At 34.6% G+C, this 115,343-nt stretch carries 110 protein-coding genes, 2 tRNA genes, 1 other RNA gene and 4 other annotated features (1 of these 117 running past the window's edge); of the genes, 12 read left to right on the forward strand and 101 right to left on the reverse strand.

Annotated elements, in window-relative coordinates:
* The first annotated feature begins 436 nt into the window (after positions 1-436).
* The gene (locus ACFQ18_RS02490; protein ID WP_047183778.1) at positions 437-574 is read left to right on the forward strand and encodes a YqzM family protein; all 138 of its coding nucleotides are present in this window, start codon (positions 437-439) and stop codon (positions 572-574) included.
* Between the two features lie 152 nt (positions 575-726).
* On the opposite strand, the gene ACFQ18_RS02495 is transcribed toward ACFQ18_RS02490, so the two are convergent.
* The 11 genes from ACFQ18_RS02495 to ACFQ18_RS02545 all read right to left on the reverse strand — a co-directional run bounded on the left by ACFQ18_RS02495 (position 727) and on the right by ACFQ18_RS02545 (position 9,477).
* Positions 727-3,009 (reverse strand): DNA internalization-related competence protein ComEC/Rec2, encoded by a 2,283-nt coding sequence (locus ACFQ18_RS02495; RefSeq protein ID WP_204797676.1) that lies wholly within the window; start codon positions 3,007-3,009, stop codon positions 727-729.
* A gap of 14 nt (positions 3,010-3,023) precedes the next feature.
* Positions 3,024-3,593, reverse strand: coding sequence for a ComE operon protein 2 (locus ACFQ18_RS02500; protein ID WP_060669192.1), 570 nt, complete (start codon positions 3,591-3,593; stop codon positions 3,024-3,026).
* Between the two features lie 113 nt (positions 3,594-3,706).
* Entirely contained in the window at positions 3,707-4,321 is a 615-nt protein-coding gene (locus ACFQ18_RS02505; protein WP_060669193.1) for a helix-hairpin-helix domain-containing protein, read from the reverse strand.
* Positions 4,322-4,443: 122 nt separating this feature from the next.
* A complete protein-coding gene (locus ACFQ18_RS02510) occupies positions 4,444-5,184 on the reverse strand; it encodes a class I SAM-dependent DNA methyltransferase (protein ID WP_204797677.1) in 741 nt (246 codons plus the stop codon).
* Positions 5,185-5,187: 3 nt separating this feature from the next.
* The gene (rsfS, locus tag ACFQ18_RS02515; protein ID WP_204797678.1) at positions 5,188-5,544 is read right to left on the reverse strand and encodes a ribosome silencing factor; all 357 of its coding nucleotides are present in this window, start codon (positions 5,542-5,544) and stop codon (positions 5,188-5,190) included.
* On the reverse strand, positions 5,534-6,121 hold the full coding sequence (yqeK, locus tag ACFQ18_RS02520) for a bis(5'-nucleosyl)-tetraphosphatase (symmetrical) YqeK (protein WP_204797679.1): 588 nt from the start codon (positions 6,119-6,121) through the stop codon (positions 5,534-5,536). The genes rsfS and yqeK overlap by 11 nt, the downstream gene beginning before the upstream one ends.
* Positions 6,108-6,677: a nicotinate-nucleotide adenylyltransferase gene (locus tag ACFQ18_RS02525; RefSeq protein ID WP_204797680.1), complete on the reverse strand. Its 570-nt coding sequence runs from the start codon at positions 6,675-6,677 to the stop codon at positions 6,108-6,110. The genes yqeK and ACFQ18_RS02525 overlap by 14 nt, the downstream gene beginning before the upstream one ends.
* Before the next feature lie 2 nt (positions 6,678-6,679).
* Positions 6,680-6,970 (reverse strand): ribosome assembly RNA-binding protein YhbY, encoded by a 291-nt coding sequence (yhbY, locus tag ACFQ18_RS02530; protein ID WP_060669195.1) that lies wholly within the window; start codon positions 6,968-6,970, stop codon positions 6,680-6,682.
* 1 nt (position 6,971) lies between these two features.
* Positions 6,972-7,823, reverse strand: coding sequence for a shikimate dehydrogenase (gene aroE / locus ACFQ18_RS02535; RefSeq protein WP_060669196.1), 852 nt, complete (start codon positions 7,821-7,823; stop codon positions 6,972-6,974).
* A 35-nt stretch (positions 7,824-7,858) separates the two neighbouring features.
* On the reverse strand, positions 7,859-8,959 hold the full coding sequence (yqeH, locus tag ACFQ18_RS02540) for a ribosome biogenesis GTPase YqeH (protein ID WP_204797681.1): 1,101 nt from the start codon (positions 8,957-8,959) through the stop codon (positions 7,859-7,861).
* A gap of 2 nt (positions 8,960-8,961) precedes the next feature.
* A complete protein-coding gene (locus ACFQ18_RS02545) occupies positions 8,962-9,477 on the reverse strand; it encodes a YqeG family HAD IIIA-type phosphatase (protein ID WP_047183767.1) in 516 nt (171 codons plus the stop codon).
* Between the two features lie 629 nt (positions 9,478-10,106).
* Between ACFQ18_RS02545 and sda the strand changes: the two genes are divergently transcribed.
* Positions 10,107-10,253, forward strand: a complete 147-nt coding sequence (sda, locus tag ACFQ18_RS02550) for a sporulation histidine kinase inhibitor Sda (RefSeq protein ID WP_047183766.1) — start codon at positions 10,107-10,109, stop codon at positions 10,251-10,253.
* A gap of 292 nt (positions 10,254-10,545) precedes the next feature.
* Positions 10,546-11,253, forward strand: coding sequence for an RNA polymerase sporulation sigma factor SigK (gene sigK / locus ACFQ18_RS02555; RefSeq protein WP_047183765.1), 708 nt, complete (start codon positions 10,546-10,548; stop codon positions 11,251-11,253).
* Positions 11,254-11,463: 210 nt separating this feature from the next.
* Here the strand turns inward: sigK and mtnN are convergent, their stop codons facing one another.
* The 17 genes from mtnN to cymR form a co-directional block, all read right to left on the reverse strand.
* A complete protein-coding gene (mtnN, locus tag ACFQ18_RS02560; protein WP_060667920.1) occupies positions 11,464-12,153 on the reverse strand; it encodes a 5'-methylthioadenosine/S-adenosylhomocysteine nucleosidase in 690 nt (229 codons plus the stop codon).
* A 28-nt stretch (positions 12,154-12,181) separates the two neighbouring features.
* Complete coding sequence (locus tag ACFQ18_RS02565) at positions 12,182-12,847, reverse strand: YrrS family protein (RefSeq protein ID WP_047183763.1); 666 nt, start codon at positions 12,845-12,847, stop codon at positions 12,182-12,184.
* A gap of 184 nt (positions 12,848-13,031) precedes the next feature.
* Positions 13,032-13,508, reverse strand: a complete 477-nt coding sequence (gene greA, locus ACFQ18_RS02570; RefSeq protein WP_047183762.1) for a transcription elongation factor GreA — start codon at positions 13,506-13,508, stop codon at positions 13,032-13,034.
* 121 nt (positions 13,509-13,629) lie between these two features.
* Complete coding sequence (gene udk, locus ACFQ18_RS02575; protein ID WP_047183761.1) at positions 13,630-14,271, reverse strand: uridine kinase; 642 nt, start codon at positions 14,269-14,271, stop codon at positions 13,630-13,632.
* A 14-nt stretch (positions 14,272-14,285) separates the two neighbouring features.
* Positions 14,286-14,927 carry an O-methyltransferase gene (locus tag ACFQ18_RS02580; RefSeq protein WP_204797682.1) on the reverse strand — a complete coding sequence of 214 codons (642 nt, stop codon included), beginning with the start codon at positions 14,925-14,927 and terminating at the stop codon, positions 14,286-14,288.
* Between the two features lie 133 nt (positions 14,928-15,060).
* Positions 15,061-16,170, reverse strand: coding sequence for an endolytic transglycosylase MltG (gene mltG / locus ACFQ18_RS02585; RefSeq protein ID WP_047183759.1), 1,110 nt, complete (start codon positions 16,168-16,170; stop codon positions 15,061-15,063).
* A gap of 125 nt (positions 16,171-16,295) precedes the next feature.
* Entirely contained in the window at positions 16,296-16,577 is a 282-nt protein-coding gene (locus tag ACFQ18_RS02590) for a DUF1292 domain-containing protein (protein ID WP_047183758.1), read from the reverse strand.
* A 9-nt stretch (positions 16,578-16,586) separates the two neighbouring features.
* Complete coding sequence (gene ruvX / locus ACFQ18_RS02595) at positions 16,587-17,000, reverse strand: Holliday junction resolvase RuvX (protein ID WP_047183757.1); 414 nt, start codon at positions 16,998-17,000, stop codon at positions 16,587-16,589.
* Complete coding sequence (locus ACFQ18_RS02600; protein ID WP_047183756.1) at positions 17,001-17,267, reverse strand: IreB family regulatory phosphoprotein; 267 nt, start codon at positions 17,265-17,267, stop codon at positions 17,001-17,003.
* An 85-nt stretch (positions 17,268-17,352) separates the two neighbouring features.
* A complete protein-coding gene (gene alaS, locus ACFQ18_RS02605; protein WP_204797683.1) occupies positions 17,353-19,992 on the reverse strand; it encodes an alanine--tRNA ligase in 2,640 nt (879 codons plus the stop codon).
* A gap of 279 nt (positions 19,993-20,271) precedes the next feature.
* Positions 20,272-20,481: a binding site (T-box leader), on the reverse strand.
* 183 nt (positions 20,482-20,664) lie between these two features.
* Positions 20,665-21,738 (reverse strand): AI-2E family transporter, encoded by a 1,074-nt coding sequence (locus ACFQ18_RS02610; RefSeq protein WP_047183754.1) that lies wholly within the window; start codon positions 21,736-21,738, stop codon positions 20,665-20,667.
* Between the two features lie 42 nt (positions 21,739-21,780).
* The gene (locus ACFQ18_RS02615) at positions 21,781-21,966 is read right to left on the reverse strand and encodes a hypothetical protein (RefSeq protein ID WP_047183906.1); all 186 of its coding nucleotides are present in this window, start codon (positions 21,964-21,966) and stop codon (positions 21,781-21,783) included.
* Positions 21,967-22,039: 73 nt separating this feature from the next.
* A complete protein-coding gene (recD2, locus tag ACFQ18_RS02620) occupies positions 22,040-24,364 on the reverse strand; it encodes an SF1B family DNA helicase RecD2 (protein ID WP_047183753.1) in 2,325 nt (774 codons plus the stop codon).
* Positions 24,365-24,376: 12 nt separating this feature from the next.
* Positions 24,377-25,048, reverse strand: a complete 672-nt coding sequence (locus tag ACFQ18_RS02625; protein ID WP_047183752.1) for a tetratricopeptide repeat protein — start codon at positions 25,046-25,048, stop codon at positions 24,377-24,379.
* 18 nt (positions 25,049-25,066) lie between these two features.
* Positions 25,067-26,179, reverse strand: coding sequence for a tRNA 2-thiouridine(34) synthase MnmA (mnmA, locus tag ACFQ18_RS02630; RefSeq protein ID WP_047183751.1), 1,113 nt, complete (start codon positions 26,177-26,179; stop codon positions 25,067-25,069).
* Positions 26,180-26,185: 6 nt separating this feature from the next.
* Positions 26,186-27,334: a cysteine desulfurase family protein gene (locus ACFQ18_RS02635; RefSeq protein WP_047183750.1), complete on the reverse strand. Its 1,149-nt coding sequence runs from the start codon at positions 27,332-27,334 to the stop codon at positions 26,186-26,188.
* Between the two features lie 48 nt (positions 27,335-27,382).
* Positions 27,383-27,802 carry a cysteine metabolism transcriptional regulator CymR gene (cymR, locus tag ACFQ18_RS02640; RefSeq protein WP_047183749.1) on the reverse strand — a complete coding sequence of 140 codons (420 nt, stop codon included), beginning with the start codon at positions 27,800-27,802 and terminating at the stop codon, positions 27,383-27,385.
* 420 nt (positions 27,803-28,222) lie between these two features.
* On the opposite strand from cymR, the gene ACFQ18_RS02645 reads away from it, so the two are divergent.
* Together ACFQ18_RS02645 and ACFQ18_RS02650 are read left to right on the forward strand one after the other, a co-directional pair.
* A complete protein-coding gene (locus tag ACFQ18_RS02645; RefSeq protein ID WP_204797684.1) occupies positions 28,223-29,500 on the forward strand; it encodes a replication-associated recombination protein A in 1,278 nt (425 codons plus the stop codon).
* A 255-nt stretch (positions 29,501-29,755) separates the two neighbouring features.
* Positions 29,756-30,433, forward strand: a complete 678-nt coding sequence (locus tag ACFQ18_RS02650; protein WP_047183747.1) for an RsfA family transcriptional regulator — start codon at positions 29,756-29,758, stop codon at positions 30,431-30,433.
* A gap of 251 nt (positions 30,434-30,684) precedes the next feature.
* Here the strand turns inward: ACFQ18_RS02650 and ssrS are convergent.
* The 4 genes from ssrS to ACFQ18_RS02670 form a co-directional block, all read right to left on the reverse strand.
* A non-coding RNA gene (ssrS, locus tag ACFQ18_RS02655) (6S RNA) lies at positions 30,685-30,868 on the reverse strand.
* Between the two features lie 110 nt (positions 30,869-30,978).
* Positions 30,979-32,739: an aspartate--tRNA ligase gene (gene aspS / locus ACFQ18_RS02660; RefSeq protein ID WP_145523471.1), complete on the reverse strand. Its 1,761-nt coding sequence runs from the start codon at positions 32,737-32,739 to the stop codon at positions 30,979-30,981.
* Complete coding sequence (hisS, locus tag ACFQ18_RS02665) at positions 32,736-34,022, reverse strand: histidine--tRNA ligase (protein ID WP_204797685.1); 1,287 nt, start codon at positions 34,020-34,022, stop codon at positions 32,736-32,738. Before hisS ends, aspS begins: the two co-directional genes overlap by 4 nt.
* A gap of 57 nt (positions 34,023-34,079) precedes the next feature.
* Positions 34,080-34,295, reverse strand: a binding site (T-box leader).
* 54 nt (positions 34,296-34,349) lie between these two features.
* Entirely contained in the window at positions 34,350-34,523 is a 174-nt protein-coding gene (locus ACFQ18_RS02670) for a hypothetical protein (protein ID WP_167507316.1), read from the reverse strand.
* Between the two features lie 199 nt (positions 34,524-34,722).
* Between ACFQ18_RS02670 and ACFQ18_RS02675 the strand changes: the two genes are divergently transcribed.
* Positions 34,723-35,775, forward strand: a complete 1,053-nt coding sequence (locus ACFQ18_RS02675) for an N-acetylmuramoyl-L-alanine amidase (protein ID WP_052771607.1) — start codon at positions 34,723-34,725, stop codon at positions 35,773-35,775.
* A gap of 40 nt (positions 35,776-35,815) precedes the next feature.
* Here ACFQ18_RS02675 and dtd read toward each other — a convergent pair whose 3' ends face one another.
* The 7 genes from dtd to ACFQ18_RS02710 all read right to left on the reverse strand — a co-directional run bounded on the left by dtd (position 35,816) and on the right by ACFQ18_RS02710 (position 45,016).
* Entirely contained in the window at positions 35,816-36,262 is a 447-nt protein-coding gene (dtd, locus tag ACFQ18_RS02680) for a D-aminoacyl-tRNA deacylase (protein WP_047183743.1), read from the reverse strand.
* A 24-nt stretch (positions 36,263-36,286) separates the two neighbouring features.
* Positions 36,287-38,488: a RelA/SpoT family protein gene (locus tag ACFQ18_RS02685; RefSeq protein ID WP_204797701.1), complete on the reverse strand. Its 2,202-nt coding sequence runs from the start codon at positions 38,486-38,488 to the stop codon at positions 36,287-36,289.
* Between the two features lie 473 nt (positions 38,489-38,961).
* Entirely contained in the window at positions 38,962-39,474 is a 513-nt protein-coding gene (locus tag ACFQ18_RS02690) for an adenine phosphoribosyltransferase (protein ID WP_047183741.1), read from the reverse strand.
* The gene (gene recJ, locus ACFQ18_RS02695) at positions 39,464-41,773 is read right to left on the reverse strand and encodes a single-stranded-DNA-specific exonuclease RecJ (protein ID WP_204797686.1); all 2,310 of its coding nucleotides are present in this window, start codon (positions 41,771-41,773) and stop codon (positions 39,464-39,466) included. Before recJ ends, ACFQ18_RS02690 begins: the two co-directional genes overlap by 11 nt.
* Positions 41,774-41,835: 62 nt before the next feature.
* On the reverse strand, positions 41,836-42,150 hold the full coding sequence (locus tag ACFQ18_RS02700; protein WP_047183739.1) for a LapA family protein: 315 nt from the start codon (positions 42,148-42,150) through the stop codon (positions 41,836-41,838).
* A 105-nt stretch (positions 42,151-42,255) separates the two neighbouring features.
* Positions 42,256-44,526 (reverse strand): protein translocase subunit SecDF, encoded by a 2,271-nt coding sequence (secDF, locus tag ACFQ18_RS02705; RefSeq protein ID WP_204797687.1) that lies wholly within the window; start codon positions 44,524-44,526, stop codon positions 42,256-42,258.
* 193 nt (positions 44,527-44,719) lie between these two features.
* Positions 44,720-45,016 (reverse strand): post-transcriptional regulator, encoded by a 297-nt coding sequence (locus ACFQ18_RS02710; RefSeq protein WP_047183737.1) that lies wholly within the window; start codon positions 45,014-45,016, stop codon positions 44,720-44,722.
* Between the two features lie 111 nt (positions 45,017-45,127).
* Here ACFQ18_RS02710 and spoVB point away from each other — a divergent pair, with 111 nt between their 5' ends.
* Together spoVB and ACFQ18_RS02720 are read left to right on the forward strand one after the other, a co-directional pair.
* Positions 45,128-46,678 (forward strand): stage V sporulation protein B, encoded by a 1,551-nt coding sequence (gene spoVB / locus ACFQ18_RS02715; protein ID WP_204797688.1) that lies wholly within the window; start codon positions 45,128-45,130, stop codon positions 46,676-46,678.
* Positions 46,679-47,010: 332 nt separating this feature from the next.
* Positions 47,011-47,391, forward strand: a complete 381-nt coding sequence (locus tag ACFQ18_RS02720; RefSeq protein WP_047183735.1) for a TIGR04086 family membrane protein — start codon at positions 47,011-47,013, stop codon at positions 47,389-47,391.
* 150 nt (positions 47,392-47,541) lie between these two features.
* Here the strand turns inward: ACFQ18_RS02720 and yajC are convergent, their stop codons facing one another.
* The 33 genes from yajC to hemA form a co-directional block, all read right to left on the reverse strand.
* Entirely contained in the window at positions 47,542-47,802 is a 261-nt protein-coding gene (gene yajC, locus ACFQ18_RS02725) for a preprotein translocase subunit YajC (protein ID WP_047183734.1), read from the reverse strand.
* 195 nt (positions 47,803-47,997) lie between these two features.
* A complete protein-coding gene (gene tgt / locus ACFQ18_RS02730) occupies positions 47,998-49,143 on the reverse strand; it encodes a tRNA guanosine(34) transglycosylase Tgt (protein WP_047183733.1) in 1,146 nt (381 codons plus the stop codon).
* 32 nt (positions 49,144-49,175) lie between these two features.
* On the reverse strand, positions 49,176-50,207 hold the full coding sequence (gene queA / locus ACFQ18_RS02735; RefSeq protein ID WP_204797689.1) for a tRNA preQ1(34) S-adenosylmethionine ribosyltransferase-isomerase QueA: 1,032 nt from the start codon (positions 50,205-50,207) through the stop codon (positions 49,176-49,178).
* Between the two features lie 38 nt (positions 50,208-50,245).
* Complete coding sequence (locus ACFQ18_RS02740; protein ID WP_167542279.1) at positions 50,246-50,437, reverse strand: DUF2905 domain-containing protein; 192 nt, start codon at positions 50,435-50,437, stop codon at positions 50,246-50,248.
* A gap of 2 nt (positions 50,438-50,439) precedes the next feature.
* Positions 50,440-51,444, reverse strand: a complete 1,005-nt coding sequence (ruvB, locus tag ACFQ18_RS02745) for a Holliday junction branch migration DNA helicase RuvB (protein WP_047183731.1) — start codon at positions 51,442-51,444, stop codon at positions 50,440-50,442.
* A gap of 23 nt (positions 51,445-51,467) precedes the next feature.
* On the reverse strand, positions 51,468-52,073 hold the full coding sequence (ruvA, locus tag ACFQ18_RS02750; RefSeq protein WP_047183730.1) for a Holliday junction branch migration protein RuvA: 606 nt from the start codon (positions 52,071-52,073) through the stop codon (positions 51,468-51,470).
* A 211-nt stretch (positions 52,074-52,284) separates the two neighbouring features.
* The gene (locus ACFQ18_RS02755; protein ID WP_047183729.1) at positions 52,285-53,016 is read right to left on the reverse strand and encodes a YebC/PmpR family DNA-binding transcriptional regulator; all 732 of its coding nucleotides are present in this window, start codon (positions 53,014-53,016) and stop codon (positions 52,285-52,287) included.
* Positions 53,017-53,133: 117 nt separating this feature from the next.
* Positions 53,134-53,655 (reverse strand): YhcN/YlaJ family sporulation lipoprotein, encoded by a 522-nt coding sequence (locus ACFQ18_RS02760; RefSeq protein WP_204797690.1) that lies wholly within the window; start codon positions 53,653-53,655, stop codon positions 53,134-53,136.
* Positions 53,656-53,722: 67 nt separating this feature from the next.
* A complete protein-coding gene (gene nadE, locus ACFQ18_RS02765; RefSeq protein ID WP_047183727.1) occupies positions 53,723-54,463 on the reverse strand; it encodes an NAD(+) synthase in 741 nt (246 codons plus the stop codon).
* Between the two features lie 262 nt (positions 54,464-54,725).
* On the reverse strand, positions 54,726-55,652 hold the full coding sequence (safA, locus tag ACFQ18_RS02770; protein WP_204797691.1) for a SafA/ExsA family spore coat assembly protein: 927 nt from the start codon (positions 55,650-55,652) through the stop codon (positions 54,726-54,728).
* A 245-nt stretch (positions 55,653-55,897) separates the two neighbouring features.
* The gene (gene pheA, locus ACFQ18_RS02775) at positions 55,898-56,752 is read right to left on the reverse strand and encodes a prephenate dehydratase (RefSeq protein WP_047183726.1); all 855 of its coding nucleotides are present in this window, start codon (positions 56,750-56,752) and stop codon (positions 55,898-55,900) included.
* Positions 56,753-56,801: 49 nt separating this feature from the next.
* A complete protein-coding gene (gene obgE / locus ACFQ18_RS02780) occupies positions 56,802-58,082 on the reverse strand; it encodes a GTPase ObgE (protein WP_047183725.1) in 1,281 nt (426 codons plus the stop codon).
* Between the two features lie 14 nt (positions 58,083-58,096).
* Entirely contained in the window at positions 58,097-58,621 is a 525-nt protein-coding gene (locus ACFQ18_RS02785) for a Spo0B domain-containing protein (RefSeq protein WP_060667947.1), read from the reverse strand.
* A gap of 211 nt (positions 58,622-58,832) precedes the next feature.
* Entirely contained in the window at positions 58,833-59,114 is a 282-nt protein-coding gene (rpmA, locus tag ACFQ18_RS02790; protein ID WP_047183723.1) for a 50S ribosomal protein L27, read from the reverse strand.
* On the reverse strand, positions 59,115-59,450 hold the full coding sequence (locus tag ACFQ18_RS02795) for a ribosomal-processing cysteine protease Prp (RefSeq protein ID WP_047183722.1): 336 nt from the start codon (positions 59,448-59,450) through the stop codon (positions 59,115-59,117).
* Positions 59,451-59,462: 12 nt separating this feature from the next.
* Positions 59,463-59,771: a 50S ribosomal protein L21 gene (gene rplU / locus ACFQ18_RS02800; protein WP_047183721.1), complete on the reverse strand. Its 309-nt coding sequence runs from the start codon at positions 59,769-59,771 to the stop codon at positions 59,463-59,465.
* A gap of 12 nt (positions 59,772-59,783) precedes the next feature.
* Positions 59,784-59,856, reverse strand: a sequence feature (ribosomal protein L21 leader region).
* An 89-nt stretch (positions 59,857-59,945) separates the two neighbouring features.
* A complete protein-coding gene (locus ACFQ18_RS02805; protein ID WP_204797692.1) occupies positions 59,946-60,806 on the reverse strand; it encodes a site-2 protease family protein in 861 nt (286 codons plus the stop codon).
* Entirely contained in the window at positions 60,793-61,560 is a 768-nt protein-coding gene (locus tag ACFQ18_RS02810; RefSeq protein WP_047183719.1) for a M23 family metallopeptidase, read from the reverse strand. Before ACFQ18_RS02810 ends, ACFQ18_RS02805 begins: the two co-directional genes overlap by 14 nt.
* A 108-nt stretch (positions 61,561-61,668) precedes the next feature.
* A complete protein-coding gene (gene minD / locus ACFQ18_RS02815) occupies positions 61,669-62,469 on the reverse strand; it encodes a septum site-determining protein MinD (RefSeq protein ID WP_047183718.1) in 801 nt (266 codons plus the stop codon).
* On the reverse strand, positions 62,462-63,148 hold the full coding sequence (minC, locus tag ACFQ18_RS02820) for a septum site-determining protein MinC (protein WP_047183717.1): 687 nt from the start codon (positions 63,146-63,148) through the stop codon (positions 62,462-62,464). Before minC ends, minD begins: the two co-directional genes overlap by 8 nt.
* 67 nt (positions 63,149-63,215) lie before the next feature.
* Positions 63,216-63,743 (reverse strand): rod shape-determining protein MreD, encoded by a 528-nt coding sequence (gene mreD, locus ACFQ18_RS02825; protein ID WP_047183716.1) that lies wholly within the window; start codon positions 63,741-63,743, stop codon positions 63,216-63,218.
* Positions 63,740-64,618, reverse strand: coding sequence for a rod shape-determining protein MreC (gene mreC, locus ACFQ18_RS02830; RefSeq protein WP_047183715.1), 879 nt, complete (start codon positions 64,616-64,618; stop codon positions 63,740-63,742). The genes mreD and mreC overlap by 4 nt, the downstream gene beginning before the upstream one ends.
* Before the next feature lie 12 nt (positions 64,619-64,630).
* The gene (locus ACFQ18_RS02835; RefSeq protein WP_047183714.1) at positions 64,631-65,671 is read right to left on the reverse strand and encodes a rod shape-determining protein; all 1,041 of its coding nucleotides are present in this window, start codon (positions 65,669-65,671) and stop codon (positions 64,631-64,633) included.
* 199 nt (positions 65,672-65,870) lie between these two features.
* Positions 65,871-66,560 carry a RadC family protein gene (radC, locus tag ACFQ18_RS02840; protein WP_047183713.1) on the reverse strand — a complete coding sequence of 230 codons (690 nt, stop codon included), beginning with the start codon at positions 66,558-66,560 and terminating at the stop codon, positions 65,871-65,873.
* 176 nt (positions 66,561-66,736) lie between these two features.
* Entirely contained in the window at positions 66,737-67,633 is an 897-nt protein-coding gene (locus tag ACFQ18_RS02845) for an SPOR domain-containing protein (protein ID WP_060667948.1), read from the reverse strand.
* A gap of 250 nt (positions 67,634-67,883) precedes the next feature.
* Positions 67,884-70,532, reverse strand: a complete 2,649-nt coding sequence (locus ACFQ18_RS02850) for a valine--tRNA ligase (RefSeq protein WP_047183711.1) — start codon at positions 70,530-70,532, stop codon at positions 67,884-67,886.
* Between the two features lie 86 nt (positions 70,533-70,618).
* Positions 70,619-70,850, reverse strand: a binding site (T-box leader).
* A 370-nt stretch (positions 70,851-71,220) separates the two neighbouring features.
* Entirely contained in the window at positions 71,221-72,231 is a 1,011-nt protein-coding gene (locus ACFQ18_RS02855) for a protein kinase family protein (protein ID WP_047183710.1), read from the reverse strand.
* A 113-nt stretch (positions 72,232-72,344) separates the two neighbouring features.
* Positions 72,345-73,868, reverse strand: coding sequence for a LysM peptidoglycan-binding domain-containing protein (locus ACFQ18_RS02860; protein WP_204797693.1), 1,524 nt, complete (start codon positions 73,866-73,868; stop codon positions 72,345-72,347).
* Positions 73,869-73,995: 127 nt separating this feature from the next.
* Positions 73,996-75,282 (reverse strand): glutamate-1-semialdehyde 2,1-aminomutase, encoded by a 1,287-nt coding sequence (gene hemL, locus ACFQ18_RS02865; protein WP_047183708.1) that lies wholly within the window; start codon positions 75,280-75,282, stop codon positions 73,996-73,998.
* A 15-nt stretch (positions 75,283-75,297) separates the two neighbouring features.
* The gene (gene hemB, locus ACFQ18_RS02870; RefSeq protein WP_047183707.1) at positions 75,298-76,272 is read right to left on the reverse strand and encodes a porphobilinogen synthase; all 975 of its coding nucleotides are present in this window, start codon (positions 76,270-76,272) and stop codon (positions 75,298-75,300) included.
* Positions 76,272-77,039, reverse strand: coding sequence for a uroporphyrinogen-III synthase (locus ACFQ18_RS02875; RefSeq protein WP_060667953.1), 768 nt, complete (start codon positions 77,037-77,039; stop codon positions 76,272-76,274). The genes hemB and ACFQ18_RS02875 overlap by 1 nt, the downstream gene beginning before the upstream one ends.
* Positions 77,036-77,965 (reverse strand): hydroxymethylbilane synthase, encoded by a 930-nt coding sequence (gene hemC / locus ACFQ18_RS02880; RefSeq protein WP_047183705.1) that lies wholly within the window; start codon positions 77,963-77,965, stop codon positions 77,036-77,038. Before hemC ends, ACFQ18_RS02875 begins: the two co-directional genes overlap by 4 nt.
* Positions 77,966-78,442: 477 nt before the next feature.
* Positions 78,443-79,819, reverse strand: coding sequence for a glutamyl-tRNA reductase (gene hemA, locus ACFQ18_RS02885; protein ID WP_047183704.1), 1,377 nt, complete (start codon positions 79,817-79,819; stop codon positions 78,443-78,445).
* 205 nt (positions 79,820-80,024) lie between these two features.
* Between hemA and ACFQ18_RS02890 the strand changes: the two genes are divergently transcribed.
* Positions 80,025-80,507, forward strand: coding sequence for a LiaI-LiaF-like domain-containing protein (locus ACFQ18_RS02890; protein ID WP_047183703.1), 483 nt, complete (start codon positions 80,025-80,027; stop codon positions 80,505-80,507).
* 40 nt (positions 80,508-80,547) lie between these two features.
* Here ACFQ18_RS02890 and yihA read toward each other — a convergent pair whose 3' ends face one another.
* The 12 genes from yihA to racE all read right to left on the reverse strand — a co-directional run bounded on the left by yihA (position 80,548) and on the right by racE (position 92,901).
* On the reverse strand, positions 80,548-81,132 hold the full coding sequence (gene yihA, locus ACFQ18_RS02895) for a ribosome biogenesis GTP-binding protein YihA/YsxC (protein ID WP_047183702.1): 585 nt from the start codon (positions 81,130-81,132) through the stop codon (positions 80,548-80,550).
* 1 nt (position 81,133) lies between these two features.
* A complete protein-coding gene (gene lon, locus ACFQ18_RS02900; RefSeq protein ID WP_047183701.1) occupies positions 81,134-83,449 on the reverse strand; it encodes an endopeptidase La in 2,316 nt (771 codons plus the stop codon).
* A 342-nt stretch (positions 83,450-83,791) separates the two neighbouring features.
* A complete protein-coding gene (gene clpX, locus ACFQ18_RS02905; RefSeq protein WP_060667958.1) occupies positions 83,792-85,069 on the reverse strand; it encodes an ATP-dependent protease ATP-binding subunit ClpX in 1,278 nt (425 codons plus the stop codon).
* A gap of 443 nt (positions 85,070-85,512) precedes the next feature.
* Positions 85,513-86,799 (reverse strand): trigger factor, encoded by a 1,287-nt coding sequence (gene tig / locus ACFQ18_RS02910; RefSeq protein WP_204797694.1) that lies wholly within the window; start codon positions 86,797-86,799, stop codon positions 85,513-85,515.
* A 143-nt stretch (positions 86,800-86,942) separates the two neighbouring features.
* Positions 86,943-87,926: a tetratricopeptide repeat protein gene (locus ACFQ18_RS02915; protein ID WP_047183698.1), complete on the reverse strand. Its 984-nt coding sequence runs from the start codon at positions 87,924-87,926 to the stop codon at positions 86,943-86,945.
* A gap of 121 nt (positions 87,927-88,047) precedes the next feature.
* Positions 88,048-88,121 (reverse strand) — tRNA-Arg (locus ACFQ18_RS02920).
* A 5-nt stretch (positions 88,122-88,126) separates the two neighbouring features.
* Positions 88,127-88,200: transfer RNA gene (locus tag ACFQ18_RS02925), tRNA-Gly, on the reverse strand.
* A gap of 311 nt (positions 88,201-88,511) precedes the next feature.
* Positions 88,512-89,021, reverse strand: a complete 510-nt coding sequence (locus ACFQ18_RS02930) for a metallophosphoesterase (protein ID WP_047183697.1) — start codon at positions 89,019-89,021, stop codon at positions 88,512-88,514.
* A 29-nt stretch (positions 89,022-89,050) separates the two neighbouring features.
* Positions 89,051-89,647, reverse strand: a complete 597-nt coding sequence (locus tag ACFQ18_RS02935; RefSeq protein WP_047183696.1) for an XTP/dITP diphosphatase — start codon at positions 89,645-89,647, stop codon at positions 89,051-89,053.
* An 11-nt stretch (positions 89,648-89,658) separates the two neighbouring features.
* Positions 89,659-90,408 carry a ribonuclease PH gene (gene rph / locus ACFQ18_RS02940; protein WP_047183695.1) on the reverse strand — a complete coding sequence of 250 codons (750 nt, stop codon included), beginning with the start codon at positions 90,406-90,408 and terminating at the stop codon, positions 89,659-89,661.
* Between the two features lie 345 nt (positions 90,409-90,753).
* Positions 90,754-91,860, reverse strand: coding sequence for a GerMN domain-containing protein (locus tag ACFQ18_RS02945; protein ID WP_047183694.1), 1,107 nt, complete (start codon positions 91,858-91,860; stop codon positions 90,754-90,756).
* Positions 91,861-92,076: 216 nt separating this feature from the next.
* Entirely contained in the window at positions 92,077-92,901 is an 825-nt protein-coding gene (racE, locus tag ACFQ18_RS02950) for a glutamate racemase (protein WP_047183693.1), read from the reverse strand.
* Between the two features lie 407 nt (positions 92,902-93,308).
* Here racE and ACFQ18_RS02955 point away from each other — a divergent pair, with 407 nt between their 5' ends.
* Positions 93,309-93,533, forward strand: coding sequence for a helix-turn-helix domain-containing protein (locus ACFQ18_RS02955; RefSeq protein WP_010651078.1), 225 nt, complete (start codon positions 93,309-93,311; stop codon positions 93,531-93,533).
* 148 nt (positions 93,534-93,681) lie between these two features.
* Here ACFQ18_RS02955 and sdhB read toward each other — a convergent pair whose 3' ends face one another.
* Genes sdhB through ACFQ18_RS02970 form a run of 3 tightly spaced genes read right to left on the reverse strand, consistent with a single transcriptional unit; the run spans position 93,682 to position 96,863 of the window.
* Positions 93,682-94,446, reverse strand: a complete 765-nt coding sequence (gene sdhB, locus ACFQ18_RS02960; RefSeq protein ID WP_047183692.1) for a succinate dehydrogenase iron-sulfur subunit — start codon at positions 94,444-94,446, stop codon at positions 93,682-93,684.
* A 17-nt stretch (positions 94,447-94,463) separates the two neighbouring features.
* Complete coding sequence (gene sdhA, locus ACFQ18_RS02965; RefSeq protein WP_047183691.1) at positions 94,464-96,215, reverse strand: succinate dehydrogenase flavoprotein subunit; 1,752 nt, start codon at positions 96,213-96,215, stop codon at positions 94,464-94,466.
* 27 nt (positions 96,216-96,242) lie between these two features.
* The gene (locus ACFQ18_RS02970) at positions 96,243-96,863 is read right to left on the reverse strand and encodes a succinate dehydrogenase cytochrome b558 subunit (protein WP_047183690.1); all 621 of its coding nucleotides are present in this window, start codon (positions 96,861-96,863) and stop codon (positions 96,243-96,245) included.
* A gap of 323 nt (positions 96,864-97,186) precedes the next feature.
* Here ACFQ18_RS02970 and ACFQ18_RS02975 point away from each other — a divergent pair, with 323 nt between their 5' ends.
* Positions 97,187-97,627: a DUF2507 domain-containing protein gene (locus ACFQ18_RS02975; protein WP_047183689.1), complete on the forward strand. Its 441-nt coding sequence runs from the start codon at positions 97,187-97,189 to the stop codon at positions 97,625-97,627.
* A 236-nt stretch (positions 97,628-97,863) separates the two neighbouring features.
* Here ACFQ18_RS02975 and uvrC read toward each other — a convergent pair whose 3' ends face one another.
* The 12 genes from uvrC to zapA all read right to left on the reverse strand — a co-directional run bounded on the left by uvrC (position 97,864) and on the right by zapA (position 111,272).
* Positions 97,864-99,654, reverse strand: a complete 1,791-nt coding sequence (gene uvrC, locus ACFQ18_RS02980; protein WP_204797695.1) for an excinuclease ABC subunit UvrC — start codon at positions 99,652-99,654, stop codon at positions 97,864-97,866.
* 187 nt (positions 99,655-99,841) lie between these two features.
* Positions 99,842-100,156 (reverse strand): thioredoxin, encoded by a 315-nt coding sequence (gene trxA / locus ACFQ18_RS02985; RefSeq protein ID WP_047183687.1) that lies wholly within the window; start codon positions 100,154-100,156, stop codon positions 99,842-99,844.
* Positions 100,157-100,294: 138 nt separating this feature from the next.
* On the reverse strand, positions 100,295-101,272 hold the full coding sequence (locus ACFQ18_RS02990) for an electron transfer flavoprotein subunit alpha/FixB family protein (protein ID WP_047183686.1): 978 nt from the start codon (positions 101,270-101,272) through the stop codon (positions 100,295-100,297).
* Positions 101,273-101,301: 29 nt separating this feature from the next.
* Complete coding sequence (locus ACFQ18_RS02995; RefSeq protein WP_047183685.1) at positions 101,302-102,075, reverse strand: electron transfer flavoprotein subunit beta/FixA family protein; 774 nt, start codon at positions 102,073-102,075, stop codon at positions 101,302-101,304.
* Positions 102,076-102,105: 30 nt separating this feature from the next.
* Positions 102,106-102,879, reverse strand: coding sequence for an enoyl-CoA hydratase (locus ACFQ18_RS03000; protein ID WP_047183684.1), 774 nt, complete (start codon positions 102,877-102,879; stop codon positions 102,106-102,108).
* A gap of 44 nt (positions 102,880-102,923) precedes the next feature.
* Positions 102,924-103,520: a TetR/AcrR family transcriptional regulator gene (locus ACFQ18_RS03005; protein ID WP_047183683.1), complete on the reverse strand. Its 597-nt coding sequence runs from the start codon at positions 103,518-103,520 to the stop codon at positions 102,924-102,926.
* A gap of 205 nt (positions 103,521-103,725) precedes the next feature.
* Complete coding sequence (locus ACFQ18_RS03010) at positions 103,726-105,408, reverse strand: long-chain-fatty-acid--CoA ligase (RefSeq protein WP_379565688.1); 1,683 nt, start codon at positions 105,406-105,408, stop codon at positions 103,726-103,728.
* Between the two features lie 168 nt (positions 105,409-105,576).
* Positions 105,577-105,984, reverse strand: a complete 408-nt coding sequence (locus tag ACFQ18_RS03015) for a DUF350 domain-containing protein (protein WP_047183681.1) — start codon at positions 105,982-105,984, stop codon at positions 105,577-105,579.
* A gap of 182 nt (positions 105,985-106,166) precedes the next feature.
* A complete protein-coding gene (locus ACFQ18_RS03020; protein WP_047183680.1) occupies positions 106,167-108,509 on the reverse strand; it encodes an endonuclease MutS2 in 2,343 nt (780 codons plus the stop codon).
* A gap of 21 nt (positions 108,510-108,530) precedes the next feature.
* Entirely contained in the window at positions 108,531-110,249 is a 1,719-nt protein-coding gene (gene polX, locus ACFQ18_RS03025; protein ID WP_047183679.1) for a DNA polymerase/3'-5' exonuclease PolX, read from the reverse strand.
* Positions 110,250-110,414: 165 nt separating this feature from the next.
* Positions 110,415-110,957, reverse strand: coding sequence for a CvpA family protein (locus ACFQ18_RS03030; protein WP_047183678.1), 543 nt, complete (start codon positions 110,955-110,957; stop codon positions 110,415-110,417).
* A 6-nt stretch (positions 110,958-110,963) separates the two neighbouring features.
* Complete coding sequence (zapA, locus tag ACFQ18_RS03035) at positions 110,964-111,272, reverse strand: cell division protein ZapA (RefSeq protein WP_244986880.1); 309 nt, start codon at positions 111,270-111,272, stop codon at positions 110,964-110,966.
* A gap of 116 nt (positions 111,273-111,388) precedes the next feature.
* Between zapA and rnhC the strand changes: the two genes are divergently transcribed.
* Entirely contained in the window at positions 111,389-112,324 is a 936-nt protein-coding gene (gene rnhC, locus ACFQ18_RS03040; protein WP_084823993.1) for a ribonuclease HIII, read from the forward strand.
* Positions 112,325-112,385: 61 nt separating this feature from the next.
* On the opposite strand, the gene ACFQ18_RS03045 is transcribed toward rnhC, so the two are convergent.
* Complete coding sequence (locus ACFQ18_RS03045; protein WP_047185351.1) at positions 112,386-113,177, reverse strand: LysM peptidoglycan-binding and 3D domain-containing protein; 792 nt, start codon at positions 113,175-113,177, stop codon at positions 112,386-112,388.
* 386 nt (positions 113,178-113,563) lie between these two features.
* A protein-coding gene (gene pheT, locus ACFQ18_RS03050) for a phenylalanine--tRNA ligase subunit beta (RefSeq protein WP_047185352.1) crosses the window boundary here: on the reverse strand, positions 113,564-115,343 show its 3' portion. Its footprint extends 647 nt past the window's final position; the window shows 1,780 of its 2,427 coding nt (coding positions 648-2,427); its start codon lies off the right edge, out of view — the gene reads right to left on this strand; its stop codon occupies positions 113,564-113,566.

Raw genomic sequence — 115,343 nt, forward strand, 5'->3', positions numbered from 1 at the left:
AAACTGTTTAGTCTTATTTGGAGAAAACCGTTTACTTTTATTTGTGGAAAACTGTTGAGTCTAGTTTAGCAGTTACAACTTTTTAAGTTTTTATTTGAATACTTATATGGTAAATTGTATATTAAGTAATATCAAGAAGTAAATGGAGGGAAATATTTTTTGACCATAATTATTAAGCAATTTCCCTCCAGAATCTATATCAACGTTTAACATATAGCTCTAGAAACTATATGTTAAACGATATTTGTTTAAAGATGATGCTCAATCACTTATAGCATATGTCTTCTCAAAAATTATATAGATGTAAAGTCTTTCTAATTTAAGTAATAAAGTAATAATTATGTTAAAATTGTTATATATGGAAAATTTTTATAATGATAAGTAGATTTTTTCAACTTATTATTTTATACTAATGATGGTAACAGGAGGGGTAAAAGTGAACGAATTTGAAAATAATCCACAATCAAAACATAGTAATGATGTTGTAGATTCCATCAAGGGATTTGTTGGCTCATTTGTTTTCTTCGTAGCCATTTTTGCAATTGGAGTTATTATTAGTGTAGTAGCAGGTTAATAAACGTATCGTTTGGAAAAGAGACTGAATAACAGTCTCTTTTTTCATGGTTTAGGAATTACAAAATTTGCTGCATATGGATAATTATTCAGAATAGGCCACGTCCGGCTCCAGCGCCTTTGTTCTTTTTTTAAAATCGGTGCTTAAAACCATTACTCGCTATTATAATATGGCAAAGTAGTTGAAAATGTTCCAGAATTTCCATTAAAGTGATATTGAACGGCACCATGCTCATCTGTTCGAAAAATAATGGTTTCATTATCCTTAATTCTTTGAATGATTTCATCGGATGGATGTCCATAACGGTTATTTTTCCCAACAGAAATTAAAGCGACCTTGGGATTAATTTGATCTAAAAATTCTGCGCCTGTTGATGTATTACTACCATGATGACCTACTTTTAACACATCTGCTTTTAAATTGGGATAATTTTTAATTAAATTTTTTTCCGTTTCTATCCCCATATCCCCGGTAAATAACCATGTTAAACCCCCAATTTCTGTAAACAATACGACAGAATTTTCATTCGGATCATTGGCATTTTTTAACGGTCCAAGGACATGGAACGGATGACCTTTTATATTCAGCACGTCTGAACCTTTGACCTTTACTATTTTCTTATCTTTCCATTGTTCCTCTTCTATTTCATAATAAGCATGCACATAAATTCGATCTACATCCATCTCCTCCACGATAAATGGCGCACTTCCGACATGGTCTAAATCTTCATGGGTTAAAATTAATGCATCTACTTTTTGAATGCCTTGTAAATATAAATATGGTTTAATAATTCGTTTATAGATATTTTCGCTAACTGTACCATCAGAGAAGGAAAATGTAGCTCCAGCATCTATCATGATGACACCTTTTCGATAAGGTAATTCAATTATATAAGCGTCACCTTGACCAATATCCAACATCGTCACCCTTCCCTCAGGAGATAAATAGGGTTTTGCTACAAGTAAAAATAACAACAAAGTGATTAATATTCCTATTTTAAATCCCTTTATTGATTCATTCCATTCAACTTCCATCATCATTATTAGAAAGAGAATAAAATATAAACAAGTTATACTTATAGAAAATGTACCAATTACCCATGGGGTATCGGCAATTTTATCAAACCAGAAAATAAATTGTAAAACAAATTGATGGATGAACGTAAAAGCTTGATCTAAAAATTTAACAATAGGGAAGGGTAATAATGTAAGGGGAAGTAAAATATACATAAATGGGATCACAAATAAAGAGAAATAAGGAATAATTATAACATTTAATATAATGGATAACGGTTGAAAAAAAGAAAAATAATTAAATTGTAAAGGTAAAATGATCATTTGTGCGACAAAACTTATTTTCAAAGCTTGCATGAAAGGGTTTTTATCGTCGGATAGCCATCTTCCGGAAAGTAAAATACTAAACGTAACTAAAAATGAAAATTGGAACCCAACATGATAAATTAATAAAGGATCCCATACAATCAATAGAATGAAAACGATTGCTAGTACGTCTGTGACACTATATTTTCCCTTTGTTTTAAGGAAAAGAATAAATATAATAGCCATGATACTAGCACGCCATATCGATGGTTCTCCACCTGCCAAAATAGCATATATAGGCATAAAAAAAATAACAAACCATTGAGCTTTTTCCTTCGTTATAATGGACAATTTAATTAATACGAAATACATGAAGGTAAGTAAGATTGACACATGTGTACCTGAAATAGCGATAATATGCGACAGGCCCCATTTACGAAACAATTGTACCGATTCATCATCTAAAGATGAATCATCTCCAAGAACTAGAGAGTTTAGCCACGAAGCACTAAACGGTGTCAATTCATTTTGAATATTAGCAAGGAGCTTGGAACGTACGGAATATAATTTATCGAGAAATTTAAATCCGTCACAATGAATATGATTCATGGAAGATAACGTTATTTGTACATCAATTCCCTGTTTCTTCAAGAAATCCCGGTAATCAAATTCTCCTGGGTTTCTCCCTTCATTCGGAATTTCTTTCTTTCCATTAATAACACAGGTTGCACCATATTTTAAAAAATGAGTAGAGAACTGTTCTTTTTCATTAGGAAAATAAATCACAACTATTCTCTCTCCTGTAATGGACTCTTTAAGAATAAATTCGACTTTCTTGTCGTTTTTGTCAATGGGACTTATTATCTCTCCATATATTGGGTTAGGGGTTATAGAAGTCTCTTCTTCGGAGGGTAATGTACTTGTTTGCGGGTAGTGAAGCAGAAAAAATACGAGGAAGGTTAAGGAAACAATCACATGAAGTTTCCTTAATCGCTTCAAATAATATAAAATTCCTATCCAGATCAAAAATACTATAATAAAAAGAAAATGATGATAATGAATAAATAATATAGCACATATTGCAGCAAATGCAACGATATGCCAGTAACCTTTCATCCGCTCACCCTATTCTATTTTTTCATAAACAGTCTTTGTGCTTGTTCTTTTATCAAGGTTATTTCTTGCTCGTCTCTATCGGTATTACTTTCCAACTTATGGATTAATTCATAAACAAATTCATTCTTTTTCTGAAAATTAGTGTCGACTAATAAATAGTCTAGTTCGACTTTTCTCGTCTTAACACCAGCTTCTTTAAATAACGTTATTGCATATTCATTATTATGATAATCTTCTGCATAGTAAACATTCTTAATCCCACTTTGTATAATTTGCTTACAACATTGCAAACAAGGAAAATGTGTTACATAAATATCTGCGTTATCCGTAGGTACTCCGAATTTAGCGCATTGTAACAGTGCATTAGCCTCGGCATGAACGGTTCTTACGCAATGGCCATCTACTACAAGACACCCTTCATCAATACAATGAACGCCTCCTGAAACACTTCCATTATAACCACCAGCTATAATACGTTTATCCCGTACAATGGTAGCACCTACCATTAGTCTTGTACATGTACTTCTTAATGAAAGAAGATGACTTTGAGCCATAAAATATTGATCCCAAGAAATTCTATCCATATATATCCCCTCTATCTGTAATGTTACATGATAAGTTTACATTTCGTTACGAAAGCCCGTCAATCATCATTTTGAAAACCACCCGCTAAAAAGGCTGTCGTTCAAAAAAATGATTACGGAATTTGAATATTATCTTTCATGTTTTCTAACGTTTTTTCACCGATACCAGAGATTTCAAGTAAATCCTCCACAGTTTGAAATAATCCAAACTCTTCCCGATGTTGAATGATTGCTTGTGCTTTAGAAGGTCCTATGCCAGGTAAACTCTCAATTTCATCTTGGGTGGCGTAGTTTATTCTAACTTTACCATCCATATTACCACTTATAGTTTCCGCAGCCTGCCCCGAATCCACAGTAAAATCTGGAAGTTCCGGTACCATTATAATCATTTCATCGTGCACCTTTTGTGCTAGATTAACTTGTGACTGATCCGCATCTTTAGTTAATCCACCAGCTTTTTCGATAACATCTTTCACTCTATTTTCTGCATTCATTTCATAAACTCCTGGTTGTTCAACAGCACCTTTTACGTCTACATATATTGTATCTTGCTGGGATGCTGCATCATTTAAAACTTCTTTCATCGGAACTTCACTATTTAACGTAGAAGCTGAAGTTATTAATTCTTCGTCTTTTGGTATACTTTCGTCTTTAGAGAAGAAAAAGATAAAAATAATGACAATGGAAATTAAAATAAAGAAGGAACTCTTTTTGAGAAGATCTAACAAGTGGAACCACATCCTATTTTTATTATTAGAGGATGAGAAAGGATAGAACGTGGGATATACATAACAATATTCGACACCGAATAGGAATTTCCTTTAAAAAAACACGAGATTAATTAAAAATCTCATGTTTTTTCTGCAACAAAGAAAATTCTTTCTGATTGGTCATGTAGATGTTCCGGTTCTAAAGAAAAATCCGCATAAACCTTGACGTTGGTAAATCCCACTTCTTTTAGTGTTTTTTTATAAAACGAAATGGGATATGTCCGCTCATGATGATACTCATCAAATCTTACATATTTACCATTATCTAAGACAAAAAAAGTTAAATCGTGAAACATTTCCCCGGTTTCCTCACCCTCGGAGCAAAACCAGATATAAGACATATCTTCTAATACGTCAGCAAAGGTTTGATTTTTATAATTTTGTTCCACTTGAAAAATAGAATGAACGTCAAATATAAACATACCACTTTGATTTAAACTGTTATATGTTCGCCTGAATACCTCTTTAATTTGAGCTTTATCGGTAATATAATTTATGACATCGCAATAACTTATAGCTAAGTCTATACCTTCTAGACCTTCCATTTCTGTAAGATCTTGATGTAACCAAGTGATAGAAACGTTTTTTTCGTTTGCTTTACTTGCCGCATACGTTAACATATCTTCTGAATAATCTAACCCAATTATTTCAAAACCTAGCTCTCTCAACCTAATTGAGATTTCTCCAGTTCCACAACCTAAATCAGCAATTCGTTTTATTTGACGATCTCCTAGAATACTTTGTGTAAAATGAACCCACTCATCATATGGTGCATCTGCCATAAATTTATCATATACATATGCCATTTGTTTATAAACCATAACTTATCCTTTAAGTTCAATCTCCAAAGGTAATTTTTCCGCATCGCCCCATAAACGTTCAAGATTATAGTAGTTTCGTTCCTCTTTGTGGAATACATGACAAACAATATCTCCTATATCTACTAAAATCCATCTAGCTTGTTCGAACCCTTCCATTCGTTTTACATCAATGCCCATTTCATCCATTTTATCTTTAATTTCTCGTGCGATTGATTGTACCTGTCTTTCATTATTTCCATGACAAATAACGAAATAGTCAGCAACAAGTGATACATCCTTCATGTCTAAAGCAATAATATCCTCTGCTCGTTTATCATCACATGCTACTGCAATCTTTTGTACAATTTCATTACTTTCCATATATTCCATTACCTCCGTTTGTACGTTTAGTTAAATCATTATATGCATAAAATGTATCAGGGTATATTGTTGCATTTTTTTTCATTAAAAAAGAAATGGTATTTTTAGATGCCATCCAGCAAGCTAGAGCTAGATCTTTTTTTGCGGTTTCACGAACATCGACAACCCCAGGAAAATCTCTACCAGGTTCTATATAATCAGCTAGAAAAATAATCATTTCCAACTTACTCATATTTGCCCTTCCAGTCGTATGTGAATAGATTGCTTGTTTAATTTCACCATCATCTATTCCATACTCTTGATCAATTAAAACGGATGCCACAGGACCATGCCATAGTTCATGATGGAAATTTAACAAATCTTTTGGCAAAGATGTCGTTTTAATAATCCTTTTCATTTCATCTAATGATCTGTACTTACAATAATCATGAAAAACAGCTGCTAATTCTGCTTTCTCTATAGATTCATCGTATAATTTTGCCAAATTTATTGCCGTATCTTTAACTCTAAGTGTATGTTCGAATCTTTTTTGAGTTAAATGAGGCTCTACTATCCGTATTGCTTCATCTATTTTCATACAATTTATACTCCCTAATATAACGATATACAGGATCTGGTAACATATATTTTACCGATCTCTCATTAAAAATTCTCTCTCTAATCATGGAAGATGAAATATCCACCATTGGTATATCTACTGTAATAATTGGATAAGAAGTTTCCAATTTATAACCAAATCTCTTCACACCAATAAAGCGAATTAATTCAATTAATTCATCTATCTTATACCAATTTGGTAAATATTCCACCATATCTGCACCAATGATAAAGCAAAATTCATGGTCAGAATACTTCATCTTTAATTCTTTTATAGTTTGAAGGGTATATGACTTCCCTTTTCTTTCCAGTTCTATTGTGTTTAATTTAAAATATTCATTGTCACGTATTGCCAGATCCAACATATTTAAACGATCTGATGCATCTATTTTTGATTCGTCTTTATGTGGTGGTGTATAAGTTGGAATAAACCAAATTTCTTCTAATTCCATTGCAATACGAACTTCTTCTGCAATCCATAAGTGACCTAAATGAGGTGGGTTAAACGTTCCACCTAAAATTCCAACTCGTTTCATATTTATGGTAACTCCAACTGTTTATTTTCCTTTGACTCTTTATATAAAACAATATTATTTCCAATGATTTGGACTAATTCGGAATCAGTTCCATCTACCAACTGTTCGGCAACTGTATTTTTGTCTTCCACGCAATTTTGTAAAATACTAACTTTTAATAGTTCTCTCTTTTCTAAAGCTTCACCAATTTGCGTTATCATGTTGTCATTAACCCCATCTTTTCCAACTTGAAAAATAGGCTTTAGATGGTGTGCTTCAGATCGTAAAAAACGTTTTTGTTTTCCTGTTAACATATTATCTTCCTTCCAAAACTTGTTGTAATTCTTCATCCATATTATTAATATCTACACTTAAACCTGTCCATATTTCAAATGCATATAAGGCTTGGTATAAAAGCATTGTATGGCCATAATGAATTCTTGCACCTAAATTTTCAGCTTCCTTAAGGAATTTCGTTTTAATTGGCTGATATACAATATCACTTACAATTACATCTTTCTTTATAGAGTTTAAATGAATAATAGTGTTTTCCGTAGTAGGTTTCATACCAACAGAAGTTGTTTGAATTATAATATCATATTTCAATAAATTATTTTCTGCCTCTTTAAGCGTTAATATGTCTGTATTCGTTAATTCACTTCTTAGCTCTGCGATTTCCCATGCTTTCTCTGTTGTTCGATTCGCTATATCGATATTAACATATCCTGCAAAATCTAAACCACAATATATGCCACGAGCTGCTCCGCCGGCTCCTAATATTAAAACATGTTTAGACTTTCTTTCCTTCGTCAATTCTGGATATTTTGTTTCTAAAGCACGAACATAACCGGTAGAATCTGTATTATAACCTATCCACTTTCCATCCTTATTTAAAACGGTATTAACCGCCCCAAGTGTCTTAGCATTCTTATCTAACGAATCTAAATACGGTATGATTTTTTGTTTATATGGAACAGTAACATTAAATCCATTTAATTCTTTATTATTTTTCATTTCCATTATTTTTTCTTCAAACGAATGTTGCGGATCTATTTCATTAATTTCATAAGTACCTTGTAAGTTAGCCTTGCTTAAAAAGCGTTCATGTATCCATGGTGATAATGAATGCTGTATTGGATAACCAATTAGTTGAAATTGTAAAGACATTGTTTCTCCTCCAGCCCCTCTATATCATTTAATATCTAAATTAAAGAATTTCGTTTAGTTACTGCTACTCCCTTTGGACTATGCGCTCGAACAGTCGCACCCTCTCCAGACAAACTCACCCAACCTAATCCTGGAAATACGATGTCTGTTTTTTCTCCAGCTACTTTAAACGTACTTTCCGTTAGCTCAGGCAAAATTTCTAGCGTTTTACTATTTGGTGGAGTTAATAAATCCCCTAAATGCTTGCTGTATAAGTTATTAGCATTTTCCAGTTTTGTTCGATGTATTTCTAATAAATTGGAAAAATAACAGATAAATGATTGTCTTTCACCCTTTATGAAATCCAATCGAGCTAATCCACCAAAAAACAAAGTTTGTCCACTATTTAACTGATAGACCTTTGGTTTTATTTCATTTTTTGGTGTGATTATTTTCATATCTTCCTCAGAAATGTAATGAGAAATTTGTTGCCTATTAACAATTCCAGGTGTATCAACTAATGATGTTTTCTCATCTAAGGGAATTTCTATAAAACCTAATGTCGTTCCAGGAAAATAGGAGGTTGTAATTACGTCATTAGCTCCAGTTGACTGTTTGATCAAACGGTTTATGAAAGTTGACTTTCCTACATTCGTCGTTCCAACAATAAATACATCTTTGTTATTGCGATAATGTTCTATCTGACCTGATAACTCTCCTATTCCATGGCCTTTTTTGGAGGAAATTAAGAAGACATCTAAAACTTTAATCCCAGCATCTTTCGCTTGGGATCTCAGCCACTGTATTAATTTTCGCTGATTCGTCGATTTAGGTAAAAGATCCACTTTATTACCAACTAAAATAATTGGGTTATCACCCGTTATACGCGGTAAACTCTTGATTAAACTTCCATTCACATCAAAAATGTCGATAAGATGAACTACTAACCCATTTGCATTCCTAACAGAACTAACCATCTTTAAAAAGTCATCATCCGTTATGGAAACATCTTGTATTTCATTATAATGTTTTAAACGAAAACACCTTTTACAAAGAATGTCTTCTTTCCCTAATGATGATTTTGGCGTATACCCTGGTTTGTCTGGACTTATCGTTTGAATTTGTGCCCCACAACCTTGGCAAAATATTTCTTCCAACTCTATTCCTCCCAGCTGATTTTCCCTTGATTTCTTAACTTTTTCAATATAATACGTTCAATTTTTCGATTTATCCTTGTAATCTTCCCATCAGTTTGGACAATTGGAACAACTAAAATAGTATATAAACCTGCACTATTTCCTCCAAGAACATCTGTTAAAACTTGATCGCCAATGACAACAATCTCTTCTTTTTTTAAGCCCATATTTTTTTGAACTTTTTTAAATGCTCGCTTTAATGGCTTCCTTGCACTATAAATAAATGGCGTATCTAATGGTTCTGAAAAAACCTTTACTCGATCGACATTATTGTTTGATATAATCGTTATTTTAATATCATGTTCCTTCATTAAGTTAAACCACTCGATTACTTCAGGTGTCGCATGTTCAACATCCCAAGCTACCAATGTATTATCTAAGTCGGTAATAATCCCCTTGATTCCCTTATCTTTTAATGATTCAGGTTGGATATCGAAAATACTTTTTACATACTTATTTGGTAAAAATCTACTTAGCACCTTATTTCTCCTTATCGTGTTTTAAATATAATTGTTGCTCGTCGCTTTATTCAAATTCTTCTCGTTAACGTTCATACAGCTAATTAAGAAGTAATACACTAATCCTACAATAATTTACCATATAATAAAAGTTCTATACTATTCCTTTTTTTGTAAAGCTATTAAAAAATTTGGCGTTCGTCATTAAGTTTGGCGAATGCTTTGTTGCACTTATACAGGAGATGAAATTTCATAATTGAAGAAAATAGAAATTATATGCTAAATTTCATGAAAAATACCCAATTTTTCGATAAAAAATCAAGAAATCGTTCGACAAATTTCAACACATTCCGAGTTGTGGATAACATTACTAACATTTTCAACAGTCGTTACACTTTGTAATACAAGGAAAAATCCATTATTACCCACAACTTATCTACAGTCCATTGTAGATAAGTTGCGTCTTGTCCTAGTTTAAGAAACATGTTAAATTATTATTAACTTAAAGTTAAGTAACTTATTATTCGCTATTAGGTTGGGCGAATGCACACCTATGCAGATTATAAAGTTTATACTTTTACTTTGACAATCTGCTAAGAGAGTATTTTTTGAAGGATGGCGCAATAAAGTATTTTTTAGGAGGGCTGCGAATGGAACATTTATCTGATGAACTACTATTAGAATCATACTACACAGCCAACGATTTAAATTTAAGCCCTGACTTCATTTCCTTAATTGAAGAAGAAATCCATAGAAGAAGTCTTTCACACAAGATTAAACGAATTAAATCTAGTTAATCCTTAACGTGAAATTCTCTTGTTAACTTTTCCTATTATCCTACCTTATTTATAAGGTAGGATTTTTTTTACAAGTATGGAAAGGTTTAAAATCTTTCCAGTTTGTTTAGGAACGATTAAGACATCCGCCCAACCTAAAGCAAGCGGGAAACTTTTTAATCGAGCCAAAATTAATGTTCCTAATTTAATTTCTATGGACAGGCACGAAACAAGCTACCGCCTCATAAAGATGTTATATAGGCAAATACCCAAGCAAGATCGATGGATTTACCACTTTAGGAGGTGCATGTGTTTGTCTGGAATATTAACCGTTCTTGCTCTTCTTGTTAAGGAAGTACTCTTTTTTGTATCCTATGTAAAAAATCATGCCTTTCCTCAACCTTTACCACCGGAAGAAGAATTAAAGTATATTAAAGAAATGCAAGATGGCAGTAAAATTGCACGTAATAAACTTATTGAGCATAACTTACGGCTAGTAGCTCATATTGTAAAAAAATTTGAAAATACCGGGGAAGATATAGAGGATCTAATCTCAATCGGTACAATAGGATTAATCAAAGGGGTAGAAAGTTTTTCATTAAATAAAGGTACTAAACTAGCAACATACGCAGCACGTTGTATAGAAAATGAAATTCTAATGCATTTGAGGGCATTAAAAAAGGTTAAAAAAGATGTCTCCCTACATGACCCGATTGGCCAAGATAAAGAAGGAAACGAGATTAGTCTTATAGATATATTAGAGGCAGAAAACGAGAATATCATTGAGTACATCCAGTTAAATATGGAAATTGAAAAAATGCAGGAATATTTTACTATTCTAGATAAACGTGAGCGTGAGGTTATCATTTACCGATATGGCTTAAACAATACTAAAGAAATGACTCAAAGAGAAATTGCAAAAAAATTAAATATTTCACGAAGTTACGTATCCCGAATTGAGAAAAGAGCATTAATGAAAGTGTTTCATGAGTATTATCGAAAAGAAAGAGATAACTCTTAAAAGACATAATGAAACTTATTCAGTGGGATTTCTTTCAACCCCACTGAATGTAGTTGAATCTGAACATTTATCACACCTAAACGGGCAGTAAGACCCCCTACATCAATCCCAAAAGAAGGTGGTGGGAGACCGACTGTCCGTAAAGATTCGATATACGACTAACCATCAATAAGATATGAAGGAACTCCCCATTAATGGTAGTCTTTTTATTTACAGTCTCTTTATCATTAACATAATTAATTCAGCAGCATGTTTAGCAGCTTTATCAAGGAATTGGTCAAAAGAGATAGATGATTCTTTCCCCGCAATATCTGATAACGCTCGAATGATAACAAAAGGTCTCCCATATTGATAACATACTTGAGCAACTGCAGCAGCTTCCATTTCTGCAGCAATCATTGTTGGAAATTTTTCCCTTACGAGTTCTACCCTTTTAGAATTATCCATGAAAGAATCTCCCGTTGCAATAATCCCTTCCGCATAATTCAATCCGATTTCTTTGATGGCTTCTATTGCCGATTGAACTAAATTTTGATCAGCTTCAAACATTGGTGGTTGACCAGGAACTTGTCCATACTCATAGTCAAATGCAGTAACATCCACATCATGATGTACAACTCTATTGGAAATAACAACATCCCCAACTTCTAATTGTTCCGAAAATCCACCCGCTGAACCAGTATTGATAACAGTAGTTGGAGAAAATCTTTCATGCATGATGGTTGTCGCCATTGCCGCATTTACCTTACCAATTCCGGATTTTAATAATACAACTTTTTTTCCTTGTAATTGACCTTCAACAAAGAAACAACCAGCAACAGTATGTTCACTTTTGTTAGTCATGTTTTCTAGTAATAAACTTATTTCTTCATCCATCGCTCCTATTATGCCGATTGTCATAAAAATGTTACCTCCATTTTACATTCGTTTACTGATATTTTTTCCAGTCATTTTCTTTTAATAATTCAATTTTTGTAGGTTGCCAACCTTCCCCATCTTTCCAAGATAGATATACACGATATACCTCTGACTGATTTGAATCCGAAACAGTAGCAACCACTTTTTGATCGCCACCATTTGCTATCCACCATTCTTGATAATTACCATCTACCAATCCTGTAGCGGATTGAATAGCATCTGTCATCTCTTTTCGATCTTGTGACCCTTCTGAATAATTTACAGTATGAGGTCCTTCTTGTTCGGTTCCAACCGGTTGCCAATCTCCCTCATATGCTTTAACTACATTATCATCTGAAGGATCAACTTCTTTTGTTGTAACCTCTTGATCCTCTTCTTGATTTTCCTCTTTATTCTCTTTATTCTCTTTCTCTAATTCTTCCCCATCATTTCCTTTATTTTCTGATGATGGATCTTCTTGTTTATTGTTCGTACTAGATCCTGTTTCGGTTGTTGTATCATTTTGTGCTTGTTCTGTTTCTTCTGTAGGAGTACTATCTCCACCACCAAACAACCAAATACTTATTAAAGAAATAAGAAGGATAATACCAAAAACGATTAAAAATGAAATTAACTTTGTGCTTTTTCGACGTTTATCATATTTATTAATACGTGAGCTTTTTTGTTCTGCAGTCACTTAAACTCCCTCCCTACTTATTCTACTATTTTATCATAATTGAAATCATTACTAATATTAAAGTACCATTAAAAAAACATGGCGTTCGCTTTAGGCTGGCGAATGTTTTAGTTACTCTGATCAAACAGGATAGAGCTTTCTGCCAAAACGAAAAGCAGGAGTAGACTTCTCCTGCTTCATTTGGCTATTCTACTTTAATTATTTTAACCTGTATGTCCCCACCAGGAGTTGATACAGTTACTTCTGAGCCAACTTCTTTTCCAATTAAACTTTTTGCCATTGGAGAATCATTTGAAATTTTTCCTTCAAAGGGATCTGCCTCAGCACTCCCTACTATTGTATATGTTTCTTCTTCGCCATTAGGAAGTTCCGCAAAAGTTACAGATTTACCTAATGACACGATATTAGCATTTGCTTCATCATTTTCAATAATAACAGCATTTCGGATCATTTTTTCAAGCTGTGTAATTCGTTGTTCAACAAACGCTTGCTCATCCTTAGCTGCATCATATTCAGAGTTCTCGGATAAGTCACCAAAATCGCGAGCTATTTTAATACGTTCCACTACTTCCTGTCTGCGATCCGTTTTTAAGTATTCTAATTCCTTTTCAAGTTTCTCTTTCCCCTCAATTGTCATGTAATAACTTTTCTCTACGGCCATTAAAAAACACTCCTTTTCGCACTAAACATATCAAATGAACGATACAAAACGTTCTAAATATTAGTAGTTATAAATATGCTAATCATAACTATGGCAGAATTCAAACAAATAATCAAGAGTTTTATTTGTTATTTTCATGCTTCTTTGATAATATATTCTCTATTTTAGAAGCCATTAAATCAATTGCGACATGGTTTTCTCCACCTTCTGGAATGATAATGTCTGCATAACGTTTCGTTGGCTCTATAAATTGTAAATGGGATGGTCTTACTTCAGTTAGATATTGTTCAATGACAGAATCCAAGGATCTACCACGTTCTTTAATATCACGTCTAAGCCTTCGTATCATTCGGATATCAGGATCCGTATCAACGAATACTTTTATATCCATTAAATTAAGTAATCGCTGATCTTCTAAAATCAGGATACCTTCGATAATGATAACATCCTTTGGTTCAACAAAAATAGTTTTATTTGAACGGGTATGTAACTTATAGTCATAAATCGGTTTGTTTATCGATTTATTGTCTAATAAATCATGCAAATGCTCTATAAGTAAATCATTATCAAATGCTAAAGGGTGATCATAGTTCGTCTTTAATCTTTCTTCAAATGGAAGGTGGCTTTGGTCTTTATAATAATAATCTTGTTCAATAACCAAAATGGTTTTATCCAAAAATTTATCACAAATAGATTTGGTCACGGAGGTTTTTCCACTACCACTACCACCAGTAACACCAATAATAACTGGTTTTCTTTTCATATGTATAACTCCTTTTATACCTTCTTACTACTAAGAGCGACTCCATCCCCTATTGGCACGATAGATGTATTAAATTCAGGGTGATTCATTAGAAAATTATTATACTTTATTATTTTTTCAACCATTTTTTCATATCGTTTAGGGGTGGCTTCGGGGTTAGCTACAAACCCTCTAAACAAAACATTATCCGTAATGATTAATCCGTCTGAATTCAACAACGGTAAAGAAAGCTCAAAAAACCGTTGATACTGGCCTTTTGCAGCATCAATAAATATTAAATCAAACTTATCGTCTGTATCCATTAATTCATTGAGTTTCTCTAAAGCATCTCCAAAAATAACATCGATATTCTTTTCTTTATTTAAAAGTTTAATATTTTGAATAGCTTGTTTATAGCGAACCTCATCTCTCTCCATTGTTACAATTTGAGATTTCGGACTTGCCTCTAGCATTCGTAGTGCCGAATAGCCAATTGCTGTTCCTATTTCCAAAATCCTTTTTGGTCTTTTAATTTGAATAATTTGCGTTACAAAATGCATACTAACCTGATCCATAATGGGAATATTATCTTCTATGGCTTGTTCTTCCAGCTCTTTAATCCAAATGTTTTTATCTGGAAGTGTATGTAACAAATAGTTATTTATTAAATCATCCATCTTAAGTACCTCTTTCATTATTAGAAACTGGGTATTCGCTAGTCTCTAGCGAATACCCTAGCTACATTACGCAGGAGAAGAAAGTTTAAACTTTCTTCACTAAAAAAATTAGAAATATGAATGAACATCTTATTTATTTCAAATATTTTTTTCTATTTTCATTATGTTCATCATAGGTTTTCGCATAATGTATTTTTCCTTTACGGTCATGTAAGAAAAATAAATAGTCGGAATCCTTCGGTTGCAATACCGCCTCTAAAGAGCTTTTAGAAAAATTCGCAATTGGACCGATCGGTAGACCTTTAATTCGGTAGGTATTATACGGTGATTCTACTTCTAAATGTTTGTATAAAGTAGTTTCTAAATGTTCACCAGTTGCATATGCAACTGTAGGATCTGTTTCTAATCGCATTCCTTTTTTCAATCGATTGTAAAACACACCTGCTATTTCTTTCCTTTGCTCATCATTACTAGCCTCTTTTTCAACTAGTGAAGCAAAAGTTAATACTTCATGGAGGCTAAATTCACTTTTTTCAATTTGGTCCATATAAGGTGATACAACATCTTGAGTTTGTGAAACCATCTTTTCAATTATAGATTGTATCGAAGGCTTCTCTTCATCATATCGATAAGTAGCAGCAAATAAATAACCTTCTAATGGTGAAATAATTTCATCCTTTAATATATCTTTAGGTAAGATAGAATATTTCTCCATCAGCTTAACTATAAAGTCTTTATCATTAGCGACTTGTAAGAATTCCTCTTTTGAAAAATTAAAGTTCTTTGCATAAATTTCAGCTATTTGATCAATATTTAACCCTTCAGGAATCGTAACAGTATATAATGCTGTAGTTTTTCCCTTTTGTAGGCTTTCTGTTATTTCATCCAAAGTCATAGATGGGGTGAACGTATAATTACCCGCTTGAAAATTAGATTCATTATTTACTTTTATATAAAATAGATAAATGAGTGCATTTTTGATAACACCATTTTCCTCTAAAATATTAGCTATAGTAGAAGAAGAAGAACCTAAAGGTATTTCTACGGTAATTTTCTTATCACTGGTAGGATCTACTGGTTTTAAAGCAGATTTTACATAAAAATAGCCTGCTATACCACTTATGCCTATTATTAAAACGATTGCTAAAATTACCAAAGATACTATCTTTCTAACCTTACTTGCTTCTTCATTAGTCGCAATGAGATTGTCCACAAACTCACCTTTGGATTTCTTTTTGGACATTCGGTTCCCCCCTCATTCGACTTATTATACTAAAAAAGACTAATATTATCCATGATTTTCACTATACCTACGAAACATAAAAAAACTGACACCAAAATTGGTATCAGTTTAGTTTCATTCACATTTTATGAATCCAATTCTTCATCAGCAAGAGTATTCAACATTTCTTCAACCATTTCCCATTCCTCATCAGATTCAATTGGAAATAACGTCAAATCCTCTTTTTCTGTTTCCTCATATTTAAAAGCATAAACCTCAACTTCTTCATCATCAGCCTGCTCAACAGGTACTACCGCAATATAAGAGTCACCTGTTTGATCAACATCAAAAGTAAAAAGAACTTCAAATAAATGTTCTTCTCCATTTTCGTCAGGGACAATGATACGTTCTTTTTTATCCAGCGACACACTCTCACCTCATTTTTGATCTAAATATCCTTGTAATATCATAACTGCAGCCATTTTATCAATCACTTTTTTTCTTTTTTTTCGACTAACATCTGCCTCTAACAGAATTCTTTCAGCAGCCATAGTTGTTAATCTTTCATCCCACATAACAGTTGGAATGTTAAAAGTGTCTTCAATATGTTCTGCGAAACGTTCAGATGCTTCTGCCCGCTCTCCTATTGTACCATTCATGTTCTTAGGAAGACCAACTATAGCCTTACCAATTTCATGCTCTTTTATTATTTTAGAAAGTTCGTCATCTGCAGATGTTATATTTGTTTCATCCCAATAAATGGTGGTTAAGCCTTGTGCTGTCCAACCGAGTGCATCACTTATTGCAACTCCAATCGTTTTGGAGCCAACATCAAATCCTATAATTTTCATTTAATCCGCCTTTTTTTGTTCCAAATAAGATTTTACTAGTTCTTCTATCACTTCGTCACGTTCAACTTTTCTTATTAGATTTCTGGCATCATTATACCTAGGAATATATGCTGGGTCACCTGATAATAAATATCCGACAATTTGATTAATTGGATTATAACCTTTTTCTTTTAAAGAACCGTGGACTGTGAAAAGTATTTCTTTTATGTCCTGTTCGTATGGTTCTTCAGAAAAGTTAAACTTCATTGTTTTATCGATTGAACTCATTTTGACACCCCGTTCTTAGAAAAACTATCATTTTCTTTAACTATTGGAAGCATACCATATGTTTATATAAAGATAAACTTATTATTTATTTAATTGTCTCCAACACGTAATCTTTTGCGGATTGAACAGCTTCCAAGATCTTAGCAGGATCTTTACCACCCGCTTGAGCCATATCTGGACGACCTCCCCCGCCGCCACCACAAATTTGTGCAGCCTGCTTAATTAACTTACCTGCATGGAAACCTTTCTCAACTAAATCCTTCGATACACCAGAAGCAAGTTGAACCTTTCCGTTGTTTTCTGTTGCTAATAAGATGATACAAGAACCTAACTTTTGTTTTAAATCATCAATCATATTTCTTAACTGGTTCATATCTCTCACATGAACTTGTTGAGCTAATAAGGTTACACCTTCTATGGTTTCAACCTGTTCCATAACCTGCGAACTTTCTGCATTTGCAAGTTTTGCACTTAATGATTCATTTTCTTTTTGCAATTGTTTCATTTCATGGAACATATTTTCAATACGTTCTGGAAGGCTTTCTTCATTTGATTTAAATAAATTAGCTGATGTATGCAAAATATTTAATTTTCCATTTAAATATTGATAAGCTTCTTTACTAGTTACAGCCTCAATCCTTCTAGTTCCTGCTCCAATCCCGCTTTCCGAAACAAGTTTAAATAGACCTATTTCGGATGTGTTTTTAACGTGGCATCCCCCACATAATTCTAAACTAAAATCTCCCATTTGCACGACACGAACAATGTCTCCATATTTTTCACCAAATAGTGCCATGGCTCCCATTTCTTTCGCTTCTTGTAGTTTTTTAAGACTTATTTCCACTGGAATGGCTTCCCATATTTTCTCATTAACAATTTCCTCGACTTTTCTTAACTCTTTATCAGATAATGGATTAAAATGAGAAAAGTCGAATCGTAATCTTTCTGGTGTTACTAAAGAGCCCGCCTGATTCACATGAGAACCGAGTACATCTTTTAACGCCTGATGAAGTAAGTGTGTTGCTGAATGGTTCTTAATAATAGAATTACGGAATTCAGAATCCACAGCCGCTTTCACCGTATCATTTACATTTAATTCTCCATCTTTGACTATAACACGGTGAATATTCTGGCCTTTTGGAGACTTCTGTACATCCTCAACAAGGGCAGAGGCATTATCAGTATAGATCCATCCCTTATCCGCAACTTGTCCGCCACTCTCAGCGTAAAATGGAGTTTTATTTAAAAATAGGAAAACCGTATCTCCTGTTTTAGCAGTATTAATCATTTCACTTCCGTCAAATAATGCAACAACCTTGGTATCAATCTCTAAATTATCATAACCGATAAATTCACTGTCAACTTCAATTTCACTTAATACAGTATCTTGAACTTGCATAGAGTCTACTTTTTGTCTTGCATTTCTTGCCCGGCTACGTTGTTTATCCATTTCTTTGTTATATCCAGCTTCATCAATAGAGAAACCATGTTCTTCCACATATTCCTCTGTTAATTCTTTAGGGAAACCGTATGTATCATATAAACGGAATACTTCCTCCCCAGGGAATACTTTACTTCCATTTGCTTTCTCTTTTTCAATAATCGTTGTTAATATCTCTAATCCATCATTCAATGTTTCATGGAATCGTTCTTCTTCCACTTTTACAACAGATCCAATAAATTCTTTTTGTTTTAACACTTCTGGGTAAAAATCTTTCATAATTTCCCCAACTGTTTCTACTAATTCATACATAAATGGCTTATTAATACCAATTTCTTTAGCAAATCTTACAGCTCTACGTATGAGTCTTCGTAAAACATATCCTCTACCTTCATTCGATGGTAATGCACCATCACCAACGGCAAAACTAACTGTTCGAATATGGTCAGCAATTACTTTAAATGCAGTATCACCTTCCATTGATTTCCCATACGTCGTAGTAGCTAATTCTTCTGTTTTCCGGATGATAGGTAAAAATAAGTCTGTCTCGAAGTTTGTAGGTGTATTTTGAATTACCGAAGTTACACGTTCTAATCCCATACCTGTATCAATGTTTTTCTTTGGTAAAGGCGTATAGGTGTGATCTGGGTTATGGTTAAATTGAGAGAAGACTAAGTTCCAAATTTCTAAATAACGGTTATTCTCTCCACCAGGATATAATTCAGGATCATTCGGGTCATTTCCAAATTCTTCTCCTCTATCATAAAAAATCTCTGTATTTGGACCACTCGGACCCTCACCAATATCCCAGAAGTTTTCTTCAATACGGATAATTCTTTCTTTCGGTAATTTAATATCATTTAACCAAAAATCATAAGCTTCATCGTCTTCTGGGTGAACCGTAACTGATAATAATTCTGGATTAAGGTTCAACCATTTCTCATCCGTTAAAAATTCCCAAGCCCATTCAATCGCTTCTTTTTTAAAATAATCGCCAATAGAAAAGTTCCCTAGCATTTCAAAAAATGTATGATGCCTGGCTGTATATCCGACATTTTCGATATCATTGGTACGAATAGCTTTTTGAGCATTAACCATACGTGGGTTTTCCGGTATAACACGACCATCAAAATATTTCTTTAAAGTCGCTACACCACTGTTAATCCATAATAGAGAAGGATCATCTTTAGGAACTAGAGATACACTTGGCTCCACGCGATGACCTTTCTCTTTAAAAAAATCAATATACATTTGTCTAATTTCTGCTGATGTTAACTGTTTCATACATTAATCCTCCAATATCGACTTATTAAATGATGAAATCTTTAAGAACAAAGGCGCAAGCGCCCGTTTAGCGACGTACGGACTGGACTGAGCCGTAGGAGATAAAGGAAACACGACGAACGGAGTGAGTCGATGTTGACTTATCGTACGGAGGTGAAGGAAGTATCGCTAGTCGCTGGGCGCTGGAGCCGGACGTGGCTATTTCTGTATCTAAGTGATCCACAGCCATACAAATTTTAGAATTCCTAGATAACTAAAAAAAACTCCTCTCTGCATGCATGCAGGGACGAGATTTATTCGCGGTACCACCCTATTTATGAACTAATTTTTCGTTCATCACTTAGATCATCATAACGGTATGAAACCGGCGAGTATTAATCGCACTCCAGTGTAGCTTTCCATGATTTTGAACTAGGATTTTTTTCAGCCAATGAAAACCCTTCTCTAGAAGCCAAATAATCATGTACTTTTCACCTTCAATGTTTTTATATTAATTTATTATAAAGGAGACTTCCATCAGTGAGGTATTTCCTTCATCCCCCACTAATGGTTAGTCGAACTTATCAGACCTTTACAGGCAGTCATGTGTCCATAACAAACTGAAATTCCTTATACTTTAATCCTTTAAAAAAGACAGACTTTATTAAAGTATAAAAAATATTAAAGTACTTGTCAATTACGAATAGGTATTGTAGAAATATGTGTTACAATCACTTTAATAATTGACATGACGGGAACTGCTAAAATCATTCCGATAACACCAAACAGTTGACCTCCTAATAAAAGGACAAAAATAATAGCAATAGGATGAATCGCCACGCTCCTACCTACTATGTACGGAGATAACAAATTTGCTTCTATAATTTGAATAACGAAAATACTAACAACGGCAAATAAGACTAATTTGATAGAATTTGTCGTTGTAAAAGCTATAATAACAACAGGTACTGCACCAATAATAGGTCCAAAATAAGGAATAATATTCGTAACTCCCATAATAACGCCTAATAACAAAGAGTAATCAATATTCAAAAACCTGAAAATAATAAATGCTGTTAAGCCAACAAAAAAGCAAACAATAAATTGTCCACGAATGTAATCCCCTAAACTATCATCTATCGCGTGAACAATTTTGGTTGTTCGTGTTTCATACTTTTTAGGAATGAATTTCTTCAAAAATAATTTGATTTTGTCATAGTCCTTTAAAAAATAAAAAACCAGTACCGGAATCACTGTAATGGTAATGACCATATCAAAAATTTTCGTATAACCACTAATTATTTTTGTTAATAATTGATCTAGTGAATCCTCTACATTAATAAAAAATTCATCCATTTTATCGTGTACGGTTTCCGGCATGAATGAGGTATATTCATATAAACTATAAATCATCGTTTGATACGTTTTTGTCATTTCTGGTAAGTGATTAGCCAAATCTTGAATTTGTTGGATAATTAAAGGATAAAGTTTATATACCAAATATCCAACCCCACCAAAAAACAAAATATAAATAAGTAAAATCGCTATTCCTCTATGAATGTTATAACTACAAAGCTTTTCAATAACAGGATATAGTAAGTAAGCGATTAAGCATGAAATTAAAAATGGGGTTAATAGCTTCCATAGGAAAACAAAGATTTTACCATAATAAGGAAAGGTTTTTATAAGTAAAAAAGCAAAAAGTATGAATAGTACTCCAAAAATAAGCCAGTATATAATTGATATTCTCTTTTCATCACGAAACATAATTAGAACCTCCTTAGCTTTATTTTTTATAACTAAGGAGTTCTATTGTAATCTTAGTTCTTCTTCCGAAAATAAATCATTTAATGAACTTAAACTACCATCCGCTTCGATTTGATGAACCGCTAATTCATTATTTACTACCGTCATTTCGATGAAACAAGACCAACAATAAAAATTCTGTGCTCCTATTTTTCCAATATCTTTGCTATTACAATTAGGGCAACGCATTATCATCTAAACACCTCTTTTTTTGATGAGTTTTCAATGATAGGCTTGCCCATTTTTTTCCAAAATATACTATTTAATCCATAAAATCATACGGAGATAACTCTTCATCGGTATTTTCAGATTCTAAGACTTGCATTTTTTCAATATCCAGTCTTTTAGAAAGTCGTTCATTTAGTGATGTATATCTCCTGTTTGTATCAATCGTTTGGATACCTTTTAAAAATGCGTTTTTTTCACCACAAATAATTAAAGAATCCTTACTTCTTGTAATGGCGGTATATAATAAATTTTTTCTTAGCATTCTATGATAGGTTGTAACTACCGGAAATACTACTATTGGAAATTCACTTCCTTGTGATTTATGGATGGAAATGCAATATGCATGTGTAAAATTCACATAATCTTTTCTAGGATATACTACTTCCCTATCGTCATAAGAAATCACTATTTGTTCTTCATTTTCCTTATTTTCATCAGGCTTAAAGATAGCCACAATTTCACCAATGTCTCCATTATAAACCCCATCTTCCGGTTGATTCACTAATTGAATGACTCTGTCGCCTACACGATAAATAACGTCTTGGAATCTAACTTCTCTTTTTCCTTTTTTCCTTGGGTTAATCAATTGTTGGAGCTGCTCATTTATAACGGTTATCCCCGCCTGTGAACGATACATTGGTGCAAGAACTTGCATGTCATTGTAATCGATACCTTTAGCATTCGCCTTCTCAAAAATAGTTGTTATCGCCTGAATCATCTGATATTCATTACATGAAATAAAACTGAAATCCTTCGCGTTTTTTAAAGATTCAACTGTACAATTATTATTTTTTATTTCATGTGCCAGTTGTATAATCTTTGATCCTTCTTTTTGTCGGTATACTTCATTTAAGCTTACAGAAGGAATATAACCACTATTTAATAAATCAGAAAGAACCTGCCCAGGCCCAACAGAAGGAAGTTGATCCTCATCACCAACTAATAATACTTGCATATCATTTGGTATAGCCTTAAATAAACTATTTGCTAACCAGATATCTACCATGGAAAACTCATCAACAATTAAAAACTTCCCGTCTAATTGTTCGTTTTCCCCTTTGTCAAATTCGTTCATACCATTCCAACCTAAAAGTCTATGAATGGTTGAAGTTGGAAGCCCAGTTGATTCATTTAGTCGTTTTGCAGCTCTTCCAGTAGGAGCCGCTAAAACAAATGGAAAATCGGCTTTGTTTTTATAGTCACCTGGGTTCAAAGATAGGTCAAATATAGCGGCATATGCTTTAATAATCCCTTTAATTACCGTTGTTTTCCCTGTACCAGGCCCACCTGTTAAAATCATTATTTTAGAATGGATCGCCTGATTAATTGCCTCAAATTGTTCTTTTCCATAACTCAATACTTCTTGTTCTTCGATGTCTCCAATAATTTTCATTAATTCAGCCACTGGGGTACGTTCTTCTGTTTCGTTTTGGATAATTCTATTTAAGTGGGTTGCAAAGCCATCTTCGGCATAATAAAGGGACGGTAAATAGACGTTACCACTTTGAATAATTACCTTCTTTTCTTGATTAAGTTCGTCTAATCTATCTGCTATAAGATTGTCTGTTAATTCAACACTTGAAGCAAGTAATTCCTTCACTTCATTCACACAGAGATCAAGCGGTATATATACATGACCATCTTGTACACTTTTTTGTAATACATAAATACATCCTGCACCAATCCGGTTAGGATGTGTTAATGAAAGTCCATTCTGTTTTGCAATCGCATCAGCTGTTTGAAAGCCAAATCCTTCAATATCAAATACAAACTGGTATGGATCCTCTTCCATATTTTCAATCGATGACTCTTTATAGGCGGCAAAAATTTTTTGTGCCATTTTTAAACCGATTTGATATTTTGATAAATAAAGCACGACGTGTTCGAATCCTTGATTTTCCTGAAGGCTCTGAACTAATTTGTCTCTAGTTTCTTTTTTCAAACCTTTTATATCCTGAAGACTTTCTGGATCATCCAATATTTTGGAAATAGCATTCGAACCTAGTTTTTTTACGATTCGTGATGCTAATCTTTTACCAATACCATGGAACAAATCGCTTGAAAGATAGGCTATAAGCCCATCTTCTGAATTAGGTACAAAGGTTTGATAAGAGACAACATTATATTGTAAACCGAATTTTGGATGACGTTCGAATTCACCATAAAAATAGTAGGACATTGCTTCTGTCAAATTCGAAAAATACCCTTTGATCACAACATCCTTTTCTCTAAAATCTTCATTTGTCTCGATAACTTTTATTTTGGCTATGGAAAAATGTTCATGCTCATTGTGAAAAATGGTATATAGTAGTTCACCTTTAATATACTTTTTGTCTTCTGAATTCTGAACACTTTCCATGGTAAACCCCCACTATTCGTTGCTGTTTTCTTTTAATAAGCTTTCCACATTCTTCTTCCCATTCGCTGCAAGTAAATGATCAGGTTGAATTCCTAACGCCTTATTAAAGCAATTCAATGCATCTTCCATATTTTCATTAAATAATTCGATTACTCCTAGATTATAGTAAGCATCGGAATGATTTGGATTTAGTTTTAACACATCCAAAAACACTTGTTTTGCATCATTGAGAATATTACTCTGCGCCAAGGCAAGTCCATACTGAAAAAGAATATCATCATCTTCATGGTTCAGTTCACTTGCTCTTAGTAAATATGGTAACGAAAGCTTAAACTGTTCTTGATTCATAAATGATAGACCTAACATAAAATATACATCAGCTTCATTTAGCCCTAACTGTTCCGCTTTTTGAAAGTTCGTTATTGCATGCTCAAATTGAGATTCTTCAAAGTAAAGATTTCCAAGTCCATAATAAGCTGTTGCACTATTGTTATCTAATTCAAGTGCTTTATTAAAAAAACGTTTGGCACGTTCATATTCTTTTAAATGCAACAACAGGTTACCAAAGTTTATATAACCTAATGGATCAATTGGATTTTCCTCGATTACATCATTAAATAACTTTGCCGCTTCTTCATATTTTTGTTCTTGCATATAAGCAATGCCTTGTGTATTTTTATCCATATAAAAAAACTCCTCAAACTAACCTACGTACGGAAGTGATTCATTATTTTTTATAATTTCATCTATCGTCCCACCACCAAGGCATACATCCCCATCGTAAAAAACAACGGCTTGACCCGGTGTAATGGCACGTTGGCTTTCATGAAAATCAACTTTTACTTTTCCATCTTCTAATAATGTAACTGTAACACCACTATCTTTTTGACGATAACGGAATTTCGCCGTACATGTAAACGATTTTTCTATATCATCCGGATTAATCCAGTTTAGATTTGTCGCTATAAGTGCTTCGGAGTACAATTTATCGTTTGAATATCCTTGTTCCACATAAAGCACATTTTCCTTAAGATTTTTACCTACAACAAACCACGGGTCCCCGGCTCCACCGATACCAAGTCCTTGTCTTTGTCCAATCGTATAATACATTAACCCATCATGACGACCTTTAACTTCTCCGTCTAGTGTTCTCATCTCTCCCGGTTGAGCAGGGAGATATTCACTCAAAAATTGTTTAAAATTTCGTTCACCGATAAAGCAAATTCCGGTAGAATCTTTTTTCGTTGCTGTTACTAATCCAGCCTCTTTTGCAATTTCACGTACTTTTGGTTTCGGTATTTCTCCTAGAGGAAACATTACTTTTCTTAATACGTCCTCCGATAATTGATTAAGGAAGTAAGTTTGGTCCTTATTATCGTCAACCCCTCTTAACAATTGAATCTTACCATCTACTTCCCTTACACGCGCATAATGACCGGTTGCTAAGTAGTCTGCACCAAGAGATAAAGCATAATCTAAAAATGCTTTAAACTTTATTTCCTTATTACACATCACATCGGGATTTGGCGTTCTTCCTGCCTTATATTCATCAAGAAAATACGTAAATACTTTATCCCAGTATTCCTTTTCAAAGTTAACAGAGTAATATGGGATATCCAATTGATTACATACTCGAACAACATCGTCAAAATCCTCTGTCGCCGTACAAACACCAAATTCATCCGTATCATCCCAGTTTTTCATAAAAATACCAACTACATCGTAGCCTTGTTCTTTTAATAATAATGCGGCAACAGAGGAGTCTACACCTCCACTCATACCTACTACAACACGTATATCTTTATTATCCTTCATTTATTTTCACTTTCCTTTTGTTAGTCGATTTACAATTTTCGCCACACGCTTTGCTGCGTCTTTAACATTTTCAACTGTATTAAAGTTTCCAAAGCTAAATCGAATAGAATTAGTTGTACAAGGATTTCCTTTACCGAACATAGCAGAAAGTACATGAGAGGGCTCAACACTACCAGCTGTACAAGCACTACCACTCGATGCAGCAATTCCCTCTAAATCAAAGTTCGTTAATAACTGCTCCACGTTCGTTCCAGGGAAACTAATATTAATAATAGAAGAAATCTGAGAGTCAAAATCACCATTTATTTCAAATTCAACATTATTTTCCTTAAGTTCCTGCAAGAACAATTCCTTAAATGATTGATATTGTTTCCTTCTTTCTTCTTTCTTTTCCATTGCCAACTCAACCGCTTTTTGAAAGCCCACGATACTCACTACATTTTCAGTTCCTGGGCGCCGTTTCCTTTCTTGTTCTCCACCAAATTGTAGCGTATGAATGGGTATCCCATCTTTTACATATAAAAATCCCACACCCTTAGGACCATATATTTTATGGGATGATACAGATAACAAATCAATTCCTAAATCCTTAACATCAATGTCTAATAGACCATAAGCTTGTACAGCATCTGTATGAAAATAAGCTTGATGATCTATCAACATTTCCCCAATTTCAGGAATTGGTTGAATTATACCAGTTTCATTATTCACATACATAACAGAGACGATTATAGTATCGTCTCGCAATGACTTTTCCAAATCTTCAACTAGAATTTTACCATCTTCATAGACAGGTAAATACGTTACATCAAATCCGCTTTTTTCAAGAAATTCAGCTGAATGTAGCGTTGCATGATGTTCTTGAGACGTAGTTATAATATGATTTCCTTTATCGCGATTAGCAAAAGCAGTTCCTATTAAAGCTAGATTATCTGATTCCGTTCCTCCACTAGTAAAGATAATTTCTTTTTCGTTAGCATGAATACTCTGAGCCATGACACGTCTTGCTTCATCCAACAATTGTCTTGCCTTTCTTCCAAATGAATGGACACTTGAAGGATTACCGAATGTTTGTTGGTAAATTGGGTACATTGCATCAATTACTTCTTTCTCCATTGGAGTTGTTGCAGCATGATCCAAATAAATTGCTTCCATTATCTTCTTTCCTTTCCTACAAAACGCTCGACATTGTTTTAACCTCGATTAAATATAAAACATATAAGCTTGTTGTTTTTCACCGTCGCCATAATTTTTAAGATCCTCTAGTGTTGTTTTATCTAATACCTCTTTTATCGCATCACGAATTCTTCCCCATAATTCCTGTTGAGCTGGAGGTTCATCTTCAATACCTTCGACTAGGGTAATTGGTCCCTCTAATACACGAACAACATCCCCTGCTGTTATATCCTTTGGGTCTTTAGCTAATACATAACCTCCGTATGCGCCACGAATACTTTTAATAAGTCCAGCATTACGTAATGGAGAAGCAAGTTGTTCTAGGTAGTGTTCAGATAAATCATTATCCTTTGCAATGGATTTTAATGAAGTAGGTCCCTCTCCATGCTTTTTAGCTAAATCAATCATAATCGTTAATCCGTATCTTCCTTTAGTAGATATTTTCATTTTATAGCACCTCTATTTAATAAATCTAATTTTTAGTTTCTTCCTTTTATTTTAAACAAATTTTCCTTATTAAAAAACTGCGGATATTTTATAAGTGATCTTTTAAAAATATCATTTTAAACTAGTATGTCCGAATACACAATACTTGATATTATAGCATGAATAACATGTCTCTTGCATTTATGTCGAATTGGAATTAAGCTTTATACTAAAATATCATAAATCAAGTGGCATCAAAAGCGATATTATGGTGATGTTCAAAAAGGAGGATGAAAAGGACTTTTACGTTGCCCACAGGACGTGGCGGTCTTAGTAGAATTTCCGCTATCGCCAACAAGGAACGTCGAAGTTCACCGGACTTTTTAAACAATCTCTAAGAAAAAACTTATTTTGATCCACATTGGCAAGGGGGAGTATGGAATGAATCACGAACCGCTGGCCTATCGTATGCGCCCGAAAAATATAGAAGAAGTAATCGGTCAAAAACACCTAATTGGCGAGGGTAAAATTTTATATCGAATGGTAAAAGCCAATCTATTATCTTCCATGATTTTGTTCGGACCACCTGGTACAGGAAAAACCTCTATGGCAACAGCATTAGCTAGAACATTAAATCTTCCAGTTAAATTATTAAATGCTGTTACAGATAAAAAGAAAGATATGGAAATAGTTGTCGAAGAAGCAAAAATGCGGGGAAACATGGTTTTAATACTTGATGAAGTTCATCGCCTTGATAAAGCAAAACAAGATTTTCTTCTTCCCCATTTAGAAAGCAATTTAGTTACTTTAATTGGTTGTACGACAAGTAATCCGTATCATGCCATTAATCCTGCAATAAGAAGTAGATGTCATTTATTTGAACTGCATCCACTAACATTAGAAGATATTCGTACAGCTATAACTCGTGCTATTCAACACACTGAAAGAGGATTCGGCTCAAGAGATGTACATATTAGTGAAGATGCACTTAATCATTTTGCTTTTGCTTCCGGGGGCGATTTACGTTCGGCTTTAAATGGATTAGAGCTGGCAGTTCTTTCTACACCTAGTGATAAAAATCATAGAATCGAGATTACCTTAGAAATAGCGGAAGAATGTATGCAAAAGAAAAGCTTCTCTCATGATAAGAATGGAGACGCACATTACGATGTTATTTCCGCTTTTCAAAAGTCGATACGAGGTAGTGACGTCGACGCAGCTTTACATTATTTAGGGCGCTTAATTGAAGCAGGTGATCTTGATAGTATTGCAAGAAGGATGATCGTAACTGCATACGAAGATATTGGTCTAGCTAATCCGCAAGCAGGACCTAGAGCAATAGCAGCTGTTCAAGCAGCAGAACGATTAGGTTTTCCAGAGGCAAGAATCCCTTTAAGTGTCGCTATTATTGAGCTTTGTCTTTCTCCAAAATCAAATACTGCCTATAAAGCGTTGGACCTTGCACTAGCTGATATTCGCAGTGGAAAAGCAGGTGAAATACCTGCACACCTTAAAGATTCACATTATGAAGGAGCGAAAAAGCTAGGAAGAGGTATAGATTATCTTTATCCACATGATTATGAAAGCGGATGGGTAAACCAACAATATTTACCAGACTCTATAAAAAACAAACACTATTACCAACCTAAGAAATCTGGTAAGTTTGAACAAGCGTTAAAACAAGTCTATGACAAAATTAATCAAGAAAAAGGAAATTAGAAAACTTGAGATTCACTTTTGAGCTGGTGAATGCCCTATTTACACTCTTATTCAAGTTAAGAAAATTTGTACTTTCTTAACTGCCAAGGTATAAAACTATTTCTATCGGCAAGAATAATAAAAACCTCACCTCTAAGGAACTTTTTAAACACGGTGAGATTAATATCTTATTAGACTAATGATTCCGTACAGGTAGCAGTAACTGCAAAAGTACAAATCTATTGATTTATGTCGCTAGAAAAGGAGTTGTAAATAATGGCAAAAGTTAGACAAGATGCTTGGTCACATGAAGATGATTTATTATTAGCGGAGACGGTATTACGTCATATTAGAGAAGGTAGTACTCAATTAAACGCATTTGAAGAGGTGGGAGACAAATTAAACCGCACTTCAGCAGCCTGCGGATTTCGTTGGAATGCAGAAGTAAGGCAAAAATATGATAGTGCAATTGATCTAGCCAAAAGACAAAGAAAAGAAAAAAAACGTGCACTAGCAAAACGGACTGGACACTTCCAAAAGCCAATTATAGCGTTATCTTCTAACTTAAAAGAAGCTACTAATGAAAACACTTCCTATCAAACAGAAGAAACCGGCAATGAAATACAGGTACCGACAATTAATCTAGATATGGTCATACAATTTTTAAGAGAATTAAAAAAAGATTATCACGCTTCTAATCAATCAAAAGTATCTTTAGAACAAGCTCAAAAAGAAAACAATATGTTAAAAACACAAGTACAAGATTTAGAAAAACAGTTAGAACAAACTGAAAGTGAGATGAATTCGATTAAAGAAGATTATCAAGCTTTCATTCAAATAATGGAAAGAGCTAGAAAGATGACTGTTCTTGAAGACCAAGGAACGATTAAAGCCCCTACATTTAGAATGGACAAAAATGGTAATCTTGAGCAAGTCGCTCATGGATCTAATTAAAGAACAAAGGCGTAAGCGCCCGTTTAGCGACGTACGGACTGGACTGAGCCATAGGAGATAAAGGAAACACGACGAACGGAGTGAGTCGATGTTGACTTATCGTACGGAGGTGAAGGAAGTCTCGCTAGTCGCTGGGCGCTGGAGCCGGACGTGGCCTTTTCTGAATAATTATCCACATGCAGCGAACTTTATAATTTCGCTAAACGACAAAAAAACTGTCTTCCAAAGAAGACAGTTTTTTTATGTATTTACTTAATCCCGATCATGCCGTCCATTTTATGTTTTGATCCCGCATTTAGCAGGTGGGTGCCCTATTTTATATTTATTATGGTTCCGTGTATTGTAACGGCATCCATGCAATATAAAAACGTAAAGCTCCCTTTTAAAATGTTGTTCGGTCAAAATACGTTAAATGAACAAACATATCAGGATTAAGCATGTTAAGACTTTGTAAATTAATATTATCATACGAATAAAAATTTTGCAATATTCAATCTGTTCTTAATTGAGAAAAATAATGGATTTTTTTAATTTAATTTCCAAAATTATTCATTTAGATGTATTCCAAGTTCATTTAACTGTGCATTACTTACTTCACTTGGAGCCTCTGTAAGCAGGTCAGAAGCTGAAGAAGTTTTAGGGAATAATATCGTATCTCGTAAGTTTGATCTTCCCGCCAATAACATAATCATACGGTCTAACCCAAGAGCAACGCCGCCATGTGGTGGTGCACCATATTCTAATGCTTCAAGTAAAAATCCAAATTGCTCCTGTGCTTGTTCTTCTGTAAACCCTAAAGCTTTAAACATTTTATTTTGTACTTCGCGTTTATGAATACGAACGGATCCTCCACCAAGCTCATAACCGTTTAAGACAATATCATAAGCGTTAGCATGAACATCTTGTGGTGCCGTTTCAAGCTTATCCATGTCACTTTCAACTGGCGATGTAAATGGATGGTGTGCAGCAGTAAATCTTCCTAATTCCTCATCATATTCAAGTAATGGCCAATCCGTTACCCATAAAAAGTTATATTTAGATTCATCAATAAGATTTAATTCATGTCCTAATTTTAGTCGTAGAGCTCCTAAACTATCGTATACAACACTACTCTTATCTGCCACGAATAAAAGAAGATCTCCATTTTTTGCATTAGCTTTTGCGATAATACCTGATTTTTCATCTTCACTCAAGAACTTCACGATTGGTCCTTTTAATTCGTCTTCTTCTAGTTTAAGCCACGCTAACCCTTTTGCACCGTAAATCCTTACAAATTCGGTAAGCTTATCAATATCTTTTCTAGAATAATTACTAGCCTCACCTTGAACGTTGAGAAGCGCAACTTTACCATCTGTTTCTACTGCATTCTGGAATACTTTAAAATTAGAATTAACAACAACATCTGTTACATGAACTAATTCGAGTCCAAATCTCGTATCCGGTTTATCAGAGCCAAACCGATCCATCGCCTCTTGATAAGGTATTCTTGGTAGCGGTAATTCGATGTCGATTCCTTTCACTGCTTTCATCACATGTTGCATCATACGTTCTGTCATTTCCATAATTTCATCACTAGATAAAAATGACGTTTCAATATCAATCTGAGTAAATTCTGGTTGACGATCAGCCCTTAGATCTTCATCACGGAAGCATCGTGCAATTTGGTAATATTTTTCAAAACCACTCATCATGATTAATTGTTTAAATAATTGCGGTGATTGTGGTAAGGCATAAAACTCACCTGGATGTACACGACTTGGAACAAGATAATCACGAGCTCCTTCTGGTGTACTCTTCGTTAAAATTGGTGTTTCCATTTCTAAAAATCCTTCATCATTAAGAAAGTTACGTATCGCTTGTGTTGTTTGATGACGTAATTTAAATGTATCCTGTAATGCGCTTCTGCGTAAATCGATATAACGGTATTTTAATCGTAAATCTTCGGAAACATCTGTTTCATCTTGGATAGTAAATGGCGGTGTTTTTGATTTATTTAGAATTTCAATATCATTAGCTATCACTTCTATCGTCCCTGTTTTGATAGCTGAGTTATAAGTGGATTCATCACGTGCCACCACTTCACCTTTAATTTCTACTACATATTCCGATCTGATTTTATCCGCGACTTCTAAAGCATCTTTAGAAAAGTCTGGGTTAAAGACAACTTGGACGATACCAGAAACGTCACGAAGATCAGTAAAAATTAATCCCCCTAAGTCACGTCTTCTTTGTACCCAACCTTTTAGTAAAACTTTTTGACCAATATGATCTTCTGTTAATGTACCTGCTAAAAATCGTTTATTCATTTTGTTTGCCCCCTTTGAAGCTTCTCTTTCATTACATCGATTAATTTTTCTAATGGAACTTCTATTTGTTCACCAGATTCCATAGATTTGACATTTACGATGTTTTTTTCTAATTCATTTTCACCTAAAATTAAAACATATCTTGCCTTTAATCGATCAGCTGATTTGAACTGTCCTTTTATTTTTCGATTCTGATAATCTTTTTCTACCTGAATACCATTCATTCTTAATTCATGTACCAAACGTACTGCTTCATTAACAGACTGTTCTCCCACAGCAACAAAATAACAATCTAATTGTTCATCTATTGGAACTGTAATATTTTCGGCTTCTAATGCCATTAACAGTCTTTCCAATCCCATTCCAAAGCCAATACCCGGTGTACTTGGTCCACCTAATTCCTCTATTAAACCATTATATCTTCCACCACCGGCTAATGTCGTAATCGCACCAAAGCCTTCTGCATTACTCATAATTTCAAAAGCAGTGTGATTGTAATAATCTAGTCCACGAACTAAATTGGGGTCTATTTCATACTCAATTCCCATACGTGTTAAATGTGATTTTACTTGTTCAAAATATTCTTTGGAAGATTCATTTAGATAGTCTAATATTGAAGGAGCAGTCTCCATGGCAGGGTGTTCTCTATCTTTTTTACAATCTAATACACGTAGCGGGTTTTGTTCTAATCTTAGCTGACAATCTTCACATAGTTCTTCTTTATGTGGTGTAAAATGTTTGATCAATGCATTTCTATGGTTTATTCTACTTTCTTTATCACCTAAAGAATTAATAACTAATTTCAATGATTTTAATCCAAGCTCCTTATATACAGTCATAGCTAAATCAATAGCCTCTGCATCTACAGCCGGATCATCACTCCCAAGAACTTCCACTCCAAACTGGTTTAATTGACGCATTCGACCTTTTTGAGGACGCTCATAGCGAAACATTTGGGCAAAATAATATAATTTAACAGGTTGATTTGCTTCACCAAATAATTTATGTTCTACAAACGCACGAGAAACAGGAGCTGTTCCTTCTGGTCTAAGGGTTAAACTTCTTCCCCCACGATCATCGAATGTGTACATTTCCTTTTGAACAATATCAGTGGTATCCCCTACACCGCGTGAGAATACTTCTGTATGTTCAAATACCGGTGTTCTAATTTCCTCATAATTAAATCTACTACATATATTTTTAATTTTCGATTCCACGTACTGCCATTTCTTTACATCTTTCGGCAGAATATCTACAGTACCTCTTGGCGCTTTCATACTCATTCAAATACCTCCTCCAATTAATTTATGTATAAAAAAACTCTCGTCCCCTATAAATATAGAAGGGACGAGAGTTTACCCGCGTTGCCACCCTAGTTAATGCTTTTATGCATTCGCTTTTCACAGTTAACGCCTGCAAAACGTTCATACCTACTACATTCGATACAAATCCTAAGGAATGTCATTCATCAGTACGATCTGTGAAGATGTTTTCAGCCAAGACATCTTTTCTCTTTCCAGTCGTTCACTAATTACTCTTTCCCTCAATGGATGTAAACTATTTAATCTACTCATGAATGAATATAATAATAATCTCTAATTTTTGTAATGTCAAGAGCGATTTAATTTTTTCTTTAATATTTTCACTTCACCGATAGAAATCCCGAATTCCTCTGCTATTTCCATATAATTAGCATGTCCATCAAGTTCATTAAAACGATGTAAATCCACACCAAAAATATCTTTATTATTACCAGCAAACCACTGTTTATCCTGTAATCTCAATTCGTCTCCTCCTTTAGTTATTATAGCTTTGCCTAAAGAAGTGTATTTTATGATACGAATGGGAAAGATTATACAATATGTGTTCAAAAGTAAGGATGAAAGGGACCATAAGGCGGCGTATCTTTAAGTACTAAAAATAGCTTCTCCAATTTCACATCACACACTGAAAAAAATAGATAATTATAGGAGGATTAGATATTTGCACTTTTTTAATAAACTATTTTGTTTCTTAGTAGGTGTCTTCATTTCTTTCTTATTATTACCAACGCAAATACATGCAGAAAAAATTATCATTACAGATGATAACGTTAATATTAGAAGTGGTCCTGGAAGCGAATTTAAACCAATTGGCAAAGTTCATGCGAAAGAGGAATATAACAAAGTTCATGAACAAGGACAATGGATTGAAATTGAATTAGAAGATAGTAAAGGTTGGATTCATAAAGAATATATATCCTATAATAGCGGAGATAAAGTAAAATCAGGAAATAAGACGATTACGATAAATCAACATCATGTTCACTTAAGAAGTGGCCCGTCTAATGAATATGAAATTATTTCTTTTGCAAAAAAGGGTGAAAGCTTTCCAGTAATAGCGGAAACGAAGGAGTGGTATGAAGTTTCCAATAAAGGAAAGTCCAATTTTATATTTAAAGAGTTTGTAGAAACAAATAACGAAATCAAGCAAAATCCCTATGTATTTAAAAATCGGAATATAGTCATTGATGCAGGACATGGAGGACACGATGTAGGTGCAATAGGTGCTACTGGATCCTTCGAAAAAAATATAACTCATCTAACTGCAGATGAATTAAAGAAGGAATTGGAATCCCTTGGTGCCAATGTATATATGACAAGAGATAATGACGATTTTATCTCTCTAAAATCAAGGGCGGCTTATTCTAATATGATGGATACACATGTATTTATTAGTCTTCACTATAATAGTTTTCCAAAACGACCAGATGTTTCAGGTATTGAAACCTTTTATTATGGTGAACAACATAAAAAACTTGCCCAGTACCTCCAAGATGAAATGATTAAGGTAACAAATGCAATAGACAGAGGAACTAGCAAAGGTAATTATTATGTTATAAGACAAAATTTCAAACCAGCAGTATTAATAGAGCTAGGCTTTATTTCAAATAAAGAAATGGATGTATTATTACACACCAATATATACCAGAAACAACTTGTTAATGGAATTATCAGCGGCTTAGGAAAATATTTCTCCTTAGAAAATTATCATTGAAGGTTGCCTCAAATGGGTCCATTAAGGCAACCTTCTCTTATTACTTATCCTTAGTATCTATAATGAAAGTTACGGGGCCAACATTCGTAAGAGAAACATCCATCATTGCCCCAAACTCTCCTGTTTGAACTAAGATTCCTTGTTCTTCTAGTTTTTTATTAAACTTATTATACAACTCATTTGCGATTTCTGGATTTGCTGCTTTTGTAAAACTTGGCCTTCTTCCCTTTCTTGTGTCACCGTAAAGGGTAAATTGTGAAATGGATAATATACTGCCACCAATGTCTAAAAGAGAATCATTCATTTTCCCATTTTCATCCTCAAACACCCTTAAATGTACAATCTTCTTTACAAGGTAGTCCATATCTTCCTCGTTGTCATCATGTGTTACACCTAAAAGAACAACAAATCCATTATCTATTTCTCCTATGACTTTTCCATCTACTTTTACATTAGCATTACGAGCACGTTGAATTACTGCCTTCATAAAAAAATCATACCTTCTTTACCTTTAATGTAATACTCTTGTTACACTATATACATCTTTGATCTGTTTAATCCGTTCTACTATTTTTCTTAAATGTTTTGTATTATGAATTAAAATCGTTATTTGAATGGTAGCTATTCGGTTACGGTCCGCCTTTCCATTCACATGAGTCATGTTCGTACGCATTTCGTTTACTGCTTGTAAGACTTCATTTAGTAATCCTCTACGGTCATAAGCAAATACTTCTAAATCAACATGATACGTCTTATCGACTGTCTTTTCATTGGTCCATTCAACCTTTAGAAAACGTTGTTTAGCTTCTTCCGTTTGTACATTTGGACAGTCTGCACGATGAACTGAAACTCCTCTTCCCTTCGTTATATACCCAGTAATTTCGTCACCAGGCACTGGACTACAGCATTTAGCTAATCGAACTAAAAGGTTATCAACACCTTCAACACGTACACCAGAGTCTTTTTTATTTAACTTCCAATCATTTGTTCCTGCTTTTGAATCATTTATTTTCTTTTCTAAATCCTGTTCTTTTTGTTGTGCTTCCCGTATCTTTTCCGTTAAACGAGTTGCAACTAAAGCAGCTGTTATCCCCTGATATCCTACCGCAGCATACATATCCTCTTCACTAATAAAATTAAAACGATCCAATACTCGTTGCAAATTATCCGGGGTTAGTACTTCTTTAGGTCGAATTCCTAATGCACGTATCTCTTTATCAACCGCTTCTTTTCCTTTGAGTACATTTTCTTCTTTACGTTGTTTTTTGAAAAACGCTCTAATTTTACTTTTTGCTTGTGATGTTTGAGTTATCTTCAACCAATCATGTGATGGACCATAAGAATGTTTAGAAGTCATTACCTCAATAATATCGCCGTTTTTCAATTTGTAATCCAATGGTTCCATCTTTCCATTGATTTTAGCCCCAACCGTTCTATTTCCAATTTCCGTATGAATTTTATAAGCAAAATCAAGTGGTACAGAACCTGAAGGAAGTTCAATGACATCTCCTTTTGGTGTAAACACATAAACCATGTCAGAAAACAAATCGACTTTTAAAGATTCAATAAATTCTTCCGCATCATGTGTGTCACTTTGCCAGTCAAGAATTTCCCTAAAGAGTGTTAGTTTCTCTTCAAAAGATTTTGTACCGTTCTTTACTTGTTTTCCTTCCTTGTAAGCCCAATGAGCGGCTATACCGTATTCGGCAATTTCATGCATTTCTTTTGTTCGTATTTGAACTTCTAGAGGATCACCTTTTGGACCAATAACAGTTGTATGAAGTGATTGATAAAGGTTCTGCTTTGGCATAGCAATATAATCTTTAAACCTGCCAGGCATAGGTTTCCAGTTCGTGTGAATAATTCCAAGTGCCGCATAACAATCCTTTATACTATTTACAATGATTCGCACAGCGAGCAAATCGTATATTTCATTAAATTGTTTATTTTGTTTTACCATTTTTTGATAGATACTATATAAATGTTTTGGTCTACCAGATATCTCTGCTTCAATATTAACCTCATGGAGTTCCTTCGTTAACCCTTCCATTACTTCCTTTATATAAGACTCTCGTTCTTCTCTTTTTTGTTTCATTAAATGAACGATACGATAATATTGTTGGGGATTTAAATACCGTAGAGCTGTGTCTTCTAACTCCCATTTAATTGTTGAGATACCTAATCGATGAGCTAAGGGAGCAAATATTTCGATTGTTTCTTTGGACTTGAGACGTTGTTTTTCTGGAGGTAAATGTTTTAACGTTCTCATGTTGTGTAAACGGTCTGCCAATTTTATTAAGATAACCCGAATATCTTTTGCCATCGCTACAAACATTTTACGATGATTTTCTGCTTGCAAATCTTGTTTTGACTTATATTTAATTTTTCCTAATTTCGTAACACCGTCAACTAGCATTGCAACCTCATGATTAAATTCTTTCTCAATATCGTCTAAGGAAATATCCGTATCCTCTACTACATCATGAAGAAAACCACCAGCAATCGTTTCCGTATCCATTTTTAAATCAACTAAAATCCCTGCTACTTGAATAGGATGAATGATATAAGGTTCACCAGATTTTCTAAATTGCTCTTTATGAGCTTCTTTCGCATATTCGTATGCACGATTAATAAAAGCTATATCTTTTTGATTAAGGTATTTGCTAGCTTTTTGGTTAATGTCTTCGATTGTATAGTTGCTGTCTTTTGGCATATAATCACCTTTATTTTCTAGGGGTTGTTCAAAAAGTCCGGTGAAAATGACACTTCGCATTTCTTCGTTGACAAGACTCACCGGTACTCACGTATTAATTGCATACGCTCCGTTCCTCAAAGCTACGCCGCCTCGAACTGCGAAGCACAGGACGTGCGAGTGTCGGCTTTGCAACAGGATGTTGCGCATTTAGCCGACCTCGGTCCTTTTCATCCTCCTTTTTGAACACGAATTTTCTAGGTAAAATCTTTCTATTAAAGAGGATTTAAATATAATCATCATTATAGGACCTTTTTCTAGCAGTGTCCACCATAAATTTTTAATAAGTGTTTATATATGAAATTTAGCAATAACTTAATGAGGCCTGACGCAATATATTTATCGTCAGACCTCTATTTTAGTTAAAAAAATATAATTTTATCCAGCATACGTGCAACTAAGTTCACTAAAGCTTTGGGCGAACTCTAGATTTTCTAATATCTCATAAGCGTGAATACATCATAGTCTTTTAATTTATCCATTCCTTTAAGGTAACTTAGCTCTATTATGAATGCACAACCTGCAACGATTCCACCTAATTCTTCTACTAGTTTAATTGTCGCTTCAATGGTTCCACCTGTTGCTAGTAAATCATCCGTAATTAATACACGTTGACCTGGTTTGATAGCATCTTTATGAATGGTTAAGATGTCTTTTCCATATTCTAGCCCATAATCTACTTTTATTACCTCTCGAGGTAATTTACCTTCTTTCCGTACTGGAGCAAATCCAATCCCCAGAGCATATGATACTGGACATCCAATAATAAATCCTCTAGCTTCCGGACCGACTACAATATCTACCTCTTTATCCATTGCATATTTAACAATATCATTTATGGCGGCCTTATAGGCATCTCCATCATTCATTAAAGGAGTAATATCCTTAAATACAATCCCTTCTTTCGGGTAATTCTGTACGATTTCTATATAATTTTTATAGTCCACTGACAACTTCCTCCTTGGTGGTTTCCAACTGTTCCATACAGTTTGTAAACCAAGTCCTTAATTCCTCATAATTTGAATAGTATAACGTTTTTTCGACTTCGATTCTTTTCAATCTATCCTTATATGATGTTGACTCGGTAAGATCTCGTTTTTCTGGGTTGGGGTTTATTTGAATAATACCATTCTCTATTTTAACAAAATCCAATTCGAAAAACACTTTTGACATAAAGATGATTCTTTCTTTACTCCAACCCTTTACATTCATAATTGCCTTTAATTCTTGTTTTAAATCTACAATCTTACGCTTTTTTATGAAGGCATAATACCAAATGAATTCTTCTCTTTTTGGAAATGAAGTTAGATAAGCACTTTCTTCGACCGAATAACATGCATAAATTATTTTTGGTTTCGTCGCCTTAACAACCTTCTTAAGGATTTCCAAGTTCGGTGGCAAATCACATATATAGAGCATATCGACTTCTTCTAAGTTCATCATTTCTTGATATTCTTCATGATAAATGGATGGGTCAATATTTAACTGTCCGTTACTTATGGCTAATATTTTTTGATTAGAGATTGGTTGAATTTGAATCTGTCTTCTACCTCTTTGATCAAATAACTGCCATGTGTCAATTTTCATATCTTGGATCAATACTTGAGCTTTTTTATTTCCATTCCATTCATTTATGCCAAGTTCCCCCACAACGGATAAAGGAGTGTTCGGCGAAATAAAATGATATAAGTGACCAAGGCCAAATCCAATACTCTCTATTTGTGAAGAATCCTTATTAAAATGAAGCTTAAGATGGTTTTTAGTACTTCCTATTTGACGAACATCAGTAGGTATATCTTTTATCTCAAAAATAGGTTTCGGATTTTTCATTCCAAATGGCGCAAGACGAGCAATTTCATAAATTAAATCTACATTTATTTCTGCAATATCTAATGTACTGCTTATTTCAATTTCTTGTTTAAAATCTTCTTCTGTTAATTCTTCTGTAATAAATGTATTTAATCTTTCATTTATAAGTTCTGTATTTTCAATCGGTAATGTCATTCCAGCAGCTTGAGCATGTCCTCCAAAATGGGTGAAAAGTTCTCTAACCTTCATACAATGGGTAAAAAGATCAAATGCTGGTATACTTCTTGCAGATCCCTTTGCTACTTGTAATTCAGGCTTAATTGTTAGAACAATAGCAGGTCGATCATATTTCCTTACTAATTTAGAAGCAACAATCCCTAGTACTCCTTCGTTCCAACCTTCTTTTGCAACAACCACTACCCCATTGATATCTTGAATAATTTCTTCGGCTTCTTTCACGATTTCATTAACAATTCTTTGTCTTCTTTCATTAAGACTTTGGATTTCTTGTGCAATCTCCATTGCTTCTACTAGATCATCTGACATTAAAAGCTGTACAGCTAAGTCCGCATCCTGTAATCTACCAACAGCATTCAGTCTCGGTCCTATTGAAAAGCCAACATCCTCTTCTGTGACATTTCCCTCAATTTTGCTTACGTTTTTTAAAGCTTGGATTCCAACATTTTTGGATATCGTTAATGCATGCAAACCAAAATAGGCAAAAATCCTATTTTCATCAACTAGCGGCACTAAGTCCGCTATCGTTCCAATTGCAACAAATTCAAGCAAATGTTTAGGAAAATATCCTAATAAACTTTCAGCAAATTTAAAAGCCACCCCGACTCCCGCAAGCTCTTTAAAAGGGTAATTGGGAGAACATTTAGGATGGATAATAGCAAATGCTTCTGGTAATTCTTCTTGAATCTCATGGTGATCAGTAATTATTAAATCAATCCCCAATTCCTTAGCAACAAAGGCCTCATATACTGCTGCAATACCTGTATCCACAGTAATAATCACCGAGAATCCTTCTTCATGCGCCTTTACAAATGCATCTTCATTAGGCCCATAACCTTCAGTAAAACGATTTGGTATATAAAAATCACAATCTGCACCAAGCTCTTGCAAAGTTTTTAACATGACAGTCGTTGAACTAACACCGTCTGCATCATAATCACCAAAAACTAGTATTTTTTCCTTATTATAAATAGCATCATGAACTCGTTGGGTCGCTTTCTCAATAGAATCTAACCATTCAGCGCTATGTAAATTATTTAAATCAGGCGATAAAAATCGATTAACTTCCTCTTTTGTTGTTATTCCTCTTTGTCCTAACATCTTTCTCAGAACCGGAGATAGGTCAGTGAATTCGTCCATGGACGGTACTGCTTTATCTTCCATTTCTACATATTTCCACTTTGATCTATTTTGTAACATACATTCACCCCTGACCAAACTATTATACTAGAGTGTGGTAGGGGTAGCAAACTAGAATTTTTTCACCGGTCTATTTCTGTTTCATCCAATTCAATATCCTTCTTTACTAGACCATTTTCTTTTAGGATCGTTTCCATACGAACGTTCTCTTTCTTTAATCGTTTTAGTTCTTTTTGGATTTTAAACATTTTGAGTGCACCAACTGTTGCTGTTATTAGTCCGCCCATTAGTACTGAAAATAAGATGACCAATATTAATGGGGAGAAACCTGACCAAAATAAGTAATTAACTTCTACTGGTTCAACATTCATGATGGCAAATACTGCAACAATAATTGTAAAAATAAGTGCTAATAGAACATAGGATTGTCCCTTCATTTTATTCCTCCTTATGGATTATATGGACTGTAACTTTAATTTACCCTTTTTTAAAAAATCAAACCCACATTGCAGGTAGCAACATGGGTTTTTAATGAAATGTATTTATACTTGTGGACCATCCACACGTTTTTTCTTTCTAAAATCGAGTGGGCGAGTCTTAATTGATTTACCGCGCCATACTAGCCATAACTGAGCTGCTAGGAATAGCGATGAATAGGTTCCTGCTAATAGTCCTACTGCTAATGCAATAGCAAAAGTAGTAATAGATTGAGCTCCAAGGAATAGAAAGGCTAAAACAGCTATAAAAGTTGTTAAAAATGTATTTATACTTCTAGTAAAAGATTGTATAAAGCTTCTATTTACAATAGTAGCTAATTCTTTAAAAGATTTAACTTGTTTTCTTGCTCGAATATTTTCTCTAATTCGATCAAAGATAACAATCGTATTATTAATCGAATAACCTACAATTGTAAGAATAGCAGACACAATTGTTATATCAAATTCTATCTGTGTTAGGCTAAAGACCGCTAGCATAATAAATACGTCATGTAACAAAGCAATTAGAGCCGTTATCGCAAAGAACAGCTCAAAACGAATTGTAACATAAAGAATAATAAAGAGAGATGCTAAGGCAACTGCAAAAATGGCATTTTTCACTAACTCTTGTCCAACAATAGGAGAAACTACACTAATGGTTGGTTCTTTACCATATTGATTGATAAAGTATTTTTGTACTTCGTTTACTTCGTTTTCCGATAGCACATTATCAAATCTTGATACTGCAGTTTTTCCATTATCCCCGGATATTACAGTTGATATTGGATTTAAGCCGAGCTCTTCAAATCCTTTTTCGACATCTTCTACGTTTAAATTAGTTTCTGAAACTACCTCTATTCTAGTACCACTTGTAAAATCAATACCAGGATTAATTTGGAAGATGATAAATGAGACAATCCCTATAATGACGGTAATCGCAGAAAAGATAAAGAATTTCTTTCTGTGTTTAACAACATTAATATTCCGATTAAATAATTTTGGTTCCTCTTGTGAAGAACTTGTTATATCCTTAATTTCACTTTCTTTAACCGCCAACCAAGTCTTCCGTTTAGTTAAGAAACCACTATCAACCCAAAATCCTAATAGAAGTCTTGTACCAAAAACAGCAGTTAGAAAACTAACAAGAATACTGATCATTAACATGGTTGCAAAGCCTTTTACAGAACTACTTCCAAATATAAATAAGACTACGGCCGCAATTAAGGTTGTTAAGTTTGCATCAAAAATAGTAATAAAAGAGTTTTTGGTTCCTGCCTTAAATGATGCTTTAACAGATTTTCCTAGACGCAATTCTTCTTTTATTCTTTCGAACGTAATAACATTCGCATCAACTACCATTCCAATACCTAAAATGAGGGCCGCAATACCAGAGAGTGTTAATACGCCATTCATTAATTCGAACACAACTATTACAATATATGTGTAAATAAGAAGATTAATCGATGCTATAATACCTGCAAATCGATATACTGCAATTAAAAACAATATAATAATCGCTACTGCAATAATTCCACTATATACTGTTTCGTTTAAGGCTTGCTCACCGAATTGGGCTCCAACTGAGTTAGAATAAACTTCAGTCATATGTACTGGTAAAGATCCGGAGTTAATTACGTCTGCCAATTGTTTAGCAGATTCTACTGTAAAGTCTCCACTAATCATGACATCCGTAGTATTTAGTGTTTCTTTTACACTAGGTGCAGAAATGTACTTAGGATCTTCTTTACCGAATTCATTACTAAATGAATCCCCTTTTTCGTAATCCATCCAAATAACTAATAAATTATCAGGATATGGTGTTTCTGGGTCATTCATGTTCTTTATTTGGGTTGTTACATCGGCAAATTTTTTAGCATCTTTTAATTTCAAAGAAACGATGGGAGCATTAGTATTAGGATCAAAATCTTGGGAAGCACTGCCTTCTTTAATATCCGTTCCACTTAATAATTCATTATCATTTACATCACGAAAAGATAATTGGGCAGATGTTCCTATGAGTTCCCTTGCTTGTTTCTGATTTTCAACACCAGCAAGCTGTACCCGAATTCTATTTTCCCCTTCTATGTCAATGACAGATTCACTTATCCCCAATCTATTCACTCGATCATTGAGTGTCTGTACAGTACCTTCTAACAAACTTCTTGTTACTTCTTGGGATGAATCTACTGGTTCCACTTCATAGAGAATTTCAAAACCACCTTGGAGATCAAGCCCCAAATTAACATCTTTTGTTACTCCTGTGATCGTTGTTCCAATCGTTATCGCAAAAAGTAAGACGATTAGAAAAAAGGCAACGATTCTGCCTCTCTTTTTCATGGATTTATTGCCTCCTATAGTTTAAAGTCGTGTTCAAAAAGGAGGATGAAAAGTACCGAGGTCGGCTAAATGTTGGAACGACCTGGGACTACGATTGCTCGTCCCACCGTAAAGATTTGTTGCAACGCCGTCACTATTGCCAACTAAAGTGTCATTTTCACCGGTCTTTTTGAACAATCCTTTCAATTACTTACTATTTTTCTTTAGTTGCCCCTGTTAAAGCAGCGATGGAAGCCATTAAATCATCATTTTCATATGATTTAACCGTCAAATAGCTTAAATAAACATTCGATCCTAAATGAAGAATATCTTGTATCAATTCATGAATGCGTTTGTTAGGATTTCCCTTCCAAACCTTTGTCACTAAACAATTCCATACATCTTCAGCCGTTACTTGTGAATAGCCCATCGCTTGAAATTCATAAGCTTTACTTTCTAATATTGGCTTCACTTGCTCTTTCCATTCATTTACAGCATGTATTGCTTCCAATTCTTCCCCTCCTGTTATACGGAGATTTTTAGTGTCATGCTTGCCCACTGCTCTAGCATATACATTATTGTATATGAATTTTTATTTTTTGAGAAGGCGGGTCGACAAAAAATGACCAAACAAACATTTTTACAAGGTGCCCTTATTTTAATACTAGCTGGAATGATTACACGATTTTTAGGATTTATCAATCGAATTGTAATGGCTAGATTAATGGGTGAAGAAGGTATCGGTTTATATATGATGGCTTTACCCACTTTATTTTTAGTTATGACGTTAACACAATTAGGTCTACCTGTTGCCATTTCGAAACGTGTCGCAGAAGCAGATGCGATTGGTGACCATAAAAAAATAAAACGTATTTTAGTCGTATCTTTAGTGATAACAGGTGTTACAAGTATATTATTTACAATTGTTATGATTATCGGTGCACCTTTTATAGCAAAAACTTTATTAACGGACGAGCGTACCATGTTACCTCTAATTGCAATCAGTCCAATTGTACCAATTACTGCTATTTCTGCTGTACTTAGAGGGTATTTTCAAGGAAAACAAAATATGAAACCACAGAGCTTTGCCCAAGTAATTGAACAGATTGTACGAATTACATGTGTTGCTTTATTTATTAACCTTCTACTTCCTTTTGGCGTAGAGTACGCAGCAGCTGGAGCTATGATTAGTGTAATCTTAGGAGAATTTATCTCCATGTTATACATGATTGGAAGCTTTAAACGCAGAAAGGTAGTTAAAATTCGGACAAACTTCTTTTCATACTTGAAATCAAGTAAAGATACGTTAAAAGAATTGTTTTCAATCGCACTTCCAAGTACAGGTAGTAAAATGATTGGTTCTATTTCTAATTTTCTTGAACCCATTTTAGTTGCCCAAAGTCTTGCCATTGCAGGTGTAGCAACAACTTTAGCAACCAAACAATATGGTGAGCTAACAGGGTATGTTTTGCCATTATTATTTTTGCCAACTTTTATTACTCATTCATTAGCAATCGCTCTCGTACCAAACATATCAGAAGCGGAAGCGAGAAATAATCAAAAATTAATCCATTACCGTATCCATCAATCGATCCGTATTTCTTTTGCTTCTGGTGCCATTGCAACTGTCATTCTTACATTATTCTCTGTACAAATATTATCTTATATGTATGGTACAGCAAATGCCAGTACATTTATAATGCTTATGGCACCCTTTTATATATTATTGTATATCCAATCTCCTTTACAAGCGGCCTTACAAGCATTGGATCTTGCTAAACCTGCCATGTGGAATAGTTTAATTGGAGCTACTGTAAAATTTGCGGTTTTACTTGTATTAGCTTCCAACCCTAATTTTGGAATAATGGGTGTTGCTATCGCAATGTGTGTTGGCGTTGTACTAATTACACTATTACATCTTATTACCTTACAAAAAGCGATAAATTATTATATACCTTTTAAAGATTTAAGTAAAATGATTCTATTGATGGTATTAACGTGGGTTGTTGGTGATTTTATGAAAAACATATATGAATCACTCAATTCCAATATTATTACCTTCATGACTGTTCTTATTATACTTGTTCTAGTATACATCCTATTTTTATTCATTTTACGCTTTCTAACTAAGGAAGAGTTAAAGCAAATTCCCTTCCTCCAAAAATGGTTTTAAAAGTTTTGCAGTACATCCATAAAAATTGTACTGCTTTTTCTTTTTTATATAATTTTCTTCTAATTCTATATCAACATGAATATGATTACTATAGAGATGGACAAAGGCGCAAGCGCCCGCTTAGTGACGTATAGACTGGACTGAGCCGTAGGAGATAAAGGAAACACGGTGAGCGTAAGCGAGCCGATGTTGACTTATCGTACGGAGGTGAAGGAAGTCTACTAGTCACTGGGCGCTGGAGCCGGACGTGGCTATTTCTGTATCTAAGTTAGTCACAGCCATACAAAATTTATAATTTCCTAGACAAGGACAAAGGTTAAGGAGGAGAATGAATGCGTAAACAATTATTCCATGCACTGTTATTTGGCTGGATTACAGTATTAGGTTTAATTCTTATTTCTAGCGTTATCATTGCATTTTTACTTAAAGTAACGTCCTTAGATGAAAATTTACTATCTTGGATTGCTCTAGTGATTGGTATTCTATCTCTATTTATAGGAGGCCTAATTACGGGGTTAAAAGGAAAAGCAAAAGGTTGGATCGTCGGTGCTATTACAGGGATTGGATTTACTGTTTTTACGTTTCTAGTTCAGTATTTAGGTTATCAGCAAGGGTTTTCCATGGAACAATCCCTACATCACATCGGGTTCATTTTCGCCGCTGTAATCGGTGGAGTCATCGGGGTTAACATTATTGGGGATACGAGTGAATAAATGGTCAAAGGCGCTGGAGCCGGACGTGGCTATTCCTGTATCTGAGTTAGCCACAGCCATACAAATTTTATAATTTCATAGACAAGGACAAAAAGAAGCTGTCGTATAAACGATGACAGCTTCTTTTTATTGACTATGTATATTTCAAACTTAGCCTTGTTTTACTTCACGAATCGCTGAACGATCGTACGTAAGTTTTGTACCATTTTCGGTGATTAAAACAACCGTCTCTTCATCTAAACCATGAACTTTAGCATGTAAACCACCAATAGTTACTACGTCATCACCTTTTTGGATGTTATTTTGCATCTCTTGAACTTTCTTCTGCCTTTTTTGTTGAGGCCGAATTAATAGGAAGTAGAAAATAACAAACATTAAAATAATAGGTAATAATGAAACTAACATTTCCATAATTATATCCCTCCTTCATTAATATATTTTTAAAGAGGTTGTTCAAAAAGTCCAGTGAAAATGACACGTCGGCATACCACTACAAAGGGGCAGCATTGCAACAAATGTCTACGGAGGGGCAAGTAATCGGAGCCCAAGGACATTATCGCATTTAGCCGATCTCGGTCCTTTTCATCCTCATTTTTGAACACACACTTAAAAGTTCTTTGCATCTGGCTTATTAAAGCCATATTGTTCAAAGAATTCTTCTCTAAAATCTCCAAGTCGATCTTCACTTATCGCAAATCGTACTTGCTCCATTAATTTTAACAGAAAATAGAGGTTATGATAAGTCGTAAGTCTAAAACCAAATGTTTCATTACATTTTACTAAATGACGAATATAAGCACGGGAATAATTTTTACATACATGACAATCACAATTTTCATCAATTGGTCGGAAATCTCTAGCATACTTCGCATTCCGAACCACTAATCTACCAGTTGAAGTCATACATGTCCCATTACGAGCAATTCTTGTTGGCAATACACAGTCAAACATATCTACTCCACGTATCGCCCCATCAATTAAAGAATCTGGAGACCCTACTCCCATTAGATAACGTGGTTTATTCGCCGGTAATAACGGTGTTGTAAACTCTAAAACGCGATTCATCACATCTTTTGGTTCCCCAACAGATAATCCACCTATTGCATAACCAGGGAAATCTAAAGAGATTAAATCATTTGCACTTTGTTTTCTTAAATCTTCAAATTCTCCACCTTGTACAATACCAAATAGTCCTTGTACATCTTTTCGTTTATGTGCCTCTAAACATCTTTCTGCCCATCTTGAAGTTCTTTCTACAGATGATTTCATATATTCATGGGTGGCTGGATATGGTGGACATTCATCAAAAGCCATCATAATATCTGATCCTAAGGCGTTCTGAATTTCCATTGCTTTTTCGGGTGAAAGGAATAATTTTTCGCCATTCAAATGATTACGGAAATGTACACCTTCTTCTTTAATTTCCCTCATGTCACTTAAGCTAAAAACTTGGAATCCACCTGAATCCGTTAAAATAGCACCATCCCAGTTCATAAATTTATGAAGTCCACCTGCTTCGCGAATAATATCTTCACCAGGTCTTAACCACAAATGATACGTATTGGAAAGTATGATATTTGCATTCATACTCTCCAATTCTTCTGGGCTCATTGTTTTTACAGTAGCTAACGTTCCTACTGGCATAAACGTAGGTGTATCAAACGATCCATGGGGTGTATGAACTCGCCCAAGTCTTGCCCCAGTTTGCTTATCTATTTTAATTAATTCATATGTTATTGGTGTCAATTTCATACGTCCTTTACTTCCTCTTTTTTTAACACTTACTATAAGATTAACATTGCATCCCCAAAACTAAAGAAACGATAACGTTCTTCTACCGCTTCATTATATGCTCTTAGAATGGTATCCTTATCAACTAGTGCACTGACAAGCATAATAAGTGTTGATTTAGGTAAATGGAAATTCGTAATTAATCCATCAATTGCTTTAAATTCGTATGGAGGATATATGAAAATATCAGTCCATCCACTTGTTTCAACAAATTTATCATGGTCTCTTCGTATCGTTTCCAGTGTTCTTGTAGAAGTTGTTCCAACAGAAATAATTCTTCCACCATTTTCTTTAACTTTATTTAACGTATCTGCTGTTTCCTTTGTCATCTGATAAAATTCGGAATGCATCTCATGTTCCTCTATTTTATCAACACTAACTGGTCTGAATGTACCTAATCCTACATGCAACGTAATAAAAGCGATTGTAACTCCCATCTCTTTTATTTCATTTAATAATTCGGAAGTGAAATGTAATCCTGCTGTTGGAGCTGCAGCCGATCCTTCCTCTTTTGCATATACCGTTTGATATCGATCCTTATCTTCTTCTGGTAATTGTTCTTTAATATACGGAGGTAATGGCATTTCACCAAGTTGATCCAAAACTTCATAAAAAATTCCATCATAACTAAATTCTAATATTCTTCCACCATGTTCCTTAAAGCCCACACAGGTCGCTTGAAGTAATCCATCTCCAAAAACCAAGACAGTCCCTTTTTTCACCTTTTTGGCTGGTTTGGTAAGAACTTCCCATGTATCTTCTTCTTTTTGGTGTAGTAATAAGACTTCGATTTTTGCCCCTGTGTTTTCTTTTATACCGTATAATCTTGCCGGAAGTACTTTTGTATTATTAAGTACGAGGCAATCTCCTGGTTTCAGATATTTTTTAATATCTGAAAAATGTTCATGTTTCACATTCTTCGTTTGTCTATCTAATACTAATAGGCGCGATGAAGTTCGATCTTTTAAAGGTGTTTGTGCAATTAATTCTTCTGGTAAATGATAATCAAAATCTTCTATGTTCATGCTAAAACTCCTTACTCTTGTTGATTTATCACAATTTCTTATCGAAAGCGGCCTATTATTGAGAATATTATCGTTAATATAATACTTATAACAATGGATGTTACAATCGGAAAATAAAAGGAAACATTCCCGACTTTAAAATGAATATCACCGGGTAATCTGCCAATAAAGGTCCATATGATGCCGATAACTAGGAAAATAATACCGAGTATAATAAAGAGTTTTCCCAAATTCACTTATCCTCATGCCCTTTCATACCAAAATGTTGATAAGCTTTATCTGTAACTACTCTTCCTCTTGGTGTCCGTTGGATAAATCCAAGTTGCAATAAATATGGTTCATACACATCTTCAATGGTCTGTGACTCTTCCCCAATTGTCGCCGCTATTGTATCTAGTCCCACTGGTCCACCCCGAAATCCTTCTATGATACCCTTTAGTAATTTATGATCGGTATGATCTAAGCCAACTTCATCCACTTGTAACATGTTTAAAGCTTGATTAGTCGTTTCTAAACTTATTTCTTCTTCCCCTTTCACCTGGGAAATATCTCGAATCCGCTTGAGCAGCCGATTTGCAATTCTAGGGGTTCCTCTAGACCGTTTAGCAACTTCGAATGCGGCTTCTTTCGTTATCGATGTTTGAAAAATTTCTGCAGTCCGTTCCACAATAGATTGTAAATGATTGGCATCATAAAATTCCAATCTAGAAAGAACCCCAAATCTATCCCTTAATGGGGCTGAAAGTAGACCCGCTCTCGTTGTTGCACCAACTAATGTAAAAGGTGGTAAGTCTATCCGAACTGATCTGGCACTAGGTCCAGTTCCTATTACAATATCTAGGAAGAAATCTTCCATAGCAGGATATAAAACCTCTTCAACCGTTCGTGGTAAACGATGAATTTCATCTATAAATAAAACATCGCCAGGCTCTAACGAAGACAAGATAGCCGCTAAATCTCCAGCTCTCTCTATAGCGGGGCCTGATGTGGAACGAAAATGAACACCCATTTCATTTGCAATAATAGCAGCTAATGTTGTTTTTCCCAATCCAGGAGGTCCATAGAGTAGCACATGATCTAACGGTTCTTCACGCATTTTTGCAGCTTTGATAAAGATTTGTAGGTTTTCTTTTACTTTATCTTGACCAATATATTGATTTAATCGTATTGGACGAAGACTTTGTTCTATGGATAAATCGTCATCTTGCATTTCACCTGCTACCATCCGTTCATCCACGTCGATTCCCCCCTGTTCTTAGCTTAGCCCTTCATTAACAATGATAATGCTTTCCGTACAGCTTCATCTACATTAAGATTAGGTTCCTTTTTAAGTTCTGGTAGAATTAATCTTATCTCTTTATCTGAGTATCCTAGGGATTTGAGTACTTCTTGTACTTCATTAATAGTTTGATAATCTACCTTAGCTTCCTCTGAATCCTGTTCTTGATCTATTCCAATAGAGAAGGATAAATTAAGTTTCCCTTTTAAATCTAAAATGATTTGTCTGGCTGTTTTCTTACCAACACCAGGAAATGTCGTTAAAAATTTATCATCTTCTTGTTCAATGGCACTTACGAACGCAGGAATATCTACTGATCCTAAAATACCTAACGCGCCTTTAGGTCCAATTCCTGACACAGAAATTAACTTAATAAATAAATATTTCTCATCTTCATTTTTAAAGCCATATAGTATTTGACTATCTTCACGAACATAATGATATGTATGAACTATTGCTTCCTTATTCATAAATGATTGAAATGAAAATGGATTGGCACAAATAATCTCATAACCAATTCCATTAACATCAATAACGACGGAATCTTCTTGTATTTTCACCATTTTACCTTTTATATAAGCTATCAATGACGTCCCCCCAACTATATTTTATCATGAATGAAATAATAGTGCGTGTTCAAAAAGGAATACTCCAGTATTTGTACATCGCACGCTGAAAAAGTGCTTTTCTTTTTCAAGGACGTGACGAAAATTAGTCGAAGGTCCTTAGAATTGTCTTTTTGAACAATGTCTAACACAATAAACTTCTATTTCTAAACTAGAAATAGAAGTTTATTGCTCAATCCGTTTCTTCTAAATTGTGATGGATATCTTGAACATCCTCATTATCTTCTAACGTTTCTATAAGAGTTTGCATTTTTTCAGCATCTTCTTCAGATACACTATTATAGGTTTGAGGAATTAATGTAACTTCACTATCCTCGATGTGATAACCTGATTCTGATAATTGATTTACAACTTCCTGAAAGTTCTCGGGTTCTGTAAATATTTCATAAGCCCCATCTTCCATTTGAATATCTTCCGCTCCCGCTTCCAGTGCGTCAAGTGTTAACTCATCTTCATCAATCTTACCATCTTCATTAGAAATAACTATATACCCTTTTCTGTCAAACATAAAGGATACACTACCAGTTTCCCCCAAGTTTCCACCATTTTTCTTAAATGCATGTCTTACTTCGGAAGCAGTACGATTTTTATTATCTGTAAGCGCATGAACGATTACCGCAACTCCACCTGGGCCATATCCTTCATACGTAATTTCTTCATAATTAGCTCCATCTAAATCTCCAGTAGCTTTTTTAATATTTCGCTCAATATTATCATTTGGCATATTATCTGCTTTCGCTTTATCGATTGCAGTTCTTAAAGCATTGTTAGTAGTTAAGTCGGCGCCACCTAACTTAGCGGCAGTGTATATATTTTTTGCATGTCGCATAAAAATTTTACCTTTTTTTGCATCTTGTGCGTTTTTTCTGCTTTGAATATTTTTCCATTTAGAATGACCAGCCATGGGGCATTCTCCTCTCTTGAAATTTCCCTATATACTATATCAAAAATTGCACATATATAAAAGCAAAACCTTTGCAAATGCAAAGGTTCTCAAGGTCGGCCACCCATACTTGGATGCTTATTCATTATTTTGTCTATCCTTCAATCTTGCATTATCATTCTTCCGTTTATCCCATTCAATATTATCTGTATAAACGACAATATCCTTTTTGGTATTTGGAACAATCTCCCTTACAGCATTTTCTACATCCATTCCGTTTGGTTTAGATTCATGGTTAAAATGTTGCTTTTTAAACATGACAGAAACAATGATGCGATCTTCTGTGGAAGCTACTTGAGCCTGCATTATTTCTTCCCGCTTCATCAATTCATTGTATATATGAACAGCTTCTTCATTTGTGTATGGGTCCGTAAAATTATCCTCCATATTAGTTTGTTCATTTAGTGGAGAACCATCTTGTTCTGGTGATAATTGATTGGTTAACCCTCTTCTTTCATTTTGCTCTTGTCGAGATTCATATCGTACTGGTGCAGTGTCGATGTTCGTATCATTATTCGAATTATCTAATGCATTATTATCACTACATCCAAGTAGCATGAGGGTTGCACCAAAAACGATGAATACTTTTCTTTTAAACATGAAACAACCTCCCTTACGAATAGTTTGTATCAGGGAGGTTATATTACACAGTAAAAGGTTACCAATTTTAACTTCTCTTAAATTGGGGTATTCCTACTCTCTTATGTTCAGACTGTTTATGAAGCCTCTCTATTATCTGCTTATCTTCTTCTGGTACAGACTCACCTCTTAGATAAGCATCAATACGGTCATAAGTTGTTCCCATTTCATTTTCATCCGTTTGATCTTCCCAAAGATCTGCACTAGGTGCTTTTGTTATAACTTCTTCTGGTACATTCAAATACTTCGCCATTTCCCGGACCTCTGATTTAGTGAAGTCAACAAGTGGATGTATATCTACCCCACCGTCACCATATTTGGTGAAATAACCCGTATACCATTCTGCCGCATTATCAGTACCAACAACTAAATAATTGTAATTCGTTGCAACAGTATATAATGCGCTCATACGTAATCTTGCTCTTAAGTTAGCACCTGCAATCTGATCTGATGATTCATTAAATTCATTTTTTTCGTCCAATTGATGTTTAATATGCGAATACATTACTTTGTGGGTTTCCGTTAAATCAATGGTCATGGAGTTAATTCCGCATGTTTCAATTACTTTAATCCCATCTGTCATATGCTCTGATTTTGTATAAATGGGTAGTAATACGCCTAGGGAATGTTCTGGAGCCGCTAATTTGATTAAATTTGCAACTACAGCAGAATCTATTCCACCACTAACACCTACTACGAAGCCTTTTGCACCTGTATCAATTAGTTTTTGTTTTAACCATTCGACGATTTTCTCTACATACTTTTCCAAGTTTATCCCCCTTTAGGTAAGAAACAAATCTATCTCTTTGGATAATTTTATCAAAACTACAATCTTCCAACAAATTTTTAGCATTCTTTAAAGTAATATGTACAGACATTTAATAATTATACCATATAAGGGGATAAAGAAGACTTATCGCAAGTTGATCTCCACCTTCCTTCTTTGTTTCCTAGAAGTTCGGAGTGGGTGACTTATTGCCCGTTTAAAAAATAAAGAGACGTTTTACACATAACGTCTCTTAAAAAGGTTATTATTGTTCATCCTCATCTTCTTCTCTTTGAAATGTGGAGAAATTTGGAAATGTTGGTGGGACTGGATATGAAGCAGTTGGATCTACATTTGGAAAATTAGGTGGGTTCATCATATCCATTGATTGATTTGCGTATAACATGGGCTGATAATTTGCATTCATATCATATGTTGGATAATTCTCAAATGTCGGCATTTCCTGCCCGCCACATCCACACTCATCCGGTTGTTGGTAAGCTGGTAAAGTAGTTGCAGGCATAAATGCTTCTGGCATCATCATCGGATGATGAAAGCAAGGTGGAGGACATGGAACAAAATAGCAGCAAGGCATCATCTGTGGCATTGGTTGGAATATCGGCTGTTGCATCATAGGCTGCTGTATTGGTAATTGTGGTTGAATTGGCATTTGTGGTTGAACTGGCATTTGCGGTTGAACTGGCTTCTCTTTATGATGCTCCTTAACTTCTTTTGCCTCTTTTTTTACTTTCTCTTTTTTAACCTCTTGTTTAACTTCCTGTTTAGGTTTTGCAATTTGATTAAAATTAAACTCAAAGTCTTGATCAATAATTGGCATTTGTGTAAATGGCTGCATTGGCAACTGAGGTTGTATCGGCATTACAGGTTTTACATATTCTTTTTTCTCCTTTTCATCTTCATGGATTACAGGCATTGGTTTAGGGGACATTTCCTTAAATGGCTTTTGCGTTTCTTTTGGTTTTTCTTTTGGTTTTTCTTTTACGAAGGTCTCTTTTTTAGTTTCCTTTTTCACCGCCTTCGTTGCACTAGGTATTTTAATTTTCATCCCTGGCATAATCATATCGGGACTGGCTAATTGAGAGTTTACCTGTTTTAATTCCTCAAAGTCTACCCCATATTTTTTGGATAGTTCCCACAACGTATCTCCCTTTTGAACAATGTGTATTTTCAAAACGGACCAAACTCCTTTCATTAATAGCTGGGCTAATTACTATATCAACATATGCATCAAAGTATAAAATGTTGACCCATACTATTAGAAAACTTGGGGCGTTTCCTAGGTTTTGAAGCAAATGTCCTAGTTGTCACTTATGCCGGGTAGAAAGTTTATACTTTATTCACTACACGGGAAACTTGGTGTTGCCTAAGTTTTATAAAAGAAAAACCGTTAACCATATTATTGGTCAACGGTAAGCATTATGGATTCATTTGATAAACAGGATAAGTCCCCAATATATTCACTTGGCATCCTAAGGCTTCCACTTCCTGAATGACATTTGGAATGAGAACATCATTATCTGGTTGCACGACATCAATTACAAAGAAATAGTTACCTAATCCTGTTTTAGTTGGACGTGACTCAATTTTAGATAAGTTCATTTTACGCCAAGCAAAAGCAGAAAGTATTTGATGTAAGGCCCCCGGCAAATCATCAGGCAAGGTAATAACTAGCGTCGTTTTCTCTCCTTTTTTTTCATGATTTAAGTTCAACAATTGTTTATTTTTTGTTAAGACAAAAAATCTTGTATGATTTTCTTTATAATCATGAATATTTTCTTTTAAAATCTTTAAACCATATTCCCTGGCAGCTAGTTTATTAGCAATCGCAGCAATAGGCTTATCATCTAATTTACTAACAAATTCCGCTGCTCCTCCAGTAGAGGAAGCAAAGTTGATTGTTGCATTTGGCATATTTTCATGAAGAAATTGGTGACATTGGGCGATTGCTTGATTATGTGAATGAACCTCTTTAAGATCTGAAATGTCACCTTCAAAGTTTGGATGAACAAGTAAATGCTGTTGAATTGGAAGAACCACTTCTGCTTCTACCGGTAAATTTACTTGGTGAACTAAATAATCTAAAGTTAACAGGACTGTACCTTCGATTGCGTTCTCGATAGGTACTACAGCAATATCTACTTCATTTTTTTCAACAGCATCCATACATTGTGGAATTGTCTTATAACTAATTTTTTCTTCGCCATTAAATGCTAAATCGGTTACTAATTTTGTAAATGTTCCCTTTGGACCTAAATATCCTATTGTAGTCAAAATCTCTTCCCCCTTGTTACTACCAAAACCCTATTAGTAAAACCTCTATTTATTCTATAAATTCAAATTCAAAATCTAATAGACGTATCGTATCACCATCTTTAGCACCACGTTTTCTAAGGGCATCATCTACTCCCATTGTTCGTAGCTGACGTGAAAAACGTTGTATTGCTTCATCTCTTGCAAAATCTGTCATCTTAAAGAGTTTTTCTATTTTTGCACCGGATAGTACAAATGCACCGTCGTCATCTCTAGAAATTTGAAAAGGTTCTTCTTCTTTTTGATATCGATAAACAACTTCTTTATCTGTCTCTTCCAACTCAGTTGAAACTTTCGGTATCGAGTCTAATTTATCTGCAATTGCAAAGAGTATTTCCCGAAGGCCTTCTTTGGTCAATGCAGAGATTTCAAAAATCGGTATATCTTCGTTTAATTTACCCTTAAATTCAACAAGGTTTTCTTTTGCACTTGGCATGTCCATTTTGTTTGCCGCAATAATTTGCGGACGCTTTAACAAACTAGGATCGTATTCTTTTAATTCATTATTTATTTTCACATAATCTTCGTACGGATCTCTTCCTTCCATACTAGCCATGTCTATAACATGTACGATTAATCTCGTACGTTCTACATGACGAAGAAATTGATGTCCTAAACCAACACCCGCATGCGCACCCTCAATCAACCCCGGTAAATCTGCCATGACAAAACTACGATGGTCTTCGGTATCAACAACCCCTAAATTTGGTGATAGCGTTGTAAAATGATAATCTGCAATTTTGGGTTTTGCAGCACTAACTACAGAAATAAATGTTGACTTCCCTACACTTGGGAAACCAACAAGCCCAACATCCGCAATTACTTTTAACTCTACTTTTATGTTTCGTTCTTCCCCTGGCTCACCATTTTCTGCAAAGTCTGGAGCAGGATTTCTCGGTGTAGCAAACCTTGAGTTTCCTCGACCACCACGACCACCATGTACAATTATCGCTCTTTGACCTTGTGTAGTTAGATCGGCAATCACTTCTTCTGTATCTTCATCCATAACAGTAGTACCTGGTGGAACAGGAATAACTAATGGTTCAGCATTTTTTCCGTGCTGATTCTTACTCATACCATTTTCCCCACGTTTACCCTTGAAATGGCGGTTATATCGGAAGTCCATCAATGTGTTAAGCCCTTCATCTACTTCAAATATAATATCAGCACCATTTCCTCCATCACCACCAGCTGGGCCGCCTTTTGGTACATATTTTTCTCTGCGGTAGGCGACAAGGCCGTTCCCTCCATCACCAGCTTTTACGTATACTCGTACCTGATCTACAAACATTCAGACTCACCTCACTATATCTTTGGAGTAATAAATCGTCTTACTATTCCATCTTCAGTTTCATATATGCTTCCTTTATTATTTTCTTCATTAATATCCAAAGTATGAGACTTATTCACAAGACCATCAATAAAAAAGCAAGTTTCAATACTTTGTTTATCTTCTGTTTCTTTTATGGTTAATTCCATTTCATATAACTGATCCCCATCAGAAATTTTCTTCATGTATTCCATGAACTCTTTACATTCTGTTAATAAAATTTCATCGAGATGTTCAAGGTTTTGATTTTCAATATCAATTGTATATGTAATTCGAAAGTTTTTGTAAATGTGATTAAATTGAATAAGCCATAATGCAAATTTTGGTGTTTGCAATATTGTTAGTTTTCTTTCCTCGTTTAAGAGCGAAAATAACTCCTCCAACTTTTCTTCTACTTTATTGGTTTTCCCCATAGATAAGTAACCTTGAACAAGTTGAAGTTGATTCAGTAAATCGTGTCGATAATGCTGAAGCAGTTGTATAACTTCAAGATCTTTCATTTTCTCTCCCCCCACCATGATGAAAGTATAGCAGAAAATGAAGAGAATTAACATGAAGAGTTTGTTCAAAAAGCAATTGAAAGAACAAAGGCGCTGGAGCCGGACGTGGCCTTTTCTGAATAATTATCCACATGCATAAATTTTATAATTTCCTAAACCAACAAAAAACTCCAACCAACAATTTGGCTGGAGTTTTATTTTTTTACGCTTCTTATACGGCTGGATAAACACTAACCTTTTTGCGATCACGACCATAGCGTTCGAATTTTACAACACCATCAACTTTAGCAAAAAGTGTATCATCCCCACCGCGGCCTACATTCTCACCAGGGTAAATTTTTGTACCGCGTTGACGGTATAAAATTGAACCACCAGTTACGAATTGACCATCAGCACGTTTTGCACCAAGGCGTTTTGCTTCAGAGTCACGACCGTTCTTAGAACTACCAACACCCTTTTTCGTTGCGAAAAACTGTAAGTCTAAACGTAGCATTTATTCCACCTCCTCTTTTATTTGAATGAAATCACCATAATCTTGCTCAATAGTCTTTAAGGAAATAAGCATCCCTTCGAAGAGAAGTTGTACTTTGTTCATAATAGAAGAGTCAAGTTCATCCGGTATGGTTACATATAAATAACCACCTTCTGAGCCTTGTTCAATTCCTAATTCCAATTCACACAATTCCATTACTGCATTAACAGCACCAAATGAAACTGCTGAAACTCCTGCGCACACCAGATCAAATCCATATGGACCACTTCCAGCATGTCCAGAAAGTTCAAATGCATTTATTTGATTTTTTAGCCGATATACAGTAACTTGAATCATACACTTATATCCTTATGCATTAATTTTTTCGATTACTAATTTAGTATATGGTTGACGATGACCTTGTTTACGATGATAGTTTTTCTTAGGTTTGAATTTAATTACTGAAATTTTCTTTTGTCGACCATGTTTTTCAACTTTAGCCGTAACAGTAGCACCTTCAACGAAAGGAGCTCCGACTTTAGCGTCATCTCCACCTACGAAAAGAACTTTATCAAAAGTTACAGATTCATTTTCACCTGCAGCAAGCTTTTCTACATAAATTGCTTGGCCTTCTTCAACCTTGAATTGTTTACCACCTGTTTCGATAATTGCGTACATAATTGCACCTCCTCAATTACTCAGACTCGCCATTTAGGTACTAACTAGTAGTTTTATCACCTATTCTGTGCGGTTGTAGCACTGGTGCTACGATAAATAACATATTGATGTTATCATCTATAGAGTTTCTTGTCAAGAAGAAGTTGGCTATACTGTATAACTTCATTTAGCCAGTTAAGACGTGACAAAGACTTCCCCAATCTGGCTATTATATTGTTTATCATTAAAATAAGAGTACAGACAGTCCGTTTCATCTACAACAATTCTATCACTATTTGCAAAGTTGATATAGATGGAATGTTTGATTTCCCTTCTAAATTTGGAAAATACATCCATCAATTTCAAATCGGATGGTACTTTTATAGGTTCAACCTTTGCAACATGTGAAGAGCCCTCATATCGATTCAACAAAAAACGAATAAATACAAAATATCTCTGTTTCCAGTCTTTCCAATTTTCCACTATTAAAAAAAGCATGATCATCATTGTACTTAAAGTAAATGGAAAAAAGACGAGTTGTAGGATTAGGAAAACGATACTTAATATGATGGATGAAATGATAGTGGTTTCATAAGCCTTCTTATATGGTAAATATTTAGATAGGATTAACATTAATAATTTACCACCATCCAAAGGCCATATCGGTATTAAGTTAAACAATAGAATGATAGAATTATAATACATTGCTGTATCCATGATATTTTCTGGCACTAATGGGGTAAAGGCTAAAAAAAATAAAAGCAGGTGTATGATTACGTGCTGAAATGGCCCCGCTACCGTTACAAGTGCTTCTTCTTTTATAGAACGATTGCCGTGTTCATCTGTATCCAATACCCCTCCAAAAACCCACAACATGATTCCCCGTATTCGCCATTTAAAATGCCTTGCCATCAAAAAGTGGCCCAGCTCATGAATAAAAACGATGGATAAAATAATAGACAAATCGATAAATGTTCCAGTGATAACAGAAATGATAATGAAAATAATTAATATAGGGTGTAAATGAATTTTAGGTAAAATATTAAGGCTTTTCATCAACCTGAATCACCTGGACTGGATCAATAAATTTATTATCCTTTTCGATTGAAAAATAAACCATTTCATTATCACTAGATGGCTGAAATGTTCCCAATGGTTGATTGTTTACAACGAATTGGTATAAATGAACATCAATATCACTTAAATAACCATAACTAGATGTAGTTCCATCTGCATGCTGTACAATCACGGTTTTCTCAGTTTCTTTATCTTTTCCAGCAAATATGACAATTCCATCACGTAATGCGGAAACCTCCGTTGTTTCTTCTGGAGCAATTTTTATTCCTTTCCCGTTTACATGAAATGACTCTGTTATATTCCCACTAACTGGAAGCGCCATTGTTTCCGCTGCTTGCGTTTGCGGGGGTAATTCTGGTGAAAAAGCTAAAGGGTTTCCAAATGTATCACGATACCATTCATTTACTTGTGCAAAAGGAAATTCCTTTGTAAGAGCACCGCTTGTCCATTGTTTAGGCGCATCAAGAGCTTCGGAATCCGTGTTTTGAAGCAATGCTACTCCTAAAAATAACATAACAGACAACATTCCCTTTAAAATAAAACCAGTCACCAAGGTTCCCTTTTTTTCCGATGGACTTACTTCTTCTGAAAAGAAAGGATAAAAACCATGCTTTTCTTCGTCTTGCGGAAATGCTGGATAAATCTTTTTCATATCACTTCCTTTTGAAATCGAACCCCTTAACTTCTTACGTTTTTCAATTGCCTTTCTAACTTTCTTTACTCCTCTATCCATAAGCCTCACTATCCTTCATAAACATTTGTACAAGTATATGTGACTTTAAAGGACATATGAAGAAAAAATAAAAAAGATGCAATGAAAGTATTCATTACATCCTTTAAATTAGGATCTTATTCCAAAAAATTTCTTCACTTTTTGAAACATACCTTTTTCATTTTCTAATGATTGTAATGGGACTGTTTCCCCTAAAATTCTACGTGCAATATTACGGTAAGCTATGGATGCCTTCCTATTTGGGGTTAAAGCAACCGGTTCCCCTCTATTGGATGCTTTAATAACTTCTTCATCATCTACAACAATACCAATTAAATCAATAGAAAGTAATTGAACTATATCATCAATATCAATCATGTCACCAGATTTCACCATATGGTTCCGAATACGATTGATAATGAGCCTTGGCGAATCCTTCATTTCCTCTTTTTCTAGTAAACCAATAATCCGGTCGGCATCCCTAACGCTAGATTTCTCTGGTGTTGTAACAACTATTGCTCGATCAGCTCCTGCAACAGCATTTTGAAATCCTTGCTCTATACCAGCAGGACAATCAATAATTATGTAATCATACTCTTGTTTTAATTCCGCTATTATCTTTTTCATTCCTTCTTGTGTAACAGCTGACTTATCACTAGTTTGCGCAGCAGGAAGCAATGATAAATAATCAAAACGCTTATCCTTAATAAGTGCTTGCTTTAATTTACAACGTTCTTCTATAACATCGACGATATCATAGATGATGCGATTTTCTAATCCCATAATAACATCAAGATTTCTTAAGCCAATATCCGTATCTATTAAACACACTTTTTTCTCCATTAAAGCTAGAGCTGTTCCTATATTAGCCGATGTAGTAGTTTTACCAACACCGCCCTTGCCAGAGGTAATAACGATTGCTTCACCCATTCTGTACTCTCCTTTCAAATCTGCCCAATTCTTTACTCTTATGTAAAAGAATTTGCAGCCTGTCAATGATGATCTTGTCTTGTTCCTCATCTACAAGACCACACTCCATATACACGCCCTCGGATTCATAGTCAGGAGCCCGACTAATATAGTCAGCTATTCTAAGCTGCGACGGTTTCATATAAGAAGCTACGATACAAGAGTTACGATCGCCTTCTACACCTGCATGAGCAATTCCAAATAAACTCCCCATGATATAGATATTTCCAGTCGAAATTACCTTCCCTCCAGGATTAACATCACCAATTAAGAGTAAATCACCTTTTACCTCTAATTCTTGACCCGATCGAACGATACGATTAATAACTTTTATTTCACTATCTTCTTTCCATTTTAAAGCATCTTCTTTTCTAATTACCTCGGATTCAATGGAATCAATTTGAAAACCATTAACCTCATTTATAATTTCACTGAGTTGTCTATCTTGATCATCTTGTAAATAACGGTTACCTAATTTAATTTTAACAGATACAATGGGATCCTCTTTTTTTGGTTTATTTTTTTTTATTTTCTCATGAAGCTCCTTAATGGCTTCACTAAAAGAACATGTTTCGTCAATAAAAAGAGTTAGCCCTTCCCTCGTTCCTTTTATTGTGATTAATTGTTTCTTATCTTGCACAATAAGTTCACCTCATTAATCCTAGCCATTTGCCTATCTATTTTGGCGGATAAATATATCTATCAAACTAATCCCAGCTTAATTCACTTCCCCATTTATTAAACCTTTTAACTAACAAGAAATATATTATAATAAAGAATACTATATTCAAAAGTACCGTTGGAAGTAAACGGTTCAACCAGTAATGCTGCCAGCTGAACGTAATAACCCCAACTAAATCATAAATAAATGTAATTAATAAGTCACTAACAACAAGTCCAAGAATACTGAATAGAAGAGTTACGAAAAAATTTCCATGAAGGAATTTTTTAGAAACATGAACCATATATATAACTATACCATAGGAAAACATGTATACACCTAAAATACCAGTATAAACAATGTCTATTAATAAGCCGAATATGAGTGCATAAATAAGAGCATTATAGGAATTTCCTCTATCAAAGAACATCTCTATTAAGATTAAAACGATTAAAATCCAATGTGGTACAAACATTTTATCACCTAACACAATACTAGATGGTAGAAAGTTTATAGCCACACCTTCTAAAATAAGAAACAGAAAGAGGAATAAAAGGATATATATTCGTTTCATTCCTCTTCCTCCTCTCCAACATCTGTTTCTGTTGCATCACGGTCTAATACCATCACATGGTTAATATCATATAAATCAGCAGCTGGTTCCACTAATGCTGTTCTAGTTAATCCATATTTATCTGGTACTACGTCTTTTACTTTTCCAATGACAATACCCGCTGGGAATACTCCCCCCATACCGGAAGAAACGACAAGTTCATCTTTTTTAATATTTTTGTCTGACTCTTTAATAATTCGGAACATTAAAGTGCCTGTCTCCTTATCGAACCCTTCAACCATCCCAAAAATATCTTTACCTTTGTCACGGGAGATCATGGCGGATATACGGTTAAATTGGTCAAACCCAGTTAATAATTGCACTTTCGATGTGTATTGCTGTACGGTTTGAATTTTTCCAACCATTCCTTCAGCAGTTCTTACAACCATGTTTTTCCTAACTCCATGTTGTTTTCCTCTGTTGATAGTAACCTCGTCTAACCAGCGTTCCGGAGATCTTGAAATAACGATGGCCGGAATTGTACGAAAGTCCCTTAATAAATCGGATTCCGTTAATTCAAGTTGATCTCTTAGTTCTTTATTTTCATCTTTTAACTCTTGAACTTCATAAATTAAACCTTTATACTCTCCCAATTGCTCTCTTAATACTTGGTTTTCACTATACGTATTTTTAATATCATCAATATTAGTAAATATGTTGGTGAAAAATGTTACTGGTACATGAACAATGTTTTGAACCCATCCTACGGTATCATTAATAATTTGTTCAGCAATCGTAACATTTTCCCTATCTCTTAAGGAATACCCAATTAATGCTACTAGCACAATAAATCCAATTAAAAAAATTAATAAACGTTTATTTCTAAAAAATGGCATTACTACACCCTCTTAATTTGTAGATGGACGAGAAGATACATTTGGATGGGAACGAAAATGCTTCATAAACTCTAAAGATTTTCCCGTACCAATTGCCACACTATCTAAAGGATTTTCCGCAATAAATATTGGCATCTTAGTCTCATCGCTTATTACTTTGTCTATGTTTTTTAATAATGCACCTCCACCAGATAAAACAATTCCACGATCCATTATATCCGCGGCTAATTCAGGTGGGGTTGTTTCCAATGTTGCCTTCACGGCTTCAACAATGGAATCCACTGTATCTTTCAGGGATGTCGCAATTTCTTTTGAAGTAATTGTTATAGTCTTTGGTAAACCAGTTATTAAATCTCGTCCTCTTATATCTAGTTCGGCATCTTCTAACTGATTATTTGCAGATCCAATTTCCATCTTAATGGATTCTGCAGATCTTTCTCCAATTAATAAACTATATTGTTTACGTATATAATTAATAATTGCTTCGTCCATATTATCTCCAGCTACACGGATGGATTGACTAGTTACAATTCCACCTAACGAAATAACCGCTACCTCAGTTGTTCCTCCGCCAATATCAACAATCATACTGCCAGTTGGTTCCCAAACCGGTAAGCCAGACCCAATTGCAGCTGCAAAAGGTTCAGAAATTGGAAAGGCCTCTTTTGCACCAGCTTGTTTTGTAGCATCTATTACAGCCCGTTCTTCAACCATTGTTATCCCAGAAGGTACACAAACCATAACATTAGGCTTTCTAGCAAATAACGAACGATTTTTCATCGCTTTTTTTATGTAATATTTCATCATTATAGAAGTCGTATCGTAATCAGCAATAACACCATCCTTCATCGGGCGAATAACAGAAATATTCCCTGGTGTACGACCAATCATATTTTTAGCAGCTATTCCAACTGCCTCTACCTCACCAGTTTCATTATTTTTTGCAACGACAGATGGCTCTCTAACTACTATCTCTTTTCCCTTCACAAAAACTAATGTATTGGCAGTACCTAAATCAATTCCGAAATCCTGTGAAAAGCTCAATTGTCCCAAATATATCTTCCTCTCTGGTTCCTTCATCAACGTATAACAGATTAACTATATCGATTAAATTTGGAAGATGCAAACATTCCTGTTTTTTCATGCAAAACCGTCATTACATCTTAAGAAGCGCCAAATTCAATATAACATCGAAAGAGGCGCTACATTTTTAGTCTATATAATTATACGAAAAAAATTCTAAATTGGATAGTTATAAATACCCTTTTTCTTTTAATGATATAAATTTTCTATCTCCAATAATTAAGTGATCTAAAAGTTCTATACCAATCATCTTTCCGGATTCAACTAATCTTCTAGTAACATGGATATCTTCTTGTGACGGTGAGGGGTCCCCCGAGGGATGATTATGCGCTACAATGATAGAGGCTGCGGATCTTTTTACTGCTTCTCTGAATACTTCTCTTGGGTGAACAATTGAAGCGTTTAGACTTCCGATAAAAATAGTTTGTCTATGAATGACTTGATTTTTTGTATTAAGAAATAAAACAACAAAGTGCTCTTGTTTTAGGCTTCTCATTTCTTCCATAATATAATCCGCTCCGTCATCTGGGGAACGAATAATATATTTGTCATCTGGTTTATATTGATTCATTCTTTTACCCAACTCTATTGTAGCTAATAGCAGTACACCTTTTGCTACACCTATTCCCTTTATTGCCATCAATTCTTCGATAGTAGCATCAGTTAACAATTTCAATCCTTCAAAATGCATTAATACCCTATTAGACAATGTTATTACCGATTCTTCCTTCGTACCACTACCCAATAGGATGGCAAGTAATTCTTGATTAGATAAATGTCCTGCTCCATGCTTTAATAAACGTTCGCGTGGGCGATCTTCTTTAGGCACATCTTTAATCATAATAGTCTGTCCCGACATTTTAAAACCCCCTTACAAGTATATAGTCACCATGATACTTGACTTTCGGAGTTTCATACAAGTTACTAAAAAGTAAATTTTGAAGTTGTACACCTATAGAGAAACTAAAAAACTGGAAGGTTTTTTTAAAATTGAACCATTTATATTTGTTAAAACAAAAAAACAGACAATCTTTATTAACTGCCTGCTTTATTGATTACTTTTTCATATTCAAACATTAAATCTAGTAAATATTTTTGCCCTTTTAACCCGGAATCAGATTTCAATTGTTCGATACGATTAACTAGTGGCTCCAATTTGTCAGAACTATTGACTTTTGGTAATTCTGCCCAATTATCTTTGGAAATGTTATCCGATTGCTTTACATTATCTTCCCATTTTTGTTGAAATGCTAATAGCCATTCCTGCTCATCTTTGGTTAAACCAACATTTCCTTGTTTCGTTTCCCATTCTTTTATATACAAGTCATGCTTATCATCTAGCTGACTTACGATAGATTCTGCCTGTGCCTTTGTTTCAGCGATACCTAATAATAGGAAATACTGACCATCTCGGTTCCAAATCATAACTGGTAAACCACTATTCGAAAAATTTTTCGCCCAATTTTCCGCATTCTTTTTCTCTGAAAAAACACCTGCTTGTAAAACAAAACCATGTAACGATTCTAAGGTGAAATTTGATGTTTCTGCAGTGTTCGCAGAATTATCTTCATTCGTTTTTTCTTTATCATTATCTGCTTGGGTAGCTGAGGGAACACTTGATGAATCTTGATTATTAATACCGTCTTTTACGTCGATTAATACTTGAAACATGATTACACTTAAAATACCACCAATTAATATAGCAGAAACAACCGCAGTTAAAATCGATTTTAATAAAGGATTTTTACTAGTTTTCTTATGCGGCGTTGCTTCTGTTAGGACTGATTTTCTTTCAAATGTTTTTATCGGATCATCATCTGACTCGTGAAGGGTAGCAGCTGATTCACGCTTAGAAGAATTGATATTTTGTTTTGGGTATTGCTTGATTACTTTTCCGTTCTCTTTGATAATGATTTGCTTCTTCTTGTCCATTGGTATCCCTTTCCTATGCTAGAGTCGTTTATCCCACTCTAGCATAGTACAATTAAAAAGTAAGACGAATGTTGTCACCCTAGCAAATAATCGTATGTCATAATATACTGTTTTTCGACATAGAACAATGGCGCTGGAGCCGGACGTGGTTATTTCTATATCTAAGTGAGCCACAGCCATACAAATTTTATAATTTCCTGGACAACGAAAAGAATAGGGAATAGCGTACATCCGCTATTCCCTATTCTCATTAATTTTGTAATTCCTCAAGTCTCGTTTTTACTTTTGCTTGCTTATCCAAATAATCCTGCTCTTTCCGTTTTTCTTCGTCAACTACTGCTTGTGGAGCTTTATTTACAAATCCTTCATTAGCAAGTTTCTTCTGAACACGCTCTACTTCTTTATTCCATTTTTCAAGTTCTTTCTCTAAACGTTTTATTTCTTTATCAAAATCAATTAAACCTTCGAGCGGTAAATAGATTTCTGCTCCTGTAACTACCGCAGTCATTGCTTTTTCAGGTACATCAATATCTTTAGCAATAACCAATTCACTAGGATTACAGAAATGTTCTAAGTACATTCTATTTTGTTCTAATTCTCTTAAAATATTTTCATCCTTAGCTTCAACTAGCATCTTAATGGATTTAGACATTGGCGTATCTACTTCAGCACGAATATTACGAACAGATTTAATGATGGCAACTAGTCGTTTCATCTCGTTTGAAGCTTGCTCATCATGAAAGTCCTCTCTTGGTTCTGGCCAACTAGCTACTGTAATGGAATCCCCTTGATGAGGAAGTTTTTGCCAAATTTCCTCGGTAATAAATGGCATAAATGGATGAAGCATACGCATGATTTGATCAAGTACATATGCCAACACAGAGCGTGTTGTGTTTTTCTTCTCTTCATCCGATCCATATAATGGTATTTTTGCCATTTCGATATACCAGTCACAGAATTCATCCCAAATGAAATTATACAAGTGACGGCCAGCTTCACCAAATTCATATTTATCTGTATTCTTCGTTACATGTTCGATTGTTTCATTCAATCTTGTTAATATCCATTTATCCGCAAGTGATTTTTCACCGGATAAATCAATATCTTCATAAGTGAATCCTTCCATATTCATTAAAGAGAACCTAGAAGCATTCCAAACTTTATTCGCGAAATTCCATGTAGATTCGACTTTTTCCCAATAAAAGCGCAAATCTTGACCTGGTGTCGAACCGGTTAATAAGAAGTATCTCAACGAATCTGCACCATATTTATCGATAACATCCATTGGGTCAACCCCATTACCTAAGGATTTACTCATTTTACGACCCTCTGCATCACGAATTAATCCATGAATTAAAACATCCTTAAATGGTCTTTCTCCGGTAAATTCTTTAGATTGAAATATCATCCGTGCTACCCAGAAGAAAATGATATCATATCCCGTTACAAGAACATCCGTTGGGAAGTAACGTTTAAAGTCTTCCGATTCTTCATTAGGCCAGCCCATTGTAGAAAATGGCCAAAGTGCTGATGAAAACCAAGTATCTAACACATCTTCGTCTTGTCTCCAATTTTCAATATCAGCTGGAGCTTCTTTTCCGACATACACTTCGCCAGTTTCTTTATGGTACCAAGCAGGAATTTGATGCCCCCACCATAATTGACGAGAAATACACCAATCACGAATATTTTCCATCCAACCTAGATAAGTTCGTTCAAATCTTTCGGGTACAAAATTCACCTTTTTATCTTGATCTTTTTGCAATTCAATAACTTCGTCTGCTAATGGTTGCATTTTAACAAACCATTGAGTCGATAAGTATGGCTCTACAACCGCTCCGCTACGTTCAGAGTGACCAACTTGATGGACACGTTCCTCAATTTTGAATAGTACTCCCATATCTTGAAGATCTTTCACGATTTGTTTCCTACATTCAAATCGATCCAATCCTTGATATTTTCCAGCATTTTCATTCATGGAACCATCTTCATTCATCACGAGAATACGTTGTAAATTATGTCGATTACCAATTTCAAAGTCATTTGGGTCATGCGCAGGTGTAATTTTAACTGCCCCAGAACCTAACTCCATATCCACATATTCATCAGCCACTATTTCTATTTCTCTACCCACAATTGGTAAAATGACTGTTTTACCAATTAAATGTTTATATCTATCATCTTTAGGATGGACAGCAACAGCTGTATCCCCTAGCATTGTTTCAGGACGAGTAGTAGCTATTTCAATCGTCTCATCACTATCTTTTATCGGATATTTCATATGATAGAATTTACCATGTATTTCTTCATAGATTACCTCAATATCGGATAGAGCCGTTTGAGTGGTTGGGTCCCAATTGATAATATATTCACCACGATAAATAAGCCCTTTTTCATATAATTTTACAAATACTTCTTTTACCGCATCTGATAATCCTTCATCTAATGTAAAGCGTTCACGGGAATAATCTAGGCCAAGTCCAAGCTTTTCCCATTGCGAGCGGATAAAGTCAGCATACTCTTCTTTCCACTCCCATGCTTGTTCTAAGAATTTTTCCCTACCTAAATCATAACGACTTCTTCCTTGTTCTTTCAATTTAGCTTCTACTTTTGCTTGGGTAGCAATCCCCGCATGGTCCATTCCCGGTAACCACAATACATCATACCCTTGCATACGTTTCATTCGGGATACTGTATCCTGCATCGTTGTATCCCAAGCATGTCCTAAATGTAATTTCCCAGTCACATTTGGTGGTGGAATAACAATAGAATAGGGTTCTTTTTCCGGATCATTTGTCGCTTCAAAGAACTTACCGTCTAGCCAAAATTGGTAGCGCCCTTTTTCTACTTCCTGAGGATTATATTTTGGTGGAAGATTTGAATATTCATTATCACTCATAGTATTACCTCCTAATACTTTTTGTCTTATGTAGGACTAAATGTTTCTACTTACTTTTCGTGGCAAAATAAAAACCCTTCCATCCATAAAAGGACGAAAAGGATTGATTTTCGCGGTACCACCTTTGTTTATTAATTCCAAAAATTGAATTAATACACTTCATTCACATAACGGCATATTACCGGCTTCTTCTACTGCAAGTTCAAAGAAGCTGCATCATGGGCGACCTTCCAAAATAAGTATTCCTAGGAAATTTTCAGCACTAGATTTCCCTCTCTGAAGGTATTATTTTGTACTCTTCCCAATCACTGCATTTGATTAATACTATATATTATCCATATTTTATAGCTTAGTTTATCTTTCGTCAAATTATATATTCCTATTTTTTCACAAATATGGTGTAAGTATACATATTATATAGTGATTCTTCATTAGTGGGGTATTTACTACCCTTATCCCATGGAAATAATAAACAATTTATTGTGGAAAATGAGGTGATTATAATGGGTAGATATTATCGATATAAGTTACCACCGTGGGCAAGAAAATGTGTTTTTATTTTAGAAAGAGTGACATTGCCCATTTTACTTTTTCAACTCATTCGGACAATTTTCTTTCCATCCTTTTTCGATTTAATATTATTAGGGATTTTAATCGGGATTTTAATATGCTTTTATTTACGGTGGATTTAAACTTCTAAATCATCTAAATCTAACGTTTCATATTCTTTCTCTATAAACGCCGACCATTGTAATCCAAAAATAATTTTTCTGTATTCATATTGAATGTTTGTTACGTGTTGTATCATTGATAAATTACGTACACCACTCACATAGTCATTAATATTTTGTATATAATTCGTTGGCGAAAGTAAATAAATGGATAAAAATTGAAGTTCTGGTAACGTTAATTCATTAATATCTGTGTAGGAGGAAAAGTTGTCAATATAAAGTTCAGTAGAAGGATTGAAACTACCAATTTCATTTTGAAAAAATAAGATCAGGTCCATAACAGGATTATCAAAACGCGCAGATTCCCAGTTAATAAAGTATGATTTTTTAATATGTGAATGGTCTAATCTATGATGACATAGTGAAGAACTCCATGTTAAATTATCTTCCTCATGGTCATTTATAAAGCGATTAATTCGTTTATCCACTTCAACAAATGCATATTCTATGTCACGAAAATGAGTACAGACAAGCAGCTCAAACGGAGACATATACTGCTTTTTTTCGAATTGGTGAATAAATGTGAGTAATTGCTTTCCCATCTCCCTACAATAGTTTTGAAAAGAAAAAAATGGATTGGAAACCGTTTCTATATCTATTTTTTGAATCCGTTTCGTTTTCCAATGTAATTTTGCCAACGATTCATAGAAGTTAGAAACCCAGTTCATATCCCTTTCTCTATTTGTATCATTAATCCAGGGAGACAAATAAAATATGGATTGTTCATGACGATAATACAAATTACCTTCTTTTGTTAAATATACTGGTAGCACCATATCAAGATTTTGGGTGTTTGAATATCGATAAATCGTTTCCCATTGTTTCACCATGTCTTCTGTTAAACCACTTCTTTTTAACGCGTATTCTCTATTATAATCTTTAATATAATAGAGTTGAGATGTTACTTGATTGATCTTTAGTGGATGGATATTATACGCAGCAAGTACATTATTAATATTATCCGTCATTATACCACCACCTTATAGAATACTTGACTTTAATATTTACTTTTGAATCTGCTAAAATTAGATACCCCTTGAATAATTTCAAGGGGTGTCTCTGTTCACATTTTAATTAGAGTTTACTTTTTAGAAGGAATATAAAGTAACTGTCCTTCGGCTACATCAAAATCATCCTCTAACTGATTTTGTTTTATGATTTGTAATGGACTTACTTTAAACCGTTCAGATATCGTTTCTATTGTGTCGTCTTTCTGAACGATACAAAGCCTCATTTTTGTATATTCTTCTTCACTTGAATTACGGAAAATATCAGATAAGTAAGTAATGTCCCCTTTATCTCTAGATTCATGTTCACCTTCTGTTTCTAAGGACTCAGCCTCCACCTCTTCTTCAACATTCTCGCTTTGTAATTCGGATGATTCTGTATTTGAGACTTCTTTATGATTGTTAAAGAATTCAGCTAAAGTTTGCGTCTGAGTTTTAAATGACCATCTTCCTTCTTCTACAGGCTTTTCGGGCTCTACCCCTTCTATTTGTTCCTCTTCATCTCTATCTGTTTTTAAAGTAGGGGTTTCCGTTATACTCGGAATCTCGGGTTCTTCTGCTTGCTCCTCTTCCGTTCTATTTTCTTCTAAAGTAGGAGTTTCTATTTTACTTGCAATTTCGGATTCTTCTGTTTGCTCCTCTTCATCTCTATTTTCTTCTAAATTAGGAGTTTCCGCTTTACTTGCAATTTCGGGTTCTTCTGTTTGCTCCTCTTCATCTCTATTTTCTTCTAAAGTAGGAGTTTCCGCTTTACTTGCAATTTCGGGTTCTTCTGTTTGCTCCTCTTCATCTCTATTTTCTTCTAAAGCAGGTATTTCTGCTTTACTTGCAATTTCCAATTCTTCCGCTTGCCCTTCTTCATCTCTACTTTCCTCTAAAGCAGGTATTTCTGCTTTACTTGCAATTTCCGATTCTTCCGCTTGCCCTTCTTCATCTCTACTTTCCTCTAAAGCAGGTATTTCTGCTTTACTTGCAATTTCGGGTTCTTCCTCTTGCTCTTGTTGTTTTTGTTTAATTTCAAATTCAAATGTGTATTTTGCCTCTCTTTCCGATAAAACAGGTTCTTCTTCCACCACTTTGTCTGAAATACCTAACACATCTTCTTGTTTATCTAAAGGTTCTTGATAAGCATCTTCCACGCTATCATCTTCTACTCTACTAATTCCTGCTTCTTGATTAATACCATGTATAGCTATTGTAGAAAACATTTTAAGTTGAGTTTGTTTAGGTATTTCATAATCAAATGCCTGCACACTAACCATTACGTCATCTAAATTACCTACACGATAGGTAGGTACAGATATTTCTACTGGGAATCGATGTGAGAACTCTGCATTTTCGTCATCCGTATCCGCTACACTTTCTATATACCTCTTCGCTTCATGATTGAATTCTTCTAAACGATCTTCTATAGTAGTTGCTTTTTTATAATTTCCCGTTAATTCTATTACACCTCTAATGGAAATATAATCTTCATTCGTTTGTATTGTAATTTCAGGTTCCAATGATATTCCACGTAACTCTTCTATTTCCTGTCCTTTTTCAAAGTATAAGGTTTCATTTAATTCAAAAGTAAATACCGATTGATCAGCCGACAAACTGACTTCCTCCCTCCTAAGCATTACCCAATATGCTTAATGTGTCTTAATCATTTATATGAGAAAGTGTATTTGGTTATGCATGAAAAAAGCTATCCCCGTTTCAGTTGGGAATAGCTTTTTTAAATTATTTAAGTTTAGAGAATGCTTTTCGAATAGCTTCAATTGTTTTTTCGATGTCGGCATCCGTATGTTCGGTTGATAGGAATAAACCTTCAAATTGGGAAGGTGGTAAAAATATACCTTCTTCAATCATTGCTTGATAATATTTAGAAAAATACTCCAGATTGGATGTTTTTGCAGCGTCGAAATTAACCACTTTCTCATTTGTAAAGAATACACCTAACATGGATCCAGCTCTGTTAATATGTAGTGGAATTTCGTAATCTTCTGCCGCTTGTTTAAAACCCTCTACTAATCGATCAGCCTTTTTATTTATTTCCTCATAGGACTGCTTGGTTAAAGCTGAAATTGTTTCAAAACCGGCTGTCATTGCTAATGGGTTACCTGATAAAGTTCCCGCTTGATAAATAGGACCCACAGGAGCAATTTGTTCCATTATTTCACGTTTTCCGCCAAATGCACCAACAGGTAAACCACCACCAATAACTTTACCTAGACAAGTTAAATCCGGATTAACATCAAAATATCCTTGAGCGGAATGGTATCCAACTCGGAATCCTGTCATAACTTCGTCAAAAATAAGTAAGGAACCATTTTGCTCCGTAATTTTTCTCATTTCTTGTAAAAATGCATTTTCCGGTGGTACAACACCCATGTTACCACAAACAGGCTCCATAATAACGGCAGCAATATTTTTACCATATTTTTCAAAAGCAAGTTTAACACTATCTAAATCGTTGAATGGTACTGTAATCGTGTTACTAGCAATGGAACTTGGTACACCGGGACTATCTGGTAAGCCTAATGTAGCAACTCCAGAACCCGCCTTAATAAGTAAGGAATCTCCATGACCATGATAACTACCTTCAAACTTCATGATAAGATCCCTACCAGTGTATCCTCTAGCAAGTCTTATCGCACTCATCGTTGCTTCTGTACCCGAGTTTACCATTCGAACCATTTCTATAGAAGGTACCCGTTCAATGACTAATTTAGCTAATTTGTTTTCTATTTCAGTATTTGCACCAAAGCTCGTCCCTTTTTCCACGACTTCTTTTAACTTTCCAACTACTCGATCATTTGCATGACCTAAAATAAGAGGTCCCCAACTTAGTACATAGTCAATGTATTCATTACCATCTGCATCGTATATTTTTGATCCTTTTCCTGATTCCATTACAATCGGAGCCATGTTAACTGATTTGAAAGCACGAACAGGTGAATTAACACCACCTGGTAGTAAATTAACAGCTTCTTCATATATTTCATGAGACTTTTCAAAATTTCTCAATCCATACACCTCCACTTATTTATCATCTTTTAACCAAGTTGCGACGTCTTTAGCAAAATACGTCAAAATAATATCTGCACCCGCACGCTTCATTGATGTCAACATTTCCATAACGATACTTTTCTCATCAATCCAGCCATTTTGTGCAGCAGCTTTAATCATTGCGTACTCTCCACTAACATTATAAGCGACAACCGGCACATTAACATGATTGCGTACATCTCTAATAATATCTAAAAAGGATAATGCAGGTTTTACCATAATAAAATCTGCACCTTCTTCAATATCTGACTCAACCTCACGTATAGCTTCCAAACGATTTGCTGGATCCATTTGATAGGTTTTACGATCCCCAAATTGTGGTGCACTATCAGCCGCATCACGGAATGGACCATAAAATGCAGATGCATATTTTACTGCATAAGACATGATGGGAATATTTTCAAAACCTGCTTCATCCAGAGCTTGACGAATTGCTACAACAAAACCATCCATCATATTTGATGGGGCGATAATATCCGCTCCCGCTTTTGCCTGAGAAACTGCTGTTTTAGCTAGAACTTTCAAAGATTCATCATTATCAACATCATGATTATGAATGACACCACAATGACCATGGTCTGTATATTCACAAAGACATGTATCAGCAACTACTAATAAATCCGGATAGTTTTCTTTCACCATCCGTGTAGCCGTTTGAACAATCCCATCATCCATAAAAGCACCTGTTCCAATTTCATCCTTTGCAGTAACTACACCAAAAAACATTATTGCTTTGATTCCTAATTCATAAACTTCTTTTACTTCTTCTAGTAATAAGTCCATCGATATTTGATAAACCCCTGGCATGGAAGGAACTTCGTCACGAATATTATTCCCTTCTATTACAAACATTGGATAAATAAAATCATTCACACGTAAATGCGTTTCTCGAACTAATGAACGCATGGAAGCGGATGAACGTAAGTTTCTATGTCTTTTAAAATCCATTATATATGCTCCTTTTTATTTATATAATCAATGATAATATCGATCATTGCATCTACAGTAAAAACCTTTGGCGTCAATATGGTAGAAAACCCTTTTTCCCTTGCCTTATTTTCCGTAGTTGTTCCAATACAAACACATGGTTTATCTACTAAATACCCTGATAATTCGAAATAAGCATCAATTGTGGATGGACTTGTAAATGTGATAAAGTCAAATTCCCTTTGTAATATTTCATTTAGTAAGTTTTTACTTTTGAAATTTATAGTTGTTTTATAAACATAAAGACTTGTAAATGAAAGATTCGCTTTCTTCAATTCACTTGGTAAAACATCCCTAGATAGATTACCACGGATGAGTAGAATTTCTCCTGGATTTTGAAATTTAGCTAAGAATTCTTTGCTAAGCGTGTTCGCATCATAAACAGTAGGTACAAAATCAGCTGAATAACCATATTTCTTCAATTTCTGATTTGTTTTTTCACCTACTACTGCAATATTTTTTGCGTTTAATATTTCATGGGAAATTTGATGTTTATTAGCCAATTTAAAAAAATATTCTACACCATTGGCACTTGTGAAAATAAACCAATCAAAGTGATCCAGTTGTTTCATAATTCGCCTGTTTTCATCACGATCATCACAGTCAATACGCAACAAGGGGACTTCAATTGGAATACCACCATATTGACTAATTTTTTTAGAGAAGATTTTTCCACCTGCATTTTCCCTTGTCACAATAATTTTTTTACTTCTTAGAGGTGCTATCATTTATCAAGCTCCTCTTTTACCCTTTCTACTATTTCTTTGCCACCTTGGTTTATTAATAATGTAGCTGCTTCCTCACCAACTGCTTTTGGATCAGTACCACGAACAACCTCTTTTAATATTGTTTTACCATCAGGTGTACCGACTAATGCGGTTAACACTATTTCATCGTCTTCCAGATAGGCATATCCACCAATCGGAACTTGGCAACCACCATCTAATAATTGAAGAAAAGTTCTTTCAGCAGTTACGGTTCTAGTTGTGTAACTATCATTAATCTTATTTAATATTTCACGTATTTCCTGATCATCTTCTCTACATTCGATTGCTAAAGCACCTTGTCCGACTGCAGGAACAACTACTTCGGGTTCTAAATACTCCGTTACAATTCCATTATCATGACCTGCTCGTTTTAATCCAGAAGCTGCTAAAATAATAGCATCATAATCTTCTTCATGAAGTTTTCGAATTCTTGTCTCAATATTTCCACGAATCCATTTAATATTTATATCGGGTCTTGCTTTAAGAACTTGTGCTGCACGACGCAAGCTACTTGTTCCAACATTAGCTCCTTCAGGTAAATTTTTTAAAGTAATATTATTTTTAGATACGAATGCATCTCGAGGATCTTCTCTAACAGGGATAGACGAAATAACAAGCCCTTCTGGCATTACGGATGGCATATCTTTCATACTATGGACCGCAATATCTATTTCTTTATCATACATTGCCTGTTCAATTTCTTTAACAAATAAACCTTTTCCGCCGACTTTAGATAGAGTGACATCTAAAATACGATCCCCTTTTGTTACAATTTCTTTTATCTCAAATTCGTTTGGGACACCAGCTTTTTTAAGTTCATTGATAACCCATTTCGTTTGTGTTAATGCTAGATTACTTCTTCTTGATCCTACGACGATTTTTCGCATGAATAAATCCTCCTAAATCGTGTTGCCATGAACAAAGGCGTAACCGCCCGTTTAGCAACGTACAAACTGCGCCTGGCCATGCCAGGTGGTCCGATGTTGCCGCGCAAAGCGGCGTTCTTAATCGGACATTCCTCTATAGCAATGAGATAAAGGAAACACGGTGAGCTGTAAGCGAACCGATGTTGACTTTCACCACAAGGGTATAAGTGCGACTAAGCCTCTCGTTTCACGAATCGGCAAGTCTTCTTTATCGTAGTGGAGGAGCATGAAGTTTGCTAGTTGCTGGGCGCTGGAGCCGGACGTGGCTTTCCTTATACAAAATTACTCATAGCTACATATTTTACATTTCTAAGATATAATTAAATTAAGTGATAACACATATATTTTAACCTTTTTTAAACTATTTGAAAAACAATAAGATTCGTGCAGGTAAAAACCAGAAAGCATAAAGCCTTCTGGTTTTTAACAGAAAAAATATTAATTTACACCTGAAATCTTTTCTAAATGTGAAAAAGAAATATATTCACTTTTTTGAAGAGACATTAACGTTTCGTCTTTTTCGCCCTGTTTTGCAAATTCTTCCCTTACTTCATCTTCAATACCAAAGATTTCAACAAAAAGTTCAAGGGCGTGATCTGCATGACTTCCTCCAGCCATTTCTTTTGCCTGAGTAATTGGCTCTTTCAATAGTTGATTAATAATACTTTTCGTATGTTTATTTAACACCTTTTTTTCACGTTTCGTAAGATCAGGCATCTTTCTTTCGATACTTTTCATCGTTTCTTTTTGAATCGACAAGGCTTTATTGCGAAGTGCAGATATAACCGGTACAACTCCCAATGTTTTAATCCATTCTTTAAATGTGACAATTTCCTGTTCAATAATTAGCTCAATTTGTTCAGCCGCTTCTTTTCTAGCTTCTAAATTATGGTCGATAACCCCCTGTAAATCATCAATATCATAAAGAAAAACATTTTCCATTCCATTGATGTCGGCATCGATATCTCTTGGAACCGCGATATCTATTAAAACAAGAGGTTTATTGTTTCTTTTTATTTGAATTTTTTCAATCATTTCTTTTGTTAAAATAACAGATTTCGAGCCTGTAGAGCTAATCAGGATGTCAACTTCTTCTAATACATTTTCTAGATTATCTAGACCAACAGCCCTTGCATGGAACACCTCAGCTAATTCTTCCGCTTTTTCAATGGTACGGTTAATGACTGTTATTTCCGTCACACCTGATCCTTGTAAATTTTTAGCTGCTAATTCGCCCATTTTACCAGCACCCAAGACAGCAACATGTTTCTCGCTAAGATTCACAAAAATATTCTTCGCTAATTCAACTGCTGCATAACTAATCGAAACTGCATGTTCTCCAATGCCTGTTTCGTTATGGACACGTTTTCCAAATGTAATGGCTTGTTTAAATAATTCATTAAAAATAGTACCTGTAGTGCTTATTTTTTGTGCTTTAAGAAAGGCATCTCTTACTTGCCCTAAAATTTGAGTTTCTCCTAATACCATTGAATCTAATCCAGCGGAAACACGGAATAAATGTTCTATGGCACCATCATTTTCTGCTATTTGTAAATAAGGAGAAAATAATTCTTTATCTACTCCAAACCAATCTGCTAAAAATTTTTTAATATAATATCGACCGGTATGAAGTTGATCAACAACAGCAAAAATTTCCGTACGATTACATGTAGAAATAATAACATTTTCCAAAATACTTTTTTGTTTTTTTAATTCGTTCGTTGCTTCTTCAAGGGTACTCTCTGGAAAAGTTAGTTTTTCCCTTATTTCTACAGGGGCTGTTTTATAATTGAGTCCTACTTTAAGAATGTGCAAATTGACTACCCCCAAAAATCTTTATCTTTTAAAAATGACATATTATTTACATTGTAACATAGTTTTAATACACCAAATTCTATAAATGTGAACAGAATTTGAAACAAATATTATATAAGAACGTTATTAGTTTAACTCGAATGTACTTTATCATACAATATATTTATAAGCAAGGAAACGAAACTATAGAAGGGATTAGTTATAATTGAAGAAAAGGAATTCATTATTAGCATACATATTAATCGTAATTGGGGTATTCTTCTTACTTAAGCAATTAGAAATTCCACTAATCACTAATTTTTATTCCTGGCAAACCATCTTAATCATTACTGGTATCCTATTCTTATTTTATAGTTACATACAAAAAAATAATCAATTTTTATTTAGTGGAACTATTATATTAGGACTTGGAATTCACTCCTATGGTTTGGAGCATTATCATTTTTGGAGCAATCATTGGGGAATGTATACGTTAATTATTGGAATCGCATTTATCGTTAGAGCAACAAAAACCAAAAAAGGATATATCTTAGGAATATTATTTATCGGGGTTAGTATTTTTATGATTTTTTCATCTAAAGTATCCGCCTATTTTAATTGGGTAAATGATGTTACCCCTTTCGTTACAAATTATTGGCCAATTATTTTAATTATTATAGGTATATATTTATTAAAGAAAAAGAAATAACCTCTATCTTTATATTGGTTATTTCTTTTTCTATTCTATTTTATTTCAAGAAGCTCCGTATGAGCGCCCATGCCTCGTCTTTACCTTCTCCTGTTTCTGATGAAAAAGGTATCACAACATCATTAGAATCTATTTGTAAAGTTTGTTTTGTTCGTTTAATGTGTTGTGCCCGTTTATTCTTAGGAACTTTATCTAATTTTGTTGCAATAACGATAACTGGTAATTCATAATATTTCAGAAAATCGTACATTTGTACATCATCTCTAGTAGGTTCATGGCGAACATCTGTAATGAGAAGAACAGCCTTTAATGTTTCACGTGTTTGAAAGTATTCTTCCATCATCTTTCCCCATTTTTCTCTTTCCTTTTTGGAAACCTTCGCATAACCATATCCTGGGACGTCTACAAAATAAAAAGATCCATTTATTTTATAGAAATTTAGAGTTTGGGTTTTACCAGGTTTAGATGATGTCCTAGCTAAACTTTTTCGGTTAATTAATTTATTTATAAAAGAAGATTTCCCAACATTCGATCTACCTGCTAATGCAATTTCCGGAACTCCTTCATTTGGGTATTGCTTTTTACTAACCGCACTAATTACTATTTCTGCATCTGTTACTTTCATTTTATTCCTCCACTAATGCATGTTTTAACACTTCATCTAAATGCTTTACAGGTATGAATGTTAATTCCTCTTTGACACTGTCCGGAATATTTTCTATATCTTTTCTATTATCTTCCGGAATGATAATCGTTGTTAATCCAGCTCGATGGGCGCCTAAAGACTTTTCTTTTAGTCCCCCAATAGGCAATACTCTACCTCTTAAGGTAATTTCCCCGGTCATACCGACTTCTTTTCTTACTGCACGGCCTGATAGAGCGGAAACCAGAGCAGTTGCCATCGTAATACCAGCGGATGGACCATCTTTTGGAGTTGCACCTTCTGGGACATGTATATGAATGTCATATTTTTCGTAAAAGTCAGGATCAATATTCAGTTCTTTTGCACGGGAACGAATGTAACTAAATGCAGCCTGTGCTGATTCTTGCATGACTTCTCCTAGTTTTCCGGTTAAAGTGAGTTTTCCTTTTCCTGGATAATGACTAACCTCAATAGATAAAATATCTCCACCTACCGTTGTATATGCAAGTCCTGTTGCAGTTCCTACTTGGTTTTCCTGTTCCATTAATCCATAACGAAAAATCGGCTTACCAAGAAACTCTTCTATACTTTTTTCGGTTATAATAACACGCTTTTTCTCTTCCGACGTAATAACCTTCGCAGTTTTTCTACAAAGCTTTGCGATTTGTCTCTCTAGACCTCGTACCCCGGCTTCTCGAGTATAGGTTTGAATTAACTTCATTAAAGCATCATCTCTAATTTGCAAATTTCCTTTAGTTAAACCATTTTCTTTCACTTGTTTTGGTATCAAATGTTTTTTTGCAATATGCATTTTCTCTACTTCTGTATATCCAGATAGTGAAATTAGCTCCATTCGGTCTAATAAGGGACCTGGAATAGAACTTACGTTATTTGCTGTAGCGATAAATAAAACATTCGATAAATCATAATTCTCTTCAATAAAATGGTCACTAAAAGTACTATTTTGCTCTGGATCAAGAACTTCTAACATGGCTGAAGCTGGATCGCCACGAAAATCGTTAGACATTTTGTCAATTTCATCAAGTAAAAACACCGGATTTATGGTACCAGCTTTTTTCATTCCTTGAATGATTCTACCTGGCATGGCACCAATATAAGTTCTTCTATGGCCTCTAATTTCTGCTTCGTCACGCACCCCACCCAGTGAAATCCGTACAAAGTTACGGTTAACAGAGGAAGCAATTGATTTAGCTAATGATGTCTTCCCTACCCCTGGTGGTCCAACCAAACATAATATTGGTCCTTTTATTGTATTCGTTAATTTTTGAACGGCTAAGTATTCTAAAATTCTTTCTTTTACCTTTTCCAATCCATAGTGCTCACTATTTAAAACCTTTTCTGCTTTTTTAATATCAATGGTATCTTTCGTTTTTTTCGTCCATGGAAGTACTAATAACCATTCTAAGTAATTACGAATAACAGAGCTTTCCCCGGAACTTTGGGGGACCTTTTCATATCGATCTAATTCTTTTAGGGCAACCTCCATAACATGTTCGGGCATATCCGATCCTTCAATCTTTTCTCTAAGGCTGTCAACTTCGCCTGTTTTACCATCTTTCTCCCCAAGTTCTTTCTGTATTGCTTTTAATTGTTCACGAAGATAGTATTCTTTTTGTGTTTTTTCCATGGATGATTTGACACGTTGTCCAATTTTCTTTTCTAAATCTAATACCTTTTTTTCATTTGATATATATTGAATTAATTTCTTTATTCTCTTTTTAACATCTTGTATCTCAAGAATTTCTTGTTTTTCTTTCACTTTTAACGATAGATAAGAAGCAATGATGTCCGCTAACCTACCTGGTTCTTCAATATCAACAACTGTTGCCAACGTATCTTCCGTAACTTTTCTTGAAACTTTTATGTATTGTTCAAATTGATTTAAAAGCGATCTCATAAGCGCTTCTTCTTCATGATTATCGCCATGAATATCTTCTAACTTTTCTATTTCTACTACAAATTCATTTTCCGTTTCTATAAAACGTACGATTTCCCCACGATGTAATCCCTCTACTAATACTCTTATTGTACCATTAGGAAGCTTTAATGTTTGTTTTACTTTCACTAATGTACCAATTTGGTAAATATCTTTCGTTTCTGGTTCATCTAGACTTACTTTCTTTTGAGCTGCTAAAAATATAGTCTGATCATCCATCATTGCTTTTTCTAAAGCTTGAACAGATTTATCTCTACCAACATCTAAATGTATAACCATAGTTGGAAATACGAGTAAACCGCGCAGTGGAAGGAGGGGGACTTGAATTAAATCTTTCGTCATGAAATGTGACCTCCAAATATGTGAATTATTAACTTATATGTATGCTTTAAAAGTTTAAAGTTAATACATTTATTTGTAAACTAAAATCAACTTCAAATTTATTATTTACGTATCTTATTATACTAAACATTTTTTAGAACAAAAATTACATATTTAGAAAACTTACATGCAATATTGGAATTTAAATGCCTTCGTTGCATTTGTACAGAGTGGAAAGACTTTTTATGCTATCCTGCTAAATAAGTTTTTTGCAAAAAAGAGACTAACCTAAGCCAACAGCTCAAAGACGAGAGCCGTGTTGCTATGTAGTCTCTTTTTGCATAATATCATTTTAACTTGTTTTTACGCACTCTCTTTTGGATGATTTTTGATACCCTCTTGTACCGTTCCGTCGTTAAATACTAATGTCGGACTTCCGTTTTCATTTACAATGGTATCTTTTGTAATAATACATTTATCAATATCTTCCCTAGATGGTAATTCAAACATAACATCCAGCATGATTCCTTCTAAAATAGAACGTAATCCTCGAGCACCTGTTTTTCTTTCGATTGCTTTCTTAGCAACTTCAATTAGTGCCTCTTCGTCTATTTCTAATTCCACGTTATCCATTTCAAATAGCTTTTCATATTGTTTGACCAATGCATTTTTAGGTTTTGTTAAAATTTCAACTAGTGCATCCTCATCGAGAGGTTGAAGTGCACCGATAACCGGAATTCTTCCTATAAACTCAGGAATTAATCCATAGCGTAATAAATCTTCTGGTAATACCTGTTGAAGCAATTGACCCATATCTAAGTCTTCTTGTTTTGAATTTGAGCCAAATCCAATCACCTTTTTACCTAAGCGACGTTTAATAACTTGATCAATACCGTCAAAAGCTCCACCTAGGATAAACAAAATGTTGGTTGTATCAATTTGTATAAACTCTTGATGAGGATGTTTACGGCCACCCTGTGGTGGTACACTTGCAACAGTTCCCTCTAAGATTTTTAAAAGTGCTTGTTGTACCCCTTCTCCGGAAACATCACGAGTAATAGATGGGTTTTCGGATTTACGAGCCACTTTATCAATCTCATCAATATAAATGATTCCTTTTTCGGCTTTTTCAACATCATAATCGGCAGCCTGTATTAGCTTTAATAAAATGTTTTCAACATCTTCCCCAACATAACCTGCTTCAGTAAGTGAAGTTGCATCAGCCATGGCAAAAGGAACATTAATGATTCTCGCTAACGTTTGTGCGAGTAATGTTTTACCACTACCAGTTGGTCCAATCATCGCAATATTACTTTTAGCCAATTCAACATCATCATTACCCTTTGGTGAGTTAATGCGTTTGTAATGGTTGTATACTGCAACAGATAAGTTCTTTTTAGCTTTTTCTTGTCCAATTACATAGTCATCAAGAATTTCACAAATTTCTTTTGGTTTTGGAATTTCTTTTAATTCCATTTCTTCGTCCGTACCAAGTTCTTCTTCCACAATTTCCGTACATAGCTCAATACATTCATCACATATATAAACGCCTGGTCCGGCAACTAATTTGCGTACTTGATCTTGACTTTTCCCACAAAACGAACATTTTAGTTGTCCTTTTTCTTCATTAAATTTAAACATACATTTTCACCCCTAAATATCCTAAAATCTAGGTTTCAATTTATAGCCATCATATCAGAAGACTTTCAAAAAACAAAATAAAAACCACTGATTTTTCTTAAACAAATAAAGAAGACTTCCATCAATGGAGGTTTTCCTTCATCCCCCACTGATGGTTAGTCGCACTTCTTGGACCATTACGGTAGTTGATCTCCCACCCACCTTCTTTGTCCCCGGAAGCTTGAGGTGAGAGCCTTACTGCCCGTTTAGGTGAGATAAAACTCCCAAAAATAATTTTAAAATAATTATTGTTATTTTAATTATTTCTTATACTATATGAAAGATATTTTCTTTTAAGTAGTATTTTACTATAAATAAGACAAAACAAGGTGCGCCTATATTTCGCACCTTGTTGCATTTATCATTATGTGGTTAATAATGTTCTAGTACGTACGTTATCATTATTAAACAGCTTTACTCTGATCCACTAAGAAGTCAATTGCTTTTCTCATTAAAAGATCACTTTCAATTACTTCCGTATTTCCACCTAATAATGGAACGATTTGTTTAGCATCCATGCCATACATGCTTGCCATTTTCTCTAATTCTTCATTAATATCTTCTTCAGTAACTTCAAGATTTTCAGCTTTTGCAATTGCTTCTAGCGTTAAATTAGTACGAACGCGTTTAGCTGCATCTTCTTTCATTTGTTCTTTTAGTGCATCTTCATCTTGACCAGAGAATTGACTATACATTTCCATTGTTAGACCTTGCATTTGTAGGTTTTGTTCAAACTCACGAAGCATTTGGTTTAATTCAGTTTCAACCATAGCATCAGGAATATCAACTTCTACATTTTCAGAAGCTTTTTCAATTAATTGTTGGCGTTTTTCATTTTCAGCGTTTTGTTTACGCTCTTCTTCAAGCTGTTCTTTTTTCTTTTGTTTTAATGCTTCAAGAGTTTCTACTTCATCATCAACATCTTTAGCAAACTCATCATCTAATTCAGGAAATTCTTTAAATTTCACTTCGTGGATTTTAACTTTAAAAGTAGCTTCTTTTCCAGCTAAATCCTCAGCATGATAATCTTCTGGGAATGTTACGTTAACCTCTGTTTCTTCACCAGACTTTTTACCAATTAATTGTTCTTCAAATCCAGGAATGAATTGACCGGAACCAATTTCTAATGAGTGATTTTCGCCTTTACCACCTTCAAATGCTTCGTCACCCAAGAAACCTTCAAAGTCGATAACCACTGTATCGCCTTCTTCAATTTCTCCTTCTTCCTTCACTACTAATTCTGCATGACGTTCGCGAAGACGATTGATTTCAGCATCTACATCCTCGTCAGTTACTTCAACAGACTGTTCTTCTACTTCTAGACCTTTATATTCACCAAGTTTCACTTCAGGTTTCACTTCAACGTTCGCTGTGAAAATTAGGTCTTTCCCTCTTTCAATTTGTTCAATATCAATTTCAGGTTGTGCAATTGGGAAAATATCTGTTTCTTCAACAGCTTTTCCATATGCATTTGGAAGTACAATGTCTACTGCATCTTGATATAAGGCTTCGACACCAAATCGTTTTTCAAAAATCCCTCTTGGTACTTTACCTTTACGGAATCCAGGCATCTGTACATCTTTGACTACTTTTTTGAAGGCTTGATCCAACGATTTTTCAAATTCATCTGCAGGTACTTCAAATGTTAGTACCCCTTTGTTACCTTCTTGTTTTTCCCATTTAGCTGACATATTTATTTCCCTCCACAAACTATTATATCCATTTCATAATTATGTAAATTACGATAATTACTTTTTACTCTACTAAGTATTTTGCAACCACTATATTATAACATAATTCGTTCGGCTTTCAAGCATTTATCACATATCTCTTCTTAACTGTCAATAATGCTTAGATAAAGTGATTCACTAAATTTTATTTTCTCTATGTAATTTTCTACTTGTTTAGTTGTTTCCGGAACTTGATTGGATGCAACTCCTAAAGATTCTTTTCCAATCAGTTCTAGTGCTTTCGCAATATGTAAATAATCATCTTTCGGTGGTTTTATCGGATACATGACATAAGTATAATCATATAACAGTTTTGTTATCAAATGGAATAACGAAGGGTTATCTTGCTCTAATTCCCGAAGTAATGCTTTAGTTTCTAATATAGGTTCACTTTCCTTAACCCATTCTAATTCTTTTGGAATTATAGTTAAAGTTACATTAAACTTACTAACCTCTACTTCAGTCGTCCATTGCTTTTCTTTTAACCATTCTATTATTGCTGTTTTTGCAAGTGGGTGAACGTCATCATTTACAAGAAGTTCGATAATTTGATTTGAGGGATTTGCATGAAGTGATTTTAATTTCTCCACTTGCCGCCATTGCTCATCAAAATTACCTTCCTCTACAGCTGTAAACAAATCTTGAAAAAGGATTGCCTCCTTCTCCATATTCATATCAATATTCATTTTTTCACTAATTTCATATAATTGTTTAAATTGTTCTTTTTGTAATTTAGGTATATCCTTTTTTTGAAATTCATATTCAACTTGATCCATTAATAAATTATATTGATTCGTTTGAAATAAAATTGTTAAATAAATATGTACATAATGATAGTAGTGTTCATCTTCTTGTTTTAATAAATCCTCACATAAATTCTGGGCTTCATTAAATTCACCTAGTTCCATTAGACAAATTAACTTTCCGGTTATAATTTCATGATTGTCTACTTGATAGTTAATTAACTTATCTAATTTAATTAAAGCTTCATCATATCTTTTTTCCTTAAGAGCGATTAAGCTTGCTTTTTCCAATTCTTTCTTCCATTTCGGAAATAGAATTATTTTATCATCTTGTTGTATGCGCATTCATTCACCTTCTTTCATAAAGATAATCGTTTTTTATTACATATAGATTCCCTATATATTTAAAATTAAACATAAAAAGAGAAACCAATCAGTTGGTTTCTCTCTAGTAGTTGATTCAAAGCGTCCCAGGAGAGATTCGAACTCCCGACCCACAGCTTAGAAGGCTGTTGCTCTATCCAGCTGAGCTACTGGGACATAAATGGAGCGGGTGATGGGAATCGAACCCACGACATCAGCTTGGAAGGCTGAGGTTATACCATTTAACTACACCCGCATGATTTTAAAAATTAAGTATGATTAATAATTTAACGACAAATTTAATTATAGTTAAATTGACATTCTTTGTCAACACTTTCTATAAAAAAATAAAGAAGACTTCTATCTGTGGGGGGGCTTGGTGAGAGTCTTACTGCCCATTAAGGTGGGATAAGTCATTTTTCACAGAGGTTGGGATAAAATGTTTTATAATAAGAGAAATCCGAACTTTACAGAAATAATGGAGTAGATAAACCGCTCTGGAGATTCTGCGGGATTGTCCGTCATTTGAGTTAAACATTTCGTTATGTCCCAACCCCCATGATCTTTTTAGAAAGATGCTGTATAGGATAATTCTTCCACTTCGAATCCATCCGTTGAATAAAATTGAATATTTATATGATCAATGGATTCCCATTTTACAATTGCATATGTTTTTTCGTGTCTATTTCTAGGTAAACGAATACTTCCAGGATTAATAAATAATTGCCCGTCATTCTGTTCAGCCCCAGCAATATGAGAATGGCCGAAACAGATAACGTCTGCACCAAGTTCTTTTGCCCTATATGATAGCTTCATAAATGTTGACTTTACCTGGAATAAGTGTCCATGTGTAACGAAAAACGTTAAACCCCCAATTGAAATAATTTCTTCTTCTGGATATCTTGAATCAAAATCACAATTTCCACGAACTTTATACATTCCTTCTAGTTCTACCGAATCATATTCCAATTCAGAATCACCGCAATGAATCATGGTAATATTCGGGTGCCGACTTTTAATTTCCGTGATTTCTTCTTTTAGTCCATGACTATCACTAATAATTAATACTTCATACATAACGCATGACAGCCCCTTTGGTTTAAAATCTAAAACAATATATCTATCAAGTCATCTAACTTATCCATTGCAAGTTTACGATGACTTATCTGATTTTTTTCTTCTGGCTCTAACTCGGCCATTGTTTGTTGATAACCATCTGGAATAAAAATAGGATCATAACCAAATCCATTATCACCGGAAGGGAATAAAGCTATTTTTCCCTCACATTCCCCTCTAACTAATTTTGTTTGCCCTTCTGGTCTCGCTATAGCCAAAACACAAACAAATCGTGCATTTCTATCATGTTCCGGGATATTTTCTAATTCTTTAAGAACTTTTTTTACATTTTCTTCATCGTCTTTATCTTCCCCAGCATATCTCGCTGAATAAACACCTGGTCTTCCGTCTAGAGCATCGATAACTAACCCGGAATCATCAGACAAAACAGCTTTATTTAATATATGGCTTATCTCTTCTGCTTTTAATGATGCATTTTCTTCAAAAGTATCACCAGTTTCATCCACGTCTGGAAGTTGTTTTTCAATATCTAATAACGAAAGGGCCTCTATATTTTTCTGGGAAAAAAACTCTTTAAACTCTTTTGCCTTACCACGATTTTTAGTGGCAATAATAATTTGTTTCATAAAAAAACTCCTTATTTTTTGGTTTCACCTATTCGTTCGGATAAAGCACCAATTGCCTCTTTTTGTACCTCTATAATTTTCTCTAACCCCTCACTAGCAAGTTTCAACATCATTTTTAGCTGATTTAAACCAAATGTTGCTTCTTCTCCAGTCCCTTGGATTTCCACAAACTCCCCTGAACCCGTCATTACGATATTCATATCAACATCTGCTTCTGAGTCTTCTTCATAATTTAAATCCAATATTTCTATTCCTTCTTTTAATATACCCACAGAAATTGCAGCTAGATAATCCGTTACAGGCATTTCTTTGATCGCTTTATTTTTCAGCAGTTCACCAAAAGCTAAAACAACCGCAACAAATGCGCCTGTGATAGATGCAGTTCTTGTTCCCCCATCCGCTTGAATAACATCACAATCTACCCATACGGTTCTTTCACCTATTTTTTCTAAATCCACGACAGATCTTAATGCTCTACCAATCAATCGTTGAATTTCCATCGTTCTACCACTAACCTTACCTTTAGTTGACTCTCTTATATTTCTTTGGGTAGTAGCACGAGGGAGCATTGAATATTCGGCGGTAATCCACCCTTTTCCTTGACCTCGCATAAATGGAGGAACACGGTCTTCGATGCTTGCGTTACAAATTACTTTTGTATTCCCAACTGTAATAAGTACCGAACCTTCTGGATGTGTTATGTAATTCGGAATAATTTCAATAGTTCTTAATTGGTTATGTTCACGATTATCATTTCTCATACGTAAATCCTCCTCTTATTTCCATCATTAGCTTATCATATTTTGCTAAAAAGCAACACGAGAATTCATTAGGCTCATTTTTTAGAAAACTTGCACTAAATTATCAAAGGCGGAAGCGCCCGTTTAGCGACGTACGGACTGGACTGAGCCGTAGGAGATAAAGGAAACACGATGAACGGAGTGAGTCGATGTTGACTTATCGCACGGAGGTGAAGGAAGTCTCGCTAGTCGCTGGGCGTTGGAGCCGGACGTGGCTATCTCTGTATCTATGTTATTCACAGCCATACAAATTTTATAATTTCCTGACAATAAAGAAAGAGGTTCAAAATTCGAACCCCTTTCTTTTTATAATTTTTCTGTTTTTGTAAATGTATCCTTTGTTACTGGCTCTTCATATGATTCACCGTTTTCATTCACGAGTTGATCTACATTTTCAACTTTTACATCAACGGCTTTTACACCAGCTTGTTCAGTTAAAGTTCTTACTAGTGTCTCCATTACTTCATCCGAAATAACAGACTGCTCTTTATCTTTCAAAATACCTTCATTAAATATTAATTTAAGAACTCCATCTTTCATTACCGGCTCACTACTTAATTTAGTACCTTCATTAAACACGTGGACAATATTTGAATTGTAACCAGGTCCTTGAATCAATGAATCTACAATTGCTTCATAGATTTCCACATCCTCTTTTGAATCAACATACTGAGTTACAGGAACATAATACCTGTTTTCATTATGTTCAGATGGATAAAACATCGTTACAGGGGTAGCAGTTAATAAATCATTTGAATTGGATTCCACAACATTTATTCCATTTGCTCTTGCATATCCATTCCCAATTGGTGTTCCATTAACTGGCATTTCCTCCTGAGGATGTCCATTAATCCACAATTGTACCTTTTTAACATTTTCGAATTGTGTTAAGGTGTATGTCATCGACTCCAGAATTTTAATTTCCTCATTTGGCTCATAGTTTTTAAATTCTTCCGATACATCTACAATTATCGTACCATCTTCCTTTAAATTAAGTCCTAAAATTTCAGTACCCTCTGGTAACACGGCTTGAAACCCATTCGGTAGTAGAGGGGTTACTGGTCCATCTTTCACCAGATGTTCCATGAGTTGTTTACCAACTTCTGATGTCCCTGGTAATTCAATCGTTTGAGCAGCAACCATCCCATTCTTATCCATTAAGTATAATTCTCTAGGAACCATTTCTGTAACTGCATCATCTGATTTGGTTTTCTTCCCCTTGGAGTCAGCTGAATCCTTAGATTCTACATTATCTTTCTTATTCTCAGAAGTTGAATCTTCTAAGCTATTTACAGCCTCCGCATCTTGAGGTGGGTCCATTTCCTGTTCTAATGACTGTTCTCCTTGAAAACACCCAGATAAAATAAGCGAAAGCGAAACCGCGCCAACGATTAAAGCACCTTTCTTATTCATGCTAATACCTCCTACGATAGTTTGTACTATAATGTATACGAGCTATCATAAAAAAATAGACCTATCGTAGGAAACTTCTATTTAAAAATAATTCATTACATATTCCGCATGGATTCATCATCATCTCATACAGGATTATGCATGAAAATATTTCGGAAAACTTGGTATTCGCTACCAGCATAGATGAGGAGAGAAGGTAAAATAAAAATCAGGAGCTTAAACCTCCTGATTTGTTCGTAAACTAGCTCTTTTAATTTCTAACTTGCTGAAATTTGAATCCTTAAAAATCTTTCTAGTTATTTCAATAAATATATTCAGCTCACCTGTAGTATAAAATTGATGAATAGGCTCATCTGTTTTACTATTCAATAATCCATGTACGTCTAATATAGTACTTGTTTCTCTAGCAGTCTCTTCACTAGAAGAAATAATGGTTACATTGTTACCTATAACTTCTTGTATCGTGTCTTTTAATAATGGATAGTGGGTACATCCTAATATCAATGTATCCATATCTTTATTTTGTTTTAATGGTGAAATAGATTCTTCTACTACTGATTTTGCTTCCATACCTGCCAATATTCCATTTTCAACCATTGGAGCTAATAAAGGACACGCCAATCCATAAACATGAATATCTGCATTTATTTTTTCCAATGCATTCGTATAAGCACTACTACGAATCGTACCTTCTGTCCCAATTACACCAACATGATTATTATTTGTACATTTTATTGCAGCTCGGGCACCAGGCTGTATTACACCAACAACCGGAATATCTAATGACTGCTGTAATTCCTTTAGCGTAAAAGCGGTAGCAGTATTACAAGCCACAACTAACATTTTAATATTTTTATTTAATAAAAAGCGAACCATTTCCCAAGTAAATAATTTCACTTCTTCAGCAGGTCTAGAACCATAAGGACATCTTGCTGTATCTCCTAAATAAATTAACTTTTCCTTTGGTAATTGACGCATCAACTCTTGAACAACAGTTAAGCCACCAACTCCAGAATCAATTACTCCGATTGCTCTATCCAATAAAAATCGCCTCTTCTGTGCTGTTTTATTTTTAGGTTATTTATCCAAAATTTAAGGTTCTAGTTTATTTCAATATATACAAGCAACAGTTTATCATATCAACCCATTCCGTGTATATATGTTAAAATAAATAGTTATAAGTCCTTACTTTTTCATAATATGTAGTCAACTATTCCTATGTTACCGTTTCCATTTTTTTAAAATTTATGTAGGTAAAATTATTTAACTTACATATTACCACCAGTTTTAGATTAAATTCAAATAATAGTTTGGATACAAATTTATTCATGAAATTTTACTTTTCATGAATGAAAACACTCACTAATTTCCAGCGTCCTCATAAGCTATAGTGACTAGATAATTTCCCTTCAACATGCAGCTCTATAAGAGCAAGGAGGGGTTAACACTTGAAGGACAACGAGTATAAACCGAAGCAGTTATTAACCAAAAGAGAAAAAGAAGTATTCGAACTATTAGTACAAGACAAAACAACAAAAGAAATTGCCCAGGAATTGTTTATATCAGAGAAAACTGTCCGTAACCACATTTCAAATGCTATGCAAAAATTAGGGGTTAAGGGGCGATCACAAGCTGTAGTTGAACTTCTTCGTATGGGGGAATTGAAACTTTAAATTATTAGTTCTTATCCCAATAGAAAGATCCGAACTACACGTGATTATTAGGTCTTATAAACCATTTACTCGATTAAGCAAGTAAATGTCAAAAACCGACTTCGATAAAGAAGTCGGTTTTTGTTTGTAGGTAAAAAGTATAATTTCTTTAATGTGCGTTGTCACTACCAAAGAAATTCTTAAACGCTTGGATATTAGTTGCTCGGTTCATTGCTGCAATTGAGGTTGTTAACGGTATTCCTTTTGGACAAACTTGTACACAATTTTGCGCATTCCCACAACCGCTAATTCCACCTTCTTGCATTAAACCATCTAAACGTTCACTCTTGTTCATTTCTCCTGTTGGGTGAGCATTAAACAGACGAGCCTGAGATAATGCTGCTGGTCCAATAAAGTTTGATTTATCATTTACGTTTGGACAAGATTCTAAACATACTCCACATGACATACATTTAGATAATTCATATGCCCATTGGCGTTTCTTTTCAGGCATACGTGGCCCTGGACCAAGATCGTGTGTACCATCGATAGGAATCCATGCTTTAACTTGCTTCAATGCATCAAACATACGCTCACGGTCAATGATCAAATCACGAACAACTGGGAATGTTGACATTGGCGCTAGACGAACTGGAGTTTCCAATTCATCTACTAATGCAGCACAGGATTGTCTCGGAACACCATTAATAACCATAGAACAAGCACCACATACTTCTTCTAAACAGTTCATATCCCATTGAACCGGTGTTGTTTTTTCCCCTTTAGCATTAACAGGATTTTTACGTATTTCCATTAACCCAGAAATAACATTCATATTCTTCCGATAAGGTACTTCGAAAGTTTCCTCGTAAGGAGCAGAATCTGGGCCGTCTTGTCGAGTTATTATAAATGTAACCGTCTTTTGTTCAGCCATTTTACTTCTCTCCCCAATCAATGTTTTGTAGTATAATCACGTTCACGTGGTTTAATTAACGATATATCAACATCTTCATAACTCAGTTTAGGTGCTTGATTTTTCTCATCGAATTCAGCGATAGTAGTCTTTAAAAATTCCTCATCATTACGTTTCGGGAATTCAGGTTTATAATGTGCTCCACGACTCTCGTTACGATTATAAGCACCAAGTGTAATTACTCTTGCCAAATGAAGCATATTTTTTAATTGGCGAGTAAACATAACACCTTGGTTAGACCAACTAGATGTATCATTGATGTTGATATTTCCCCAACGTTCTAGCAATTCTTGTATCTTCTCATCTGTTTTTAGAAGTCTAGTATTTTCACGTACTACTGTAACGTTATCTGTCATCCATTCCCCTAGTTCTTGGTGAATCTGGTATGCATTTTCGTTACCGTCCATACTCATTAATTCTTTAAATTTCTCTTCTTCTTCCCTAACTTTAGAATCAAATAGTTCAGAAGAAACATCTTCAGCATGTTTATCAAGGCCATCAATATATTCAATCGCCTTAGGTCCAGCTACGGATCCACCAAATACTGCAGATAATAAGGAGTTAGCACCTAGTCGGTTCGCACCATGTTGTGAGTAGTCACATTCCCCAGCAGCAAATATTCCAGGAATGTTTGTCATTTGATTAATATCGACCCACATTCCACCCATAGAATAATGAACTGCAGGGAAAATTTTCATAGGTACTTTACGTGGGTCCTCACCGACGAATTTTTCATAGATTTCTATAATACCACCAAGTTTAATATCTAATTCTTTAGGATCTTTATGTGAAAGATCAAGATATACCATGTTTTCCCCATTAATTCCTAATTTTTCATTCACACAAACATCAAAGATTTCACGTGTTGCTATGTCACGAGGAACTAGATTACCATATGCTGGGTATCTTTCTTCAAGGAAGTACCATGGTTCACCATCTTTATAAGTCCATACACGACCACCTTCACCACGAGCAGATTCACTCATTAAGCGAAGTTTATCGTCTCCAGGAATTGCAGTTGGGTGAATCTGAATAAATTCTCCATTTGCATATTTAACACCTTGTTGATATAAGGTACTTGCAGCTGATCCTGTATTAATCATAGAATTCGTTGATTTACCAAAGATGATTCCAGGTCCACCTGTTGCAAAGATAGTTGCATCAGAACGGAATGCTTTAATTTCATGTGATTTAATATCCTGAGCCACAATTCCCCTTGCAATTCCTTCTTCATCTAATACAGCACCAACAAATTCCCAACCTTCATATTTCGTTACTAAGCCTTCTACTTCATAACGGCGAACTTGTTCGTCTAGTGCGTACAACAATTGTTGTCCAGTTGTAGCTCCTGCATATGCAGTGCGGTGGTGTTGCGTTCCCCCAAATCGACGAAAGTCTAGTAAACCTTCCGGGGTACGGTTAAACATAACACCCATACGGTCAAACATATGTATGATGCCAGGTGCTGCATCACACATTGCTTTAACCTGAGGCTGATTTGCAAGGAAATCTCCACCGTAAACAGTATCATCAAAGTGAATCCAAGGTGAATCTCCTTCACCTTTTGTATTTACCGCTCCATTAATACCACCTTGAGCACATACTGAGTGAGAACGTTTAACCGGTACAATCGAGAATAAATCTACGTTGACTCCTGCTTCAGCAGCTTTTATCGTAGCCATAAGCCCAGCAAGCCCTCCGCCAACAACAGCTATTTTGCGATTACTCATAATAACTCACTCCTTTTTTCTCTGTCTCTATACTCCATAAGCAAATGCGATTAGTGATCTTACTCCAATATAACTAAGCACAAGAAAGACTACTACGACACCATATGTAGTGATTTTTTGTGATTTAGGAGATTGTGTAATTCCCCATGTAACCATGAAGCCCCATAGTCCATTTGAAAAATGGAAAACGGTTGAAATTACACCAACTACGTAGAACCAGAACATAAATGGACTAGATAGAATACTTTCCATCAAACTATAGTTAACTTCTACTACTCCTAGTGCTTTTTGAACACGGGTCTCCCAAACATGCCATACAATAAAAATTAATGTTACTATCCCAGTGATACGTTGCAGAGCAAACATCCAATTTCGGAAAAAACCATAATTCTTCAGATTGTAGTTTGCTGTAAGAGCAATGTACACACCTAGCACCGCATGAAATAAGATTGGTAGATAAATAACAAAAATCTCTAATAAGATCAAAAATGGAAGATTTCCCATAAAACCTGCTGCTCTATTAAACTCTTCTTCTCCATAAACAGCAAAATGGTTTACTACTAAATGCGTCACCAAATAAAGTCCAATTGGTACTACCCCAAGTAATGAATGTAATCTTCTGTAAAACAACTCCCTATGTACTGCCATTTTTATCCCCCCTTAGTAGGTTAATAGAATTTGTAGTACAATTATTAAAAATAAAGCGCTTTAAAACAAACTTGCTCCTATTTTTAAAATTGTACAATCTTTTTATCAAGTTTATTGTACTTCTAACTATTGTAAGCGTCAAGAAAACGAGACACTAAATTTATCGAGAAAAGGAATATTGGAATATTAAAAGTTCATAATCGCGGCTTGATTAATCACGAAATAAAATAGATAATATGGTTTAGTTATCATTTTAAACGACGATAAGACGATAGGTTATACCTTAGGCATAACTTACGAGAGGAATAGAAAGGATGACATCCATGTCAGATAAAGCCGATAAACTAACAATTTCACAACTAGAAAAATTACATACGAATGGTGCCGGCTATGATGCTCTAAGATATATAGGCTTACCGGAAATTCTTGGTAAGGAAGCGGACTCTTTATTGTATTTCATGGGAAAAAACATAGCGCGCAATATAGAAATTGATTCATTGGAAACACTAATACTTATTTTTGAGACATTTGGTTGGGGAAAACTTGAGTTAATAAAAGAAAAGAAAAAGGAACTAATCTTTCATTTAATGGATGATTCAATAGCATTAAAACTTAATGGTCCTTTTCATACAGATTTTCGATTAGAATCAGGATTTTTAGCTGAGGCAATTCAACAAATTGAAGGTAGAGAATGCGAATGTATGGAGGAAATAAATAAACGCATTTACACGATCAAATTTTCTATATACTTTACGGATAAATGAACAAAGGCGCAAGCGCCCGTTTAGCGACGTACGGACTGGACTGAGCCGTAGGAGATAAAGGAAACACGACGAACGGAGTGAGTCGATGTTGACTTATCGCACGGAGGTGAAGGAAGTCTCGCTAGTCGCTGGGCGCTGGAGCCGGACGTGGCTATTTCTGTATCTAAGTTATTCACAGCCATATAAATTTTATGATTTTCTAGACAAATAAAAAGGAGGGTAGTTAGTATTTAAAACTATCGCTCCTCCTCTTTACTTTTATTTAAAAAATTAATAATTTCTTTTGCAGTATTACTAGGTATCCCTAGTTTTGTAATTTCTTTCAAATCCGATCTCTTTATTTCATCTATTGATTTAAAATGTTGAAGTAATAACTTTCTTCGTTTTTCTCCGACTCCAGGAATATTATCTAACTCAGATTGAAATAAGCTTTTTCCACGTAATTGTCGGTGAAACGATATCGCAAAACGATGGACCTCATCTTGTATTCGTTGTACAAGATAAAACTCTTGGGACTTCCTTGATAAAGAGACTACTTCTGGAGGATCCCCATACAATAATTCACTCGTTCTGTGCCGATCATCTTTAGCTAATCCACATAAAGGTATATCTAGACCTAATTCATTTTCTAACACATCAAGCGCCGCACTCATTTGGCCTTTACCGCCATCTATAACAATCAAATCTGGTAGTGGCAAATCTTCTTTTAATACTCGAGTATATCTCCTGCGTATGACTTCACGCATTGTCTCGTAATCATCCGGACCTTTCACATCTTTAATTTTGTATTTTCGATAGTCTTTTTTACTTGGTTTTCCATCAACAAATACAATCATGGCTGATACCGGGCTTGTACCTTGAATATTTGAATTATCAAAAGCCTCAATGCGATGTGGAGTTGCTATATTTAGCTCTTCTCCTAATTTTTCAACAGCAAGTATAGTCCGTTCCTCGTCTCTTTCGATTAATGAAAATTTCTCTTTTAAAGCAATTTTTGCATTTTCAGAAGCTAGCTCTACCAGTTCTTTCTTCTTCCCTCTATACGGAGTATGGACCTCTACTTCTAGTAATTCCTTTAAGATGTCTGTGTCTGTTCCGATAGGCACCAGTATTTGCTTTGGTTTAATATGTTGTTCGTGTAAATAGAACCTTCCAATGAAGCTTAAAAAAGTTTCCTCAGGAGTATCGAAAAACGGGAATAACGAAACATCCCTTTCGATTAGCTTTCCTTGTCTTACAAAAAATACTTGAACACACATCCAACTTTTATCATAACTATACCCAAAAATATCACGATTCACATTATCGTTAAGGGTCATTTTTTGCTGTTCCATAACCGACTCAATATGCTGAATTTGATCTCTATATTCCTTTGCCCGCTCAAAATTAAGTTGTTCACTCGCTTCTAACATTTTTTCTTTCAAATTCTGTTTGATATCTTTAAATCCACCTTGAAGAAAAGAAGTTATTTCCTGAATAATAGCTTGATATTCTTCAGTAGAAAGTGGATTGTCCCCACATGCTCGGCACTGATTCATATGATAATATAAGCAAGGACGTCCGGATGGATTATTACATTTACGTAGCGGGTATAATCGGTCTAATAATTTTTTAGTTTCCTTAGCTGCAATAACGTTTGGATATGGGCCAAAATATTTTCCTTTATCTTTTTTTAATTTCCGTGTAATTAAAAGTCGAGGATGTCTTTCCGAGGTTATTTTTAAATATGGATAAGACTTATCGTCCTTCAGCATTATATTATATCTTGGATCGTATTTTTTTATTAAGTTCATTTCCAAAATTAATGCTTCCATCTCTGAAGACGTAACAACATATTCAAAGTCAACAATCTCTTGTACTAATCGTTGTGTTTTTTGGTCATGTGCCCCTGTAAAGTAGGAACGAACCCTATTTCTTAATGTTTTGGATTTTCCAACATAAATAACAGTTCCATGCCTATCCCTCATCAAATAACAGCCGGGCTTAGCCGGTAATACCGCTAATTTTTCACTTATCGTTCTATTCATATGTTTACAATCCTTTTATATTTAGAAATATTCTACGAGAACATTATCTTAGAAAACTTGGGGTTTGCCAAGCTTTTTGGCGATTCACTTTCGTTGCACTTATGTGGAAAAAAGAATTTAACATACCTGTCCGCTGAGAAAATCCCTTGTTACTTCGTGTAACAAGGGATTGAATCGTGGTTATTCATTAAGCATGCTTATTTATTAAATCAACTAATGCCTCTTTTGGTTGGTAACCAATTACTTGGTCAACTACGTTTCCATCTTTAAATAATAATAAAGTAGGAATACTCATTACACCAAATTTGCTAGCTGTTTCTTGATTTTCATCTACGTCTAATTTAACAATTTGAACTTTTTCGCTCATTTCTCCATCAATTTCTTCTAGGACTGGAGCAATCATTTTACAAGGACCGCACCATGGAGCCCAAAAGTCAGCTAAAACTAAACCTTTTGAAGTTTGTTCAGCAAAATCTTTATCTGTAACATTTTCAATAGCCATCTTAATTCCTCCTTTTTATGACTTTAACCACGTAGGTTGAGTATACCATTGTTAATATTGTACTTCCTAATACTTTGCTTATTCAGAATAAATGGGCCCTCTTCTATAAATGAAGTAGACCCATCATCAAAGGTATAGTTAACTTACTGCTACTTTCTTGAATTCTTCTATTAACATTGGAATAACTTCGAATAAGTCACCAACGATTCCATAGTCCGCGATATTAAAAATATTAGCCTCAGGATCTTTATTAATGGCTACGATAACCTTAGAATTAGACATTCCTGCAAGGTGTTGGATTGCTCCAGATATTCCAACTGCAATATATAAATCCGGAGTAACTACTTTACCGGTTTGCCCAATTTGCAGTGAATAATCGCAATAGTCCGCATCACATGCTCCGCGTGAAGCCCCAACCACTGCACCAAGAACTTCTGCAAGTTCATATAATGGTTTAAATCCATCTGCACTTTTAACTCCACGACCACCAGCTACAATTACCTTTGCTTCTGATAAGTCTACACCTTCCGAAGTTTTACGAACCACTTCTTTTACAATTGTGCGTAAATCTTTGATATCAACATCCACATTATTAATGTTTCCTGAACGAGAATCATCACGATCTAATGCGGCAATGTTGTTTGGTCTAATTGTAATGAAAGGTATTCCAGATGTAATCACTTTTTTCTCAAAAGCTTTTCCAGAATAAATTGGTCTAATAAATACTGGTTGATCACCGTCTGTTTCAATATCAATTGCATCCGAAATCAAACCAGATTCTAGTTTACTTGCTAGCTTCGGAGAAAGATCTTTTCCGATTGATGTATGGCCCATGATAATTGCATCTGGAGATTCTTGTTTCACTACAGCTAATACCGCTTGCCCAAATGCTTCAGAGGTATATGATTTCAAATTATCATTTTTAACAGTTATCGCACGGTCTGCACCATAGTAAATAAGCTCTTGTGCCAAATTTTCCAAATCATCATCCGCACATACTAAACCAATAACTTCACCATCTGGTTTTATTTTTTTCGCAGCCGCTATAGCCTCAAATGATACATTACGAATTTCCCCTTCTTTTGTTTCTGCAATAACTAAAATTTTCTCACTCATGTCTACCTCTCCCTTCTTTTATCACCTATTTATAGTACTTTCGCTTCATTTTTAAGCAGTGAAACTAGTTCTTTCACCTGATCCTCTAATTCACCTTCTAAAACTTTTCCTGCTTCTTTTTCAGCCGGCAAGAAAATATCAATCGTTTTTGTTTTAGCTTCAACATCGTCCTCATCAATGTCTAAATCATCTAATTCCAATTCTTCGAGTGGTTTCTTTTTCGCTTTCATAATTCCTGGTAGGGAAGGATAACGTGGTTCATTTAAACCTTGTTGACAGGTAACAAGAAGTGGTAAAGAACTTTCAATTACTTCGACGTCACCTTCTACATCTTTTTCAATATTTACCGTCTTACCATCAATAGAAAGCTTTGTAATCGTTGTAACGTATGGTATTCCAAGTAGTTCAGCAACTCGTGGTCCAACTTGTCCACTAGCTTCATCAATGGCAACGTTACCTGCGAGGATTAAATCCACTTCTTTATCTTCGAAAAACGCTTCCAAAATTTTTGCTGTTGTAAATTGATCTCCTTCTTCAAGGTCTTCTTCCGTATTAATTAGAACAGCTTTATCTGCACCCATTGCTAATGCCGTCCGTAATTGTTTTTCAGATTCCTCATCTCCGATTGTGACAACGGTTACTTCACCGCCATGCTCATCACGTTGTTTAATCGCTTCTTCGACTGCGTATTCGTCGTATGGATTAATAATGAATTCTGCACCATCTTCTTCAATTACACCATTTGATACTACAATCTTTTCTTCTGTATCAAATGTTCTTTTTAACAATACATAAATGTTCATTTAATATTCCTCCTTTATCTTCTTATCCTTCTATTTATCTTGGAAATTAGGTTTACGTTTTTCTATAAAGGCTTGAACTCCTTCTCTAGCATCGGCATTCGTAAATACCTTACTGAATGCAATCGCCTCTTCTTGTACCCCTTTTTCAAATAAATCAGATTTAGAAAAATTAACTAGATGCATAATTTGATTAATAACAGGTTTACTCATGGATACAATTTTTTCCGCCAATTTAGTTGCCTCTGAAATCAATTCCTCTTCTTTCACCACCTTATTAGCTAGACCAAATGCAAAAGCATCTGTTCCTGAAATAGGTTCACCTGTAAGCATCATTTCATAAGCTTTGGCGTTACCAACATACCTTGGTAAACGTTGGGTTCCTGCATACCCCGGGATTATACCTAAAGTTATTTCAGGTAATCCCAGTTTAGAATTTTCAGTGACGATTCGAATATGACAAGCCATCGCCAATTCCAATCCGCCACCAAAGGCACCGCCATGAATAGCTGCAATAACTGGAATAGAGAAATTTTCTATCCGGTTAAATAGCTCTTGTCCTTTATTTGAAAAGGTTCGGCTATCGCTAGAGTTCTGCATAGAAGTAAATTCTTTAATATCCGCTCCAGCAGAGAAGAACCTTCCATCTCCTTTAATAACTACTGCTTTTACAGATGGTTCTTCTTCAATTTTATTGAGCTTTCCTTCTAATTCAGATAGTAGACTACTAGATAATGCATTTGCCGGCGGGCTTTGAATGGTCAGATTTGCAATATTTTTATTGATTTCAAACTGAATTTTCCCCATAAGTTTCCTCCCCTTTTTTCATTGTAAACTAATTTATCAAAATTTTAAACTATTTTATCTATTCGACAAATTCCTCCAATTAACAATTGGTGAACTTGCTCAACCTCGGCGGTTAAATCGTACTTGCAATCTTTCATGACCCAATTTGTAACAATTTCATCAAGCGTTCCAAATATCATCTGCCTTACTAAAGGTATTTTTAAATTATCCCGAAATAATTTATCATTTATTCCTTCCATAAGAATATTATCAATTACTGTTAAATAAGGTTTTAGTACACTATTTATTTCATAACGTAATTCATAATTGGATTGTCTTAATTCCAATTGTGTTACTATCGCCAAATTACGGTCTTCTGAAAGTTGAGTAAAATGCATTTCGATTAATGTCAATAATTTTTCATTTGCATTCTTTTTTTGATTAATTTGATGAACGGTTCTATCAATAAACTGACCCATTTTTTCTTTAAACATAGTAATTAATATATCTTCTTTATTTTTAAAATAAAGATAAATGGTTCCATCAGCTACACCAGCTGCTTTTGCGATTTTAGAAACTTGGGAACCATGGAATCCATTTTCTGCAAAAACTTTAACTGCGGCATCTATAATTTGATAATACTTTGGTCGATTATTTTTCATATTTTACTCCTTAGGAAACTTGGCATTCGTATTTTAGACTGGAGAATACCTTAACTGTGCTTAACAGGATAAGAAAATTTATGCTTACTAATCTGCTAAGAATATAATGAATGAATACTCATTCATATCTCCATGGTAATAAAAATAATAAAAAAAGTCAATGCCATAGCGTGTCCTATTAACCTGTAAAAAAAGAAATACAAAATTATACTTTCTCTTTTTCTTTATCGTCCTCCACCAATTTTCTTCTTAAAATCTTTCCTACAGCTGTTTTCGGTAATTCATCTAGAAACTCGTATATTTTAGGAACTTTATAGACTGCCAGATTTTCCTTCATAAATTTATCTAATTCTTCTTTTGTAATTTGGTACCCTTTCTTTAATACAATATACGCTTTTACGGTTTCACCTCGGTAGGAGTCGGGAACACCGGCTACAACTGCTTCTTGAACCGCTTCATGCTCATAGAGAACTTCTTCTACTTCCCTCGGATAAATATTATAACCACTTGCAATTATCATATCCTTTTTCCGATCTACTATATAGAAATAACCATCTTCATCCATATACCCTAAATCACCAGTTAACAACCAACCATCTTTCAATACTTTCTCTGTCTCCTCTGGATTATTCCAATAACCTTGCATAATCTGAGGACCTTTTACAGCAATTTCACCAATTTCGCCCAAATCTACTTCTTCTAAATCGGAATCTACACGAAACACTTTCGCATCTGTATCTGGCCATGGTACACCTATACTTCCATTTACTCGTTTTCCCCACACAAAATTAGCGTGAGTAACAGGAGAAGATTCCGTCAATCCATACCCTTCAACAAGTCTTCCACCAGTTATCTTTTCAAATTTCTCTTGTACTTCTATAGGGAGAGCAGCAGATCCACTTAAACAAGCCTCTATAGAAGATAAATCATACTCATTAAGATTAGGATGGTTTAATAGCGCAATATAAATTGTCGGCGCACCAGGAAATAAAGTAGGCCTTTGTTTTGATATCGCCTTCAAAATGTCATCTGGATTAAACTTTGGCATTAAAATCATTTTAGATCCTTGCATCACTGCAAAATTCATTACAGTTGTCATTCCGTACACATGAAAAAACGGTAACACCGCTAATACTGTTTGACGCTTATTCTTTGATTTGTATAGCCATGCATTACACATTTGAACATTTGCAACTAAATTATAATGAGTGAGCATCACACCTTTTGGATTACCAGTAGTTCCGCCGGTATACTGAAGAAGGGCTAAGTCTTCTTTTGGATTTATTTCCACCTCTAGATACTCACTACTTGCCATGTCTAACATATCTCTCCATACGTGGGTATCATGAGTTTGTTCAACATTAACAACTATGTTATATTCACGTTTTTGTATAAATGGGTAAATCAGATTTTTGGGAAAGGGAAGGTAATCTTTAATTCTAGTAACAATAGCGTGTTGAAGATTTGTTCTGTCACGTACATTTTTTACTTTCGGCAATAAGATATCTAAACAAACAATAAATTTGGCTTCTGAATCTACTAATTGATACTCAAGTTCTCTTTCCGTGTACAAAGGATTCGTTTGAACAACAATACCACCTGCCATAAGTGTAGCGTAATAGCTAATTACAGATTGCGGGGTGTTTGGAAGCATAATAGCTACTTTATCCCCTTTCACTAAATCTAGTGATTGAAGATAACTGGCCATTTTTTTTGATTGTAAATAAAGTTCGGTGAATGTCATTTCTTTTCCCATAAAGTGAAGCGCTATATCCCCACTGTACCGTTCAGCACTTTCCCGTAAGAACATGTGTAGCGGTTTTTCATCATAAGATAAGCTTATTGGTATTTCACTTGGATAATGATCATGCCACTTTTTATAATCCACTTACATACCTCCTTTTTACTTATTATGACCATTATACAAATTAAATGCTATTTTTTGAATATTTTTAAAGAAAATAAACAACTCCGCAAATCATGAAAATAGCAGCTACAACTATTAATATTTTAGCTAATCTTTCAAATACCATCCATTTTCCACCTCTCTTCTATGTCAACGAATATTTGCACCTATAACAAATGATAATCCAATGGATATCATCATAGATATAAATCCAACTGCTTGATTCCCTTTACCTATTTCTTCATCTACTTTTATAGTTGGTGTAAGAAACTCAAAGATAAAATAACCAAGGAGTAATAAAAGAAATCCAAAAGCTCCCCAACCTATACTTTGCAGAATCGTATCGTTATGTTCAATGGAATAACGAAAAATAGTAGCTATTCCAAAAAGCTTTCCTCCTGTTGCCATTGCGACAGCAAAATTTCCATTTTTAATTTCTTGCCAATTTTTATATGAAGTAACCAATTCAAAAATTGCTAGGAAAATCATGGTACATAGTACAACAACACTATATCTTGCAGCAGTTATCACTACAATATTTTCCCAAAACATTTCCATGAAAAAGCCCCTTTCGTCCTTATTCCAAGCCTATCATACCATGTTTTTAAAATAACTTCTTATGTGAATATTTATAAAGAAAAAGTAGCCAGGTGCAATTGAAACCCTTAGAGAGGTTGTTCAAAAGTCCGATTCGACTATGTTCCGTCACTTGTCGGGGCATGGCTACTTTTAAGTTAAAACTAACGAAACTCTATTACAGTAACTCCACTTCCACCTTCACCATTTGCACCAGGTCTTGATGAAGCAATATTCGGATGGTTTTTCACAAAGTCCTGTACACCTTTTCGTAAAGCCCCTGTTCCTTTTCCATGAATTATAGACACTCTCGGATAACCAGCTAACAGGCTGTCATCTATATATTTTTCCAATTTAAGTAGAGCATCTTCATAACGCTCCCCCCTTAAATCTAATTCTGTCTTAACATGGTAATTGGAACCTTTAATCGTTGTAACAGGTTTTACATCATTTTGTTTAGGTTTACCTAATAACTGTAAGTCTTTACGTTTCATCTTTACTTTCATAATTCCGACTTGTACTAAATATTCATTATCACTAACTTTTTCCAGTACTTCACCCTTTTGATTTACCGTTAACAACTTGACTTCATCTCCTGGGTGAAGTTCATTCGTTTCTTTTGCAGAAACCTTTTGTGTTGAAGCATTTTTTCTTAATAGATTCGGTTTTGCTTCTTCCAACATCTTTTTAGCTTCAATCCACTCATGCTCTTTTATTTCCACATTGGATTTCATATTTTTCATTTCATCTACAATGATTTGTGCTTCTTCACGAGCTTTTGTTAGAGCTTTTTCAGCTTTTTCTTCCGCTTTTTTAAATAGTTGTTCCCGTTTATCCAGGAACTGTTTGTACTCTTTTTCCAGCTGATTGTGGATTTTTTCGCTTTCTAATAATACTTTGTGCGCTTCTTCATAGTCCTTTTCAGCTGAAATTTGAGACTGTTCTAATGAAGCAATCATATTTTCTACATTTTTAGAATCTACCCCAACTAATCCTTTCGCTCTATCAATGATTTGGGGATCTAACCCTAACCGACTTGATATTTCAAATGCATTACTTCTCCCGGGAATGCCGATTAATAATCGATACGTCGGTTGTAATGTTTCGACATCAAATTCAACAGAGGCATTAATTACATTTTCACGATTATAACCATATGCCTTCAATTCCGGATAATGAGTTGTGGCAATAACCTGAGCACCTCTGGAAATAACTTCATCTAATATTGCCATAGCCAGTGCTGCACCTTCACCTGGATCTGTTCCTGAACCCAATTCATCAAATAATACGAATGAACGATGGTCCACATTTTTAATAATATCCACAATATTTGTCATGTGAGATGAAAAAGTACTTAAGTTTTGTTCAATCGATTGTTCATCTCCAATATCTGCAAACACCTCATGGAAGACTGCTAACTCACAACCGTCTAATGCTGGTACTTGTAATCCGGACTGAGCCATTAATGTACATAATCCAACCATTTTTAATGTAACTGTCTTCCCACCTGTGTTTGGCCCCGTAATAACAATAGACGAATAAGACTCGCCTATTTCAATATCGTTTGGAACAACTTCTTCTACAGGGATTAGTGGGTGACGTGCTTGTTTCATTTTTATAATACCTTGATTATTCATTTTTGGTTTTGCAGCTTTCATTTGATTTCCTAATAAGGCTCTAGCATGAATAAAATCAATTTCGCCTAATATAGATACATTCTGATGAAGAAATTCACTCTGTTCCGCAATTAATCCGCTTAATTCATTTAAAATCCGATCTATCTCTTGTTTTTCTTTCATATAAGCAGCTTGTAAGTGATTATTTAATTCCACTACTGCTTTTGGTTCCATAAATAACGTTTGACCAGACGATGATTGATCATGAACAATTCCGCCAATAGACGCACGGTACTCTTGTTTTACCGGTATAACGTAACGATCATTTCTTATGGTCACGATGGAGTCAGATAACATTTTACTATTTGACCTTGTATAACCTTCTAATTTTTCTTTCACTTTGGACTCGTATGAACGTATAGATGAACGTATACCACGTAACGTCTGGGATGCACTATCCATTACATGGCCATGATCATCAATACAATTTTTAATTTCTTGTTCCAGTTCCCGGAGAGAAATAATTTCGTCTACCATTTCTTTTAATATTGGTAAATCAACTTCTAGACTTCCAATAAAATTCTTTACTTTTCTTCCACCATAAATGGTATTTGCTACGTTTAAACATTCTTCAGTAGTTAAAGTACCACCTATTTCACTTCTTTTGAGACTCATTCGAATATCTGTAATTCCGCCTAAAGGAATAGATTGATTTAGTCTTATAATTTGTGCTGCTTCATCCGTTTCATCTTGCATTCGATTTACTTTCTCTATTTCAGTTGAAGGTTTCATATTGGAAACATAGTCTTTACCAATGGATGTAGCTGCTTGATTGATTAATTGCTCAATAATTTTCGGAAATTCTAATATTTGAAGCACACGGTCATTCATACTTCTAAACTCCTTTTATTTCTACTTATTCCTGCTAAAAAAATTCATTAGTTTATCTTTATCCCATGTATTTATTACAGTATCTTTACGAACCCAACCTTTTCTCGCTGTTCCTACGCCATACTTCATATGTTCAAGCATATGGTAACTGTGTGCATCAGTATTTATAGCTAGAAGAACTCCCGCCTCCTGGGCCTGCCTTGCCCACTTAGCCGATAAATCTAAACGGTTTGGATTTGCATTAATTTCTAAAGCTGTATTTGTTTCTTTCGCTTTTTCAATTAACTTATTTACATCAACTTGATAGCCATCCCGTCTACCAATTAGTCTTCCGGTGGGATGGGCAATTAATGAAACGTACGGATTCTCCAATGCTGCAAACAATCTTTCCATGATTTGCTCCTCAGATTGGTTGAAACTGGAATGAATCGCCCCAATAACGAAATCCATTTCTGTTAAGAAGTCATCTGAAAAATCTAAACTACCATCCGGTAAAATATCCATCTCCACTCCAGCAAATATATGAATATCATCATATCTCTCATTTAACTTATCAATTTCTTCCCTCTGTTTTCTTAATCGACTTTCGTCTAATCCATTTGCAACACGTAGATACTTTGAATGATCTGTAATCGCTACATAGGAATAACCTTTATTTCGTACTTGATTAACCATTTCTTCCAATGATTGTGCACCATCACTGTACGTTGTATGCATATGTAAATCGCCTTTAATATCATCAAGTTTTAAGAGGGGATAAGCTTTATCAAAAGACTCAACTTCCCCCGTATTCTCACGTATCTCAGGAGGAACATACGTTAAACCAAAATGATGGAAAAAATCTTCCTCACTTTTAAAAGTTAGAACTTCTTTTGTCTCCTCGATTTCCACACCATACTCGCTAATCTTCTCGCCACGGGACTTTGCTAATTGCCTCATAGCCACATTATGGTCTTTTGATCCAGTAAAATGATGTAAGGTCGTTGCAAATTCCTTTTCTGTAACGATTCGAAAATCCACGTTTACATCATATACATCATCATAGATAACAGATACCTTTGTATCTCCTTTTGCAATAACGTCCTTTATACCAGGCATGTCCAAAAGTTGATTTCTAATGGACTCAGGATTTTTTGTTGAAATAATAAAATCAATATCCTTTATCGTCTCCTTCATTCGCCTTAAACTTCCGGCCAATGAAAACTTTTCAACATCTTTCATCGATTTTATATAGGTCTCTATTTTTTCTGCAATAGGTATAACATTAGCAATCGGTAGCCGTTCTGGACGGGTCCCCGCTTCCTCGATTGCTGCTAAAATTTTTTCCGCTGTTTTTTTACCGAAGCCAGGAAGAGTTTCAACCTTACCATTCTCACATGCCGCTCTTAATGACTCTACATCCGTTACGTTTAGCTCCTGATAAAGCTTTGATAACTTTTTACCGCCTAATCCTGGTAATTGCAGTAATGGAATTAAACCATTTGGAACTTCTTGCTCAAGTTGTTTAAGTGTCTCTGATGACCCTTTTTCTATATATTCCAAAATAACGGTATTGGTCCCCTTACCAATTCCCTTAATCTTTGTGAAATCATCAATTTCAGCAAGCGATCGTTCATCTTTTTCTAAAGCTTGAGCAGCTTTTCTATAGGCTGATATTTTAAAAGAATTCTCGCCCTTAAGTTCTAAATATATTGCAATTTTCTCTAGTAATTTTATAATATCTTTTTTATTTATTGCCATTGTTATTTTCACCTTTTCATTAGAAAAATTACATGTAGCTCATGATATACTGTACAAAATTAAAAGACTAATCCTTCTTATGTTAATACAATTGTACATGAGATACAATTGTATAACTAATAAGATGAATCAGTCTTAATTTATTTGCTGGATAAAGTCCAAATTCTACTTATCTTCCATAAAAGAGAACCATAAATCTAAAATTTTACCCGAGAAATAAGGTGTCTGTTCAACAATAAATAATGCAATTGGTGACCCAGTTATCCATCCTTGCACTGTTTCTACTGGTGTTAATGCTAAGATATATAAAATAATAAATGCAATCAAATATACTTCTATAAATCCCAAAACCGCACCAAGCAATTTATTAACAGAATTAATAACAGGGATGGAGGCAACAAAATCGAGCATAGAAGCTATAATCTGCATGAAAATTTTAACAGCAATGAAAATAAGTACAAATGCTACTGCATTATAAAACCCTTTTTCCAATGGTAACGTTTGAAGAAATGAAGCCCAAGTACTTTCAGGTAATTCTGGGTACGGTATCCACAGTGCTAGTTTTGGCCCCAAATCATCACAATACATCGCTGCTACGGCAAAAGCTACGATAAATCCTACTAAATGTAATATTTGTAAAATCAATCCTCTTTTAAGCCCCATAAAAAAGCCAAACATTAAAAACAATAATAATACAAGATTAAACATATTCTACTATTCCTCTTTCCTTTTCAATGAACCTACCAATCTTGCATAATCTTCCTTTAACTTTAAGTAATCATTCATCGTATTTAAAGCGGTTAGTACAGCAAGACTTTCTGTATCAAGATTTCTATTAGCATTTTGCAAATCCTTCATTTTTTGATTAACAAGAGTTGCAACTAAACGTACATGACTTGCGGATTCTTCATCTGCAACTACTGTATAAGGTCTATTTTTTATTTCCACGGTAACACGTTCTTTTTTTACTTCCGCCACGAGAAAAGCCTCCCTGCCAAAGAATTCTACACCTAATATTAACATGAACCTGCTATTTTAAAAAGATTTTCCTTATCCTACGTAGTTTGCTATAGTCAATATATATTGTTAAATGTTTAATTAAATTCCTATGTTAAGGAAATTTCTAAAGGAGAGATATCTTGGGACAGATTGTAACTGAATTATCAAAAGAAATTATTCTAGAAATGAAACAGTACTATCAGAATGCTCTTACCTCTACACCGCAAGGAGCAGTATTTCGAGCTAAGACTTCCAGTGCCGTTATTACCTCATATAAATCAGGTAAAGTACTATTCCAAGGAAAATCTCCTGAAGTGGAAGCTGATAAATGGGTAAATAATAAGACACAACCTAGCTTAATAAAAACTAAAACAAACAAAAAACATACCTATTCACCAGAGCCAACAATATTTTCAAATAGTCATATTGGTTCTGATGAAGCTGGTACTGGAGATTATTTCGGACCAATTACAGTGGGAGCGGTCTATGTAGAGAAAGAGCAAATCAATTTATTAAAGGATTTGGGAATTAGAGACTCCAAAAACTTAACTGACCCTATCATTAAGGACTTATCTAAAGAAATTGTGAAATTAAATATTCCGTATTCGCTTGTTATTTTACATAATGAAAAATATAACCGATTACAAAGAAAAGGTTGGTCCCAGGGGAAAATGAAAGCAATGTTACACCATGCAGCCATAAATCATTTGAGAAAAAAAATCGGTAAAGAAGCATTTTACGAAGGTATATTAATTGATCAGTTTTGTGAACCAGGTGTATATATCAATTATTTAAAATCAGAAAATCGAGTATTACAAGAAAAAACCTATTTTATGACAAAAGCAGAAAGTTACTCTATTGCTGTGGCTGCAGGTTCTATTGTTGCTAGAACTAGTTTTGTCAAGGAAATAGAAAAACTTTCAAATGAATTTGGCATTGAATTACCAAAAGGAGCTTCTAATAAAGTAGATCAGGTTATCGCAAAAATCATTAAAACAAAGGGAGAAAACGCCTTAGATTCGTTGGCAAAAGTACACTTTGCAAACACAAAAAAAGCAATAAAATACTTAAATTAGTTGATTATGTAAAAAAAGGTTGCTTATGCATGCATAAGCAACCTTTTTATTTTAAAGAAAGCTAGTCAACGATAGTTACCTCAACGGTACGTCTGCCCCAATTATTTGCTTGTTCTTTCGTCGGTACATGGATATCAATCTTATTTCCATTAATTGCACCACCTGTATCCGAAGCAGTTGCATAACCATATCCTTCCACATGTACTTTAGTTCCTAAAGGAATGACATTTGGATCTACAGCAATTACTTTCGCATTTGGATTTGATCTTAAATCAACACCAGTTGCTGTTATACCGGAACATCCTGTACAATGAGCGGTATATGCTGTAGCTTCAACGGAAATGGTTTTCCCTTGTGGTGTCGAATCATTATTAGTACTTTCTTGTGTAGTTTCCTTTTCCTCCTTGACCTCAATTGAAGTTACTTTAGCATCAGATGCAGGATTGGAGTTTACCGCTGGAACATTACCATTCAAAGTTAGTTTCTGACCGGCATAAATCATGTTAGATGATAGATTATTCATTGATTTTAGTTGGGTTACGGTTAAACCGTTATTTCCACTAATCTTACCTAATGTATCCCCTTTTTTAACAATATAATAACCTTCTTGATGACCTTGTTGTTTTTCCTGTTTTACTTCCTTGCCACCTTCAGTTTGTAAAATTTGTTTTGGATAGATTAACGTACCTTTTAAGTTATTCACTTCCATTAACGATTCTACTGTTGTGTTATGTGCTAATGCAATTTCCCAAAGTGTATCCCCTTTTTGCACTTCATGTTGTGCTGATGCTACGGTTATTCCCACAAAGCTTGCCAAGATCAATCCCAAAAATACGGCTACTAAATTTTTCATTATGTAGTCCCCCTTTTAATTGATTAAAGCCTTTGTTGCACTTTTGCAGACTTTTACGGTGGGGCGAGTAATGAAGCCCCTGGAAGAAAGTTTGAACTTTCCTATCTGCCAAGCTAATCGTAACATGGTTAACACCTTAGTGCGGTTACACTCCATTTAAGAGTATATTTCATACATTACAACTACTATATAATTTGTTTAATAGGTTCTATTCTCTATAAGACAAACATACCTATAATAATTTGGGTTCTTACTGCTATGAAATTTTATTAGAAAAAACTCGGTTTTGCTATTAGACTTGCATGTATATCGTTGCACTTGAATCCACATAAAAAACACATAGAATCTTCCTTTCAGAAAATTCTATGTGTTAACGGTACAAACTTTTATGAACGTATATAAGAATTAAATTTATTATTTACTGCTTCCACAATTTTCTCAAATGAAGCTTCTACTTCATCGTCCAACAATGTTTTATGCGGATCTTGGTAAAGCAAGCTATATGCAACTGATTTCTTACCATCTGGAACATTTTCGCCTTCATACACGTCAAAAATACTTACTTGTTTGACAAGTGGTGCACCTACTTCTTCTATTACAGTTTTAACATCACCTGCCAAAACATCATTATCTAGAATGAAGGCAATGTCTCTGGCAACAGATGGATATTTCGAAATCTCTTCAAATGATGGTTCACCATCGTAAGCATCAAGGATTTCTTCAAGATTTAAATCAAATACGTATGTGTCTTTTAAATCTAATTCTTTTTGTAAACTAGGGTGTAACTGCCCAACAAACCCAATCGTTTTATCTTGAATTTTGACAACCGCTGTTCTACCTGGATGCATATTGTCAACTTTCGCTTGATGGAAACTTATTGATACTTTTAAGTAGTCCGATAAACCTTCCAAGATTCCTTTTACAACAAAGAAATCAACTTCTTTTTCCTCTTGTTGCCATGATTGCTCCAACCATTTTCCGGTTATCGCACCTGCAATTCTTAACAATTCTTTTGGCTGTTTGCTAATCTTTTGTTCATTAGAAATGAATACAGATCCCATTTCGTAATAAGCAAGATTACTTTGATTTCTAGCCAAATTATATGTTAAGGTACCTAACATTTCAGGTAACATACTTAATCTTAAATATTTGTGGTCTTCACTCATAGGCATCGCAAGGTTAATCGGAGTTGGATTCTGTTTCGATATTTCCGGACTTACTAGTCGATTTATATTTTTCTCGTTTGTAAGCGAATAAGTTAATATCTCTGAAAGACCAGCTGATTGCATATATTGTTTCACTTTACGTTTTAATAATTGCTTTTCTGTTAAACGTCCAGCTTGATTTGAACCTTCTGGTAAGGTATATGGCAACTTATCATATCCATAAATTCTTGCCACTTCTTCTAACATATCCTCAAATATTGTAACATCTCCGCGACGAGTCGGAACTTGAATTGTAAATGCCTCACCATCTTGTGTGAACGGGAATTGTAATCTGTTCAAAATATTCACAATTTCTTCACTAGTAATTTCTGTTCCTAATTTCGCATTGATAGCAGAAGTCTCCATTGTTACTACTTTTTCCGACTTGTCTAACTCGTCGAATTCAACTACACCAGATAATACTTTCCCATTTGCATATTTTTGTAAAAGATAGCTTGCACGCATACCTGCTTTTTTCACACGATTTGGATCAACGCCTTTTTCAAATCGTGTACTGGATTCACTTCGTAAACCAGTCGCTTTAACCGTTTTGCGAACCGATCCACCATCGAAATAGGCCGCTTCAAGTAAAACATTTTTTGTTTCTGATGTTACTTCTGTGTTAGCACCACCCATAACTCCAGCCAAAGCAGTTGGTACCTTTCCATTTGTAATAAGTAACTGTTCTGTCGTTAGCGTTCTTTCTTGATCATCAAGAGTAACCATCGTTTCCCCTTCATTAGCACGGCGAACTACGATTTTCTCTGATGAAAAACGATCATAATCAAAAGCATGTAAAGGTTGACCGTATTCCATTAATACATAGTTTGTAATATCTACAACATTATTAATTGGACGAACACCAACGGCCATTAAATAGTTTCGCATCCATAATGGAGATGGCTTTATTTCTACATCCTGAATGATAAATGCACCATAATATGGATTTAGTTCCGGTGCT

It is taken from the genome of Oceanobacillus caeni (assembly GCF_042678465.1).
Lineage (GTDB): Bacteria > Bacillota > Bacilli > Bacillales > Amphibacillaceae > Oceanobacillus > Oceanobacillus caeni.

Coding starts and splice junctions, on each gene's coding strand:
- ACFQ18_RS03030 (WP_047183678.1), bottom strand. CDS start 110,957: ATGTTTAATCTTGTATTATTATTGTTTTTAATGTTTGGCTTTTTTATG.
- alaS (WP_204797683.1), bottom strand. CDS start 19,992: ATGAAACAGTTAACATCAGCAGAAATTAGACAAATGTATATTGATTTT.
- ACFQ18_RS02645 (WP_204797684.1), top strand. CDS start 28,223: ATGAATCACGAACCGCTGGCCTATCGTATGCGCCCGAAAAATATAGAA.
- zapA (WP_244986880.1), bottom strand. CDS start 111,272: ATGTTAATATTAGGTGTAGAATTCTTTGGCAGGGAGGCTTTTCTCGTG.
- ACFQ18_RS03015 (WP_047183681.1), bottom strand. CDS start 105,984: ATGGAAATGTTTTGGGAAAATATTGTAGTGATAACTGCTGCAAGATAT.
- ACFQ18_RS02650 (WP_047183747.1), top strand. CDS start 29,756: ATGGCAAAAGTTAGACAAGATGCTTGGTCACATGAAGATGATTTATTA.
- ACFQ18_RS02685 (WP_204797701.1), bottom strand. CDS start 38,488: ATGCCAAAAGACAGCAACTATACAATCGAAGACATTAACCAAAAAGCT.
- yqeK (WP_204797679.1), bottom strand. CDS start 6,121: ATGAAAATAGATGAAGCAATACGGATAGTAGAGCCTCATTTAACTCAA.
- recJ (WP_204797686.1), bottom strand. CDS start 41,773: ATGTTACAAAATAGATCAAAGTGGAAATATGTAGAAATGGAAGATAAA.
- obgE (WP_047183725.1), bottom strand. CDS start 58,082: ATGTTTGTAGATCAGGTACGAGTATACGTAAAAGCTGGTGATGGAGGG.
- rplU (WP_047183721.1), bottom strand. CDS start 59,771: ATGTACGCAATTATCGAAACAGGTGGTAAACAATTCAAGGTTGAAGAA.
- ruvX (WP_047183757.1), bottom strand. CDS start 17,000: ATGAAAATTATAGGATTTGATGTTGGCTCCAAAACGATTGGAGTTGCA.
- lon (WP_047183701.1), bottom strand. CDS start 83,449: ATGACGAAAGATTTAATTCAAGTCCCCCTCCTTCCACTGCGCGGTTTA.
- ACFQ18_RS03005 (WP_047183683.1), bottom strand. CDS start 103,520: ATGAAAAATAATCGACCAAAGTATTATCAAATTATAGATGCCGCAGTT.
- ACFQ18_RS02935 (WP_047183696.1), bottom strand. CDS start 89,647: ATGAAACAAATTATTATTGCCACTAAAAATCGTGGTAAGGCAAAAGAG.
- ACFQ18_RS02810 (WP_047183719.1), bottom strand. CDS start 61,560: ATGGATAGAGGAGTAAAGAAAGTTAGAAAGGCAATTGAAAAACGTAAG.
- secDF (WP_204797687.1), bottom strand. CDS start 44,526: ATGAAAAAGAGAGGCAGAATCGTTGCCTTTTTTCTAATCGTCTTACTT.
- mltG (WP_047183759.1), bottom strand. CDS start 16,170: ATGTCCAAAAAGAAATCCAAAGGTGAGTTTGTGGACAATCTCATTGCG.
- ACFQ18_RS02755 (WP_047183729.1), bottom strand. CDS start 53,016: ATGGCTGGTCATTCTAAATGGAAAAATATTCAAAGCAGAAAAAACGCA.
- clpX (WP_060667958.1), bottom strand. CDS start 85,069: ATGTTTAAATTTAATGAAGAAAAAGGACAACTAAAATGTTCGTTTTGT.
- tgt (WP_047183733.1), bottom strand. CDS start 49,143: ATGAAATTGACACCAATAACATATGAATTAATTAAAATAGATAAGCAA.
- mnmA (WP_047183751.1), bottom strand. CDS start 26,179: ATGAAGGATAATAAAGATATACGTGTTGTAGTAGGTATGAGTGGAGGT.
- aroE (WP_060669196.1), bottom strand. CDS start 7,823: ATGTCTTTACAATTTCAACTAATTGGTTATCCAATACAGCATTCATTA.
- uvrC (WP_204797695.1), bottom strand. CDS start 99,654: ATGAATAGAACGATAAGTGAAAAATTAGCGGTATTACCGGCTAAGCCC.
- ACFQ18_RS02525 (WP_204797680.1), bottom strand. CDS start 6,677: ATGAAACGAGTTGGAATTTTAGGTGGAACGTTTAACCCACCTCATTTA.
- ACFQ18_RS02845 (WP_060667948.1), bottom strand. CDS start 67,633: ATGGACAAGAAGAAGCAAATCATTATCAAAGAGAACGGAAAAGTAATC.
- ACFQ18_RS03000 (WP_047183684.1), bottom strand. CDS start 102,879: ATGGGGAAAATTCAGTTTGAAATCAATAAAAATATTGCAAATCTGACC.
- yajC (WP_047183734.1), bottom strand. CDS start 47,802: ATGGAAATGTTAGTTTCATTATTACCTATTATTTTAATGTTTGTTATT.
- mreC (WP_047183715.1), bottom strand. CDS start 64,618: ATGCCATTTTTTAGAAATAAACGTTTATTAATTTTTTTAATTGGATTT.
- ACFQ18_RS02855 (WP_047183710.1), bottom strand. CDS start 72,231: ATGACGGATAATATTAATAATGTACTTGCTGCGTATAATATCCATCCA.
- ACFQ18_RS02635 (WP_047183750.1), bottom strand. CDS start 27,334: ATGGAAGCAATTTATTTGGATCATGCTGCAACAACTCCAATGGAGAAA.
- rpmA (WP_047183723.1), bottom strand. CDS start 59,114: ATGCTACGTTTAGACTTACAGTTTTTCGCAACGAAAAAGGGTGTTGGT.
- udk (WP_047183761.1), bottom strand. CDS start 14,271: ATGAAAAGAAAACCAGTTATTATTGGTGTTACTGGTGGTAGTGGTAGT.
- aspS (WP_145523471.1), bottom strand. CDS start 32,739: ATGAATAAACGATTTTTAGCAGGTACATTAACAGAAGATCATATTGGT.
- ACFQ18_RS02785 (WP_060667947.1), bottom strand. CDS start 58,621: ATGAAAGATCTTGAAGTTATACAACTGCTTCAGCATTATCGACACGAT.
- queA (WP_204797689.1), bottom strand. CDS start 50,207: ATGAACATAGAAGATTTTGATTATCATTTACCAGAAGAATTAATTGCA.
- ACFQ18_RS02720 (WP_047183735.1), top strand. CDS start 47,011: ATGCGTAAACAATTATTCCATGCACTGTTATTTGGCTGGATTACAGTA.
- hemC (WP_047183705.1), bottom strand. CDS start 77,965: ATGCGAAAAATCGTCGTAGGATCAAGAAGAAGTAATCTAGCATTAACA.
- ACFQ18_RS02615 (WP_047183906.1), bottom strand. CDS start 21,966: ATGCGTTGCCCTAATTGTAATAGCAAAGATATTGGAAAAATAGGAGCA.
- trxA (WP_047183687.1), bottom strand. CDS start 100,156: ATGGCTATTGAAAATGTTACAGATAAAGATTTTGCTGAACAAACTTCA.
- ACFQ18_RS02500 (WP_060669192.1), bottom strand. CDS start 3,593: ATGGATAGAATTTCTTGGGATCAATATTTTATGGCTCAAAGTCATCTT.
- ACFQ18_RS02990 (WP_047183686.1), bottom strand. CDS start 101,272: ATGAGTGAGAAAATTTTAGTTATTGCAGAAACAAAAGAAGGGGAAATT.
- ACFQ18_RS02805 (WP_204797692.1), bottom strand. CDS start 60,806: ATGAAAAGCCTTAATATTTTACCTAAAATTCATTTACACCCTATATTA.
- ACFQ18_RS02600 (WP_047183756.1), bottom strand. CDS start 17,267: ATGAGTTCAATCGATAAAACAATGAAGTTTAACTTTTCTGAAGAACCA.
- ACFQ18_RS02875 (WP_060667953.1), bottom strand. CDS start 77,039: ATGATAGCACCTCTAAGAAGTAAAAAAATTATTGTGACAAGGGAAAAT.
- sdhA (WP_047183691.1), bottom strand. CDS start 96,215: ATGAGTAATCGCAAAATAGCTGTTGTTGGCGGAGGGCTTGCTGGGCTT.
- ACFQ18_RS02610 (WP_047183754.1), bottom strand. CDS start 21,738: ATGTTTCGTGATGAAAAGAGAATATCAATTATATACTGGCTTATTTTT.
- mtnN (WP_060667920.1), bottom strand. CDS start 12,153: ATGACAATCGGCATAATAGGAGCGATGGATGAAGAAATAAGTTTATTA.
- ACFQ18_RS02930 (WP_047183697.1), bottom strand. CDS start 89,021: ATGTATGAAGTATTAATTATTAGTGATAGTCATGGACTAAAAGAAGAA.
- ACFQ18_RS03020 (WP_047183680.1), bottom strand. CDS start 108,509: ATGAATGACCGTGTGCTTCAAATATTAGAATTTCCGAAAATTATTGAG.
- ACFQ18_RS02510 (WP_204797677.1), bottom strand. CDS start 5,184: ATGGTTTATAAACAAATGGCATATGTATATGATAAATTTATGGCAGAT.
- greA (WP_047183762.1), bottom strand. CDS start 13,508: ATGGCCGTAGAGAAAAGTTATTACATGACAATTGAGGGGAAAGAGAAA.
- ACFQ18_RS02975 (WP_047183689.1), top strand. CDS start 97,187: ATGTCAGATAAAGCCGATAAACTAACAATTTCACAACTAGAAAAATTA.
- ACFQ18_RS02700 (WP_047183739.1), bottom strand. CDS start 42,150: ATGAAGGGACAATCCTATGTTCTATTAGCACTTATTTTTACAATTATT.
- yihA (WP_047183702.1), bottom strand. CDS start 81,132: ATGAAAGTAACAGATGCAGAAATAGTAATTAGTGCGGTTAGTAAAAAG.
- minD (WP_047183718.1), bottom strand. CDS start 62,469: ATGGGTGAAGCAATCGTTATTACCTCTGGCAAGGGCGGTGTTGGTAAA.
- polX (WP_047183679.1), bottom strand. CDS start 110,249: ATGGCAATAAATAAAAAAGATATTATAAAATTACTAGAGAAAATTGCA.
- ACFQ18_RS02625 (WP_047183752.1), bottom strand. CDS start 25,048: ATGGATAAAAATACACAAGGCATTGCTTATATGCAAGAACAAAAATAT.
- dtd (WP_047183743.1), bottom strand. CDS start 36,262: ATGAAGGCAGTAATTCAACGTGCTCGTAATGCTAATGTAAAAGTAGAT.
- ACFQ18_RS02970 (WP_047183690.1), bottom strand. CDS start 96,863: ATGGCAGTACATAGGGAGTTGTTTTACAGAAGATTACATTCATTACTT.
- mreD (WP_047183716.1), bottom strand. CDS start 63,743: ATGAAACGAATATATATCCTTTTATTCCTCTTTCTGTTTCTTATTTTA.
- tig (WP_204797694.1), bottom strand. CDS start 86,799: ATGTCAGCTAAATGGGAAAAACAAGAAGGTAACAAAGGGGTACTAACA.
- ACFQ18_RS02760 (WP_204797690.1), bottom strand. CDS start 53,655: ATGTTTAAAAGAAAAGTATTCATCGTTTTTGGTGCAACCCTCATGCTA.
- ACFQ18_RS02495 (WP_204797676.1), bottom strand. CDS start 3,009: ATGAAAGGTTACTGGCATATCGTTGCATTTGCTGCAATATGTGCTATA.
- ACFQ18_RS02850 (WP_047183711.1), bottom strand. CDS start 70,532: ATGAGTGATAATGAATATTCAAATCTTCCACCAAAATATAATCCTCAG.
- yhbY (WP_060669195.1), bottom strand. CDS start 6,970: ATGTTAACAGGAAAACAAAAACGTTTTTTACGATCTGAAGCACACCAT.
- ACFQ18_RS03045 (WP_047185351.1), bottom strand. CDS start 113,177: ATGAAAAATTTAGTAGCCGTATTTTTGGGATTGATCTTGGCAAGCTTT.
- ACFQ18_RS02580 (WP_204797682.1), bottom strand. CDS start 14,927: ATGGATGATTTAATAAATAACTATTTGTTACATACACTTCCAGATAAA.
- rph (WP_047183695.1), bottom strand. CDS start 90,408: ATGAGAAATGATAATCGTGAACATAACCAATTAAGAACTATTGAAATT.
- sdhB (WP_047183692.1), bottom strand. CDS start 94,446: ATGGCTGAACAAAAGACGGTTACATTTATAATAACTCGACAAGACGGC.
- spoVB (WP_204797688.1), top strand. CDS start 45,128: ATGACCAAACAAACATTTTTACAAGGTGCCCTTATTTTAATACTAGCT.
- hisS (WP_204797685.1), bottom strand. CDS start 34,022: ATGAGTATGAAAGCGCCAAGAGGTACTGTAGATATTCTGCCGAAAGAT.
- hemB (WP_047183707.1), bottom strand. CDS start 76,272: ATGGATTTTAAAAGACATAGAAACTTACGTTCATCCGCTTCCATGCGT.
- sda (WP_047183766.1), top strand. CDS start 10,107: ATGGAACATTTATCTGATGAACTACTATTAGAATCATACTACACAGCC.
- cymR (WP_047183749.1), bottom strand. CDS start 27,802: ATGAAAATATCTACTAAAGGAAGATACGGATTAACGATTATGATTGAT.
- radC (WP_047183713.1), bottom strand. CDS start 66,560: ATGTCGGGACAGACTATTATGATTAAAGATGTGCCTAAAGAAGATCGC.
- rsfS (WP_204797678.1), bottom strand. CDS start 5,544: ATGGAAAGTAATGAAATTGTACAAAAGATTGCAGTAGCATGTGATGAT.
- ACFQ18_RS02795 (WP_047183722.1), bottom strand. CDS start 59,450: ATGATTCAAGTTACTGTATATCGGCTAAAAAATCAAATAAATGCATTT.
- ACFQ18_RS02915 (WP_047183698.1), bottom strand. CDS start 87,926: ATGCGCATACAACAAGATGATAAAATAATTCTATTTCCGAAATGGAAG.
- ACFQ18_RS02945 (WP_047183694.1), bottom strand. CDS start 91,860: ATGAATAAGAAAGGTGCTTTAATCGTTGGCGCGGTTTCGCTTTCGCTT.
- ACFQ18_RS02995 (WP_047183685.1), bottom strand. CDS start 102,075: ATGAACATTTATGTATTGTTAAAAAGAACATTTGATACAGAAGAAAAG.
- recD2 (WP_047183753.1), bottom strand. CDS start 24,364: ATGGAAAGTGTTCAGAATTCAGAAGACAAAAAGTATATTAAAGGTGAA.